The organism is Brucella ciceri (assembly GCF_041930145.1).
In the GTDB taxonomy this organism is placed as follows: Bacteria; Pseudomonadota; Alphaproteobacteria; order Rhizobiales; family Rhizobiaceae; genus Brucella; species Brucella intermedia.
The window spans coordinates 229,416-343,956 of record NZ_JBHEEV010000003.1 but is presented as its reverse complement, the minus strand read 5'-3'; the positions used below and the strand labels follow the sequence as shown (position 1 = coordinate 343,956).

Genomic DNA, 114,541 nt, shown 5'->3' with positions numbered 1-114,541 from the left:
GGCGTGAAGAGCTATTCCGCCTTCGCGGGCGTGCAGGATGCGGTGACGCAGTGGTGGTATGGGCACAACGCCGTCGCCTTCTTCCTGACCGTGCCGTTCCTGGCCATGATGTATTATTTCGTGCCGAAGCAGGCAGAGCGTCCGATCTATTCCTACCGCCTGTCGATCGTGCACTTCTGGTCGATCATCTTCCTCTATATCTGGGCCGGCCCGCACCATCTGCACTATACCGCCGTTCCCGACTGGGCGCAGACGCTCGGCATGGTCTTCTCCATCATGCTGTGGATGCCGTCCTGGGGTGGCATGATCAACGGCCTGATGACGCTTTCGGGCGCATGGGACAAGGTCCGCACCGATCCGATCATCCGCCTGATGGTTGCCGCCATCGCCTTCTACGGCATGGCGACCTTTGAAGGCCCGATGCTGTCGATCAAGGCCGTCAACTCGCTGTCGCACTATACGGACTGGACCATCGGTCACGTTCATGCGGGCGCGCTTGGCTGGAACGGCATGATCTCGTTTGCCGCCGTCTATTATCTCGCACCGAAGCTGTGGAACCGCCAGCGGCTCTATTCGATCCGCATGGTCAACTGGCACTTCTGGCTGGCGACGCTCGGCATCGTTCTCTACGCGGCTGCCATGTGGGTTGCCGGTATCCAGCAGGGCCTGATGTGGCGCGAATACGACGATCAGGGCTTCCTCGTCTATTCCTTCGCGGAAACCGTGCTCGCCATGTTCCCCTACTACGTCATCCGTACGCTTGGCGGCGTGCTCTACCTCGCCGGTGGCTTCGTGATGGCCTGGAACGTCTATCAGACCATTCGCGGCAATCTGCGCAACGAAGCCCCAATGGGCGGCACCCGGACTGTAGCCGGTGCGACCATGCAGCCTGCCGAATAAGGAGCGTGTGATTTATGTCGATACTAAAGAACCACTCCAAGCTGGAGAAAAACGCAACGCTGCTGCTGATCGCATCGCTCGCCGTGGTCACGGTCGGCGGCATCGTTGAAATCGCACCGCTCTTCTATCTCGAGAACACCATCGAGAAGGTGGAGGGCATGCGCCCCTACTCGCCGCTGGAACTCGCGGGCCGCGACGTCTATGTGCGTGAGGGCTGCTATCTCTGCCACAGCCAGATGATCCGCCCGTTCCGCGATGAAGTGGAACGTTACGGCCATTACAGTCTGGCTGCGGAATCCATGTACGACCATTCGTTCCAGTGGGGCTCCAAGCGCACGGGGCCTGACCTCGCCCGCGTCGGCGGCCGCTATTCGAACGAGTGGCACGTGCAGCACCTTGTCCGTCCGCGCGACGTGGTGCCGGAATCGGTCATGCCAAGCTATGCATTCCTGAAGGACCGTCCGCTGGAGGCTTCCAACATTGCGGCCAATCTGAAAGCCAATGCGGCGGTCGGCGTACCCTACAGCCAGGAAATGATCGACAACGCGCTTGACGATCTGAAGGCACAGGCCACGCCGGATGCCGACACGACCGGCGTCGAGGCACGCTATCCCAAGGCCAAGGTCGGCGATTTCGACGGCAATCCGCAGATGATCTCGGAGATGGACGCTCTCATCGCCTATCTCCAGATGCTCGGAACGCTCGTCGATTTCTCGACCTACGACCAGTCCCCCAAAGCGAGATAAAGCGGAGATTTAGCGATGGATTACAACACCATGCGCACTTTCGCCGATAGCTGGGGTCTGCTCGGCATGGCGCTCTTTTTTCTCTTCGTCGTTCTCTACGCCTTCCGGCCAGGCAGCAAGCAGATAGCCGACCACGCGAAGGACATTCCTTTCAAGGATGACGCAAATGACTGACAAGCAAATCGACGAAGTAACCGGCGTAGCGACCACCGGCCACGAATGGGACGGCATCAAGGAACTGGACAATCCTATGCCCCGCTGGTGGCTGTGGACATTCTACGCGACGATCTTCTGGGCGCTTGCCTATGTGATCGCCTATCCGGCATGGCCGCTGATCTCAAGTTCCACCGGCGGCATGCTCGGGTGGTCGAGCCGCGGCGCTTTCTGGGAAGAAACCGCCCGCATCGACAGCGAGCGGCAGGGCATCATCGACCAGATCAAGGCCAAGGACGTCCACGAGATTCTGGCGGATGAAAACCTGCGCCAATATGCGATTGCCGGTGGCGCTGCTGCCTTCCGCGTCAATTGCGTGCAGTGCCACGGCTCTGGCGCGCAGGGTGCGCCCGGCTATCCCAACCTCAATGATGACGACTGGCTGTGGGGCGGTTCGATCGACGACATCCTGACGACCATCCGTCATGGCGTGCGCTCGAAGGACGATGCCGACACCCGTATTTCCGAAATGCCCGCCTTTGTGGACGTTCTGGAACCGCAGCAGATCCGCGATGTCGCCGCCTATGTGGTGAGCCTCTCGGGCACACCGCACAACCCCGCCATGGTGCCGGAAGGCAAGAAGGTTTTCGCAGAGAACTGCGCCGTCTGCCATGGCGCGGATGCCAAGGGCCTGCGCGAGTTCGGCGCACCGGACCTGACGGACGCCATCTGGTTCTACGGCTCCGGCGAGGACGCCATCGTGCGTCAGGTCTCGCATCCCAAGCACGGCGTCATGCCCGCATGGGAAACACGCCTCGGAGACGCAACCGTCAAGCAGCTTGCCATCTTCGTCCATTCGTTGGGCGGCGGTGAATAGCTGGGGCACAAGCCCCAGCTACAGGGCAGTAAGGCAATAGGGCAGTAAGGCAGTAGGGAAATGAGAAACTAGGGACAGTATTGATCGCGGCCATCACATACTGCCCTATTGCCTTACTGCCCTATTGACCTCCTCTCCCCAAGGAGCAAAAAAATGTCAGACGATGTCGAACGCATTGACGTTCAGGCAGTCAACTCCCCCAAAACCCGCCAATCGCTTTATGCGGCGCGGGTGAAGATTTTTCCGAAGCGCGTGCAGGGCGAGTTCCGGCGCTTCAAGTGGATTGTCATGCTCATTACGCTCGGCATCTACTATCTGACGCCATGGCTGCGCTGGGATCGCGGCCCCTATGCGCCGGATCAGGCGGTCCTGATCGATCTTGCCAATCGGCGCTTCTATTTCTTCTTCATCGAAATCTGGCCGCAGGAATTCTACTACGTCGCGGGCCTGCTCATCATGGCGGGCCTCGGTCTGTTTCTCGTGACCTCCGTCGCGGGTCGCGCCTGGTGCGGCTATACCTGCCCGCAGACCGTCTGGGTCGATCTTTACCTCGTCGTCGAACGCGCCATCGAAGGCGACCGCAATGCGCGCATGAAGCTCGACAAGGCGCCATGGACCTTTGACAAGCTGTGGAAGCGCGTGAGCAAACATTCCATCTGGTTGCTGATCGGCGTGCTGACCGGGGGCGCATGGATTTTCTATTTCGCCGACGCGCCGCAACTGCTCATGGATTTCGTGACCGGTCAGGCAGCGCCTGTCGCCTATTTCACCGTCGCCATCCTCACCGCCACCACCTATGTTTTCGGCGGGCTGATGCGCGAGCAGGTCTGCACCTATATGTGCCCGTGGCCGCGAATTCAGGCCGCAATGCTGGACGAAAATTCGCTCACCGTCACCTATAATGACTGGCGCGGCGAGCCGCGCTCACGCCATTCCAAGAAGGCGATTGCCGCTGGTGAAACCGTGGGCGATTGCGTGGATTGCAATGCCTGCGTGGCCGCCTGCCCGATGGGTATCGACATTCGCGACGGGCAGCAGCTCGAATGCATCACCTGCGCGCTGTGCATCGACGCCTGCAATACGGTGATGGACAAGATCGACAAGCCCCGTGGCCTCATCTCCTATGCGACGCTGGCCGATTACAACGCCAACATGGCGCTCGCGACCAATAATGGCACGGCGCCGATCGATCCCGCCCGCGTCTACAGGGCGCAGAACAGCTTCTCTGACAAGGTGCAGAACCTGTCATGGAAGAAGGTGCTGCGCCCGCGCAGCATGTTCTACTTCGCCGTATGGGCGCTGATCGGCCTGACGCTCGTCATCTCGCTGTCGACGCGCCAGCGCATCGGCATCAACGTGCTGCATGACCGCAACCCGCAATATGTGCTTCTGTCGGACGGTTCGATCCGCAACGGTTACACGGTCAAGCTGCTCAACATGATCCCGACGCCGCGCACCTTCCGCCTTTCCATCGAGGGCCTGCCGGGCGCTACGCTGACCGTTCAGGACGAAACCGCGGATGCGAACGGCAATTACGACGTGCCGGTGGAGCCGGACCGCCTGAAGACATTGCGCGTGTTCGTCACCATGCCGCATGATGCGATTACCGAACATCGCCACGACTATGAAATCGAAGTGCGTGACGCGGACGGCGCGGAACACGCACGCTACAAGGCAACTTTCATGGCACCGGAGGGCAGATAATGTCGATCAAGTCGAAAACCGCAGGCACGTTCACCGGCTGGCACATGCTGGGCATCATGGTCGCTTTCTTCGGCGTCATCATCGCTGTCAACCTGACCATGGCCTATAACGCGATCCATAGCTGGAGCGGGCTGGTGGTGCAGAACACCTATGTCGCCAGCCAGGAATTCAATGACAAGGCCCAGACCGGCAAGGAACAGGCTGCGCTGAATTGGCAGTCGAAGCCGGCTTATGAGAACGGCATCTTCACCTGGCGGCTCGCCGACCATGAAGGAAAGGCCGTCGCCATGACCGGCGGTACGGTGGAGTTCAAGCGTCCGGTCGGTGACGTGAACGATACCAAGGTCACGCTGAGCGTCCGCGAGCCCGGAATGCTGACCGCACCGCTGGAACTTGGCGAGGGCGCGTGGATCATGGAAGTGAATGCAGATGCGGGTCTTGAAGACCCTTATCGCCATATCATCCGCGTTCTGGTGAAGGATGGGAGAATGCTATGAGCTGCTGCGTCGAGAATGCACAGATAGCGACCGTCGTTCAGGCCGTCTCGGCAGATGAAATGCAGGTCGCAAGCCGCGCGCTTGGAGACGGTTTTCGCCAGCTCGACCTGTCGGTTCCCGGCGTTCATTGCGGCCTGTGCATCAAGAATATCGAAGAGACGCTCGGCAAGATCACAGGGGTTGCCTATGTCCGCGTCAACCTCACCGGCCGCCGTGTGACCGTGCGCTGGAAGGATGGCGAGACGCCGCCCGATGTGGTCGATCCGCTTCGCAGGCTCGGTTACGAAGCGCATATCTTCGACATGGCGCAGGAGAAAGACCCGACCTTCACGCGGCTTCTGATCGCGCTTGGCGTCGCGGCCTTTGCTTCCAGCAATGTGATGCTTTTGTCGGTCGCCGTCTGGTCGGGCGCGGATGCGGCGACACGCGATATGTTCCACTGGATTTCCGGCCTCATCGCCCTGCCGACGCTGATCTATTCGGGCCGGATTTTCTATGTTTCCGCATGGAATGCGCTGCGTGCGCAGCGCGTCAACATGGATGTGCCGATTGCGCTTGCCATCACGCTTGCCTTTGGCATGAGTGTCTATGAAACCCTGCATCATGGCCAGCATGCCTATTTCGATGCATCGGTGACCTTGCTGTTCTTCCTGCTGATCGGCCGCACGCTCGACTACATGATGCGCGCCCGCGCCCGTTCCGCAGTCCGAGGTCTGGCGCAGCTTGGCTCCCGCGGCGCGGTGGTGATCGGCGATGATAACCAACGCAATTACCTGCCGGTCAACGAAATCCGCCCCGGCATGCGCATCATCCTTGCAGCAGGTGAGCGCGTACCCGTTGATGCAAAGGTAGAGGAAGGCCGTTCGGAACTCGATTGCGCCATTGCATCGGGTGAAAGCGATGCCGTGCCTGTCGGTCCGGGCTCCGACATTCGCGCGGGCACGCTCAACCTTTCCACGCCGCTCGTCATTCGGGCGACGGCGGAAGCAAAGGATTCCTTCCTCGCTGAAATGGTGCGGCTGATGGACGTCGCAGAAGGCGGACGCGCCTATTACCGTCGTCTTGCCGACCGCGCTTCCGAACTCTATGTGCCGATGGTCCACACCATCGCCTTCCTCGCCTTCGTCGGCTGGATGTTCTACACCGGCGGGGACTGGTATCGCTCGATCTATATCGCGATCTGCACCCTCATCATCACCTGCCCTTGCGCGCTCGCCCTTGCGGTGCCGATTGTGCAGGTAGTTGCGGCGCGGCGCCTGTTTGAAAACGGCATCATGATCAAGGACGGCTCCGCCATGGAGCGGATGGCCGAGGTGGACACTGCCATTTTCGACAAGACCGGCACTTTGACGCTCGGTCAGCCGAGGCTGATCGATGCCGACGCCATCGATCCCCATAATCTGGAGATCGCAGCCGAGTTGTCGCTTTATTCGCGCCATCCGCTGTCGCGGGCGCTGGCGCTGTTCTCGGGCGCAAAGCCGATGACCGCCTTTACCCGCATCGAGGAAGTGCCGGGCGCAGGCATCGAAGCCGAACTCAACGGTTCCATCTATCGGCTTGGCAAGCGCGACTGGGCGGACGACAGCGCCACGATGGTTCATGCCGATGGCCCCGAGACCTGTCTTTCCATCGATGGGAAGCTGGTTGAAACCTTCCGCTTTGAAGACAGCCCGCGCGAGGACGCTGCCGGAGCCATCGCCACACTGAAGCGCAACGGGCTGAAGCTTGGCATCATTTCCGGCGACCGCCTGCCTGCCGTCGAGAGGCTTGCCGGTTATCTCGGCGTCAATGATTTCCGGGCGGAAGTGCTGCCTGCCGACAAGTCGGAGCTGGTGCAGAAACTGTCAGCCGAAGGCAGCAAGGTGCTGATGGTTGGCGATGGGTTGAACGATGCGCCCGCCCTCGTCGCGGCCCATGTTTCCATGGCGCCCGCGACGGCCGCCGATATTGGCCGCAATGCAGCCGATTTCGTCTTCCTGCGTGAAAGCCTGTCGGCAGTGCCGCTTGCCTTCGCCGTATCGAAGGAAGCAGGCCGGTTGATCAGCCAGAATTTTGCGCTTTCCATCGGCTATAATATCATAGCCGTGCCGATCGCGATTTTCGGCTATGTCACCCCGCTGGTGGCGGCGCTTTCTATGTCGCTGTCGTCCATCGTGGTCGTGAGCAACGCATTGCGGTTGCGCGCCGGAAAACAAAAGCAGCAGACGCAGAAGACCATCGCGCCTGTTGCCGTCATCAAGGAAGCGCACAAATGAGCGGACTTATCTTTCTCATTCCCATCGCGCTGTTTCTGGGCTTGCTCGGCCTCGTCGCCTTTCTCTGGTCGTTGAAAAACGGCCAGTATGAGGATCTCGACGGCGCAGCAAACCGCATCCTGCTGGACGACGAAACTAGTCCGTTATCAAAATAGCCCGCAAATCATTGACATTCGTGCCGGTTGGCCCCGGCACGAACAGATCGCCGATGGCGTCGAATGCCGTCCATGCGTCGTTGTTGGCGAGACGCGCAGCGCCATCCTCGCCCGCCTTTTGCAGGCGCGAAACCGTGGAACCATCGGCAAAGGCTCCGGCATTGTCTTCCGAGCCGTCAATGCCGTCCGTGTCGGCGGCGAGCGCATGGATGTTGTCATAGCCATCGATGTCGAGCGCGAATGACAGCAGGAACTCGCTGTTGCGCCCACCTTTGCCACCTCCCGGGCCACCCTTGCCGCGAATGGTGACAGTCGTTTCGCCGCCCGACAGAATGACCACGGGTTTCTTGAACGGGCGGTCGCGGTCGGCCACTTCGCGGGCAATCGCCGCATGGACATGCGCCACTTCCCGCGCCTCACCTTCCATTGAATCGGACAGGATCACCGCTTCCACACCATGACGCCGGGCTTCCTTCACCGCCGCATCCAGCGAGACGGCAGCGGAAGCAATCACCCGGACCTCGTTTCGAGCGAAAACCTCGTCGTCCGGTTTCGGCGCATGGGCGGCTTCGCTCCTGATGTGATCAAGCGCTGCCTGTGGCAGTTCGAGCCTGTAGCGTTCGATGATCTTCAAGGCCTCGTCGCGGCTGGTTGCGTCCGGCACGGTCGGCCCGGAAGCGACGAAGGCCGGGTTGTCGCCGGGAATATCCGAAACGACCAGCGAGAACACTTTTGCCGGATGCGCGGCGGCGGCGAGCCTGCCGCCCTTGATCGTCGACAGGTGCTTGCGGATGGCATTCATCGCCGAAATAGGCGCGCCGGAGGCGAGCAATGCCTTGTTGACGGCGATCTCATCTTGCAACGTCAGACCTTCCGGCGGCGACGGCAGCAGCGCCGATCCGCCGCCCGAGACAAGCGCCACCACGAGATCGTCTTCCGTGAGGCCGGACACGGCATCGAACAGCCGCTTCGAGGCTTGAAGCCCCGCCTCGTCGGGAACCGGATGCGCGGCCTCGATGATCTCGATGTGCTGGCAAGGTGTGCCATAGCCATAGCGCGTCACCACCACGCCCTCCAGCGGGGCATCGTGTTTTTCAGCCCAGGCGCGCTCGAAAGCCGCCGCCATCTGCGCCGATCCCTTGCCCGCGCCGATGACAATCGTTCGTCCCTTCGGCTTGGCCGGGAGATTGGCGCGGATCACCAGTTCTGGATCGGCAGCCGCAACAGCTGCGTCGAACAGGCTGGTCAGAAACTTCTTGGGATCGGTGATGGCAGACATGAGTTTCCCGATGCTGGCGTGTTAACGGCGGCACTATTCCCCGCCCGAGATCTAAAATCAATGGAGCCGGCTACCTCCTCCAAGCAGCCAGCTCCGCCCTCTCCCTCCAGAGAGTTCGCCTGAGACGTCAAGCCACGTCGTGGTTCGCCATCCTCTCGAGAGCACGTACCAGACCCGAATGGTCGAGACCGTCATCGCCATGCGCCGCGCAGGAGTTGAACAGCTCCTGTGCCGTGGCCGTGTTCGGCAGCGAAACGCCGAGTGCCTTTGCGCCTTGCAGTGCGAGGTTCAAATCCTTCTGGTGCAGGGAAATACGGAATCCCGGATCGAAGGTGCGCTTGATCATGCGTTCGCCATGCACTTCGAGAATGCGGGACGATGCAAAGCCACCCATCAGGGCTTCGCGCACCTTTGCCGGATCCGCGCCTGCCTTGGAAGCGAAGACCAGTGCTTCAGCCACGGCTTCGATATTGAGCGCGACAATGATCTGGTTTGCGACCTTGGTCGTCTGGCCATCGCCGCAATCGCCGACGAGGGTGATGTTCTTGCCCATAAGCTTCAGAAGCGGCAGCGCACGGTCAAACGATTCCTGCGAACCGCCTGCCATGATGGAGAGGCTGGCGTTCTTCGCGCCCACCTCGCCGCCCGAAACCGGCGCATCGACATATTCGGCGCCCGTTGCGCGGACCTTCTTTGCGAATTCCTTCGTCTCGATGGGCGAGATCGAGCTCATGTCGATGAGTAGCTTGCCTTTGCCGAGCCCCCCGATTGCGCCGCCTTCACCGAAGATGACTTCGGCCACCTGCGGCGTATCGGGAAGCATGAGAATAACCGTATCGCATTCTTCCGCGACGGCCTTCGGCGTATCCACGATTTGCAGACCGTTATCGATCAGTTCCTGACGCGGCGGAGGATTGAACCTCGAGGTGACGATCTGATTTCCGGCATCCTGCAGATGACGCGCCATCGGCGTGCCCATGATCCCCAGTCCGATGAAGCCTATCTTGGCCATGTCGTATACTCCCTAATCAAAATTATGCAGTCAGCCGTTCGGCTTCATGGTGTTTGAACCAGCTGAGACCTTCCTCGGTTGTGGTCTTCGGCTTGTATTCGCAGCCGATCCAGCCTTTGTATCCGGCGTTTTTCAGCGCTTCGAACACGTTGGGATAATTGATCTCGCCGGTCCCCGGCTCATTGCGGCCCGGATTGTCGGCAAGCTGGATATGAGCGATCAGCGGCTTGTAGCGTTCATAGGTCGCGACCAGTTCGCCGCGTGTGCGCTGCTGGTGGTAAAGGTCATACTGGATGAACAGGTTGTTGCTGCCCACTTCATCGATGATCGAAACCGCCTGCTCCACCGTGTTGAGGTAGAAGCCGGGAATGTCGTAGTGGTTGATCGGCTCGATCAGCAGGCGGATGCCGTGCTTGCCCAGTTCCTTCGCGGCCAGACGCAGATTGCTGACGAAAGTGGCGCGCAGCACATCCGGATCGACACCTTGCGGGGCAATGCCCGAAAGACAATTGACCTGGGAGCAGTTGAGCGTGGTGGCATAGTCGATGGCATCGGCCACGCCGCGACGGAAATCATCGACCCGATCCGGCAGAACCGCAATGCCGCGCTCTCCCCCAGCCCAGTTGCCCGCAGGCAGGTTATGCAGGAGCTGCGCCAGATTATGTCTGGTCAGCGCCGCCTTCAGCTCGTGCCGGTTGAACTCATAGGGAAAGAGATATTCCACCCCGGTAAACCCGGCCTTTGCCGCCAATGCGAAGCGGTCCATGAAGGGTACTTCGTTGAAAAGCATTGTGAGATTGGCTGCAAATCTCGGCATTTTCGCCTCCTTGTAATTCTCTGTTTGCGCAATTCTGGAAAAAAGCCGTTTCACAATTTTCCTCGAATTACCTTCCACGTTGTTCTTTTCCCTCATCCTGAGGAGCCCTCCCGAGCTTGTCGAAGGGAGGCGTCTCGAACGACGAAGGAAGATGCATCGTGCCTGCCCTCGTCCTCGACCCTTCGACGGGCTCAGGATGATGCTTCGCGCTCCGCACCTCAGGATGAGGGAGATACGGAGCATTAAATCGGCAACACGTTAATCCAAAAGTGCTGCGATAGCGGTCGGTGCATCTTCGCCGCGTTCTGCCAGTTCCTCGAATTCGACGACCTGATCGATGTCGATACCCATGGAAATATTGGTAACGCGTTCGAGGATGAATTCCAGAACCACCGGCACCTGATGCTCCGCCATCAGCGCTTTTGCCTGTTCAAAACTTTCGGCAAACTGGTTGGGGCTGCGAACCCGGATTGCCTTGCAACCCAAACCTTCAGCGACCGCCACGTGATCGACGCCATAGCCCTTTTCCGCATCGCCACCGGCATTGATGTTGTCGAAGGCAAGACTGACCTCGAAATCCATGTTAAAGCCGCGCTGCGCCTGACGGATGAGGCCGAGATAGGAATTGTTCACGACCACATGAATGTAGGGCAGCTTGTGCTGTGCGCCGACCGCCAGTTCCTCGATCAGGAACTGGAAATCATAGTCGCCGGAAAGCGCCACGATCGGACGGTCGGGATCGGCGGCACGGACACCGAGCGCTGCGGGCAGTGTCCAGCCAAGCGGACCAGCCTGACCGCAATTGATCCAGTTGCGCGGGCGATAGACATGCAGGAACTGCGCACCGGCGATCTGGCTGAGGCCGATGGTCGTCACATAGCAGGTATCGCGACCGAAAGCCTTGTTCATCTCTTCATAGACACGCTGCGGCTTCAGCGGCGTCTGGTCGAAATGCGTCTTGCGCAGCATGGTGCGCTTGCGCTCCTGGCACTCCTTGGCCCAGCCCGACCAGTCGCGCAGCTTGCCTGCCGACTTCCATTCGGTCGCGACGTCCAGCAGCAGCTTCAGCGCCTTGCCCGCATCCGAAACGATACCGAAATCCGGCGCGAATACACGGCCGATCTGGGTCGGCTCAATATCGACATGGATGAATTTGCGGTCCTTCCTGTAGGTGTCGACATTGCCGGTATGACGGTTCGCCCAGCGGTTGCCGATGCCGATGACGACATCGGAGGCCAGCAGATTGGCGTTGCCGTAGCGGTGCGAGGTCTGGAGACCGCACATGCCCGCCATCAGGCGATGGTCGTCAGGGATGACACCCCAGCCCATCAGGGTCGGGATGACCGGAATGCCGGTGATTTCGGCGAATTCGACCAAAAGGTCGGACGCATCGGCGTTGATGATGCCACCCCCGGCCACGATCAGCGGACGTTCCGCCTCGTTCAGCATGGCGAGCGCCTTTTCGGCCTGCGCCCGCGTGGCGGCTGGCTTATAGGCTTCCATCGGCTGGTAAGTGTCGATGTCGAACTCGATTTCGGCAAGCTGGACATCGATCGGCAGGTCGATGAGGACCGGACCGGGACGGCCCGACTTCATGATGTGGAACGCCTTCTGGAAGACATAAGGCACCAAAGCCGGTTCCATGACCGTGACCGCCCATTTGGTGACGGGGGCCGCGATCTTGGCGATATCGACGGCCTGAAAGTCTTCCTTGTCGAGACGTGCGCGCGGCGCCTGACCGGTGATGCAGAGGATCGGGATCGAATCGGCGGAAGCCGAATAGAGACCTGTAATCATATCCGTTCCGGCCGGGCCGGAGGTGCCGATGCACAGGCCGATATTGCCATGCTTTGCACGGGTGTAGCCCTCGGCCATATGCGAAGCGCCTTCGACATGACGTGCCAGTATATGGCGGATCGCGCCGCGCGCCTTCATCGCCGAATAAAACGGATTGATCGCTGCGCCCGGTACACCGAAAGCACAATTGATCCCTTCTCTCTCCAGCACAAGCACGGCTGCATCGACTGCACGCATTCTGGCCATGGCCATTCCTCCTATGGAACTCTAATCCATTTACCAATGCTATTATCAAAAAATGGAAATGCATATCACTATATGGAAATAAAGATTTTCAACGGAACGGAGATAATCTGGCTGCATCTTTCCGAGTAGCAATGGATGCGATAGTGATAATTCCTGAGTTTAGGCGGGATTCGGAGACGGCGATGGAACAGGCGAAGGTAAAGCGGGGCCGCAAGGCGGCGGAAAACGCAGCGCCGTCGTCTGTGCAGGTTCTCGATCGAAGCCTGAAGCTGCTGGCGCTGATTGCAGAAAATGACGGCTCGACATTGACCGACCTTGCCGATGCGAGCGGCATGGCGCCTTCCACCGTGCACCGCCTGCTGTCGTCGCTGGCCAATCATGGAATGGTTTCCCACGATCTGGAAAGCGGCGATTGGACCATCGGCGTCAAGGCTTTTGAAATCGGCAACGCCTTTCGCCGGTTCCGCAAGCTCGGTATTCTGGCGCGCCCTTATCTCAAGACGTTGATGGAAACGAGCGGCGAGACCGCCAATATCGGCGTCGAGGACGGCGGCGATGTCGTGTTCATCTCGCAGATTGAAAGCCATGCGCCGATGCGCGCCTTTTTCCGGCCTGGACGGCGCGGGCCTATCCATGCGTCCGGCATCGGCAAGGCCATATTGTCCACCTGGTCGGACAAGGAAATCGCCCATGCCCTGTCCGGACGCGCGCTCGAACACTTTACGCAGCGCACGCTCGACAGCCTGCCCGCGCTATTGAAAGACATTCAGGCAACGCGGACGCGCGGATGGTCTGTCGACGATGAGGAACATACGCTCGGCATGTGCTGCATCGCCGCGCCGATTTTCAATGAATATGGCGAGGCGATTGCCGGCATTTCGGTTTCCGGCCCTGCCGTGCGCCTGCCGAAAAAGAAGCTCGAGGAATTCGGGCCGCTCATCCGCTCCACCGCCGATGAGCTGACCCGCGCCATGGGCGGCAAACGCCCGGAAGAGTTTTAACGCACAGTGAATTTGGGCTAATCGACGCTCTGCGCCCCTCTTTCCCTCATCCTGAGGAGCTTCCCCGAGCTTGTCGAAGGGGAGCGTCTCGAAGGGCTGAGGGAAACCGCGCTGCGCGTGCCCTCGTCCTTCGAGGCTTCGCTTCGCTCCGCACCTCAGGATGAGGGAGAAGCGCAGCGATGAAGCTTTATAGTTCAGCCTTGAGCGGCTTGCCGGCCACATAGGTTTCGATGACGGCGCGGTCATCGCCCAATGTCTGCAACAGGAACAGCTCCTGCTCCAGCGTCGCGCCAGCCGCCATGCGAAGCCGCATCGGCGATGTGGCGGACGAATCCAGCACCACGATATCGGCTTCGGTGCCTTCATCCAATGTACCGATCCTGTCTTCCATGGAGAGCGCGCGGGCATTGCCGAGCGTCATCATGTAGAAGGACTGGAACGGGTTCAGACGGTTTCCACGCAGTTGCTGGACCTTGTAGCCTTCATCCATGGTACGCAGCATGGAGAAACTCGTGCCGCCGCCGACATCGGTCGCCACCGCCATGCGCACGCCCGATGCTTTCAGGCGGTCGCGGTCGAAGAGGCCCGAGCCGAGGAACAGGTTGGAGGTCGGGCAGAAGACGGCAATCGAGCCGGTTTCCGCCATGACGCGCACTTCGCGGTCTTCCAGATGGATGGAATGGCCGAGCAGGGTCTTGTTTCCCAGAAGGCCGTAATGCTCGTAAATACCGAGATAGTCGGGCGCATCCGGGTAAAGCGACTTGGTGAAGGTGATTTCGTCGTGGTTTTCAGACAAATGCGTCTGGATGTAGCTGCCGGGGTGCTCACGGACAAGCGCCTGGCTTGCTTCGAGTTGCTCCGGCGTGGAGGTGATGGCAAAGCGCGGCGTGATCACGTAATCGAGGCGGCCCTTGCCCTGCCAGCGCGCGATCAGCGCCTTTGTGTCGTCATAACCCGACTGTGCAGTGTCGCAGAGTGCAGGCGGCGCATTGCGGTCCATCATCACCTTGCCGCCGAGCATGCGCATGTTGCGATGCTGCGAGGCGCGGAAATAGGCATCCACGCTCTGCGGATGCACGGAGCAATAGGCGACCGCCGTGGTGGTGCCGTGGCGGATCAACTCGTCCAGAAAGCGCTCCGCGATGAATTCGGCATGCTGCTCGTCGGCGAATTTCTGCTCGGCCACGAAGGTATAGGTGTTGAGCCATTCCAGAAGATTGGCTGCATAGGAAGCGACGACCTGCGTCTGCGGATAATGGATATGCGTATCGATGAAGCCGGGCAGGATCAGGTGCGGACGATGGTCGGCGACTTTTATGTCGCTGCCTGCCTCGCTACTGACTTCAGCATAATCGCCAAGACGCAGGATACGGCCATCTTCGACCAGAATGGCGCCGTCTTCGATATAGCGGTAGGCGGCATTGTCATCGAGACTTTGCGGCTCGTCACGAAAGGTCAGCACGCGGCCGCGGATCAGAAGCTTGGTCATTGTGGTCTTGGTCCTTATTTCGAGCCTTGCGTGGCGGACTGATACCAGGAGGCAAGAAGCTGGCGTTCTTCCTCGCTCACGCCGGTAACGTTGGCGGGCGGCATGGCATGCGAACGGCCTGCCTGCAAATAGATTTCACGCGCATGGGCTGCGATATCCCGGTCGGTATCGAGCACGACGCCCTTCGGGGGCGCAACGATGCCTTCCCAGCCCGGCTCCTTGGCGTGACACATGGCGCAGCGCCCCAGAACGGTATCCCGCACTTTTCCAAAGTGCGGGTCCGAGATGAAGGACTGCTGCAAGGCCGAGATTTTCTGTTCTTCCGGCTCGCCGGTCAGCACCTTCGGCACAGTCGAGAGCCAGATGATGACGATGAACAGGATGACCGTTACCAGCCAGGTCCAGGTCGGGCTGCCCTTGCGGGCATGCTGCGTGTTGAACCAGTGGCGGATCGTGACGCCCATCAGGAACACCAGCGAGGCGATTATCCAGTTGAACTGCGTCCCGAAAGCCAGCGGATAGTGGTTCGACAGCATCAGGAACAGAACCGGCAGCGTCAGATAGTTGTTGTGGGTCGAACGCTGCTTGGCGATCTTGCCGTATTTCGGGTCCGGCTTGCGGCCAGCGATCAGATCCGCCACCACGATCTTCTGGTTCGGGATAATGATCATGAACACGTTGGCCGACATGATCGTCGCGGTGAAGGCGCCCAGATGCAGGAAGGCGGCGCGTCCCGTGAACAGGTGCGTATAGCCCCAGGCCACCACGACCAGAATACAGTAGAGAATGACCATCAGGAGCGTATCGCTCTTGCCGAGCATCAGCTTGCAGATCGTGTTGTAGGCGATCCAGCCGAAGGCCAGCGAGGCAATCGAAATGCCGATGGCGACCGGACGCGAGACGTCGAGGACGTTCGGATCGATCAGGTAGAGATCGGCACCCGCATAGTAGACGATGCAGAGCAGCGTGAAGCCCGACAGCCAGGTGGCGTAGGATTCCCATTTGAACCAGGTCAGGTGTTCCGGCATTTCGGCGGGCGCAACCAGATATTTCTGGATGTGGTAGAAGCCGCCACCGTGGACCTGCCATTCCTCGCCGTGCGCACCTTCCGGCAGGCCGGGGCGCTGGCGCAAGCCCAGATCGAGCGCGATGAAGTAAAAGGACGAGCCGATCCACGCAATCGCGGTAATCACGTGCAGCCACCGCGCTGCGAAGCCCAGCCAGTCCCAGGCTACGGCGAAATCATACATCAGGGACTCCCATTTCTTATCCCGTTTCTTGAGCGAATTCTTAGCCCATTGTTCGTTGTTGCATTATGTGCCAAAGGAATCAGGTTCAGGGAACGTCACATCACGACCAGCACTTTCAAAAAAATCTAGACAATCGTGGAGGGGACGTATGTCATATCTTGATAATCTGCGCGTTTTTGTGCGCGTTGTCGAATTGGGAAATCTATCCGCGGCGGGCCGCGATCAGCGCGCATCGCCGGCAGTTGCAAGCAATCGAATCAAGGAGTTGGAGAAGCACCTGGGAGTGAGGCTCTTCAACCGGACGACGCGCAAGCTCACGCCGACCGAACATGGCCGCGTATTCTATGACGGTGCATTGAAAATCCTCGAAGCCGTGGATGAGGCGGAAGCGGCCGTGGCGGAACTGGCGAAAAATCCGAAGGGATCGATTCGCATCACCGCGCCGCTTGGCTTCGGCAGACGGCTGATCGCATCGGGAATCCCGGAGTTTCACGACAAATATCCCGACATCGAAGTGCGGCTCCGCCTCTCCGATCATGAAGTGGACATCATGAGCGAAGGCGTCGATGTGGCTTTCAAGCTCGGTGTTCTGGAAAATTCCAACCTGCGCATGCGCGGCATCATGAATTGCGAACGTGTGATCTGCGCGGCGCCCGCATATCTTGAGAAACACGGGGTTCCGCACTCACCGGACGAGTTGCTGGGCGACAAGCATGACTGTCTCCTGCTGCGTTTTCCGGGCTCGAAGGAATATTACTGGTCGCTGCAAACGCCGGAAGGCCTGCGCAAGTTTGAAGTCACCGGGCCATATGACTCCGATGACGGCGACGTATTGACGCAATGGGCGCTCGGCGGGCGGGGCATCATCAACAAGCCGCTGTTTGAAGTGAAGGAATATATCCGCGACGGACGGCTGGTTCCCATCCTCGAAAACACCCCACCCGCGCCGATCCAGCTAGCTGCGATCTATCCGCACAAGCGCTTTCAGGACCCGAAGGTGCGTCTCATCATCGATTTCATGACGGAACGGTGCCAGCGACTGATCCGCGAGGCTTTGGCATAGAGCGGCTGAAACCGCTCTATACTTCTTTGCGGCCTCGGGAACGGCAAAAGAAAGCCTGCCGGATCAGGCGGGCTGCGAGACACGTACGGCGGTCAGAACTGCTGTCAGAACTTCGGCAGCGACCAATGCTGCGATGACTTCCGGCCTCTTGTCCTTCACGACGGCTCCGCCGACCGGACAGACGAGATTTTCAAAAAGATTGTCGCTGCCCACTTCGCGTTTCAACCAATTCTTGAAAGTGGCCTTCTTGGTCTTCGAGCCGATCATGCCGACATAGACGGCATCGCCCCGCTGCAAAGCCTCGGTAACGATGAGAAAATCCAGCGCATGGTCGTGGGTGAGGACGATGAAGGCGCTGCCCGGAGGGGCGGAACGCACCACCTGCTCAGGCATCGCCGATAGACAGGTCTCGACGCCCGGCACATCGCAGGCCATCAGTTCGGCCTCCCGCGTATCCACGAGAACGACCCGGACGGGCGTGAACGAAAGTGCATTTGCCAGCGCATCGCCGACATGGCCCGCGCCGAAGACATAGACATGCGGGCGCGTGGCTATTTCGGCATCGACCTTGCCGACAAGCTCGTCGGTGAGCCCGCGATTGACACGTTTGAAGCTCAGGCCCACCCGTCCGCCGCAGCATTGGCCGATTTCCGGGCCGAGTGGGACGTCCATGGGTGTGTCCCTGCCGCCAGCCAAGATTTTCCGGGCATGGTCGATAGCCATATATTCAAGCTGACCGCCCCCGATGGTCCGAAAGATCATATCGCGGGCAACCAGCATCCACGCCCCCGCATCGCGGGGCGCGGAACCTTTCACATCGGTGACTTCCACCAGCACGCTATCGGGACGCCGGTTGAGAAAAGCCCGGATATCGTCACGTGCGCCCGGCATTTTTCTAGCCCTTTTGCTTGCGGAGCCGCTCGATGGCCATCAGCACGCGTTCCGGTGTTGCTGGCGCATCAAGACGCGGGCAGACCTTGTAATCCGCCACGCTGGCGACAGCATCGGCCAGAGCGTGCAGCACCGACAGGCCCAGCGGCAGCGGCGGCTCGCCGACAGCCTTGGAGCGATGGATCGTCGGCTCATATGCCTCCGACCAGTCGGTCAGCGCCACGTTGAATATCTTGGGCCGGTCGGAAGCCAGCGGAATCTTGTAGGTGGATGGCGCATGGGTGCGAAGCCGCCCCTTGTCGTCCCACACAAGTTCTTCGGTCGTCAGCCAGCCCATGCCCTGCACGAAGCCGCCTTCAACCTGACCGATATCGATGGCGCGGTTCAGGGAACGCCCGGTATCATGCAGAATATCGGTGCGCTCCACCACATATTCGCCAGTCAGAGTGTCGACGGAAACTTCGGAACAGGCTGCTCCGTAAGCATAGTAGTAGAAAGCATGACCGCGACCCTTGGCCCGGTCCCAATGGATTTTCGGCGTCTTGTAGTGACCTGCCGCCGAAAGCTGCACGCGACCGATAAAGGCCTGCTTGACGAGATCGTTGAAGCTGATTTCCTGATTGCCGACCCGAACGCGGTTGGGAAGAAAGACAATCTGATCTTCCGGCACCTGATATTGCTGGGCCGCGAAATGGATAAGGCGCTTCTTGATCTGGCGGGCTGCGTCCTGTGCTGCCATTCCGTTAAGATCGGCCCCGGAAGAAGCTGCAGTCGGCGCGGTGTTCGGCACCTTGGCGGTCGTCGTCGCGGTGATCTTCACCCGGTCGATGTCGATCTGGAATTCCTCGGCCACCACCTGCGCCACCTTCATATGGAGCCCCTGCCCCATTTCCGTGCCGCCATGGTTCATATGCACCGAACCGTCATTATAGACATGCACCAGAGCGCCAGCCTGATTGGACTCCGTCTTGGTGAAGGAAATGCCGAATTTCACCGGGGTCAGTGCGATGCCGCGTTTGACATAGCGGCTTTTGGCGTTGAATTCACGGATCGCTTCGCGGCGCTTTGCGTAATCGGAGCTTTCCTCCAGTTCCGCAACGATGCGCTGGATAATGCAATCCTCCACCTTCTGGTGATAGGGCGTGACGTTGCGCGTGCCGCCTTTACCCATTTCATCGTAGAAATTGCGCTTGCGGATTTCCAGCGGGTCCTTGCCGACAGCGAAAGCCACTTCATCGATCACGCGTTCCGCACCGACCATGCCCTGCGGCCCGCCGAAGCCGCGAAACGCCGTGTTCGACACTGTGTTCGTGTAAAGCGGCGCCGACTGCGCATGAACTGCCGGAAAGAAATAGGCGTTGTCACAGTGGAACAAGGCGCGGTCGCCGACAGGTCCGGAAAGGTCAGCCGAGAACCCGGCATTGAGGGCAAACAGATAATCGATGCCCAGAATATTGCCTTCATCGTCGAAGCCGACTTCATAATCGATGACGAAGCCGTGGCGCTTCCCGGTCGAGGTCATGTCCTCGTCGCGGTCGAGCCTGATCTTCATGGCACGCTTGTGCTTCTTGGCCGCGATGGCTGCAATCGCCGCCCACTGGTTGGCCTGCGTTTCCTTGCCGCCGAAGCCGCCGCCCATGCGACGCACTTCCACCGTCACGGAATGGCTCGGAACGCCCAGCGCATGGGCGACCAGATGCTGGGTTTCGCTCGGTCCCTGCGTGGAGCAATAGACGGTGACGTCCTCATCCTCGCCGGGGATAGCCAGCGAAACCTGCCCTTCAAGATAGAAGTGATCCTGCCCGCCGAGATACATGCGGTTCTTGATGCGATGCGGTGCGGCATCGATGGCCGCGCGTGCATCGCCGCGCTTCAGCGTCAGCGGCGTGGTGACAAGCCGGTCCTTCAGACCATCCAGCCCATCGATGGAATAGATGCCCGCTGCTTCCTCATATTCGATTTTCGCCAGACGTGCGGCGCGGCGCGCCTGATCGCGGGTTTTGGCGATAACCGCAAAGATCGGCTGGCCGTGAAACTCGACCTTGTCGACAGCGAAGATCGGATCGTCATGCATGCCCGACGGCGAAACATCGTTCTCGCCGGGCACGTCCTTATAGGTCAGCACGTCGATCACGCCGGGAGCGGCGCGAACCGCTGACAAATCGATCGACTTGAAAGAACCATGTGCGACGGAAGAAAACCCGAGACCGATGTGCAGCGTGCCTTCGGGCTCCGGTATATCGTCGATATAGACAGCCGTTCCCGTCACATGCTTGTGCGCGGAATCGTGCTTCTGGTCGGTCGCCACACCACCGACGATGCGGGCCGCTTTCAGTGCGTTTGCAGGATGCTTGTTCATGATTGCCTCCTCACGCCGCGGCGATTTCCGCCGCGCGTAGCGGCGTGTAACTGCCTTCCGTTTCGGCGAAGAAACGCCGCAACAGATTGCGCGCCGCGAGCAGCCGGTACTCGGCAGTCGCGCGCATATCGCTCAAGGGCGTATAATCTTGCGAATAGGCTTCCAGCGCCGCTTCAACGCTCGCCTCTGTCCAGGGCTTGGCCGTTAGTGCTGCCTCCACCGCGCTTGCCCGCTTCGGCGTTGCCGCCATGCCGCCATAGGCGATACGAACGGTCGCCACATTGCCTGCCGCATCGAGCGTCAGATGGAAAGCGCCGAGCGTCGCGGTAATGTCTTCCTCAAAACGCTTCGACACTTTGTAAATGGCAAAATGGCTGCCTTCCGCCGGCACCGGCACATGCACGGCCTCGACGAATTCGCCAGCCCCGCGGTCCTGTTTGCCATAGGCTATGAAAAACTCTTCCAGAGGTATGGTGCGTCGCTCCGCCCCTTTGCGCAAGGTGAGCTTTGCACCAAGTGCGATCAGCGGCGGCGGCGTGTCGCCAATCGGCGAACCATTGGCGATATTGCCGCCGAAGGTTCCCATGTTGCGCACCTGTTCGCCGCCGATGCGGTTGATGAGCTGGCCGAGCTGGGGAATACGTCTGGCGAGAAAGCCGAAGGCTTCCGTGTAGGTGACGCCCGCGCCGATGGTGATGACACCATTTTCCTCGCGCATGAAACGCAGTTCATCCAGATGGCCGATGAAGACGACCGGAGAAATGTCGCGCATCATCTTGGTGACCCAAAGGCCCACATCGGTGGAACCGGCGACGATGGTGGCCTTCGGCTCCGCTGCCAGAATGGTGGCAAAATCGTCGAGATCGGCAGGCACGATCAACCGGTCCTTGCCTTCGCCCACTTCTACCCGCACGCCGTCGCGCATCGCCGCCAGTTGTTCCAGCACGAGCGCGCGTTCGGCTGCGAGCGGATCTTCCTTTGCCGTGCCATAATCGGAAATGGCGCGCGCGGCGCGCATGATCGCCTCATAGCCGGTGCAACGGCAAAGATTGCCCTGCAACGCCTTTTCAATCTCGGCATCGACGGGCTTCGGTTCGCGCATCCACAAGGCGTAGAGCGACATGACAAAGCCCGGCGTGCAGAAACCGCACTGCGAGCCGTGAAACTCGATCATGGCCTTTTGCACGGGATGCAGACCGCCATCCGCTCCGCGCAGATGTTCGATCGTCACCACATGACAACCATCCAGCGAACCCATGAAGCGGATGCAGGCGTTGACGCTTTCATAAACCAGCTTGCCGTCGGAAATCTTGCCGACCAGCACCGTGCACGCACCGCAATCGCCTTCGCCGCAGCCTTCCTTGGTGCCGCGCAGCTTGGCGGACAGCCGCAGATAATCGAGCAGCGTTTCGGTCGGGGAAACACGGTCGAGTTCGACCTTTTCACCGTTCAGAAGAAAGCGGATCGTGTGTCGCACAGACTGGTGCACAGACTGGTTCATGGCGCTTAGCTCCCGCGATAGGTGGAATAGGAAAAGGGCGAAACGAGAAGCGGTACATGATAATGCGCTTTTTCGTCTGAAATGCCAAAGCGCAAAGGAACGACGTCAAGGAACGGTACGGCATCGTCAGTCTTGCCGAAATATTCGCCGACATGAAACAGAAGCTCGTAGGAACCGGCCCGCAAGTTCCCCCCCGACAGCAGCGGCTCATTGCAGCGGCCATCGTCATTGGTGCGAATTTCACGGATGGGTTCTGCCTGCTGATTCTCGATGCGGCGCAATTCGATGCGCAGATTTGCTGCCGGCTTGCCGCTTACCGTGTCGAGGACATGCGTCGTCAACCGGCCATCACCGCTCTTTTCCTGACCCATTTGCACTCCTGCCGCTCTTCGATTCTCCTGCCGTCCCGACTGAAGAACTTACAAGCTTTTGATTTCCGGTGGTTTATTTCGGCCCGATATCGGCATCGGCTGTGGGGCCGCAACCACACCATGTTCCCAGCATTCAGTATTTCGCGATCCTGCGCATTGGGAAAGATGGTTATCGTTGGATGTCTTTCAAATTTTTGAAGGGGAATAATAGCGATAAATCTTTATTATCATGGGTAAAACGAACGAATACGAGGGAAGACCCGCAATGAAATATCCGCGCAATCTCGTCGGCTATGGACGCAACACACCAGATCCGCGCTGGCCGGGAGGGGCGAACATCGCCGTGCAGTTCGTCGTCAATTACGAGGAAGGCGGCGAATGCTGCGTTCTTGACGGCGATCCGGCGTCCGAATGCCTGCTTTCCGAGATTGTCGGCGCTCAAGCCTGGCAGGGCCAGCGCAACCTCAATATGGAATCGATCTACGAATATGGCGCCCGTTCCGGCTTCTGGCGCCTGTGGCGCGCCTTCACCCGCCGCAACATGCCCGTAACCGTCTATGGCGTGACGCTTGCCATGGCGAGGAACCCCGAAGCCGTCGCCGCCATGAAGGAAGCGGATTGGGAAATCGCCAGCCATGGACTGCGCTGGTGGGAATATAAGGACGTTCCCGAAGAGATTGAGCGCGAGCACATCCGCGAAGCCGTGCGCCTTCATACGGAAATCACCGGTTCGCGCCCGCTCGGCATCTATCAGGGCAAGCCGTCCGACAACACGCTGAAACTGGTGATGGAAGAAGGCGGGTTCCTCTATTCCGCCGATTCCTATGCCGATGAACTGCCCTACTGGGTGCAGGGGCCAAAGGGGCCGCACCTGATCGTACCCTATACGCTGGACGCCAATGACATGCGCTTTGCCACACCGCAGGGTTTCAATTCCGGCGACCAGTTCTTCACCTATCTGAAAGACACGTTTGACGTGCTCTATCGCGAAGGGGCCGAAGGCGCGCCGAAGATGATGTCCATCGGCCTGCATTGCCGCCTTGTCGGGCGTCCGGGCCGCGTGGCCGCGCTGGAACGCTTCCTCGATTACGTGCAGAGCCATGACAAGGTCTGGGTCGCCAAGCGCGTCGATATCGCCCGTCACTGGCATGAAAACTACAAGCCGGCCGTTGCGGACGTCGTGCCTTCCAGCGCTGAGAAAAACGCATTCGTCGCGCGCTATGGCAGCATTTTCGAACATTCGCCCTGGATCGCGGAACGTGCCTACGATGCGGGCCTCACCGTGGAGGAAGACACCGCTTCGGGTCTCGCTGCAGCCATGACCAGGGTGTTCCGAGCTGCCACGCCGGAGGAACGGCTGGCCGTGCTCAAAGCGCACCCTGACCTTGCCGGCAAGCTGGCACAGGCAAAACGCCTGACCGCGGAATCGACCGCCGAACAGGCTGGCGCCGGTCTCGACGCGCTGACGGACGCGGAAACGCAGTCCTTCACCGAACTGAACGATGCCTATACCGCGAAGTTCGGCTTTCCCTTCATCATCGCCGTGAGGGGGCGCAACAAAAAGGAAATCCTCGACGCTTTCCAGCGCCGCGTTTCCAATGATCGTGATACGGAATTTGAAACCGCCTGCGCTCAGGTGGAACGCATCGCCCTGCTGCGCCTAAAGGATATTCTGCCGGAAGCGCTTTATTGATCCCCGCCGCCCCGGAGGTTCGCTTCCGGGCGCTTTTAATTTACGATTTCACGGCTGGCCTTCTGATGCGTCGTGGATCCAGCTTCTCACATAAGGAATTCCCCATATGGGCAACGACAAGAACAATCGCACCTATTATGCACCGACGGGCGGCCTGCCGCCGCAGACGCAGCTTCTCACCGATCGCGCCATGTTCACCGAAGCCTATGCGATCATTCCCAAGGGAACATTCAGCGACATCGTGACGAGCTTCCTGCCCTTCTGGGACAAGACGCGGCTCTGGGTCATTGCGCGGCCCCTTTCCGGCTTTGCCGAGACCTTCTCGCAATATATCATGGAAGTGCAGCCGGGCGGCGGCAGCGATCGCGCCGAACTGGATGAGGGCGCGGAAGGCGTACTGTTCGTGGTCGAAGGTGAGATCACGGTCACGGTGGCGGGCAAGTCCCATACGCTGACCGAGGGCGGCTACGCCTATCTGCCGCCGAAGAGCGGCTGGACCTTGCGCAACAACGGCGCGGCTACGGCCCGCTTCCATTGGGTGCGCAAGGCTTATGAATATGTCGATGGCCTCGACGTTCCAGAACCGCTATTCCTCAATGAAAAGGATATCGCGCCTAACCCCATGCCAGACACCAATGGCGCCTGGGCAACGACGCGCTTTGTCGATCCGAACGATCTGCGCCACGACATGCATGTAACCATCGTTACGTTCGAGCCGGGCGGGGTCATTCCGTTTGCCGAAACCCATGTCATGGAGCACGGGCTTTACGTGCTGGAAGGAAAAGCCGTCTATCGGCTCAATCAGGACTGGGTGGAAGTGGAGGCCGGCGATTTCATGTGGCTGCGCGCCTTCTGCCCGCAGGCCTGTTATGCAGGCGGCCCCGGCAAGTTCCGCTACCTGCTCTATAAGGACGTCAACCGGCACATGAAGCTTTCGCGATAGGCAACCAGCATATCCACCACTTGCATATCGACCAAAGGCCGGGCACGTCCCGGCCTTTTTCCCTGGTTGGAATGCAAATAAAAACGGCGAGCCGAAGCTCGCCGTACCATTCTTCCGACTGGAGATCAGATTTGAAAACAGCGCAGTCCTTCTACGCTATCGAATGGTTCCTTAAACATAGGACAAGAATATAAAAATTCAAATTACAATTTTGTTAAAACGATGCATCGATCTCCCGCATGCATCTTGCATTTCAATAATATTCATTCAACTCGATAAAATACTATAGCAACAAAACTTAAATGAATTCATCTCCGTTACACCAAGTGAACGGACAAATCAGGTTTTCAGATGAGACCCGGGAGGCCAGGACGAGCCTCCCGGATCAACATTCGCATATCCGACGCAAACCGTGTCGCAGTTTGGTGGAAATGCGTTAGAACGAGCGCTGGAAGCGAACCATGCCCTGCCACGCGTCCTTGCCCTTGAGGTAGGACTTGTCGTCCTGCCACTTGGTATAGGAAACTTCCGGCGTAACCGTGAAGCCCGGAACCATTTCATAGGCTACGTTGGCAGTGGCTGCGAAAGTCTTGCTGCCATCATAGGCTGCCTGCGCATTGAAGATCGCCTTGTCGGTAACCTTGAATGCCGCGCCGCCCCAGACTGCCCAGTCACCACCCCAGGTGCCGTAGAAGCTGCTGATTGCACGGACGGAACCGAGCACATTGCCATTTCCATCGGTCTGCGTAATGTATTGGTCCTTGTTGGACTTGTAACCGCCCATCGCCCAGATCGAGAAACGGTCCGTGATGTTCACATCAGCGCGGACCTTGCCTGCCCACTCTTCGTTGCGCGCATCATAGGCGGCGACGCCCGCGATCTTGCCCCAGCCGGCTTCATACTTCAGGCCACCGACGACATGCGGCGTGTAATCCTTGATGACGCCGTTGAAGCCGTATTTGCCATCCGTATCGTCATTGTTGCCCTGTTCGAGCGACACAATGGCGGAGAAGCCGTTGCCGCCGGTGAAGGTATAGCTGATCAGGTTCGTGCGATAGCCGCCCGCGAGGATCACGTCATCGTTGATGACATTGCCGAGATAGCCCGGGAAGGTAACAAAGGCCGATTCATCAAGACCGACACGCAGTCCGCCCAGCTGGATATAGGCGTAGCGCAGCGAACCGGACGAACCCTCAACACCATTGCCCCAATCGTAACGGGTTTCAGCAAAGGTCTTCAAAGTGCCCAGTTCGGTTTCCGAAACGGTCGACATGTCCAGCGTGAAGCGAGCCTTGTTATCCCAGGTATCACGGCGCGTATCGACCTTGTTACCATCGACAAAACCGCGACCGTAGACATTGTTGCCGCCAGTGACGTCGTAACGGACATAACCGGAGATGCGCAGGCAGGTTTCGGTACCCGGAATGTAGAAATATCCCGCACCATAGGCATCACAAACGCGAACATATTCAACGGACTCAGGCTCGGGCGTTACAATAGAATCCGCAGCATATGCCCCGGTGGTTGCAACCAGCGCCGCAGTCGAGCCGAACAACAAGCTCTTGATCTTCATTTCACTATCTCCAGAATTTTTCAGACGAGACGTGATAGAATGAATTATTCAAAACCATCAATTCCAATTTTAGAATAAAACTGTGTTATGAAAGCATATGTGTCAATTTTAGCACTAATTATTAACTGCTTTACTTATAAGCATTTTATAACTCAGAATTTATATCTCAATTAATATTTCCAATGTATTCAAGCTAACAATTTTTATCGAACTATTTCTATATTTTCTTACACATCAAAACAAACGGGGCCCGAAGGCCCCGTTTACAAGCATCTGCATCTGGCGCGTCTTTCGATCCGGTCGACCGGACCGGCGCCCACCTCCGTCAGCGGCTACTTGCCTGCCGCCTGCTGCGCATAGACATAGCTGTCATAGGTATATTCAGCGACGCGGAACCATTCGAAACCTTCGTCACGGAATTTCTTCCACGACGGATAGATCTTCGCCCATGCCGGATTCTTCTCGTTGTATTCCGCGTAGAGTTCGAAGGCGACCTTGTAGGCAGCATCCAGAACGTCACGCGGCAATGGCTGAAGCTTTACGCCCTTGGACACCAGCGATCGGATTGCAGCGGTGTTTTTCACGTCGTAAAGCGCGATCATATTCTGGGTCGCGGCTTCGGCAGCCGTATTGAGCGCAACCTTGTAGGCCTCCGGCAGGCTTTCATACTGCTGCTTGTTGATGAAGAAGTGCACCGAAGCACCACCTTCCCAGAAGGCCGGGTAATAATAGTATGGCGCGATCTGGTAGAAGCCGAGCTTCTCGTCGTCATAGGGGCCGACCCATTCGGCGGCGTCGATCGTGCCGCGCTCCAGCGACGGATAGATGTCGCCGCCCGGAAGCTGCTGCGGAACGACGCCGAGCCGCGACATGACCTCACCGGCAACACCCGCGATGCGCATCTTCAGGCCCTTGAGATCCTCAAGGCTCTTGATTTCCTTGCGATACCAGCCGCCCATCTGCGCAGCGGTGTTGCCCCCGACAATGCCAACGATGCCGTAATCGGCGAGGAAGGCATTATAAAGCTCATTGCCGCCGCCGTGATAGAGCCAAGCGTTCTGCAGGCGCGTATTCATGCCGAAGGGGATGGCCGTGCCGATGGCAAAGGCCGGGTTCTTGCCGGTGAAGTAATAGCCGCAGGTATGCGCCATTTCGACGGTATTGGCCTGAACCGCATCGATGGCCTGCGGGCCCGGCACGATTTCACCAGCCTGGAAGACCTGAATCTGGAACTTGCCGTCAGTCATCTTCGATACGGCGTTCGCCATGAAGACCGCGCCGCCATAGATGGTATCCAGATTGTTCGGAAAGCCTGAAGTCAGACGCCAGCGCAGTGTCGGCAATTCCTGCGCGATTGCGGGAGTTGCGAGTGCCGCCCCGCTCGTTGCGGCGGCAGCGCCGATTGCTGCACCCTTGGTCAGAAATGTACGACGGCTCAAATCCTGTTTCATGTGTCTCCTCCAAAGATTGTTCTGGTTTTATTGGGCCTGCTCAATGCTCGTTTCCCCTCATTGAGCAGGCTTTTGCTGTTGGTCCTTGTCCTGCCCGAAGCTCGGCTGCGGCGAGCCGAATGACGGCGCGGGCAAGGGTTCGTTCGATGGCGCGGGCGCTCCAAAAGGCGGCGGAGCCGCGCCGAACGGATTGCCGCCGCCGGCATCGGGCATCGGCACATTGATCTGGATTGACGCCGGATCGGCCTGCGGATGGCCGCTCTTGTAGTGGGTCACGATGCCCGGGAAGGCGATGATGATGCCGACCATGACAAGCTGGATTAAGAGGAACGGGATCGATCCCATATAGATCTGACCCGATGTCACCGGCTGGATGGTCGCACCCGTTACCTTATCCTTGTAGGGACGCGATGGCGCCACCGAACGCAGATAGAAGAGCGAGAAGCCGAACGGCGGATGCATGAACGATGTCTGCATGTTGACCGCCAGCATGACGCCGAACCAGACCAGGTCGATGCCGAGGCTGTCGGCGACCGGCGCCAGAAGCGGGATGATGATGAAGGCCAGCTCGAAATAATCAAGGAAGAAGGCCAGGAAGAACACCAGTATGTTGGCGACGATCAGGAAGCCGATCTCGCCGCCCGGAATGGAGGTCATCAGGTGCTCGACCCATATGTGTCCGTTGACACCATAGAAGGTGAGCGAAAACACGCGGGCGCCGAGCAGAATGAAGATGACGAAGGAAGACAGTTTCGCCGTGGCATAAAGCGCCGATTTCAGCATCGTCATGTTGAGGCGGCGGTTGATAATGGCCAGAAAGAGCGCGCCGACCGCGCCCATGGCGCCGCCTTCCGTTGGCGTTGCAACACCGATGAAGATCGTTCCCAGCACCAGGAAGATCAGCACCAGCGGCGGGACGAGCGAGATCACCACGCGCTGCAGCAGTCTCCAGCCTTTCAGGGTGCGGGCCTGCGGCGGCAGCGCGGGCACCGAATCGGGCCGCAGGATCGCCATGCCGATGATGAAGGCGCAGTAGAAGCCGACGAGCAGCAGGCCGGGAACCAGCGCGCCCTTGTACATATCGCCGACCGAACGGCCCAACTGATCGGCAAGAACGATCAGAACGAGGCTTGGCGGAATGATCTGTGCCAGCGTGCCGGATGCGGCAATCGTGCCGCTCGCCACTTTGCGATCATAGCCGTAGCGCAGCATGATCGGGAGCGAAATCAGCCCCATGGAAATAACCGAAGCGGCGACCACGCCGGTCGTTGCCGCCAGAAGCGCGCCGACGACGATAACGGCAAAGGCGAGACCGCCGCGCACCGGACCGAAAAGCTGCCCGATGGTATCGAGCAGTTCTTCCGCCATGCCGCTTCGCTCCAGTATCAACCCCATGAAGGTGAAGAAGGGAATGGCGAGCAATGTCTCGTTCGACATCTGCCCGAAGATGCGGTCCGGTATGGCACCGAACAGATTGACCGGCAGCAGGCCCATTTCGATGCCGACGAAACCGAAGGCGAAACCTACGAAAGCCAGCGCGAAGGCAACCGGATAGCCGAGCAAAAGCACGACCACCAGCGACAGGAACATCAGCGGGGCGAGATTTTCCGCAATAAAAGCAATCATGTCCGTTCCCCTCAGAGCGCCTGGGCTTCCGCATCTTCAATGGCGACCGTGTCCGGTATGCGCCCTTGAAGAATTGCGATGCGCTTGATGAGTTCGGAGATGCCCTGCAATGCAAGCAGGCCGAAGCCGATGGGTATCAGCACCCACACCGGCCAGAGAACGAGCCCCCCGGTATTGTTGGAAGTCTCGCCGCTGGCGATCTTTGCTTCCACGATGGGCCAGGAGAGGTAAATCGTGATGAGGCAGAAAGGCAGGAGGAAAAAGATCGTACCGAAAATTTCGACCAGAAGCTGTGTCCGTCGCGAATAGCGGCTGTAAAGAAGATCGACCTTCACATGCTCGCTGTGCAAGAGCGTATATCCGGCTGCGATCAGGAAGACCGCCGAGAACAGATACCATTGCGCTTCCAGCCATGCATTCGAACTGACATTGAACAGCTTGCGCGAAACCGCGTTGATGGCGCTGATGAGCACGGCCACCAGTATGAGCCACGATACGGATTTTCCGATGATATTGTTGGCCGCGTCGATAGCGCGCGACAACGCCAGCAAGACTGACATCGCTCCTCCCCTTCTGTTCCGCCTCCTCAAGCGGTTTTGGGGCCGATGATAGGACCGGCGAATCCGCCTCGCAAGCGGACGAAAGTTCTAAGGAACAAAGGACTACCCATTAGTGGGTAAGGCGAAAACAGCAGTCCGTGGCCGATGCCGGTTATGGCGAAGACAGGCGCAGCCGGTTTTCTATGGCATAGCGCGTAAGCCCTGCCGTGCTGGCAATTCCAAGCTTCTTCTTGATGTTCTTGCGGTGGGTTTCAACGGTTGCTTCCGAAATGCCGAGCCTGATTGCAATCTCGCGATTGCTACCGCCTTCGGCCACCAGCACCAGCACATCGTTTTCGCGAACGGACAAACCTTCCGACTTCCTCTCGCCGCTGTCGAGCAGCGCTTCCGAAACGCCGGACGAGAAATATGTTCCGCCTGACGCGACCGCATGAATGGCGGCCACGATTTCTGCCGTGGAAACGTCCTTCAAGACATATCCCGAAGCCCCACGCATGATCGAGGTCGAGATATATTCGCGGCTGTCGTGCATGGACAGCATGAGGATACGGATGCCCGGAAACTGCTTCTTGAACAGTTCGATGGCATCGATACCGTTAAGAAGTGGCATATTGATATCCATCAGGACCACATCCGGGTTGACGGCAAGCGCCAGTTCGAGAGCGGCCCGTGCATTGGAAGCCGCGCCAGCAACATCGATATCGTCATAGGTTTCGAGCACAGCCCGCAAACCGTCCAGCACCAGCGGATGGTTGTCCACGAGCAATACGCGAATCTTGCATTCATTCGTCATGCGACTTCCGGTTCCCGCTTTCTTTCTGTTGCCGACTGCGGCAGGCGCGCGGTCAGTTGCGTACCATCTGCACTGGTTTCAACCAAGAGCACCCCGCCGAAATGTGCCATCCGTTCCTGCATATTTCGCAGGCCAAGTCCGGAAAGCGGATCCTTCAAATCACGCGCGGTGAAACCATTGCCATCATCGGCAACCGTCATCGTCACCTTGCCACCGGCTTCCCAGAGACGGATGTTCACGCGGCTCGCGCCGGAATGACGCTCAACATTGGTGAGCGCCTCCTGCACGACACGATAAAGCGCAGTGCTTGCCTCCGGCTTCAGCGTCTCGCTCAACCCGCTCGCTTCCAGCCGGGTTTCAATGCCGGTCCGTTCAGAGAAATGCTCACACAGGGCCTTGAGCGCGACCGTCAGGCCAAGGTCATCCAGAATGCGCGGACGCAGATCATGCGAAAGCCGCCGCACTTCCTTGATTGCGCCGTTGAGCGCGTCCGATGCCTTTTCAATCGCAAGCGGCGCACCCCCGCTGCCCATTCTCACCTGACGGCTCGCAAGGTCGATGGCGTAGCGGACGCCGACGAGATTTTGGGAAATGCCGTCGTGAAGCTCCCGCGCCAGTCGCGCCCGTTCCTCCTCCTGCGTATCGATGATGCGCTGCGCCAGTTCCTTCAGCTTGGTATCCGCCATGCGCCGCTCACGCAGGTTGAGCAGCATGCAGGTCGCGAAGACGAGCATCACAGCCGGAACGGCGATCAGGCTGACAATGAGGAAGGTCGTGCGGATATTGGCGCGAAAATCCGCATTTGCGGCGGCAGTCTGCACATAGACGTCATCGAGATAGACACCCGTTCCCAGCATCCATTTCCATTTATCCAGACCGACCGCGAAGGAAAGCTTGTCGGCCATTTCGCCGCTCGACGGCTTTTCCCACTTGTATTGGTGCAGTCCGCCACCCTCCTTGGCCTTGCCGATCAGATTAGCGATGACGCGATCCCCGTCCGGATCGACGAGGTCGAGCCAGTTGTGGCCCGGACGGAAGGTCTGGCGCGGATGAACGACGTTGTTGCCGTCATAATCATAGACGAAGAAATAACCGTCGCGACCATAATCGAGCGAGGTCAGTATCTCGCGCACCTTTTCCATGGCCGCGGTATCGTCGGGACCGGCTTCGTCGTAAATCTGCTGTATGGAGGAAAGGGCCAGATTGGTGAGATTGAGAAGCTCGGTCTCCTTGGCTTTCAGCATATTCTTCTCGAAAGTGGCGATGCTGCTCTGCACCAGATTGGCCGATTGCCAGGTAATAAAGGCCGTGACCGTCAATATGGCCACGATGAGCGGCACAATCGCCAGTGCAACGATCTGGTAGCGTAGCGTCACGTTCTCTCCTCCCGGCGTCCCAGGCCGACCTTTCAGCCGATGACTTTAAAGTTCCCGCCTTGCGAGGAAAAGGGGCACGGGGAAAAACCTGACGCCGCAGGAGCGCAACCGCACAAGAAGAAATATATTGATAGCTATTTATATAACTAAAATACAAACAACGATCGCAGTTGATGACGCGAATATTTTATGCTCAATATCATTTTCTTGAACACTGTCTCGGAGTATACAGCTCCGGGAGTCATTCATTTCAGAGAGAATCTATTTATGAAAACCTATGGTTTAATCGGTCTTGCATTCACGCTCGCAACCATTTCAGGCGCTTCGTCCTTTGCTGCCCCGCTTCCCGGCGGCGCCAGCAATCTGCAGGAAACCTATGAGGACTGGACTGTTTCCTGTCAGAACCAGAAAGACACCAGCATCTGCGTCATGCGTCAGGAGCAGAGCAGCACGCAGACCGGCCAGCGCGTTCTGACGGCGGAACTGCGCAATGTCGCGGGCAAGGTTGAAGGCGTCCTGCTGATGCCGTTCGGCCTTGATCTCGCCAAGGGCGCGGCCCTCAAGATCGATGACGCAGCCGCACCGAATCTCGCTTTCTCCACCTGCCTGCCGCAGGGTTGCCTGGCCCCAGTAAGCTTCGACGCAAAGCAGGTTGCCGCCCTCAAGGCTGGCACCAATATCAACGTCACCACGACAGCCCTGAGCCCAAGCCAGCCGGTTGCCTTCAAGGTTTCGCTGAAAGGCTTCGGCGCTGCACTCGACCGCATCATTGCGCTGACGAAGTAAGTCGCAGGATCAGATCGTCAAAGCCATACGCCCCGGCGGGCGTATGGCTTTTTTATTGGATCACTCAGGCAGGGTGAGCCGATACATGTGCAAGATGCCTGCGCCATCGGAGCGTCATCAACACCGCCACAATGCCGAGACCCGCGGCAAGACCGAGCCAGATACCGACACCGCCAAGCTCGAACTTGAACGCAAGCAATGCGCCGAGCGGCAAGCCCACGCCCCAATAGCCAAACAGAGCCAGGAACATCGGCACGCGGGTATCCCGCAAGCCGCGCAACATGCCTGCGGCAACCGCTTGTGCGCCGTCGACGATCTGGAAGAGTGCGGCCAGCGCAAGGAAAGTCACCGCCAGTTCCATCACCGGCAGGTTCTGCGGGTCGTGCAGATCAAGGAAGACGCCGATGAACAAGCGAGGGATGAGCACCATAAGCAGCCCCATCACCGCCATGAAGCCCACACCGAGCGCGTAGGCACTCCAGCCAGCATAGGCAATCGCCTTGGGGTGGCCGGCGCCATAAGCACGGCCCACACGCACGGTTGCCACCTGTCCGAAACCGAGCGGCACCATGAAACTGAGCGATGCGATCTGGATCGCCACGGCGTGAGCCGCCATGGCAGTCGGGCCGATGCGGCCCATCATGACCACCGCGGCATAGAAGATGGAGGTCTCGAACACGAAAGTGAGCGCCATTGGAATGCCGATACGCCACAGTTCAAGCAGGCGCGCCCAGTCGGGACGCCAGAAACGGCCGAACAGGTGATAGCGGCGGAAACGGCGATGGCGCAGAGTGATGAAGGCAAGTCCGAGGAACATCATCGTGCTTGATGCCGTGGTGGCGATACCGGCGCCATGCAACTCCATGCGCGGGAAGCCGAAATGGCCGAAAATCAGCGTCCAGCCGGCAAGCGCGTTGAAACCGATCGCAAGGGCTGCAATGAGCAGCGTCCACATCGGCTTTTCCATCGCCGCAAAGAATGAGCGCAGCACGATATAGCCCAGATAAGGCAACAGCGCCCATTGCAGCGTGTGCATGAAATCCGTCGAGCGGGCGGCGATGTCCGGACGCTGGCCGAGAAACAGGAAGATTTCCTCACAATGCCAGAGCACGATCCAGACCGGGACCGCGATCATGATTGCGGTCCAGAAACCCTGACGAACGGTGCGGCGCACATCACGCACCGAATGGCGGTTCTTGCCAAGCGCAATGGCGATCATCGGCATCACTGCCGAGACAAGCCCCATCGAGAAGATCATCAGCGTATGATAGAAGCTCGTCGCCAGCAAAGCCGAGGCGAGCGTATCCGCTCCGAGACGGCCGATAAAGATGACATCGGTCGCCGTCAGCGCGGCCTGCGAAAGATTGGTGAAGATCAGCGGCCAGCCGAGTGTCAGCGCCGCGACCATTTCCCTGCCCCAGCGTTGCGTGCCGGATTCATGGGGCTGCTCGAAGCCCGCATTGTTTGTCCTGTCCATAGTCCGCTCCCCGAAGCATCCGGGGCCGTCAACCCGCCGGATGTTCCATTTGAATGAGGCCACGCCCCGGAACATCAGAGACCATGTCAATCTGAGAAGAGGCGCGGAAATACGATCATCGACCGTCCCATGCCGGCTAAGGGCGTTTGTCGCTGCAAGAGCGACTTCGCCCCAACTTTTCGGGTTGCTCAATTTCTATTGGGAACGTTGTGTATGTTCCAGAAACTGATCCGGAGCCAAGCGGGCTGCGCATCGATTTGCACAAAATTAGAGCAACATGGATATCAGACTTGCTCAAAGAAGCAACACGTCTCGAAATGGATTTTTCGTCTCTGGGCACATGGAGGAATCAAATCCTCATTCTGACGCGAAAGCGTCATTGCCTGTCCGATAAAGGATTGACGCTTATGCCCTAACCGATAGGAATGATTGCATTAATCGCAGGAGGCGTCATGCGCAGCACCAAAGTCATCCATATTGTCGGCTGTCATGCGGAGGGCGAAGTCGGCGATGTCATCGTCGGCGGTGTGGCTCCGCCTCCGGGTGCAACGGTATGGGAACAATCGCGCTTCATCGCCAGCGACGAGACCTTGCGCAATTTCGTGCTCAACGAACCGCGCGGCGGTGTGTTCCGCCACGTCAATCTGCTGGTGCCGTCGAAAGACCCGCGCGCGCAGATGGGCTTCATCATCATGGAGCCTGCGGATACGCCGCCGATGTCCGGTTCGAACTCGATCTGCGTCTCGACTGTGCTTTTGGACAGCGGCATCATCCCGATGCAGGAGCCGGTAACCCGCATGGTGCTGGAAGCGCCAGGTGGCCTCATCGAAGTGGAAGCCGAATGCCGCAACGGCAAGGCGGAGCGCATCAGCGTGCGCAATGTTCCATCTTTCGCCGACCGGCTGGATGCAACGCTTGAAGTCGAGGGACTTGGCACTCTCACCGTCGATACGGCCTATGGCGGCGACAGTTTCGTCATTGTGGATGCGGCGCATATCGGCATGAAGATCGAGCCGGGTCAGGCGCGCGAACTGGCCGAGATTGGGGTCAGGATCACCAAGGCTGCCAATGAACAACTGGGCTTCCGCCACCCGGAAAAAGACTGGAACCACATTTCCTTCTGCCAGATCACCGAGCCGGTAACACGGGAGGGCGACGTGCTGACGGGCGTGAACACTGTTGCCATTCGCCCGGCCAAACTCGACCGCTCGCCGACCGGTACGGGCTGCTCGGCGCGCATGGCTGTGCTGAACGCCAAGGGCCAGATGAAGGTCGGCGAGAAATTCATCGGCAAGTCCGTGCTGGGTACGGAGTTTCATTGTCGGCTCGACAAGACGCTTGAGCTTGGTGGCAAGCCAGCCATCAGCCCCATTATTTCCGGTCGCGCATGGGTGACAGGAACCTCGCAGCTCATGCTCGATCCGAGCGACCCGTTTCCGGGTGGATACCGGCTGTCGGATACCTGGCCGCGCGGCGACTGAGGTTCAGGCGCTGACGGTCTGCAAATGGCGCTTCTCTTCGCTTCCGGTGCTCATGTACCCTAGAGCGCGTTCCGATCTGATTGGATCAGTCGGCGCTCTAATTCTTTGTTTTCACGCGCATCTTTCCCGAAAACCGTTTCACACTTTTCGGGATGCGCTCTAAAGTACATTCCGCTCCGGTTCTCGAGAAACACCATTTTCGTCTCGTCATCACCAGAATCTCAATCACCCCGCGCACCTTCTTTACCGGCGCTCTTCTGACCTCTTTATCGAGCGCCACACCCCTCACCCTGAGGTGCGGAGCGAAGCGCAGCCTCGAAGGGCGATCCTTCGAGACGGCCCTGCGGGCCTCCTCAGGATGAGGATCGAGAAAATAAAAACCCCGCCGAAGCGGGGTTTTCTTTATTCATCCGGATCGCATGCTTATGCGAAGTCGAGCGCGCGGTCGCCGTTCTCATCCTTGATGCGGGATGGCAGGCCGATCTGGTTCAGGATGTGGAGGAATGGCTTTGGATCAAGCTCTTCCACATTGACCATCTTCTTCACGTCCCATTCGCCCGAAGCGATGAGGATTGCGGCTGCAACCGGCGGAACGCCAGCGGTGTAGGAAATGCCCTGCGAACCCACTTCGTTATAGGCGTCCTTGTGGTCGGCAACGTTATAGATGAAGACTTCCTTCTCCTTGCCGTCCTTGGTGCCCTTGACGAAATCGCCAATGCAGGTCTTGCCGGTATAGTCCGGCGCCAGCGACGATGGATCGGGCAGCACAGCCTTCACTACCTTGAGCGGCACGACTTCCAGACCTTCGGCGGTCTTGACCGGCTGTTCGGACAGGAGGCCCAGATTATTCAGCACCGTGAAGACGTTGATATAGTGATCGCCGAAACCCATCCAGAAACGCACGTCGGCGTTAGGATAGTTCTTCGACAGCGAGTGCACTTCATCGTGGCCGGTCATATAGGCCTTGCTCGGACCGACGACCGGCAGGTCGAAGGTGTGGCCGACTTCGAACATCTTGTTCGACTGCCAGGCACCGTTCTGCCAGGAATAGACCGTGCCGGTGAATTCACGGAAATTGATTTCCGGGTCGAAATTGGTCGAGAACCAGCGGCCGTGTGAACCGGCATTGATGTCGACGATGTCAATGGATTTGACTTCATCGAGATAGTCGTCGGCAGCAAGACGCGCATAGGCATTGACCACGCCCGGATCGAAGCCAATGCCGAGAATAGCGGTAATGCCCTTCTCTTCGCATTCCTTGAGGTGCTTCCATTCGTAATTGCCATACCATGGCGGGGTCTCGCAGATCTTCTTCGGGTCTTCATGGATTGCGGTGTCCATGTAAGCCACGCCCGTATCGATACAGGCGCGAAGAACCGACATATTGAGGAAGGCCGAGCCGACATTGATGACGATCTGAACGCCCGTCTTCCGGATCAGGGCCTTGGTGGCCTCCACATCCATTGCGTCCAGCGCATGCGCTTCCAGCTTCACCTCCGTCTTGAGGCTCTTCTTTTCATGCACGCTATCGATAATCTTGCGGCATTTCTCAACCGTGCGGGACGCAATATGGATATCGCCCAATATGTCAGAGTTTTGCGCACATTTATGTGCAACAACCTGTGCCACGCCCCCGGCGCCGATAATGAGAACGTTCTTCTTCATTTTCTGTCGATGCTTCCTCTTCCAGCGGTTTCCCGCGTCTTTGTAGTTAACTGACGCATTATCCTGCGCAAAACCGCTTCGCACTTTTGCTGGAAATGCTTATTTTTCCGTCCCGATTGCCTTCTCATTCGGAACACATGAGTTCGTTGCAGCGTGAAGCCGCAACAGGATCTTTACGAAAGCGACCCTTCAAAATCCGCGTAATCAAATTCGCGGACAACTCTGACCGTGCCGTCCAGTTCACGCACGGCAATGGCTGGCATTTTCACGCCATTAAACCAGTTCTTCTTGACCATGGTATAACCGGCCGCATCCTCGAATGAGAGGCGGTCGCCGATGGCAAGCGGCTTGTCGAAAGTGAACTCGCCGAAAATATCGCCGGCGAGGCAGGACTTGCCGCAAACCATGTAACTGTGCTCGCCATTGTTCGGCGCCATCTTCGCCGTTTCGCGATAGATCAGCAGATCGAGCATATGCGCCTCGATGGAGCTATCGACGATGGCAAGGTTCTTGCCATTGAACAGCGTGTCGAGCACCGTCACTTCCAGCGTCGTGGTCTTGGTGATCGAGGCTTCGCCCGGCTCCAGATAGACCTGAATGCCGAACTTTTCCGAAAACGCCTTCAGTCGTGCGCAGAACTCATCGACCGGATAATCATCGCCGGTGAAGTGGATGCCGCCGCCAAGGCTCACCCATTCGACACGGTTGAGAAGCGAGCCGAACTTTTGTTCGATGTCGGTCAGCATCCGGTCGAAAAGACCAAAGTCGGAGTTTTCGCAGTTGTTATGGATCATGAAGCCAGTCACGCGATCCATGACTTTTTCAACCTTCGCCACATCCCATTCGCCAAGACGGCTGAAGGGACGTGCCGGATCGGCAAGATCGAAGCTCGAAGACGAGATGCCCGGATTGAGGCGCAGACCGCGCTTGATGCCCGACGCCTTGTCAGCAAAGCGTTCGAGCTGGCCAATCGAATTGAAGATGATCTTGTCGGCGTGGCTGATGACCTCATCGATCTCATTGTCGGCATAGGCCACGCTATAGGCATGGGTTTCGCCGCCGAATCTTTCATGGCCAAGACGCACTTCATTGAGCGAAGACGAAGTGGTGCCGTCCATATATTCGCTCATCAGATCAAACACCGACCAGGTGGCGAAGCATTTCAGCGCCAGCAGTGCCTTGGCGCCGGATTTCTCGCGCACATAGGCAACCTTTTCCATGTTGCGCTTCAGCTTGGTCTTGTCGATCAGGTAGTAGGGCGTCTGGATCATGGGCGTTCCGGGTCATTCAATGGGAAAATCTGGCCTCGCCAGCAAGTCTGGTCTGCCAAGTTGAGGAAACATCAGGCGGTTTCCCAAATTATTTGAAGGCTTATAGGAAGCTTGTGACAGAAACACAAATCCGCCACAGCATTATCGGGAAAATTTTCCCATAAGCCATCGCGGATTACTTCCCTGCCTTCAGGACTCGCGTCTCATATAGAGATTTTTATCAGGATTTGAACCCCTCCCCTTCCCGCTCTACCCGCTCCGCCGTTTTCGTTGAAAGTCTTTGCCGGTGCCCCTGGCTTTTATACGACTGGATGGCCCGCTACGATTGGTGAGTATCGTCAAATTAATTAAACAAGCATTTGCTTGACAAATTACGAACACGAGCGTAGCCGTTATTCCATGTTCCGGGCGACCTCATCAGGCATTCGCCCACGCAATGACAGCCAAAGGAAAATCAGATGCAGGATCACAAGCCGACCGCCGGTTGGGGAGACCTGTTCGCAGGCAGGAACGCTATCGTATCGCTGACGCTCGTCGGCGGCGTTGCGCTTCACGCCATCAACGTATTCATTGCCACAACCATCCTCCCGACGGTGGTCGCCGACATTGGCGGCATGGATTATTACGCGTGGAACACGGCGCTGTTCGTGACCGCATCCATTCTCGGCTCCGCCCTTGTGCCGCGCCTGCTTTCGCGTGCAGGCCCGCGCAGCGCCTATCTGGTCGCAGCGTGCATCTTTGCTGCGGGAACCCTGACTTGCGGCCTCGCGCCATCCATGCCCGTCATGCTGGCGGGGCGCGCCATTCAGGGTCTTGGCGGCGGCATGATGCTCGCCCTGTCATATTCAATGATCCGCATCGTCTTTGATGAATCGCTATGGCCCCGCGCCATCGGCCTCGTTTCCGGCATGTGGGGCGTTGCCACGCTTGTCGGCCCGGCGATTGGCGGCGTTTTTGCGGAACTCGGCATGTGGCGCGCTGCCTTCTGGTCGCTTGCGCCCGTGATTGCCGTGTTCACCATCATGGCCATGACGGTTCTGCCCGGCGAATCCGGTTCCGCTGCCAGCAATGACCGGCTGGCATGGCCACAGCTCATTCTTTTGACGACTGCCGTCCTTGCCGTTTCCGCCGGAAGCATTTCGTCGGAACTGGCGCTGAATGCCGGCGGCGTCGCGCTCGCAATCGTCTTGCTGCTTCTCCTCGCAGCCGTCGAAAAGAAGGCCAGCCGACGCATTCTTCCGAAAGGCTCTTTCAGTATCCGGAAACTCGGCGCGCTTTATCTGACGATCGCCTTCCTCAGCGCGTCCGTTACCAGTTCCGAAGTCTTCGTACCGCTGTTCTTCCAGGTGCTGCATAACCAGTCGCCGCTTGTCGCTGGATATCTGGCAGCAATCATGGGCGGCAGCTGGACACTTGGCTCGATCGGGTCGTCGGGGATTGCCGCCGGGCGCACCGACCGCGTTATTCTCGCCGCCCCCGTCATGGGCGTAGCCGGGATGGTCGCGCTCGCCGTCCTCATTCCGGCAGGAAGCGAAGGTCATTGGTATGATCTGCTGCCGATCTGCATCGCGCTCGCAGTCATCGGTTTCGGCGTAGGGCTGACATGGCCGCACCTGCTGACCGGCATTTTCAAGCGCGCAGACGCAGAAGATCAGAACCTTGCATCCGCCTCCGTGACCATGGTGCAGCTTTTCACAACCGCCCTTGGCGCAGCACTTGCCGGAATGGTTGCCAATATGGCTGGCCTCACCAATCCCGGCGGCTTTGCAGGCACCGCACATGCGGCGCTCTGGCTCTTTTCCGGCTTCGCCATTCTGTCCGCACTGGCGTTCGTGTCGGCGCTCGCTCTCGTCCGCAGCGCAAGACAGCCGCAAACGGCACGATGCTGAGAATTATCAGGCGGCGGGCGAAATAACGTAGGCGCAGCGCCGCGCACCGGCCAGAATATGTTCGGTTCGGTTTACAGAAACATCAGGGCCAAGCACGGCCCTGAATACCTGAAGCTCCGCACGGCAGAAGCCTTGGCAGGCGTCCGCGGCAGCGCAGATCGGGCAGTGATTTTCGACGAAGAGCCAAGAACCATCCTCCTGCTTTTCGGCATCGGCCATGTAACCTTCCGCCGAGCGGATCGCGGCAAGTTCCAGCACCCGCTCGCCGAGCGGCAGATCTTTCAGGCGCGCCTGATACTGTCGGCGGGTCTCGGATTCGCGGTGAGCGATCAGCGTGTCCAGCGCGTCTTCACCGAGAATGCTGCGAACGGAATGGAGAAGCTGGACCGTCAAATCGGCATGTGTATCGGGGAAGCGCCTGTTGCCGGTCTCTGTCAGGTCCCAGAATTGAGACGGACGCCCGACACCCTGCGACACAGAGTGGGGAGCGACCAGACCTTCTTCAGCCAGTCGCACCAGTTGCTGGCGGACCGCTTCGCCGGTCGTTCCCAGATGCTCGCCGATCGCAGCTGCCGTCTGCGCGCCTCGCATCTTAAGCGTGAGCATTACGCGCTCGGCGGGAGAACGTGCTACCGAAGTGTCGGTATTTAGAAAGTCATTCCTTGACATATTGGCGATTTTCTATTTAAAGAAGAATTATCTTGTTAAATAAGCTATCTACCCCACTTTAGCAAGATAATTATCAATTGACGGCACTCAACCGGCGTCCAGCAACAGATTGACGGACCTGACGGTCCGTACCGCGACGGCGTACGTAACAAGGAGTTTTGAAATGAGCTTCACCTTGCCCCCGCTTCCCTATGCAACCAACGCGCTCGAGGGCGTGGGAATGGGGACGGAAACGCTTGAGCTGCATCATGGCAAGCATCATCAGGCTTATGTGACTGCCCTCAACGGATTCGTTGAAAAGAACGATGCGCTCAAGGGCAAGTCGCTCGAAGAAATCATTCTCCTTGCCAAGGACAAGGCCGATCTGGCCCCGGTGTTCAACAATGCCGGCCAGCACTGGAACCACAATCTGTTCTGGCAGAACCTGTCTGCTTCCGGTGGCCGCCTTCCGGGCGCGCTGGAAAAGAAAATCACCGAAGATTTCGGCGGTGTCGACCAGTTCAAGGAAGCCTTCAAGACCGCAGCCGTCGGCCAGTTCGGTTCGGGTTGGGCATGGCTGGTTCTGGCCGATGACGGCAAGCTCAAGGTCACCAAGACCCCTAACGGCTCCAACCCGCTGGCAACCGGCGAAGGCAAGGCGCTATTAGGGCTTGATGTCTGGGAGCATAGCTATTATCTCGATTTCCGTAATCGTCGGCCTGACTATGTAACGAATTTCCTCGACAAGCTGGCCAATTACGAATTCGCGGAAGCCACCCTGAAGGCAGCATGACGCGCTTACATTGATTGCGATCAAGGCGTTTTGCCTGCAGGAAATGCAGACTCCACGGAGCTGCGTGACTGTGGGCAAAATGCGGCAATGACCAAAACGACCGATCCATCCACGGGCGCCGTCCTCCCAAGCGGTGCAGGAGCAAGACAGAGACAGTTCCGAAAATGAGCAGCAACTTCAATCAGGAAACCGTCACCGACATCCATCACTGGACCGATACGCTGTTTTCCTTCCGCACCACGCGCGACCCCGGCTTTCGCTTCCAGAGCGGCCAGTTCATCATGATGGGGCTGGAAGTAAACGGCAAGCCGCTTACGCGCGCTTATTCGATTGCCTCGAGCCTTTACGAAGACGGGCTGGAATTCTTCTCGATCAAGGTGCCGAACGGTCCGCTGACCTCCAAGCTGCAGCATCTGAAGGTTGGCGACCAGATCATCCTGTCCAAGAAGCCGGTCGGCACGCTGCTCTACGACAATCTGAAACCGGGCAAGAATCTCTGGCTGCTCTCGACCGGCACCGGTCTTGCGCCGTTCCTGTCGATCATTCGCGATCTGGAAGCCTATGAACGTTTCGAAAAGATCATTCTTGTTCATGGCGTGCGTCAGGTTGCGGAACTCGCCTATACGGATTTCATTTCCAACGAACTGCCGCAGGATGAATTCCTTGGCGAAATGGTCAAGAAGCAGCTCATCTACTACCCGACAGTCACGCGTGAGCCCTACAAGAATCGTGGCCGCCTGACCGACCTCATTCGTTCAGGACAGCTGTTCACCGATGTTGGCCTGCCAGAATTCAATCATGACGACGACCGCATGATGCTCTGCGGCAGCCCGGAAATGCTGGCCGAAACAAAGCAGATACTTGAAGAGCGCAGTTTCAAGGAAGGCAGCCAGAGCGAAGCCGGACACTACGTCATCGAGAAGGCGTTCGTGGAGAAGTAAGCCTGCCGAAACGGGCTAGACTGTTAATGGAGGGAGGCATCAGCCTCCCTTTTTCTTTGCCCGTTCTCGGGTGCGCGTCTGCCGAAAACTGGAACAGGCTCGGGGAAAACAAAAAACAGGACGCTCTAAGCCCGTACCGCCTGCAAGAAAAACGCCTTAACGCCCGCGACCATTTCCGTTCGATCCATCATATCGGGGTTGGAGATGATTTCATCGACCGCACCGTGCAGCGCGTTGAAAAGGAGCACAGCCGTCAAACGCGGATTGGAGATTTTCCATGCACCTGCGGAATTGCCGTCGGTCAACAACGCATCGAGCCGGACGATCGCCGGATTTTCCTGCTTCAGGCGCCGCAGGGGCGGATGAAAATCATGGAACACCATGTCGTGTATCCTGTAATTGTCCAGATAGCCGGCAATACCCGTCTCGGCCCACGCTACCAGCTTTCCGTGCCAGTCATCGGCCGGATACTGGCCCAACTGACGCTCCAGCCCCTCGCAGAACCCGTCGATAAATCGCTCCCGCAAGGCGATCAGGATGTCGTCCTTGCTGCGAAAATGCAGATAGAACGTACCTTTTGCTACATCGGCAAGGCGGACAATTTCATCCACGCTCGTCGCCGCGAAGCCCTTTTCGAGGAAGAGGGCTTCGGCCGCAGCCATCAACTCATCGCGACGTATTTCAGCGGGCTTGGTGCGGGGTTTGGGCTTGGTGGCGGTCGGCGGCAAAGCAATCTCCGGAACTTCAGGATGCCGCCAATCTACCCCGGATTGCCGCCCTGTCAAAAACAAGCCTGTTTGGCCGAACGACCCGGTCTTCCAGCCAGTGCAGCGCTGCCTCGACATTGGAGAAGGTGCCAGCCGGAACACGGAACAGCTTTTCAGCGTCCATGCGGCTTGCCTGTTCATACACAGATTCGGGCACGATATTCACCATCCCCAGCACCTGTTCGCGAATGCGCTGCGCATTGCGCTGAAACCATTGCTTGACTTCACGCGCCGATCCTTCCGGATGCGTGAGAGCATCCTGGTCCAGAAATCGGCGGATCGTGACAAAGGGCTTTCCTTCATCAAGCCAGCGGTTCCAGGCATCAAAGGATTCACGCGTCTCCTCCATGGTCGATGCGCCCTTCGACAGGGTGACCACGTAGGGCCAGTTTTCCATATGGTGAAGCATTACGCTCCCTCCTGATCGATATTCCTGAATTTCACAGCAATGTTGCCGCTGCGAGCCGTGACGACGATCCGGCGACCCGCACGCACACAAGCAGGTGCCCGAACCGCCGCACGACTCATGACTGACTATCAGTCAGTGAATGTGTGGCACAAAAATATGAATATTACAATCATGTTTTTAAGGGAGTTTCTGCGCGAATTTGGAAGGCGCAGGGCGCAGACCAAACCGCAGCCCACCCCGGTACCATGTGTTGGGTTTTGCAGCGCAACAAGTCCGAATATTCGGGATGATTGCGGGCTATCGCCTCAGCCATTCAACTCAAAATCGAGCCCGATATCGAGGTTTGGCGCGCTGTGCGTCGTCCAGCCGACCGAAATCAGATCGACACCGCTTGCGGCAACAGCTGCGATCGTTTCCGGTGTGATGCCGCCCGAAGCTTCCGAAATGGCGCGGCCATCGATGATCGATACAGCCTCGCGCAACTGGGCCGGGGACATATTGTCGAGCAGAACTGCGTCCACACCCACCACCATTGCTTCATCAAGCTGTTGCAGCGTGTCAACTTCAACTTCGATCTTGACCATATGGCCGGCACCGGCCTTGGCGCGCTCGATGGCTTCGCGCACGCCGCCCGCGACTGCGATGTGGTTGTCCTTGATGAGCACCGCATCATAGAGCGCGAAGCGATGGTTCATTCCCCCGCCTGCCCTGACCGCATATTTCTGCAAGGCACGCAGCCCCGGCGTCGTCTTGCGCGTGCAGACAATAGAAGCCCTGGTTCCCGCGACCGCCTTCACCAGATTGGCGGTTGCCGTGGCGATACCGGACAGGTGACCGAGAAAATTGAGCGCCGTTCGCTCACCCGCCAGGATCGACCGCGAACTGCCGGAAACGCGGGCAATGTAGCTCCCTTTTTCAAGAAACTGGCCATCCCGGGCCATGCGCTCGAAAGTGACGTCCGGATCGACCAAACGAAACGCCATTTCAGCCACATCCAGCCCGGCGATGACACCCGGCTGGCGCAGGCTGAACAGCATGGCCGAGCGGTGATCCTCCGGTACGACGGCATTGCTGGTGATATCGCCGGCAAGCCCCAGATCTTCCAGAAGCGCGGTGCGCACCAGCGGTTCGACAACAAGCGGAGACAGGTGCGGCAGGTTCATGAAGCTATCCTGGAAATTCGGTTTGGATCGTTTATCTCGCGGGCCTGCGCGAACGCTGTCTCGAATGTGTGAAAACGGCGTCTGGCAATTGCATCCTTTTGCGGATGATCGATGCGGGCATGGCTACCGCGCGACTCGCACCGTTCATAGGCCGCAACCGCAGCGACCAGCGCCACCGCGGCGGCATCGTCTGACTCAGCGAGCGGAAGAAGGGTGGTGACCGCCACGCGCAAACCTTCTTCATCGCGCAACAGTCCTAGATGACTGGAAACGACGCGCCTTACCGGTTCAGGATCGGTATCTCCGGGCAGGCTAACAGGCGCGATTTGGCGAGCACCGATCACTTCGTCATCCACAAGGGCGTGAGCGGCGCGCAGCCCCATTGCCGCAGCTTCGAGCAAAGAATTGCTGGCAAGCCGGTTCGCGCCATGCAGGCCGGTGCAGGCAGCTTCACCAACAGCCCACAGGCCGGGTATCGTGCTGCGCCCGTCAGCGTCGGTCTTGATGCCGCCCATGTGGTAATGGGTGGCGGGCCGCACCGGAATGGGGTCGCGCGAAGGGTCGATGCCATGCTGCCTGCAAAGCGCATCGATACCCGGGAAGCGGGTTGCAAAACCTGCCCCCAGAGCCGCCCGCGCATCGAGGAAAACCTTTCGACCTTGGCCGATCTCGCTGCCAATGGCACGGGCAACGACATCGCGTGGGGCCAGCTCGCGGCCCGGAATGTCGGCCATGAACCGCTCACCGCGATCATTGATGAGCTCAGCGCCTTCGCCGCGCACCGCTTCGCTGACCAGCGGCAGACGCGGTGCAGAGACGGCAAGTGCAGTCGGGTGAAATTGCACAAACTCCATATCGGCAAGCACTGCGCCCGCACGACCCGCCAAAGCAGCCCCCTGCCCCAGATTGCCAAGCGGTGTTGTGGTTGCTTTATAAAGCCCGCCGATACCACCGGTCGCCAGAACCACGCCGCGCGCGGCAACCGGTCCAACATTCTCCAGGCAGGCACCGACCACCCGGCCATCCTGCTTGATGAGCCGCAGGGCGCGGGTGTTTTCCATGACGGTTATCGAGGGCGTTGCCAGAACCTTCGCGATCAAAGCGCGCATGATGCCAGCGCCCGTCGCATCGCCATCGACATGGACGATACGATGGCGACTGTGCGCGGCTTCCAGACCAAGGGAGAACGAACCGTCGGCCTTGCGGTCGAAGCGCACGCCATGGGCTTCCAGAGCAGCAACCACGTCCGCGCCTGCTGCTATGATTTCCGCAGCAACCGCCGCATCGCAGAGGCCATCGCCCGCCGCAATTGTGTCGGCCAGATGCAGCGCTGTACTGTCGTCCGCCCCGATACCCGCAGCGATCCCGCCCTGCGCCAAAGTGCTGGAACCGGACAGGCCAGGGCTTCCCGCTGTCACCAGCAGGACCGGCTGGGGTGATATCGTCAGCGCGGTCATCAGCCCGGCAAGTCCACTGCCGACGATGAGAACCGGGGCCGTCCGGGCGTTGATCATATTGCCAGCATCCGTTCGACGGCGCGCCGGGCCGGTTCCATCAAAGCGGCGTCGACCACCACTTCATGACGATTGTTTTCCAATGCATCGCGGATATTGGCGAGGGTGATACGCTTCATATGCGGACAAAGATTGCAGGGGCGGATGAACTCAACATCCGGGTGATCGACGGCGACATTGTCGCTCATTGAGCATTCGGTCAAAAGCACCACGCGCTGCGGCTTCTTCTGACCGACATAATCCGACATGACTGCCGTGGAACCGGCAAAATCGGCTGCCTCCACCACTTCCGGCGGGCATTCGGGATGCGCCAGAACCATGACGCCGGGATGGCTTTCGCGCAGTTCACGAATATCGTCTGGGGTGAAACGCTCATGCACCTCGCAATGGCCATGCCAGGCGAGGATTTCCACGTCTGTTTCACGCGCCACGTTCTGGGCCAGAAACTCGTCTGGAATCATCAGCACACGCGGCACACCGAGCGATTCCACCACCTTTGTGGCGTTGCCGGAGGTGCAGCAAATGTCGGACGCGGCCTTCACGGCGGCGGATGTGTTGACATAGGTGATGATCGGCACGCCCGGATGCGCTTCGCGCAAAAGCGCCACGTCTTGCGGTGTGATGCTGTCGGCCAGCGAACAACCCGCGCCCATATCGGGGATCAGCACTGTCTTGCCGGGGTTGAGCAGCTTGGCCGTTTCGGCCATGAAATGCACCCCCGCAAGCACGATAACATCGGCATCGACTTCAGCCGCCTTGCGTGCCAGCGCCAGACTGTCGCCGACAATGTCGGCCACGCAGTGGAAGATTTCCGGCGTCTGGTAATTATGCGCGAGGATGACGGCATTGCGCTTTTTCTTCAGCTCGAGAATGGCCGCGACATCGTCCTCGAAGCCGAGCCACTCCGCCTTTGGCAACACCCTGGCCACCCGGTCATAAAGTTGTGAAACGGAAACATGATCGTTCAAGGTGGCCTCCAAGGTCACATACGCATTTCCATTATACTCAATATGAGTATTTCATAATCGCAACCTTATACTCGATTCGAGCATATTGTCAATCGCGGGAGATTGGCAGTTTGGCTCCAGCCAGATGACGCTCGGAAAGGGCGCGTTCCTCGACAATCGAGTAGCGGAAACGGAAGAGCTTTGCCGGGCGTCCGCCGGTTTCGCTGTGGCTTTCGCCGGTCTCTTCGACCAGATCCTGCTGTTCGATCAGGCGGCGGAAATTCTGCTTGTGCAGGCGCAGACCCGCCAGCGCTTCGACGGTGCGCTGCAATTGCAGCAGGGTGAAACTTTCCGGCATCAGCTCGAACACCACCGGGCGATATTTGATCTTGGCGCGCAGCCGCGCAATCGCCGTGGCAAGGATGCGACGATGATCGGCAAACATGGAGCGACCGTTCTCGTCTTCCTGCATACCAGCCTCGGCCACCAGACCAGCCTCGAACAGCAGCTCATAGCGTTGCAGCACAAGGTCTTCATTCCAGCGCCCGCTCCAATCTCCGCTCTCAAAGCCGAAGGTGAAGGCGATCCGCCGCATGCGCTGCGCCGTCAGTTCGGGCGTCTCTGCCCGGTAGGCCCAGACGAGCAGCGCGTTGTTGAGGTGTTCCATGATGGGCGGCTCGCCATGGCGGTGATCTTCCCACGGCAGATAATCATACCAGCCGCGCCATCCAGCCTGCCCCGCAGCGGCGTCGCTTTCGCGTACCAGGCCCAGATAGCTGATTGAGATGATACGCTCGCCCTGTGCATGTCGGTCCCGATCGGCAAAGGTGTAGAGCTGCTCCAGATATCCGACCGGATGTGCGGTTTCCGACTGCACCCAGGCGCGCAGGCCTGCTTGCAGAGAACGGTGCTCGCTCTCGAACGGACCGGATGGCAGGGCCTGCCCTCCCCGCACGGTCATGACGCGCGGCTGTTCGCCGGTAACAGCTGCCAGCACGGCTATCAATTCGGTATGGGCAATATCGTCAGTCACGGCCTCTCCAGAATGCACTTCCGGCATTGAACGTGATTGAGCAACGAATACAAGGCGCTGCGCGTTACCGGCCACAGCTTTCAGCGTTTAAGCCTTGTTCCCTGCTCCGAAAACATGTTCCGGCCCCGGAAAAGAGCGTGCCCGCACCTCCTCGGCATAGGCTTTGGCCGCATCGGACACCTCTGGCGCCAGATGCGCAAAACGCTTCACGAAGCGCGGCGTGAAATCCTGAAAAAGCCCCAGCATGTCGTCTGAAACCAATATTTGTCCATCGCAGGCAGCAGATGCCCCGATGCCGACCGTCGGGATGGCAAGCGATGCGGTGATCTCACGCGCCAGCGGCTCCACCGTGCCTTCGATCACCAGCGCAAAAGCGCCCGCATCGGCAATGGCCTGTGCATCGCGGCGGATCTGATCGGCCTCTTCATCGCCGCGTCCGAGCGAGCGGAAGCCGCCGACCGTGTTGACCTGCTGCGGCATCAGACCGACATGGCCGAACACGGGAATGCCGCGCTTGACGAGGAAAGCAACCGTTTCCGCCATCTCCTCGCCGCCTTCGAGCTTTACGCCGTCGCAGCCGGTTTCCTGCATGACGCGCGCCGCATTACGGAACGCCTGTTCCTTCGATTCCTGATAGGAACCGAACGGCATATCGACGATAACACAGGCCTTCTCCACGCCCCGCATCACCGCCTGCCCATGGGCGATCATCATGTCGAGCGTTACGGCAAGAGTGGAATCCATGCCGTAGAGCACCATGCCGAGCGAGTCGCCGACCAGCAGCAGGTCGCAATGCGGATCGAGCAGCCGCGCAATCGGCGTCGTATAGGCGGTCAGGCTGACAATGGGGCGTTCGCCCTTCATAGCGTGGATGGATTTAGGCGTCAGCCGCTTCTGTTTGACGGGTGCGCTCATTTCAGGCTGCCTTTTCCTGCGCGACATGTGCGATGACGCGGTTATCGAGAAGCCGGGTCGCGCCAAGACGAACGAACAGCGCAATGAGAACCGGGCGCCCCTGTACAGCTGTCAGGCGCTCCAGGGTTTCAGGGTCGCGCAACGCGACTACTTCGGGCGTTGCCAGCGGCTCGGTAGCGATGAAGGCGCGAATTGCGGCTTCCAGCGCATCAGGATCATCCATGCCGGAGCGATAGAGGCGTTCCGCCTCGTCGAGCGCTTTTGGCACGATGACGGCGGCTGCGCGCTGTTCTGGCGTCAGATAGACATTGCGCGACGAACAGGCGAGGCCGTCATCCTCCCGCACGGTCTCGACGCCGACGACACGCACCGGAATGGCCATGTCTTCCACCATGCGGCGGATGATGACGAGTTGCTGAAAGTCCTTCTCGCCGAAATAAGCAGTATCCGGGCCTACGATATTGAAGAGCTTGCTGACCACCGTCGCGACACCGGCGAAGTGGCCGGGACGCGCCTCGCCCTCCATCTGGTTGCCGAGCGCGGGTACATCCACCACGGTCTGCATGGGGCGCGGATACATGTCGCTGACCGCTGGCGCGAAAAGATAGTCGACACTGGCCCCTCGCAGCAGAGTTGCGTCGCGCTCCAGATTCCGAGGATATTTGTCGAGGTCTTCATTTGCGCCGAACTGCAACGGATTGACGAAGATGGACACGACCGTCACATCGTTTTCCGCTCTGGATCGATGAACCAGTTCAAGATGGCCTTTGTGGAGATAGCCCATGGTCGGCACAAAGCCGATGCGTTTTCCAGCCCGCCTTGCGGGCGCCAGAGCCTGACGCAACTCCTCTATGGTGCGGATGATCTGCATGAGGTCCTCCTCGCGACCGAAATGGTTGGCCGCGAGTCCTACAGCGTCAGCTTAAATATGACAACTGCCGAGGCAGATGCCTTCCCGACTGCCTCACTGCGTCGGGATCGTCACCGCGCCGACCGTATTGCCGACAGCACGACCGAAACGATCAATCTGCTCGTCATAGGTTTTGCGCGTATTGGGATCGAACACCGCAATCGGCGCCGTGACCACCAGCGAAGCCGCCGTCCCGACACCCTGCGCCGTCCCTATCGCAACTGCACCCAGACGATCGCCGAGACCGACCTGCGAATCCGTGATGGTCTGGCCCGCGACGAGACGCTTGCCGATCAGCTGCACGACTTCCGGGCTCGCGGCAAACTTGCCATGGTTGAGACGGTCTCCCGCCTTGAGCTGCGTCAGATCGATGACGGTGATGCCCGCTCTTTCCAGTTCGGAACGATAAGGCTCGATCGACGGGTCTATCTGGCCCAGACGGTCGATATTGCCCGAAATGCGCCGGGACAATGCAAGCGCCTTGTCGTCCCGCGAGGTGAACAATGTGAAACGGGGATGCTGCTTGCCCATGGCAAGAAACTGCTTCGAGAACACATCGACGTCGAGATCGGGCGAGGCCAGAATTACATCCGTGATCTTGGCATTCACACGACCATCGCGAATAGCCATCTGCCGCAGGGCCTCGACCGTCAGCCAGCTGCCCATGGAATGGGCCATGACCGTGATATCCTTGACCTCGGGCTCGCGCACGATGGCTCGCAGGATCTGCTCCAGCGCATCGCGGGAATAGTTGGTGCTTTCCTTGTCGTAATTGTAGTCGAACACGCTGGCGCGCGACGGCCAGGTGAAAATGACCGGCGCTACATCGGCGCCCGAATCATGCACGATCTGCGCGAAGCGATAGACGGAATCCTCAAACGTATTGTTGAAACCGTGCACGAACACCATCACGCGGCGGCTCTTGGTCAGGTGCGGACGAACCCAGCCTGCCATTTCCACGTCCGTCTTGACCGGCGTCACGCTGACGGTGGTGAAATCCTTCTGCGGATTGGGCGGCAGCTTCTTCGGCCACTGCACTTCACCCGCCTTGCGGTTTTTCTCCGGGGGAATGGATACGACGATCTCATTGAGCGATACGAGCTTGTCGCGCTCGCCGGAGAAAAGAATGCCCGGGTTATCGGACGGGCGGCGGGTGGTCGCGACAACGAGGTTGACCTTCGTCGTGCCGGGAGAGGCAGTATCGCCGATTGGAACGAGCACACCTTCAGGGCGGCTGGCGCAACCGGTGAGCAGAGATACTAGAACAAGCAACGCAGGGGCAGACCAAGAAAAAATGCGCCGCAAAACCATACTCCCTAACACTACGCCAGCAGGGCTCTTACACCCGAATTTTGAAGGTTAACATATTCTTTACGTGAAACCTTCTGCCAAGCCCCCAATTATCCACCGTTGTCGAAAGACCAGCGGTTGCGGCTTATGGGTTACACACTGTTCAACAGCTGATACTTTCCCCGCAGTCAGCCCTGCCCGATATATCCGCCAACAGCAACTCCGTTTCTGAAGGAGGCACACATATGGCATTGGAACTGACAGGGCTGCACCATCTGACAGCCATTACCGCCGATGCGCCCGGCAACCGGCGCTTCTACACCGACACGCTCGGGCTTCGGCTCGTCAAGAAGACCGTCAATCAGGACGACACCAGCGCCTATCACCTGTTCTATGCGGACGGGCTGGCTTCGCCCGGTACCGACATCACCTTTTTCGACTGGCCGGTACAGCGCGAACAGCGCGGCACCAATAGCGTCGCCCGCACCGGCTTGCGCGTGAACGGGGTCGAAAGTCTTGAATGGTGGCGAAAGCATCTGACTGAGAAGGGCGTCCAGACGGGCGACATTTTCGAAGCTGCGGGACGCGCCGTTCTCGACTTCGAGGACCCCGAGGGGCAGCGGCTGCGCCTGACCGATGACGGTGGCGCGGGTGAAGCGCATAGCTGGGCACGAAGCCCGGTTCCCGTGGAAAGGCAGATCAGGGGGCTCGGTCCGATCACGCTCAGTGTTCCCGAATTGGCGCCGACCCAGATCATCCTGGAAAAAGTGATGAACATGCGTCAGACCGGCGACTATGCTTCACCCGATGGCGAAGGCCATGTCCATGTCTTCTCGATGGGACCGGGCGGCCCCGCTGCAGAGTTGCATGTGGCCGTACAGCCAAATCTGCCGACCGCGTGGCAGGGTGCAGGCGCCGTACATCACGTCGCATTTCGCACACCGGATCAGGAAAGCATGCAGGAATGGGTCGAGCGCCTGCGGTCCGTTCGCATGCCGTCAAGCGGCGAGGTGGAGCGCTATTATTTCCGCTCACTCTACTTCCGCGAGCCGAACGGCATCCTGTTTGAAATCGCCACGGACGGCCCCGGCTTCGCGGTTGACGAACCACTGGAAAGCCTTGGCGAAAGCCTGTCGCTTCCGCCTTTCCTTGAAGGAAAGCGTGAAGCTATCGAGCGAAACCTGAAACCGCTTGATTAATATAAAAAGGGCTGCGGAACTCTCCGCAGCCCTTTTACTTATATCTTGTCTCGAAGCCAGTCGCTTGCGATGCGGATATCTTCATCGATGAGCGCATGGCCCGCTGCAACCGTGCTGACGGCAAGCGCCGCTCCATCTTCTCGCAGGACTTTTTCCAGCGTTCCGGCCTCGTCGCCAAAAGGATCGGAAGCACCTTTCATCAGAAGCACCGAAGCATCGGACAAATCCGCCCCTTCGGGCTGTTCTTCCAGAACTTCCTGCCCGCGCAGAAGGATCGCCGTGCGAACCACGTGCGGATGCAGGCGCATGAATGCGGCCAGCAGATTGGCGCCGTTGGAGTTCCCGATGAATGCCGTCCGGCCCGGATCGATGCCATAGGCAGCAACGGCTCCCTCCACGAAAGCCTGGAATGCTTCGGCTTCAAACCGGATGTCGGCCTGATCGAACCGCTTGAGGTCAAAGCGGCGGAACCAGCGCTGGATACCCTCTTCCGTGCTGCGTCCACGCACGCCTAGAAGGGTTGCGCGCGGCGCCACCTTACGGGCGAAGGGCATCAGGTCATTTTCGTTTCCGCCAGTGCCGTGCAGGAGCACCAGCGTGCTGCCATCGGCATCTTCCGGCTGGTGTATCCGGTGAATGAAAGGCAGGTCGCGGTAGATCACTCGCTCCTCGCCCGGCAGAGCGAATTGCGGCATCCGTACCCGGATCGCATCCGCCTTTTCCTCATTGCCCGGCGGCACGAACAGAAATTTCCCCAGTTCTTCAACCGGCTCGTCTATCGTGAAGCCCGGCGCATCGGTTGCAAATTCGAACAGCGTTCCGGCCGGTTCGCGCACATAGAGCGAAGTGAAATATTTGCGGTCGTGCACATTGACGGCACTGGAATTGAGCTTTGAAAGCTCCTTCTCCGCCCTTTCCACTTCACCCGCGTCAGCGGCACGAAAAGCAACATGGTCGGCGATGCCCGTACCCGGAATGCCCGGCCAGAAGCCGCCTGCGTCGCGCACATCGATGGCGTCGCCCGAATCCGACAAGAGACGCTCTATCGTGCCTTCTTTCGCCACGGATCGGAAACCGAAATGACGCTCGATGAAACGGGCAGTCTGCTCCGGGGTTTCGGACAGGACGGTCGCGGCCCGCAAGCGCCTGACCGCGAAAGCGGCCGGTATGCCCTCGCTTTCCCAGGCATCATTGGCCGCAAGATCGCAGCCGACCAGCTTCACGATCACTCCGTCAGGATCGCGCAGGCGCAGGACCGGTTCGCCGAATTCCTGCACCGGCCCTTCGGACGGCACATGATAGCGCAGCGCGCGTTCCAGCCAGAAACCGATGGCAGTTCGATCTATAGCCAGCGCAATCTCGCCAACCTGTCCATGACCGACGCGGCCCCGGGAGCCATCCTCCCAAACCAGAAACGTGACCAGCGATCCAGGTGTGCCGGTACGATCCCCGTAGAACAGGTGGAGCTGCTCGGCATCCTCGAATCCACCCGTCTGCTTGACGATGCGCAACCCCAGAAAGCCGACGTAGAAATCGACATTCGCCTGCACTTTTCTGGTGATGAGGGTGATGTGGTGGATGCCGCTTGTCATGGACGCTTCTTCCCGATTTCAGAACCTGGACCAGAAATAGAGTAGAGGCCGCGGCTTGCCTATGGGCTTGCGCGGTTACGCATTGTCAACGCATCAGAACAAATAGGGGAGCTGAAAAAGAAAAAGGCCGCGCGGGAGGAGGATGCGCGGCCTGATCTTGAATACGGCTTGGGAGGAGGAGTGCCGTATTCCTTATCGAGTTCTGGGAGGAGGAGTGAACTCGATGAAGAGATGTTTACCCGGCACCTCCCTCAGCAGCAACGACCATTAATGCATATCAGTTATGCAAAGACGTTGACGCTCAAGAAAAAGGCAGGCCCGCTGGAGCGGTTCTGTTTTCACAGGTCCGTTCAAAATCACTCTAACCAATTGTTTTTACGAAAACGCTCACGCAGATAAAACGCCGGTTTCCGGGCACTTATAGAAAGTGAGCGATCAGAGGCGCGGCCAGCACATTCACCAGCCCTACAAGCACCATGACCAGCCCCGCAATGGAACCTTCCTCGCTGCCGATCTGATGCGCCTTCGCAACACCGGCGCCGTGGGCCCCCATGCCGAAAAGGGCTCCGCGTGCCAGCGCCGAGCGGATGGGCAGCCAGTTGAGCATGACTTCGCCCATCGCCGCGCCAAACACGCCGGTGAGCACCACAAAGATGGCAGTCAGATCCGGCGTGCCGCCAATGTCGCCAGAAACCGTCATCGCAAATGGCGTACTCATCGAGCGGGGCATCAGGCTGAGGCTGATAGCTTCGTTGAGTCCCAACAGATGTGCCAGACCCCATGCGGAAGCCATTGCCGACGAACTTCCAACCACCACCCCTGCGAGAAGCACCGGCCAATAGCGGCGGATCGTGGCACGCTGCTGATAGATCGGAATTGCAAAGGCAACAGTTGCAGGTCCCAACAGTGCGACCAGCCAGTGGGTGGCGCTGAAATAGCCGCGATAGTTCTGGTTGAGCCCGATGACGAGCGCCATCAGCAACAGGGGCGTGACGGCAAGCGGCGTCAGCCACCACTGGGGAAAACGGCGATAGACGCGCTTGGCCGCGAGATAAAGCAGGATCGTTGCGGCGGACCAGAAAAGCGTCGCTACAAGCGGGTTACTTAGCGACATAACGCAGGCTCCACCGGTAGCAGAGGTCGACCGTCAATGCGGTGACGCTCATCACCGTCAATGTGCCCAGCAAAATCACGGCCATGATCTTGAGGCCAAGCAGGCCTATCAACTCCTGATGCTCAAGGACCGCAAGAACCGCAGGAACGAAGAAGAGCAGCATCTCCGCCAGAAACCACTCCGCTCCGCGCTTCATGCTGAAGAGGCTGATGCGCCCGCTCAGAAGGAGAGCCAGCACCAGCGCCATGCCGACAATGCCACCGGGAAGCGGGAGGCCGACCAGGCGAACGAAGAACTCACCCGCCAGCCAGAAGCCAACCAGCGTCGCAATCTGCATCAGGCGGCTGTGATGCAATGCGTAACGAAACCGGATCAGGAGGCTGTGGGCGTTCATGTGCTTTTCCAATAGGAACCGAGGCATTTTCATCGATGAATATAGGCTGGGAGGTGCTATTCTAGAAATGAATTGATTTCATTACAGCTATTCCGTAATAGAATGGCTCATGAATTTGCGCAGCTTCCAGGCATTTGTCGAAGTGGTGCGGCAGGGCGGCTTTTCCGCTGCCGCAAAAGCCATCAACGCGACCCAATCGACCGTCAGCAAGGCGGTGAGGCAGCTTGAGGACGAATTGGGGCTGGTCCTGCTTGATCGTGAAGTTTCGCCCTCGCGGCTCACTGCGGCAGGCGAGATCGTTTTCCGTCGCGCGCTCGCGATGCTGGCGGAAAAGGACGACATGTTGGCCGAACTCAATGAACTGCGCGGCCTCAAGCGCGGCCTCCTGAGGCTCGGGCTGCCGCCCATCGGCTCCAGCGTGCTTTTTGCGCCCGTTTTCGCAGCCTATACGAAGCTTTATCCGCAGATCGACATTCAACTGGTCGAGCACGGCAGCAGAAGGCTGGAGGAACTGCTGCTGGCGGGCGATGTGGAACTCGCGGCTTCGCTTCTGCCGGTTGGAGACAGTTTCGAATGGCAGGATGTGCGATGCGAACCGGTTGTGGCGCTGCTCCCGACCGATCACGCGAAGGCACAAGGCGATGGCGTTTCGCTGCGCGATATCGCCAGCCTGCCTTTCATTCTTTTCGAGAGCGGCTTTGCCCTCAATCATATCATCCTTGATGCATGTCGTTCGCATGGGTTCTCTCCGAACGTGGCGGTCCGTTCCAGCCAGATCGACTTCATCGTTGAACTGGTGGCAGCGGGCATGGGGATCGGCTTTCTGCCGAAAATGATCGCGGAACAGCGGCATCACCCCGGCGTGCGCATTCACAAGATCAAAGGCGCGGACGTGAGCTGGCATCTGGCGTTGATCTGGCGAAAAGGTGCATTCCTGTCTCACGCCGCTCGGGCATGGCTCGAGCTCAGCAAAGCCCGAACCGGCGCTGCATCATCTTGAAACACCCGCCATATCGCCTATCTCAGATAGACATACCGACTGGATAAGTGCCTTCGGCACCCCTTCAGCCATAGGCCCGTGTGTAGAATATTGCTCTACCCACCCGTTTCAAAGCGCATGACGCCTGAAACCGCCGACGGATTTCTGCTCTGCGCGTCATCAGAAGGAGGCTATGATGGAAGGTCAGGTTATATTCTATAAGGACGACAGGATACTCTACCGGCACCATATCGACGTGCAGGAAGACGATTATTCAAAGGGCGTCAACGATGCGCTCATTGCCTTTCAGCGTAACTATGCTGGCTTCGACCTCGCAAGTGACAACATTCACATCCGTTTCAAGAAACCGGGCGATGTGTAAGTTTCGGAGGTTTCCTGCGGATCGGTTCAGGGTCGCGTTTCCAAAAGAACAACGACCCTGACTTGTTCACGCGAAAGCGGCTTCGCGAGCAACGCGATGAATATCTGTACGGGAAAGCCCCAGATCGGAAAGCTCGCGGTCTGTGCAGCCGCTGAGTTCGCGAACGTTTTCGCGATATTGCATCCAGCGATGGAAGTGGGTACGAAGATTCATTGTGGTATCCCCTTTTTTATCTTCCTCCCGAGTGTGAGCTTCCGCCTTCCTGTGCCGTTTGAGAAGTGCATTTCCTGCATGGCAGCCGTGATCGCAGCGAAATCCCAGCATTTCCACCGGATTTCAATTTCTTCCGAGAAATAGTCTCCAAATATCGCATTCATTATGTAATTCTGGTTTAGAGATGCCCGCTATTTCACAGTCGGCCGTGGTTCGTTCTATTTTGAGTTGGAGTGCATGAAAAAGACCTTGATCATCGTCGGCAACGCGCCTTTGCCGCGCGATCTGTCTGCCGAAGTGGATGCAGCGGATTTTGTTGTCCGTTTCAATGAACCCAAACAATCAATCGGCATGAGTGGCACCCGGACGGATCTCCTGATGCTGGCAACCTCCAGCAAGCCCATGCAGCGGCGTCTGCGCGATCCGGGCTTCGTACAGACACCCACCTTCAAGGCCGCCAAGGAAGTGATGCTGGCCTATCATCCCAGTATCATCCGCAAATATCACCCCCGCCCGAATTTCCTTTCCCGCCTCAAGGGACGGCGCGGTGACTGGACCATGCAGACCGTTGAGGTTGTCGGTTCTGCCGGCAAGGAAATCCGGATCATGCCGCCCCAGTTCTATCTGGCCGGGTGCAAAGAGCTGGGCGTAACCGAAGAGAACATAAGCAAAGTCTTTCCAAGTACTGGTTTTTTTGGCATCTGGTACATGCTCGAAAAGTGCCCGCAGGAAAGCTGGGACGTGAAAATCTGCGGCTTCACCTGGGAAGGATGGAAACGTCACACCTGGGGGGATGAGCGCAGCTGGGTTGAGCAAAAGGTCGAGTCCGGGCGTATCAGCCTTCTTCAATGACGCTGCACATACCTATAATTTTCGGCAGAAGGCGTGAGAACGATCACGAGGCAATCGCTTTAAAGGAGCATATGAATGAGTGAACCGTTGCGCATTTTCATCGGATGGGATTCTCGCGAGCCCATCGCATACGACGTCGCCAAAGCATCGGCGTTGAAACATTCTTCTATTCCGTTGGAAATCGTGCCGATCAAGCTGCAGGATCTTGTGGAACAGGGAGCCTACACGCGAGAAGTCGACCCCCTGGCGTCGACTGAGTTTACCTATTCGCGTTTTTTCACGCCATGGCTTGCGGGCTACAAGGGCTGGGCACTTTTTTGCGATTGCGACTTCCTTTTCCTCGGCGATATTGCTGGCCTTCAATCCTATAACGATCCCTCGAAAGCCGTTTATTGCGTTCAGCACGATTATCAGCCCAAAGACAGCGTGAAGATGGATGGCAAGGTGCAGACCAGCTATCCGCGCAAGAACTGGTCTTCCTGCATGCTGTTCAACTGCGAGCATCCTTCGACACGCAAACTGACGCCCGAACTGGTCAACCGCGAAAGCGGGGCCTATCTGCACCGTATGCAGTGGGCTGCCGATGATGAAATCGGTGCGTTGCCGACGGATTACAACTGGCTTGAAGGCTGGAACGAGAAGCCGGAAACCGGACTGCCGAAAGTCGTCCATTACACGCGCGGCGGGCCGTGGTTCAAGGACTGGCAGAATGTCGACTACGCCGATTTGTGGCGGGCGGAAGCCGATCGTGTCGAACCAGGCTGGCAGCCTGTCTGATCTGCAAAATTCCTGGAGCTTTTCCATGTGTTCCAAGGTAAATAGGGACCATGAACGAAACGCGTCCTGACATTACCGCGAGTGACGGCCCGCAGAGGGCCGTCAAGGCTTTCATCATCCATCTGGAGCGCGCCACCGACCGCCAGCCCCAGGTCGAAGAGCTTATTCGAAAGCTGCCGATTGAAACAGACGTCGTCAACGCTGTCGACGGCCGCACGCTCGATGCGCAAACGATCAGCCGTGTCTATCGGCGGTCGGCACACAAGCCCCGCTATCCATTTCAACTCAGCACCAATGAAATTGCCTGTTTCCTTTCGCACCGGAAGGCCTGGCAGGCTATTGTCGATCAAGGGTTGGAGGCAGGCCTGGTGCTGGAAGATGATGTGGAACTGACGCCGGAATTTGCCGCAGCCTATTCCGCCGCATGCCAGCTTCTCAAAGCCGACAGTTTTATCCGCTTTCCCTTTCGCGAGCGGGAAAGCGGCCGGGTGGTGCTGACGACGGAAGGTGCGCGCATCATCGAGCCGGTGCCGGTCGGCCTCGGCATGGTGGCGCAGCTTGTCGGGCGGGAAGCCGCGCAACGGCTGCTCTCGGCAACCGAAGTCTTCGACCGCCCTGTAGACACCACCGCGCAAATGAACTGGGTAACCGGGCTGAAACCACTGTCCGTCCTTCCGGGCGGCGTGAAAGAAATATCGGTGCAGCTGGGCGGCAGTACGATCCAGAAATCGCGTTCCCTGCCAGACAAGCTGAAGCGTGAAATCTTGCGCCCGCTCTATCGCTGGAAGATAAAATCGCGCTCGCGCGCAGCTGTTTGAGGTTCTCGTGCCCGTTCCGATTCTTCTTTATCACCAGATAGACGTGCCGCCGACGCACCGCGCCCCCTATCGCAGCATGATCGTCCATCCGGATCGCTTTCGCCAGCAGATGGCGTGGCTGAAAAGGCTGGGTTATCGCGGCCTGTCGGTGCGAGACGCACTGCCTTACATCTACGGCAAAAAGCAGGGCAAAGTTGCTGTCATCACCTTTGACGATGGTTTCGAGAACGTCTTCCGCAACGCCCTGCCCGTGTTGCAGGAGTTCGGCTTCACCGCCACAAACTATTTCGTCGCCAACCAGATTGGTGGTTTCAATCTTTGGGATCAGAAGATCGGCGTTGCACGCGCCACCTGCATGAGCGTTGCGGAATTGCGAGAATGGGCAGAGCTCGGGCATGAAGTTGGTTCGCATACGCTCGACCATATCTTCCTTCCAGACGCGAGCGAAAAGGATGCCATAGCGCAGATTCACCAATCGCGGACAAGGATCGAGGACGTGCTCGGCAGCGAAGTCACGTCTTTCGCCTATCCTTACGGTGGAGAAAACGCAGCGACACGCAAGATCGTCGAAGCGGCAGGTTATACAAACGCGACGACGACGGAAAAACGCCGCGCAAGACCAACTGACGATCCGTTCGGCATTCCACGCCTTACGATCAGGCGCAATGATATGTTGCTGCAGTTCCTGCGTAAGACCTTTACGCGCTAATGCGGCACTTCGGTCCCGCCGCCGGCTTTATATCTCGCAAATCGGCCATGAAGCCACGTTCAACGAGACCGGCAGGGCCTGTGTATTGCAACGAGCCTTCGTAAACGAGTGACAGGTCATCCGAAAAACGCTCGTTTTCAACGATTGCCCTGTAATGCTCGGCCCCGCCCGCATGGCTCTTTTCCGAGGCGATACGTTTGAATTCGCTGACCGAGAGCGATGAAAACCGATAATGGAGAAGAGCCCCGGTAGCGGGTAGAAAATTACGGAAACACGGTCCCGGCCCGTGAATGCTGCCTCGGCGATAATCCGTTTTCCCGTCGACCCAAATCAGCGGGAATTTTGAAAGGCGCATGCTGCGTCCGAACAGGCGCAAACGCGGTCCACCGCGCACAGCTACGCCAAATTTTTCCGGCGTCACCGTATAGCCGTCGCCATCGAAATGTGAGGACACCTCGAACGGATATCTGGTCCCATCATCAACAAAAACCCCTTCGCGCAGCAAACCGCCAGGATACATATCGATCATCGGTGCCAGGCATCGGCGAATTCCATTCTGCTCCAGTTCCTCGATAAACGAGCGGATATTCCGCTGCTCCATTCTTGGAAACACGAAGAACTCATCGGCATCGACAGACAGATACCAGCGTCCGCGCCCATACAGATTGAACAAAGCATCGCGCCAGACACGGCCGCGGTCGGCCTCTGCATAACGAATGCTCGAGAAGTACAGATCCACATCAGGGGCGCTGGATAATATTTCAGCCGTCCCATCGTCGGACCGGTCGTCAACGACGATGAAGCGCGTAATACCCATCTCGCGATAATAGCGCAAAAAGGATTTGATGTAGGCTGCTGCATTGCGCACCACGCAAACGAGCGGCAGATCATCGGGCTTCAAAGTCTGGAAGCTTCCAGCTGTGGCGACAAGATTTGCCTTGTTTTTTCGGTTTGGAACCGAAAGCTGCAGATGACGCCATAGCAATCGCAAATGTCGCATCGGGGAAGCGCCCCAATAGGCGTTCCAATCGCCAGTTTTTGAGGCTGGATAGTTCATCGCCGAGCGCGTTGATTTCATGCAAATGCCGCGTTTTGTGTTGGATGCTGGAAACAGCTGGCGATTTTTGGCTACTTATTCAAGCAACCCTGCGTCGAAACCAATCACTCTGCGCGATATTCCGATATGGTTCGTGATGAACAATGGTTGTCATTATTGCCAGTGTCGAGCCTACTTGCTTGATTTCAATCAATGCTGCTTCATTCAAACGTGGCAAATTGCCCATCAATGCGCCATGGACGGCAAGTGCCAAAAGCGCTAGTTAGGGCACAGACTAAGGAGCGCATTATGGACTATCGCCGTTTTTTCGAAGAAGCGATCGACCAGTTGCACGCCGAGAAGCGTTACCGCGTTTTTGCAGATCTTGAACGTATTGTCGGACGTTTCCCCCGAGCTATCTGGCGCAACAATGGCACTGCCCGCGAAATCACCGTCTGGTGTTCGAATGACTATCTTGGCATGGGCCACCATGCCGATGTCATCAAGGCTATGTGCGACACAGCAGGTAATGCTGGCTCAGGTTCCGGCGGAACGCGCAATATTTCCGGCAATAATCACCCGCTCGTCGAACTGGAAAACGAACTCGCTGATTTGCACGGCAAGGAAGCAGGACTCGTTTTCACATCGGGCTTTGTCTCCAACGAAGCCTCGATTTCCACGATTGCCCGATTGCTGCCGAACTGCCTGATCCTGTCTGACGAGTTGAACCATGCTTCGATGATCGAAGGCGTGCGCCGCTCGGGTGCGGAGAAGAAGATTTTTCGTCACAATGACGTCGAGCATCTGGAACAGCTGTTGAAGGCTGCCGATCCTGCGCGCGCAAAGCTGATCGTGTTCGAATCCGTCTATTCCATGGACGGCGATATCGCGCCGATCGAGAAGATCGCCGATCTGGCCGATAAATATAATGCCATGACCTATATCGATGAAGTTCATGCGGTCGGCATGTATGGCGCACGCGGCGGCGGCATTACCGAACGCGATGGCCTTGCACATCGCATCGATATCATCGAGGGCACGCTTGCCAAGGCTTTCGGCGCGCTCGGCGGTTACATTACCGGCTCGCGTGCGATTGTCGATGCGGTGCGCTCCTACGCACCGGGCTTCATCTTCACCACTTCCCTGCCCCCGGCAGTCGCTGCAGCAGCGACGGCTGCGATCCGGCACCTGAAGACCTCGCAGGTGGAGCGCGACGGCCAGCAACGTCAGGCCCGGCGCGCCAAGGATGTACTTTCGGCCGCCGGTTTGCCCGTCATGTCGTCGGAAACCCACATCGTGCCCATTCTGGTCGGCGATCCAGAGCTTTGCAAAAAGGCCAGCGACCGCCTGCTAGAAGTGCATGGCATCTATATCCAGCCGATCAACTATCCGACCGTTCCGCGCGGCACCGAAAGATTGCGCATCACGCCGTCGCCCCTGCATGATGACGCCTTGATCGACGGTCTCAAGGAGGCACTTCTGGAAGTGTGGAACACGCTCGGCATCCCCTACGCCGAACCCACTGTCTCGCAGCCTGCCAGTTCCGAGCGGATCATTCCGCTGATGGTCTCCAAGGCCGGCGGCTGACAAGCAGGATCATTGGAACAAAAGGCCGGTTCAACCGGCCTTTTTCCTGTCTCAGAAGATGAGCTTGGCCGCGAGAGCCGCAAGATAGAGCCCCGCTCCGAACCACAGATGCGTCACTATACTCCATCCCCGGGCAGACCAGGGCTTCGGCGTCTTTCGTGCGGCGATCCCCGCCCCCATGCCGGGCTGCATGACAAGGAATGGAGCAGCAACGGTCAACAATCCGTAGGCAAGCGCGGGCAGGAGCTTCGGCGATGCCATCCACTCAAGCCCGCCAGCAGCAACCAGACCAGCCGCAAACAGCACGCCGATGGCGTAATGAACGCCCCAGCCAAGAAGCTTCTCTCCTCGAACCGGCGGGCTGGCGGTGATCCGCTCGTGCACGAAGCGCCCTTCCAGCATATGACCGAACCAGCGTCCCACCAGCCCATAATCCAGGCTCGCAACGCCGAACAGCCGCGCTCTCGCCATCGTCCAGATATCCGTTATGAGTGTCGCTCCCACTCCGATGAAAACGATCTGCAAAACAAGCATTTACCTTTCCTTTCCACTTGCGTGGATCATTGAAAAGGCGGACCATACAAGTTAAAGCCGACTTGAGGTCAATATGAAAGATATGGACATTGCTGAAGTTGCGAAAGTGACAGGCATTCCCGCATCAACCCTGCGATACTATGAAGAAAGGGGGCTGATCGCGTCACACAGCCGACGGGGCTTGCGCCGCGTTTTTGATCCCGGCGTTGTGACCAAGCTATCCCTGATCGCCCTCGGACAGGCGGCTGGCTTTTCGCTCGATGACATTGCGAGGATGTTCGGCCCCGACGGCCAGGTTTCGATCAGTCGCGAAACCCTGTCCGCGAAGGCGGATGATCTCGACCGTACAATCGCCCATCTTGCGGCACTTCGAGATGGGCTGCGCCACGCAGCGACCTGTCCCGCTAAAAGCCATATGGAGTGCCCGACCTTCCAGCGCCTGATGAAGGTGGCGGCAGGCCGCAGCCCCCGCCCTTCAACCGGGAAGCGATGAGTTCAACGCTTTTCGATCCAGTGCACAAGCCGCCTTGCGGCCTCTTCCACCTGTTCTGGGTCGCGGCAGAAGCAAAGGCGGAAGAACCCTTCGCCACCAAGGCCAAATGCGCTGCCTGGCGCCAGGCCAACATTGGCATTGTCCACCATGTCGATAGCTGCCTTGACCGAATCCCCGACGCCATCCACGCCGAAGAACAGATAAAATGCACCCTGTGGAGGAGTGAGGCGAACCTTGCCCGTCGCCAATAGCGCGGCGCACAGGCTATCGCGCGTGGAACGGGCACGCTCGACCTGCATCGAAATGAAGGCGTCGCCCTCATCGAGAGCCGTAACGGCACCACGCTGCATGAATTGCGCAACGCCCGAATTCGAATACTGGATCAGGTTTTCAATAACCGGCCCCAGCGACGGATGCACAGTCATCCAACCAATACGCCAGCCCGTCATCGCCCAGTTTTTGGAGAAGGAATTGACAAAGATGATGCGGTCATCCGGCTCCATAATATCCATGAAGGAGGGAGCACGACCGCCGCCATAATAGAAGTGGGTATAAATCTCGTCGGCGATGATCCACAGGCCCTGTTTGCGCGCCAGATCAAGAATGAATTGCAAAGTTTCCCGATCCGCCGTCCAGCCGGTAGGATTGGATGGGGTATTGACGAATAGGGCCTTTGTGCGGGATGTGATGGCGGCTGCAATCTTCTCCGGATCAAGTATCCAGCCGTTGTCCCCGAATTCCAGTTCGACCGGGACCGGCGTGACGCCAGCAAGCCCAGCCGCACCGACAAAATTGGGCCAGGCCGGGGAGAGATAGATCGCTTCTTCACCTGCTCCAACGGTTGCTGTCAGCGCCATTTCGATGGCATGCATGCCCGAACCGGTGACATAGAAATTCTCGGGCTTTAGAGCCAGTGGAAAATGCCGCGCATGATAGCGAGCCAGCGCTTCCCGCAACTCCGGTATGCCTGCCTGCCAGGTATAGAAGGTCTCGCCGTCAGAAATGCCTTTCTGGGCCGCGGCACGAATGAAATCCGGCGTAGAAAGATCGCCCTCGCCTACCCACAGCGGAATAAGTCCTTCGCGTCCGCGCCCATGATTGGCGACCGCCACAATCCCGCTTTCCGGTGACTGGGCTGCTTCCCGACGAAGATTGGCGATGAGCGTCATGATTTCCCCGCGTTGGATCTGGATTTTGACTTCGTGCTTATCAAGGCCCGGTAGCGAAATCACGCGGCTTTTTGTGATGGTCCGATCAAACGCATTTATGGATCAAAAGAAAACGGGGCCAAAAGGCCCCGTTTCATCCATCAGTTCCTGGTCAATCAGGCTTTCTGCTTTGCCAGAAGATCGCGGATTTCGGTCAGCAGAACCTCTTCGCGCGGTGCTTCCGGTTCCGGCTTTGCTTCTTCCTTCTTCTTCATGCGGTTCATTCCTTTCACCACCAGGAACAATACCCATGCGATGATAAGGAAGTTGATGAGAAGAGTGATGAAGTTGCCGTAGGCGATGGTCGCACCGGCTTCACGGGCAGCTGCCAGCGTGGTCTTGGGTTCACCTGCCAGCTGTATGAACATGTTCGAAAAGTCTACGCCATTTGTCAGCAGACCGATGATCGGCATGATGATGTCATTGACGATGGAGTTGACGAGGCCGCCGAACGCCCCGCCGATGATAACACCGATGGCCAGATCGACCATATTGCCCTTCAGGGCGAATTCCTTGAATTCCTTGAGCATTGCTGTCTCCCTCACGAACGCGGACCGCTTGGGCCGTCCTGCCGCGGTGGCGTTCGTCAAATCAACCTGGGCACCAGAAAAACTGGCAGTGGATGGCAAAGCCGTTTTCCACAAGTGGAACCGAAAGCGCTTTGTCATTTCAAACGCAGTCCTGAAAAGGGCCCTGCACTTTCAGGATCACACCGTCAGTTTGTAGACGAAAATTACCAAAGAAAAGATAAAGCGGCAGAAACGCACTGTTTTTGATCAATAATCTTGCGCGAGCGCACTGAAAGTGCTTGCGTCATTTGTGATCGAGGAGTGAGGGAACAAGCCGGCTATGCAGGGCTGGGGTATTATTGGCGCCGCCTTTTTGTATCTGCTGCTGCTCTTTGCGGTAGCCAGCATCGGCGACCGGCGCACGTCGCGCTGGAACAGTGCCCCGCGCCCATATATCTACGCGCTCAGCCTGGCCGTCTACTGCACATCCTGGACGTTTTTCGGTTCTGTCGGCTTGTCGGCGCAGCGCGGCCTTGAATTTCTCGGCATCTATATCGGCCCCATTCTCGTCTTCACGCTCGGCAACCGTTTGCTGCGGCATATCGTTCGACTGGCGAAATCCGAACACATCACATCGATCGCCGATTTTCTCGCTGCCCGCTACGGCAAAAGCTTTGGTGTCGCGTCACTGGCGACCTGCATCGCAGCCGTCGGCTCGATTCCCTACATCGCGCTCCAGCTCAAAGCCGTTTCCGGGAGTGTCGGGCTCGTCATGGAACATTACGGATCGGCCGTCGATCCGTCAGTATTCATATTCGGCGATATTTCCCTGCCCGTCGCCGCCGTGCTTGCCGTCTTTGCGATTCTCTTCGGCACGCGCCATACCGACGCCACCGAGCACCAGAACGGTCTCATTCTGGCGGTGGCCCTGGAATCGGTCATCAAGCTCTGCGCCTTCCTGACCGTCGGTTTTGCCTGCACTTTCTTCCTGTTCGGCGCTCCGTCACAACTGATCAACCAGATATCCCAGTCGCCGGAGGCGCTGGAAGCGTTTCACTATCAAACGTCCATCGGCACATGGATCGTGCAAAGCGCACTCAGCGCCGCGGCCATCATCATGCTGCCGCGCCAATTTCACGTAACGGTGGTGGAAAGCCGGAGTGAAAAGGAACTGCGAACCGCCTCGTGGCTCTTCCCGGTTTATCTGGTGCTCATCAATATCTTCGTGTTTCCCATCGCGCTGATCGGCGTGATGACACTCGGAGGCAATGTCAGCGGAGACCTGTATGTTCTGGCCCTGCCGCTGGCTGCTGGTGCTCACTGGCTTGCCCTCGTGGCCTTTCTCGGCGGGTTGTCGGCGGCAACCGCGATGGTCATCGTCGCCTGCGTCGCGCTTTCGATCATGATTTCCAATCATCTGGTGCTGCCGCTTTTCATACGGCGGCTGGCCAAGCAACAGGCAGCAGAACAGCGCGACCTGACCAAAATCATTCTGAACACCCGCCGCCTCACCATTATTGGCATTCTGGCGCTGGCGTTTGCCTATTATCGCTTCACCTCCAACAATATCCACCTGGCTTCGATCGGTTTCGTTTCCTTTGCTGCGATTGCCCAATTCGTGCCTGCCTTCATTGGCGGGCTGTTCTGGCGCAATGCCAACGGACGCGGTGCGATGCTGGGTCTTTCGACCGGCTTTCTGGTCTGGGCCTACACTTTGCTGCTGCCCACCATGGCGCCGGAAAATGCCGCCATTTTGCGCGATGGTTTTCTCGGGTTCACCGCGTTGCGCCCGGAGGCGCTTTTTGGAACCAATGCGCTACCCCTGACCAACGGCGTGGTGTGGAGCCTTGCGGCCAATACGCTTTTCTACGTTCTTGGTTCCCTTTCGCGCGCCTCGACGCCGCTGGAACGCATTCAGGCCAGCATTTTCCTGCCGCGTTATGTGATCGGCACACCGACCCTGAAGCGCTTTCGCACGACTGTCACCGTCGCCGAACTGAAGGCAACCATGGCGCGCTATCTCGGCGCCGAACGCGTGGAGCGCGCTTTTCTTCGTTTTGAAGGAAGGGAACAGCGGCGACTTGATCCCGGCATGACCGTCGATACGCCTTTGATCCGCCATGCGGAGCAACTGCTTGGTACGGCAGTCGGCTCTGCATCGGCGCGTCTTGTCCTGTCACTGCTGTTGCAAAAGGGCGATGCGTCCGGCCGCGATGCGCGACAACTCCTGGACGATGCTTCAACGGCCTTGCAGCAAAACCGCGACCTGCTGCAAACCGCGCTCGACCAGATGGAACAGGGCATCACGGTTTTCGACAAGGACTTGAGGCTCACCTGCTGGAACCGGCAGTTCCGCATGCTTTTCGATCTTCCCGATGAGGTGATGCAGGTCGGGATACCCGTTTCCGAAATCGTGGAACAGCTGCATCGTCGCGGCGACATATCTTTCACCGGCCAGAACAGCGCCATACGCTCGCTCGCGGCTGTGCGCCGTCCATGGCGCATCAATATGAAATCCACCGGCAAGGTGCTGGAAATCCAGTCCAATCCCATGCCTGATGGGGGCATCGTCGCGACATATACCGATATCACGGCGGCGGTCGAAGCGGATGTCACGCGCCAGAAGGCGGCTGAGATGCTGGAGCAGCGCGTGGCGGATCGCACGGCGGAACTGACCCGCGTCAACCAGCAGCTTGCCAAGGCGCAAGCCGCAGCGGAAGAAGCCAATCAGGGGAAGACACGATTTCTTGCGGCTGCCGGGCACGACATTCTGCAACCGCTTAACGCGGCAAGACTGTACAGTACCGCGCTTGCCGAAAGACTGGGGCGTTCCGAAACCAGCGAATTCGCACGCAATATCGACTCCTCACTGGAAGCCGTGGAAGCCATTCTCGGTATGGTGCTGGATATTTCACGGCTGGACACCGGATCGCTCAAACCCGAACTCTCGGTATTTCGTCTCGACAAACTGATGAGCCAGATTGCAACCGACTTCACACCGCTTGCAGCTGCCAAGGGGCTGAAACTGCGCGTTGTCCCGTCAAGCATCGTGGTCAAGACCGATCGCAACATGCTGCGGCGCCTGATCCAGAACCTCGTCTCCAATTCGATCAAGTATAGCCGCAAGGGCGGTATCTTGCTCGGCGTCCGCCGCCGCGGTTCCTTTGTGGAGTTGCAGGTGCTCGATACCGGAATCGGCATTCCTCCGCAAAAGCTGAAACTCGTCTTCCGCGAGTTCACCCGGCTCGATGAGGGAATGCGGGAAGCGGAAGGCCTTGGCCTTGGCCTTTCCATCGTTGACCGCATCGCCAGGCTCTTGTCGCTGCCGCTCGCGCTGGCTTCAACGCCCGGCAAGGGGACGATGTTCACCCTGCGCATTCCTGTCTCGCAGGAAAAGGTGCCCGCTGACGAAGTGAAGAACCGTCGCGGGCTGCAACGGGCGCTGGAACTGACGGGGCTAGACGTTCTCTGCATCGACAATGACGCCAGCATCCTGTCGGGAATGGAAACGCTGCTTCATGGATGGGGGTGCCAGGTTGCGACACTGCGCAGCGGAACTGCGCTGAAATCATACTGCACCGACCATTCCCGCCCGCCGGACGTGATCGTCGCGGATTATCATCTGCTGAACGAAAACGGCCTCGATATGATCGGTTTTGCCCGCGAAACGTTCCAGACCGAAATACCGGCCATCCTCCTGACAGCCGATCGCTCCAAGGAAGTACGCCAACGCGCTGAGGATGAAAACGTCACTGTCTTGCACAAGCCGCTTCGTCCCGCCGCGCTTCGCTCGCTGCTATCGCATTTTCATCATGCGAGGCAGGACAATGCATCGGCGCAGAATGCCGCTCAGTAACGGGTTGTCCGGAACATTTCCTGTTTAAATTGAGCCTCCCAAATGCTCTATCCAATTGTCTCCCAGTTTCGGGAGACGTGCTCTAGTCCGTATTCAGCGCATCATTGCCGATGCGCGACAGGAGAATGACCGCCTGTGTGCGGCTATCGACCCCGAGTTTCTGCAGCACTGCCGAAACATGCGCCTTGACCGTGGCTTCCGACACGCCAAGCTCATAGGCGATCTGCTTGTTCAACAGCCCCTCCGCCAACATGGTCAGCACGCGCGTCTGCTGCGGCGTCAATGTGCGCAACCGCGCGATGAGCGCCTCGATTTCCGGGTCGTGCGCATGATCCAGTTCAATGTCGGCGGGCGTCCAGATATCGCCAGCCAGAACGGTGCTCACGGCCTCGCCGATGGTTTCCATGCTGGCGGATTTCGAAATGAACCCAGAGGCACCGAGCTCGACCGCATGACGGATCGTCGCCGCATCGTCGGTTGCCGAAACGATGATGATTGGAAGTGCGGGCTGCAAGGCCTTCAACGTCACCAGGCCGGAAAGCCCAGTACCGCCCGGCATCGTCAGATCCAACAGCAGAAGGTCGATATCCTCTCGCTCGCCGACCAGTTTCTTTACGGCGTCGAAATCGCCAACTTCGATGATTTCCACGCTTTGCGACTGTCCGGAAAGGACCTGTCTCAATGCCCCCCGGAAAAGCGGATGATCGTCAGCGATGATAAAATGCATGTGCCTCGCGCGCCATTGTTTCAGGTCTCCTCCCCTCGCGGTGCAGGCCAATCAGCCAATCACTCCGTTTTATGCCGTTTTTTGGCTCGGGCAACCAAAATTCACGTTGCTAATCCGTTTTCGCATTACTCATTGCCGCCATCTGGCCGCATTGTATGTTAGGTTATGCGCTGAAAGTAACATAAGAGCGGCCCGACCAGCGAAATGGGGGGACCAAAAGGCATTTCATGACGCGCAATACGCTTTATCCCGAAATCCAACCGTTCAAGGAAGAGATGCTGCAGGTCTCTTCGCTGCATCGAATCCATGTCGAGCAATGCGGCAACCCGGACGGCAAGCCGGTCATCATGATCCATGGCGGCCCCGGCGGTGGAATCACGCCGACGATGCGTCGCCTGCATGACCCGGAGCGCTATCGCATAATCCTGTTCGACCAGCGTGGATGCGGCCGTTCCACCCCGCATGCGGAACTGCGCGAAAACACGACTTGGGACCTTGTGGCGGACATGGAGCATATTCGCGCGCATCTCGGCATCGACAAGTGGCAGGTGTTCGGCGGCTCGTGGGGAGCGACCCTCGGCCTTGCCTACGCGCAATCCCATCCGGATCGGGTCGCGGAACTTGTTCTTCGCGGTATCTTCATGGTTCGCCGTTTCGAAGTCGACTGGACCTATTCCAACGGCGCGAGCATTCTCTTCCCTGATCATTTCGAGGCCTATCAGGAGCATATACCGGAAGGAGAGCGCGGCGATATGATCGCTGCCTATTACAAGCGCCTCACCGATCGCAACCCGCAGGTGCAGCTTGAAGCGGCCCGACGTTGGGCGCGCTGGGAAGGCTCGATCATTTCGCTTCTGCCCGATCCGGCGCGTGTCGATGCCTTCGGTGAAGACCAGTACGCCATCGCTTTTGCGCGTATCGAATGCCACTATTTCCAGAACCGTGGCTTCCTCGATTCCGACGACCAGCTTCTGCGGAACGTCGACCGCATCCGGCATATTCCCGGTGTGATCGTGCATGGCCGCTATGATGTCTGCACGCCGTTCATCAATGCCTGGCAGTTGAAGAAGATGTGGCCTGAAGCCGATCTCAAAATCGTCGAGGACGCCGGACACGCCGTTACGGAACCCGGTATCACCCACGAATTGATAGAGGCGACAAAGCGTTTCGCGCAATAGGGCGAAACGCACTCACATTTGCTGGAAATGCTCAATGAAAAGGCGCCGTGCGGCGCCTTTTTCCTTGCTGTCAGGTCCGTCCGCCCGGAAGGGTTCCATTGTCCGGCTTTTCCGGCTCGCTGTCGAAACTCTTCGCGATGTCCATAAAGCGCCGCATGAACCGTTCCATATAGCTCATGGATTGCTCAAACTCCTGCTCCGTCGGCAAGCCCGAAGCACTACTTCCGCCTTGCCCTTCAAGAGCGGAGACCTTGTCCTCAAGCTTCTTCACGCGATCCTGCAGGCTGGCAATATCGTTCTCATAAGCCTCGCGATCTTCGGCCGCCATCTTGCAGACGAGTTGTCCCTGCTGCTCCACGCAGGTGGATATCGCGCCGGTTCGGGTGTCCAGACGGACATAGCCGTTTTCCGTCCCTTCCAGCCGATAACGCCCGTTTTCCTGCGCCAGCGCATTGGCCGGGGCAAGCGCTGAACCAAGAACAGCAACAGCAGCCAGATTGCGGACCATCAATGTCTTTCTGTTCAACATAAGGCTATTCCCTTCAGCTTCTCTTTGAGGTGTCCCCATCATATGGGACGTTTACGACGAAAATCGAACATGCGGGACTTTGATTTCCGAAGAAATTCGGTCTAGAGAGCACCCATGACCAATGAGATCATCTATAAGATCGCTCCGCGCGGGCTTTGGGCGCAGGCAGAACAGGCTGGTAATTTTACCGGGGCTCCAGTTGATATTGCCGACGGCTATATCCATTTCTCTACTGGAACACAGGTGCGGGAAACGGCAGCTAAACATTTTGCGGGCCAGCGGGATCTGCTTCTGATCAGTGTGAATGCTTCTGCGCTCGGCGCGGCATTGAAGTTTGAAGTTTCACGCGGCGGGGCCCTTTTTCCTCATCTCTACGGCACGCTGCCGCTTGCAGCCGTTTTGAAGGTTGACCCCCTGCCGTTGGGCGACGATGGTCTTCACATTTTTCCGGAGCTGGAAAGTTAATGAGCGGGCTTTTTGAAACTCTCGGTCGACGCGCCCTTTTCGCCTTCGATGCAGAACAGGCACATGGTCTTTCCATCGCTGGCCTGAAGACAGGTCTCGTGACCTGCGGTGCGCCGAACGATCCGGCGCTTTCCGTCAAGGTTGCGGGATTGCAGTTTCCAAATCCGCTCGGCATGGCAGCGGGCTACGACAAGAATGCCGAAGTGCCGGACGCCCTGTTGAAGCTCGGTTTCGGCTTCACGGAAATCGGCACCATCACGCCGCGCCCGCAAAGCGGCAATCCGCGTCCGCGCATTTTTCGGCTCGTGGATGACAGGGCCGTTATCAATCGGCTGGGCTTCAACAATGAAGGCCATGATGCTGCGTTTAAGCGCCTGTCGCAACGCGCCGGCAAGAGCGGTATCGTGGGCGTCAATATCGGCGCCAACAAGGATGCCGAAGACCGCATTGCCGATTATGTTGCGGGTATCCGTCGCTTCTATCAGCTGGCGCGCTACTTCACCGTCAATATTTCTTCGCCCAACACGCCGGGCCTGCGCAGCCTTCAGGCCCGCGACAGTCTGCGTGAACTGTTGAGCCGCGTGTTGGAAGCGCGCAACGAAGAAGGCAAGATGTGCACGCTGAAGCGTCCGGTTTTTCTGAAGATCGCCCCCGATCTGGCCGATGAAGAACTGGACGACATCGCGGCCGAGGCAACCGAACAGAAGCTCGATGGCATCATCATATCCAACACGACGCTTTCACGCGCCGGATTGAAAAGCGCGGACAACCGCGATGAAACAGGCGGGCTTTCCGGCGTACCGCTTTTCGAGCGCTCCACCATCGTCCTTGCCAAGATGCGCGAGCGTGTCGGCCCCGATATGCCATTGATCGGCGTCGGCGGCGTGGATAGCGCTGAAACGGCGCTGACAAAGATCAAGGCCGGTGCCGATCTGGTCCAGCTTTATACAGGCCTCATCTATCGCGGACCGAACCTGCCCGCCGAAATCGTGCGTGGCCTGTCGGCGGTGGTGAAACGCGAGGGCGTCGCCAACATTGCCGCACTTCGCGACCGGGACACCAGCGACTGGGCGAAGCGTGACCTGCCCGCCTGAGAGCCGGGTCACATAATGAATTCTGTACGATAACGTCGCGGCAGGATCGCCAGGAGCAAAACTCCGCGAATTGACAGAAACAGGTTGAGAGCCAGCCAAAGCCCGTGATTGCCCATCACGGGCTTTGCCGCATAAAGAACTGCGAGAAAAAAGCCGAGCGACAGGAACATCATGTTGCGCATGTCGCGCGACCATGTGGCGCCGATGTAAACCCCGTCCATATGGAAGGCCAGCAGTCCCGTCATACCTGTCAGCGCCGCCCAGGGCAGGTATTTCAAGGCTTCAGCGTGAACGTCTTCCGCCTTGGACAGTAGCCCGATGATCGCATCGCCAAACACCAGCAGGAAAAAGGCGATGACGCTGGCCATGACCAGCCCCCAGACGAAAGTGAGCTTGGCGCCGCGCACGAACGCAGGACTGTAGCGCGCGCCAATAGACCGTCCGACAATCTGTTCGGCGGCTGCCGCCATGCCGTCCAGGAAGAAACCGGCGATGAGGAAGAAGTTCATCAAGACGGCATTGGCCGCCAGTGTGACGGGGCCGAGATCGGACCCCGCCCGCGTGAAGAACGCGAAGGCCGTGAGAAGCAGGAAGGAGCGGATCATGATGTCGCGATTGACCGCGAACATGCGCAGGATTCCTTGCTTCTGGAATATCCGCGCCCGGTCCGGACGCAGCGACGCATCCTTTCGGAAATGGCGCAGCACGATGAACATGCCGACGAGAGCGGCAACCGTTTCGCCGGTCACGGTCGCCCAGGCAACGCCAGTAACGCCCCAGCCCCACTCCAGCCCGAGGATAATGCAGAGCACGATATTGATGCCGTTGAGGAGCACCTGAAGGCCGAGGCCGACAATACCCTGTCCACGTCCGAGAACCAGTCCGAGGATTGAATAGTTGATGAGCGCAACCGGCGCCGACAACATGCGGATCGACACATAGGTCGCCATTGCTTCCTGCGTTGCCGACGTCGGATGCATGAAGGTGGACGAGACGCCGATGATGATCGGCAGGCACAGTATCATCAGGCTGCCGGCAATGACCGCGATGATGATTGCCCGCCAGAAGATCGCCTGTTCTTCCACCGCGTCTTCCGCACCCATGGCCTGTGCAACCAGTCCGGTCGTGCCGGAACGCAGGAAATTGAATATCGACAGCAGGAAATCGAAGACCAGCGCGCCAATCGCCAGCCCCCCGATCAACTCGGCCTGTCCCATCTGGCCGACGACGCCCATATCGACAAGTCCGAGAAGCGGCGTGGTGATCGCAGCAAGCGTCATGGGAATGGCGATCAACATCACCATCCTGTGTGTTACTTCGAACGGCCTTGTTGCGCCACCACGCTGCAGCGACTGATCCATGATGCTTGTCCCGAATATTCCCCTCAGATCAAAACGATCTACTCTGGAATCAATCGAAACTACAGATAATTCGGCCACCGCATTGTCGCAGTTCCTGACAACCGACTGTCAGGAGAATGAGGGATCAAAGTCCCAGCATCATGGCCCAATATATATAAGTTGGTTTGTTTTCGGGTGTTGCCCAGGCGAGACCATAATGCTCGAAGGTCGGATCGAGCATGTTCTTGCGATGGCCGGGCGATTTCATCCAGGCATCGAAGACGGCCTGTGTACTGCGCTGTCCCGATGCGACATTCTCTGCCGCCGGACCCCGTATACCTGCCTGCCGCAGTCGCGCCACAAAACCATTGCCCCAACCGACGCTATGACCGATCTTTCCATAACCCGCCATGCGCCTGGCCTGGTAAAGCGCGGCTTGCTCCAGCTTGGAATCCGTCGCCATCAAAGGCAGTCCGTTTGCCTTTCGAATAGCGTTGAAAATCGCGGTGGGATCGTCGTGACCTGCCGCCCATGTCGCCTTCCACGGCATTGCCGACATCGCCAGCGCGCCCCCGGCAAGGATCAGAAAACCCCGCCGGTTGAGTGTTAAACCTTGTTTTTGCTGCATGCCTGTCTGAGCTACCCAGTTACCGAATTGATTTCATTTCCGGTAGCTGAGGATACGGAGCAAAATAAAGGCAGGAATGACGACTGCAGCGCCAAGAATGAGATAATCGACAAAGCCTGCAATTGCCGAAAAGCCCATATTCCAAAGGCGGAGGAAGAAATCGCGGATGCCATACAAGATGTCGTAGGGCGTCCAGTGAAATGCGCTCATGACCACGCCAACCACCAGCGAAATCAGCACCAGCTTGATCAGAACGCGGGCCGGGGTATCGCCAAGAAAACGGTTTACACCATCCGACATGCAAATCTCCTGTGTGGTTATTGGTTAGAATGGATGCTCTTAAGTCGAAACGTCATCCCGCTCTAAAATTTTGTTGAGCATGATTCCGAAAACCGGTTACCACTTTTCGGAATCATGGTTTAAAGCGACAGATTCTTCGCGCAAGAAATAGGCTCTCCGTACGGCCTGCGCAAGTTCTGCCCTCGCTCAGCGCTGCTTGCGGTACTCACGCGGGGCTTTCTGCTTTTGGCGCGAGAACGACCGGTTCATGCTGCGCGTATCGGTAAAACCGCTTGCAACAGCCACTTCCAACAGTGACAGGCTTGTCTCCGACAAGAGCTCCTTGGCCTTCTTAACCCGCAGTTCTTCGCGGACCTCGAACGCCGTCCGCTCAAGGGCGAGCTTGAAGCCACGCTCCATCTGACGGACGGAAATTCCCAATCGGCGCGCCACATCAATCATTGGCACCGGGTCTTCCAGCGTTTCCTCGAAAATGCGGATTGCCTTGCGGATCATCGGCGACCGCACGCCGTTGAAGCTCAGCGCCGGTTGTTCGGAACGCACAAGCTCATAAGGGATCATGAGGATGGACGCGCTCTTGCGCGCCAGTTCCTCCGAAATCTCGTTCTGGATGATGGACAGCGCCAATGACGCCGTGCCAAGCCCGCCCGCACAGGTGAAGTGCCTTCCGCTACGATGGAACAGGCTCGTTGTGTCGGCTGTATATCCGTCGAAAAGCTCCAGAAAATCGTCGCGATGGAACCAGCTGACGCAGCAATTGCGGTCTGGCAGAAGGTCTGCTTCCGCCAGCAGAAAGGCAGCCGTGCAAAGGCCCACCACTGTCTTGCCGCGCCGGTCCGCACGCTTGATGAGATCGACCAGCGCCTGCTGTCTGGGCCGGTATTGCGCAAGCAATCCGCCGACGACTGCCACATAATCACAATCGTCGAGTTCGCCTATGGGAGCGGTCGGCTCGATCACCATGCCGGAACTGGAGGTGACAGGATCTCCTGACAGCGTGCATATTTTCCATGCACAGCGTATCTGGCGGCTCTTGTCGCGATCATCGGCGGCAAGGCGGAAGGGATCGAGGAAAAGGCTGAGTGCACTCAGCGTAAAACCGGGCAAAGCAACAATGCCCACCGACAGCCTGCGTTGCGGAGCATCTGTTGCGGCTTGAAGCTTCTTGTCCCGATCCCGTTCAGTTCCGTTCGTCACGTCGACCCTGCTCCTCCACCAGATTTATATTTGCTTGGAGGAGGCTATTATAGTCAACGAAAATGCTTGGAAAGCTTCAACTGCTGCGCCTGATAGTTGGAGCCGAGATCGACGCCATAAAGTGCAGATGGGCGATGCAGCATATGTTCGTAAACCAGCCGCCCGACGATCTGCCCATGTTCCAGAATGAATGGAACCTCGTGGCTGCGGACTTCCAGAACGGCGCGACTTCCGGTTCCGCCCGCAGCGCTGTGCCCGAAGCCCGGATCGAAAAAGCCTGCATAATGGACGCGGAATTCGCCCACCAGCGGGTCGAAGGGCGTCATTTCAGCGGCATAAAGCGGCGGGACATGCACCGCCTCGCGCGAAACGAGAATATAGAATTCATCCGGATCAAGCACGAGTTCGCGCGAACCCCGATCATAGATCGGCTCCCAGAAATCAAGGATGTCGTGCGCCGCACGCTTGTCCACATCCACCACAGCCGTATGGTGCTTGCCGCGATAGCCAATCAGCCGGTCAGGACCACCTGAAAGATCAACCGACAGCGCAATGCCACCGCCGGAGATGTTCGGCATTTCCGCTGCGACCAGCGTTTCGGCCTTGTGCAATGCAGCAAGCTCCGCCTCGTCAAGCTGGGCACGTCCCTTGCGGAAGCGTATCTGCGACAGGCGCGATCCTGTACGCACGACAATAGGAAATGTGCGTGGGCTGACTTCCAGATAGAGCGGGCCGTTGTATCCGGCGGGCACCTTATCGAATTCCTGCGCCCCGTCGGCGATGACGCGGGTGAAGATATCGAGGCGGCCCGTTGAACTTTTCGGATTTGCCGACGCGGAAAGATCGGGCGACAGCGTCAGGCTTTCGAGAAGCGGAACGATGTAAACGCAGCCCGTTTCCAGAACGGCTCCCGCCGTCAGGTCGATCTCGTGCAGTTTTAACCGTTCCAGCTTTTCGATGACCGGCGTCCCGGGTCCCGGCATGAAGGAAGCGCGAACACGATAGGCTTTTGCGCCGAGCCTCAGGTCAAGGCTCGCGGGCTGTATCTGGTCGGGATCAAGGGCGCGCGGCGACGCCAGCAAACCGCTTTCAAACAGCGCGGAAATATCCGCGTCCGCCAGAATTCCAGCATCTTTCTGCGTCATCGACCCGATACTCCGTAGCCTAAAGCATGTCGTACTTTGTCGTAATCAAGCGACATGCTTTAATCTCTTGTTTTCACGCATATCTCCCGAAACCGTTTCCCGATTTCGGAAGGCATGCTCTAGGCATTGCTTGACAAAGACCATTGACCGCTCAGGACCTCAATGCCAACCCTTCCAGCCGCTAGAAACCGGGTTTTCCGCAGGAATCAGAGTATTTTCATGGCGCCCCGGATGCGCTTTTCGAGAAATGCGTTGGTTTCGGCATTGACGGCTCCGCGCAACAGGCATAATGGAAAACTGTTCCGTGGTGATTTGGCCGGCCGGCTTGCAGCCACGTTAAAGAATTCGCTAAAAAAGGCCGCGGTTCGTTACCGGCCTTTTGCGTTTTCGCAAGGCCGGTTTTTTATTGGCCGCCGAGGCTCGACATCCTGCCCCGGCCGACCAGCTTTTCGACAGGTTGGAAAAATGACGACTGAGAATACCCGCAAATTTCGCCCTGCAACCGAACTCGTGCATGCCGGATCGCTTCGCTCCGGATTTGCCGAAATGTCGGAAGCGATGTTTCTGACGCAGGGCTTCCTTTATCCCAATGCCGAGGCCGCCGAAGCGCGGTTCAAGGGCGAGGACCCGGGTTTCATCTATTCGCGTTATGCCAACCCGACCACCGACATGTTTGAAAAGCGCATGTGCGCGCTGGAAGGCGCCGAAGAAGCACGCGCCACCGCCTCCGGCATGGCTGCGGTCGCGGCTGCCATTCTTTGTCAGGTGCAGGCCGGGGATCACGTGATTTCGGCTCGCGCCGTCTTCGGCTCCTGTCGCTACATTGTCGAGACGATCTTGCCGAAATACGGCGTCGAAATCTCGATCATCGATGGTTCCAACATCGAAAATTGGAAAGCGGCTGTTCGCCCGAACACCAAGGTGATGTTCCTGGAAAGCCCGTCCAATCCGACGCTCGAAATCATAGATATTGCTGCCGTTGCGCAGGTCGCCAACGAAGCAGGCGCCAAGCTGATCGTCGACAATGTTTTCGCAACCCCGCTATTCCAGAAGCCGCTGGAGCTCGGTGCGCATATCGTCGTTTATTCCGCGACGAAGCACATTGACGGTCAGGGGCGCTGCCTTGGCGGCGTGGTCCTCTCCGACCGCGAATGGATTGAAAACACCCTGCAGGATTATTTCCGTCACACGGGTCCGGGCCTCAGCCCATTCAACGCGTGGATCATGCTGAAGGGCCTTGAAACACTGTCCGTGCGTGTACGCCAGCAGACGCTGTCGGCGGCAGCAGTTGCCGACTTCCTCGCAGGCAAGCAGGGCGTGAAGCGCGTGATCTATCCGGGTCGGGCGGACCATCCGCAGGCCGACATCATCGCCAGGCAGATGACCGGTGGTTCAACCCTCATCGCCCTGGAGCTGGAAGGCGGCAAAGAGGCAGCGTTCAAGTTCCAGAACGCCTTGCAGGTCTTCAGCATCTCCAACAATCTGGGCGACGCGAAAAGCCTTATTACCCACCCGGCAACCACGACGCACAAGAACCTTACCGACGAGGCCAAGGCTGAACTGGGTATCTCGGACGGCCTGCTTCGGATATCGCTCGGCCTTGAAGATACGGACGACCTTGTGGAAGACGTGGAAGCAGCGTTGAAGGTCGCTCGCTGAACAGCCACTTCCCACATTGTGGCATTTAGGCTGCAAACAGAGGCCCAAACGATGCAATTTCCGGAGATTTCGGCAATTGCATCGTATTTTCTGCCCCACATTGTTGACCCTCCCGCAACTTTAGCGATAGGAGGGGCGAAAAGCGGCGTCCGTAAACCGAACCGACGAACCGTTGAGTAGACAGCATCATTGCGATCCGGATTGCAGGGTGCCAGGGCCGATGTGAATGTAGGGCGGTGCGCATGTATAGAGCGGTAACGCGGGGGATCGAGGTTTCTGTCGAGCCTTTCTATCTGGAAGATCAGTCGGACCCCGACGAAAACCGTTATGTCTGGGGTTATCGTATAACGATCGCCAACAATTCGACGGAAACCGTGCAACTTCGCTCGCGTTACTGGCAGATTACCGACGCAAACGGACACGTCGAAGAGGTGCGCGGCGCGGGTGTGGTTGGCGAACAGCCGACACTTGAGCCCGGCGATTCATTTCAATATTCCTCGGGCTGCCCGTTAACCACCACATCCGGTGTCATGGTCGGACGGTATCAGATGCAGGGTAATGGCGGCAGCATGTTCGAAGTCGATATCCCCGCCTTCTCGCTTGACATGCCGGACCTGCGACGCACCTTGAATTGAAGATATCCCAGCATTTTGCGAAGGCAGATGACGAACAGAACACAACTCCGTTCTTTGCCTTTTCAGGAAGCCGCCGCTCTGCTCGGAGAAAAGCGCGCTCGATTTTCAACAGGGCGCGCAATCCGGCGCCCGGTGAGAAAGTTTTTAAACGCGTTCGATCAGAAAATAAGTCGTTGGTCCCGGTGGGTTCGGCAGAACAGAAGCATTGTTCCAAAGCTCGACATTGAGTCCATCCGTTCCGTCACCCGTAATCGCCGGAGGCTGCACCACGCCATCCAGTCCGACCGGGGACAAGCGCCAGGCCGTGTTGATCGGCATCTTGAACCAGACATGCCCAACCTTGATCTGCACCGGCAAGGTGCCGAAGCTACTGACAGTCTTTTCTTCGTTGTCGGCGAATACCATGACGCCGCATAGCGGTTTGAAGGCAGGGCAACTGTGGCATTTTCAATTTGCTCGGTACCCAGCAACTCGCCGCCCCAGGCAGCCTGCAAGGCTGCCGTGGTACCATATTGCTCCTCCAGCCAAGCATTGAACGACCGCTTCAATTCCGCCAACGCCTGAAGATCGCCGTTGGCGTAGACCCACGAGTTGAACACCAATCCATTCTCATTGAACGGCACGACCATCGCCATTGCCGGGTCTTCGAAAGGCACAAGCCCGGTATAGGGATTGACCGTCCCGAAGATATCGACCTGAAAGCGCAGCCAATGGCCGAAAGCCGCATTCTCAACATGCGTCTTGAGTTTCAGCCTGCCTTCCGTTCCCCAGCGGTCCGTTACGCCGCCCAACGCGCCAGCATTCGATGTAAGGCCGTCGATGACCCAGTATATGCCGTTCTGCTTCAACGCGGCCATGTAGTAGCGAAACCGATCAAGAATATCCTGTCGGTATTCGAAATCCTGCAGCTGCCCCTCCATCAAAGCGATATCGAGAAAATGGAACCGTGCGCAATTATATCCATGACGGCGCAACTGAACGGCCATCCTGTCCGCTGTCACATGGTCGGGAATAGTTGCAATGGCTCCGCACAGCAGCCGATATGGAACGGCCGGATTGCTCTGCAAGGCGATGTGACCGTCCGAATTGACGATGAGCCGTCGCTCCTCGTCAATCGGCGGATTTGATAGAAACGTCGAAAAATCGAGCGGACTGCCAGCCTCGATCTCGAGATTCTGCTGGGTAACCGGTATCCAAATGTCGGGCATATCGTATCTCCACAATTGACTGGTGGAGAATAAAAGCTTGCCCGAACACGGGGATAAATTCCTACTAATTATCTACGCATCAGTTCCCGAACTCTGCCGGATCAAACGAATAGATTTTCGAGCAAAATTCGCAAGTTACGGAAATCTTTCCGTTTTCCGCGCTTTCTGCAATTTCCTCGGCCGTGAAGCCTGATAGCACGCCGGCAATTTTCTCTCGCGAGCACGAGCATTCGTCCAGCACAGGCACAGATTCGAATACACGCACACCGCGTTCATGGAACAGCCGGTAAAGCAGCCGTTCCGAGCCGACTTGCGGGTCGGTCAGTTCCGAACTTTCAATCGTACCCACCAGCGAGCGAGCCTCGTCCCACGCGTCATCTTCCGGATGGAAGGCGGCCTCGGCTCCGTCCTCGTCGCCACCCGGCAAGTCGGGGATACGCGCGCGCAATTCGGATTCCGGCAGGAATTGAATAATCAGCCCGCCAGCCCGCCACTGTTCGACAGGTTTCCCGTCGGCACCACGCTCGACAAGCTTGGCGACACTCAGTTTGAGATCGGTTGGAATCTGTTCCGACTGACGGAAATAGGTCGTAGCGATTTCTTCCAGCGTCGAACCATCCAGCGCGACGATGCCTTGATAGCGCTGGGTGTAAGCACCCTGGTCGACTGTGAAGGCCAGCGTTCCCCGTCCCAGCAGTTCCTCCGGCTTCGTCTTGTTTGCGGCAATCGCTTCCTTCAGGCGCTCCGCGTCAAAACGTGCATAGGCACGGACTGAACGCGGCGTGCGGAAATCGACCACCAGCATGTCGACGGGACCGTCGGACTGCGTCTGGAAGATAAACTTGCCTTCGAATTTGAGCGAGGTGCCGAGCAATACGGTCAGAACCGTTGCTTCCCCCAGCAGACGGGCCACTTCTTCGGGATAGTCATGGCGTTTCAGAATGCCGTCGATGCTCGGGCCGAGCTGAACCGCGCGACCGCGCACGTCGAGCCCCTCCACCTGGAAGGGTACGACAGCGTCATCGCCTGCGAAGTCGAAATCGCCCAGATTGACGTGGATGTTCTCGACTTCGATATGCTCGTTGCTGGTCTTGTCAGCCAAATTATGCTCCCAAACCGCGGCCTTGCAGGCACCACGCCAGAATGGCTTTCTGGGCATGAAGCCTGTTTTCCGCTTCGTCGAATACGACCGATTGCGGTCCATCGATCACTTCATCCGTCACTTCCTCGCCGCGATGGGCGGGCAGGCAGTGCATGAAAAGCGCCTTTGGATCAGCTTTTTCCATCAGCCGCGCATTGACCTGATAGGGCATGAAAACGTTGTGGCCGCGAGCATGATCTTCCTGCCCCATCGAAACCCACGTGTCGGTCACGATGCAATCCGCACCGCTCGCCGCCCGTTCCGGATCGGTGGTGGACATGATGTTCGCGCCGTTCGCTTTCGCCCAATCGACATAGTGCGACTTGGGTTCGCTGCCTTCCGGCGTTGCGATATTGACGTTGAAATCAAAACGCGCCGCAGCTTCGACCAGCGAGTGGAGGACGTTGTTGCCGTCCCCCATCCAGGCAAAGGTCTTGCCTTTGATCGGGCCGCGATGTTCCTCATATGTAAGAACGTCGGCCATGATTTGACAAGGGTGCGTGTCATCCGTCAGTGCATTGATGACCGGAACGGTCGCATATTCGGCAAGTTCGAGCATCCGGTCATGCGATGTGGTGCGGATCATGATCGCATCGACATAGCGCGACAGGACCTTCGCCGTATCGGCGATGGTTTCGCTGCGCCCGAGCTGCATTTCCGAGCCCGTCAGCATGATTGTCTCGCCGCCCAGCTGGCGCATGCCGACATCGAAGGACACGCGCGTGCGGGTGGAGGGCTTTTCAAAGATCATCGCAAGCACCTTGCCTGCGAATGGCTTCTCCATTTCTCCAGCCTTGAGGCGCGCCTTGCGTGCCTTGGCGTCTTCCATGATCGCACGAAGCTCCGATGCAGGCACAGCGGAGAGGTCGATAAAGTGTTTGATCCCGTTATCGTTAGCCATGATATCACGCTGTCTTACTGGTCGGATTTGCAGTTGCGAGCCGTTCGACCGCCATTTCGATGCGCTTCAATGCTTCGCGCGCTTCTTCGGGCGTCGTGATCAGCGGCGGAAGCAGACGGACGACATTGTCTCCGGCCCCGACGCTCAAGAAATGCTCGTCACGGAGAGCCTGAATGAGACTGGTATTCGGCACGACGCACTTGATACCGATCAACAGGCCACGACCACGCACTTCCGAAACGACGTCCGGATAGCGGTCGATGATGGAGGCGAGCCCCTGTTTCATGACCAGGGCGGTAGCCTGGACGTTCTCGAGGAAGCCATCGGCCAGCACAACATCAAGAACCGCATTGCCGACAGCCATGGCCAGCGGGTTGCCGCCATAGGTCGTGCCGTGAACACCCGCCGTCATGCCTTTGGCAGCTTCGGCAGTTGCGAGGCAGGCGCCCATCGGGAAGCCGCCGCCGATACCCTTGGCGACCGCCATGATGTCCGGCTTGATACCGGCCCATTCATGCGCGAACAGCTTGCCGGTGCGACCGACGCCGGTCTGCACTTCGTCAAGGATCAGCAGAAGGCCTTTCTCATCGCAGATCTGGCGCAGCATGCGCATGAATTCTTCCGGGAAACCGCGCAGACCGCCTTCGCCCTGAACGGGTTCAAGCAGGATACCGGCGGTCTCGTCGGTGATGGCTGCGCGCAATGCTGCCTCATCGCCGAACGGCACCTGATCGAAACCATCGACCTTCGGGCCGAAACCTTCGAGATACTTGGCCTGACCGCCCGCGGCAATTGTGGCCAGCGTGCGGCCGTGGAAGGCGCCCTCAAAAGTCACAATGCGGAAGCGTTCCGGATGACCGCTCACATAATGATAGCGGCGTGCGGTCTTGATCGCGCACTCGAGTGCTTCAGCGCCGGAATTGGTGAAAAAGACCTTGTCGGCGAAAGTGCTTTCGACAAGGCGCCGCCCCAGCTTTTCCTGCGCCGGAATTTCATAAACGTTGGACAGATGCCAGAGCTTGTCAGCCTGCGCCTTCAGCGTTTCCACCAAATGCGGATGCGAATGCCCAAGCGAGTTCACAGCAATGCCCGCCGCGAAATCGAGATAACGTTCACCGCTTTCGGTAATAAGCCAGATGCCCTCACCTCGCTCGAAGCGCAGAGCCGCACGATTATAGGTGTCGTAAAGCGGTTGCACGGTCGTAGCGTCGGTCATAGCATCAGGCCTCCAAAGCCCATATTAGCAGCTTGCCCGGCTGCGCCGGCAAAGCTGTGTTTTCCCATAAACAGTCCTCAGGCACCCGAAACGGTTCCCACCTTTCGACGAGCGCCCAACACCCCATTCCAAGCCGTCACGAAACTACGAGGAGACATGAGAGGAATGGGCTCAGACCCACGCTTCCTAGCCTGAGCCTTCGGTAGAAATAAAAAACCGCCCTCTGGGCGGCATATTTATCTCGCGCGTATATTGGCGTTCGCAGAAAAAATGTCAATCAAAGCAAGCGAGGTTTGAGGGCCATCTTTCGACATGAGTTCATGCATTTTCGCGCTCTTGCAGCACTGGGGCATCGAAGGTGGCTTTACGTGGACACCCATACTATATAGTGAACGACCTTTCCCTGGCTGAGACTGCCAGACGACGTTGCTCATTCCGCAAGTCCGCGATGTTCCATCCTGAAACAATCCGGGTTTTCACTTCGGAAGCAATTGCGTGCAAAATTTCGGGGCGGATCAAATAAAAACCGTCTTTGGCACCCAAGTTGGGGAAAACCGTAAAAATGGAATCCGCCTGACAAGGCTATCCCTTGTCATGGAGTCGTTGGATATTGTAGTTTCTTTTTAGAGATTAAAGCTACATTTCGTGCGGCGGACCTAGTCACCCGGATAGATATGGTGTTTTTGCTCGGAGCGATCCGAGAACACTGCCGGATTCCGGATAACGAAAATGATTGGAGCCCAGGGCGATGAACTGGACAGACGAACGCGTCGAACTACTGAAGAAACTGTGGAGCGAGGGCTTGAGCGCGAGCCAGATCGCAGCGCAGCTTGGCGGCGTCAGCCGTAATGCAGTGATCGGCAAAGTGCACCGTTTGAAGCTTTCGGGCCGTGGTAAGACCACGACCGCTGCTCCGCGCAGCAAGAAAGTCAATACGGTTGCCGCAGCGCCACGTCCTGCAGCACAACATTCAACCGGCGTACATACCACGACGATGCGCACCGCCACGGTGACCAAGACGGTCGGCGCGACGGCCCTCCAGGTGGACTATGCCGTGGACGTTGTTGCGGAAACAGTGGTCAAGCCCGCTTCCGACGTGGTGGTGCCTATTTCCCGCAGGCTCTCGCTGTTGCAGTTGAGCGAACGCACCTGCAAGTGGCCGATCGGCGACCCGCTGAACGAAGACTTCCATTTCTGCGGCCATGAATCCGGTGAAGCGAGCCCATATTGCAGCTACCATTCGCGTCTGGCTTTTCAGCCGACCGCAGAGCGTCGCCGGGCACGCTGATTTAAGGAAAGTAAGGGAATAAGGGAGTGTGCCGAACGTGTTCGGCAGCTCCCTTTTTCTATTTCAGCATTTACGCAAGGCCCGAACTAAAAAAGCACATAAGCGAATATGATGATTATCGGGTAGAGAAACGCCGATAAATTGCAGGTTGCAGCACGGGGTTACTTTGGGAACAGGTTATTCTCCCATATTCCCCCACTCTCCTATTCCTTTTTCCCTTCCTCATAGACCTTCAGCGTGCGATCAGCGATCCCGCTCCAGCTATAGTCCCGTGCAATCCAGTCGATCATTTCCTGCGACTGCTCGCTTGTCAGAGGTTGATCGATTTTCCGCCGCAGCGCATCCTTCAACGCATCCACATCGCCCAGTGGAAAGTAGCTATCCTTCGAAAGCCCGACTTCCACATTTGCAGTGATATCGCTTGCAAGCACGTTCAAGCCGTATCCCATAGCTTCGAGGAGCGCGATCGGCATGCCCTCATGGCTGGAAGGCAGGACGAATAGTGCGGCGTGACTGAACAGGGCCGAAAGTTCCTCACCCTGAAGCGCGCCCGTCAGCACAACGCCGGGCACAGCGGCAGCCCTTGCACGAACGGTTCCGGCATATTCAGCCGTATATTCCGCTGATCCGATCAGGGCCAGTTTCAAGGAAGGATCGGCAAGTTTTGCAAAGGCTTCAATAAGATCCAGCTGACGTTTTTCCGGAACGATCCGCGCCACCAGAGCAATGTAGCGTTTGGGATCAAGGCCGTGCTTTTCCAGCCACCTCGTGTCTTGGCAGGCCGGGCGAAGCGTGACCCCATTGGGGATGAAAGTGATCGGCACATGATAATGCTGCTGCATGGTTTTTGCGATATCGTTGGACACTGCGATGCGCGCATTTGCAAAACGCATCCCGCACCATTCGCCAAGCTTCAGCATTGCGCGCGCAAGCCGTCCCCACTTCTGCCGATTGTAGTCAAAACCGTGATGGGTCACGACCGTGCGCAGACCGAACAGACGTGCCAGCGGAACCGCAAGAGCCGGACCGATCGCATGAATGTGCAAGACATCCGGGCGTGTGAAACCTGCACGCAGCACGCCCAGCACCGTATGCACAATTGCCTCGAACTTCATGGAGGTAGGCGCCCAGCCTGGCGTCACCTCTACGCCCTCCCAGACATAAGGCTGCTTTTTCTCAAGATAAGGACGGCGTCCGATCACCTCCACATCCCAGCCCTTCGTCAAATAGAGCCGGGCGAGTTCTTCGACGTGTTTTTCCACGCCCCCCTGCACATTGGGGACACCGCGCAGGCCCAGCATCATGACGCGAGGTCTTTTATCGCTTCGCACCATCAAAACGCTCCCAACTCGGCATAGAGTTCCAGCGTCCGGTTTCTGTACGCCTCTGGCGAGAATTCATGGCCGGCCCACATGCGGCCTGCCTCTCCCATCTTGCGCCGCGCCTGCGGGGTCAACCGCGCAAAATCGCCCAGGACGCGGGCGAGGTCGTCGATATCGCCCGTACGCGAAACCATCCCGGTCTCGCTCTCGATAATCATTTCGGGAATTCCGCCAATGTCGGCGCCGATCACCGGCACCCCGAGTGCGTAGGCTTCGAGAATACTGATCGGCGCGTTCTCATACCATTCAGACGGCAGAACGAGCGCTTTCGCCTCGCCGATAAGCTGATGCAATCTTTCGCCCGAGACATAGCCTGCAAAGGTGACATCTCCGCCCGCCTCAGCCGCGAGCGCTTTCAAGGATTCTTCCTCCGGCCCAGTGCCCGCAATGACAAGTTTCTGTCCAGCAAGAGCCGCTGAGCGAATGAGAGTACCAATCCCCTTTTCCGGCGCCAGCCGTCCGACATAGGCGAAATAATCGCCTTCATCCGCATAGGGCTTCAGGTCGTCCGTGTGGGCGAAGTTGGGGATATAGACCAGCTTTTCTTCCGGCCATCCCCATTCGGCGAGCTTTGCAATATAGAAACGGCTCGGCACAACGATACGGTCAAGCGTATTGCGATAAAGGCCAAGCATGCGATGGATCGCTGTCTCAACGAAAACCAGTCCGCTCAGCGCTGTGGAATCCTTGATGCATTTGTGGAGCGCCACATTGTAGATGCGTCCGCCCTTGCAGCGCTCGCAGATCTGGTTGTGGGACAGCATCTTATAGGCCGGACAGGCAAGTTTAAGGTCGTGCGCCGTCATGACCGTCGGAATTCCAGCCTCTTTCAAAACCGGAAAAATCGACGGCGATAGATGATGATAGATATTATGCGCATGCGCGACGTTGGGGCGAAAGTGTTCGATCAATGCCTTGATCCGGTCCCGCGCCTCCCATGAATAGATGATCTTACCCGCCTGCACGACTTTGGTGAACGGGCTGCTTTCCCGGCCATACTCGATTTCGGAAACAAAATAGGAGGACCAGTCGGAGGGAAAATTATCCGGATGCTGCATGGCAAACGGTGCGGTTTGCCAGCCGATCTCCGAAAACAGTTTGATGTGGTCGAGAAAAACAGTTTCGGCGCCGCCACGCCGATAAAAATAGTTATTAATCGCCAGCAGACGATGGGCCGTATCATTCACATGCGTCAAACAGCACCTCGTTGCGCGCTGGAGCGTTTCGATTTGATTGAACAAATCGGCGCGTCTCAGCAGTTTGTCTTTTGATGCGCATCTTATCCGAAAACCGTTTCACGTCTTTCGGGATGCGCTTCAAGGCGCGCCACCGCCTCGCGGACAGAAAGAATGGTCGCCCCGCTTTTCACCGCATGGGATACGAGGCGCTCGAAGGTCTCAGGCCTGCACCCGAATTCAGTCGGCGTATCGCTGATATCATGCGTATAAAAGACGAGCCAGCCAGGATTGGCACTAAGGTCATCGATCCAGCGGGTCTGGCGTGCAGCCCCGTCGTCCGGCTGTCTTATTTCCACTGCCTGCAAAAAGGCAAGATCGATCATGCCGCGATTGATACGATTGCCACCGCCGCGACAGGTCGCGTAACGGTCAGCAAATAACCGCCGTGTCATCATGGAAGATGCGCAATAAGGATAAGCGAAATTGCGTGGCATGCCACGATTGGGCTCGAACGCATCGAGATAGGCCGTGTTGCGGTCCAGGTCAGCTGCTATTTCCCCGGCGCCGAAATAAGGGACCTTGAGATGGTTGTAGGTATGGCAACCCAGCTCGTGCCCCCCTTCAACCAGCTTCCGGCACCCTTCCTGCGTGATCAGGTTCCTCTCGCGCTCCTTCGTGCCCACCATGCTGCCGGCAATATAAAAAGTGCCATGGACGCCGTGCTTGTCAAGGATCGCAGCTCCGGCGCTTTCCGCCGTGTCGGGTACATCGTCGAACGTAAAAGTGATGATCCGTTCGTTGGCTGGCAAGCAGAACGGGCGCAACGGAAACCGGCGACTGATGCTGTCGTTCAGCCGAATGGCGTACCATTCCAGACGTCTGCGTGCCCTCTCGAGACTATCCATTTCCGCCATTGCCCCCAGCTCCCCAAGCTGTTTCAGACGAGCCTTGCCTTAGCCTGCAAGCGCAATCCGAAGACAGCAACCATGATACAGAACCATAGTGCCCCACCGTTCTGAAAGAACGTACTTTCCATACAAGACATATATAATCCGTAAAGCCAAAGGCGAATGTAAAGCAGCGTTAATATAGGGTCGTTGTCTGTGCTTTCCGCTTCCCTAATATATCGAAGCGGCAAAATCATTATCCAGATGAGTGTCAGAATGAGACCAATAATGCCAGCATTGATCATCATATCGAGGAATGAATTATGCGCATTGAAGGCGGCAACCGCCCAGCTTGCACCGCCGCCGCCTGCATAGACCATTTCGGGCGTTTTCCAAAACGAGTCCAGACCGTAGCCGAAAACCGGCTTGGCCGAGATCGCAGAGAATGCAAGTTTCCAGATATCAGAACGGTTTGTAAAACTGGCGTCAACTCCCAAGCTTTCTACAAGCTCGCGCAGTGGATCGAAGACAGCGGCCCCTACGGCAACAATGTTAAAGGCCGCGATCCCGCCGACTGCAATGAAAACACGCGTCCATTTCCACCGCACGAACACCAGCGACATCACCACGATAAAAGGCAACATGGCCGTCGATGTCTTGCCGCCTGTATGCAACACGAAAAAAACGCAAAGGGCGACAATCAGCAGACCTGTTATCGGCAAACCGCGTTTCCGGATGTAAAGCCCCAGAAAACTCATCAGCACCAAAGATGCGGCGGCGGCATTCTTGTGCGGATAGTGACCGCGCCAGGCGCCAGCCAGCATGGGCTCAAGGACTTCAGTGCCCTGATGAATAGCGCGCTGCGGCATGAAAATTACGCCGAAATAGGCAAATGCCAGCGTTATCAGTGAGCCAATTGCCAGCAATCGCGCCATCTGGCGTTCGGACTGCGGCAACATAAGAAAGATGCTCGCGTTCAAGGCAGTCAGGATAGACAGCACGACTTTCTTGCTGGCGATCATGGGGTGGGCCGACAGCAAAGCCGTCAGGAGAAGCCAGAAGAAAACGAGCCCCATCAGAATGCGCGGCTGCATGATGACACTGCGCATGGAGCTGTTCAATCCGCAGATCAGAAAGCCGCCCGTCAAGAAGAGAGTGACAAGCTGGTTGAAGGAACTGGAGTCGGCGGCTTTGGCTGTGACACCGGTCACCGCACCAATGTCGGGATAGGGATTGGTGCCTATCCACATAAACAGGAACATGCACAGAAAAAGGCCAGCTCCGACAGCTGACGAGACTCGCGGCTGTATCTCCTCACGGTAATGAACCGACAGCTCAGCCAAGGTCAGATCGTACCTTCCCGATTTCTGCGCCACGCTCCAAGATAGCCGAGGCCGAGCGCCAGCACCACACCAAGTCCCATACCGGCGATACCGCCTCCCGCACCGAGCACCAGCGTCTTCGGAGGCCAGCTCCGGCCGATCGGCGGAATGGCCGTCGAAATGATCCGTATGTTGGTCGCATCCAGTTGCTGGCGCTGGCTCGTCTCCGATGAGCGGGTCAGAAAGGTGTTGTAGATCGACACTTTCGCGGCCATGTCACGTTCGAGGTCCGAAAGCTGGACTTGTGCGTCATTGTCAAGCGCCACCGCTGAACGGGCCGAAGCAGCCTGGGCGTTGAGCAATGCGACAACGGCATTTGCCTGATCCAGATCAACCTTCGCGGATTGCAGAATACGCGCCCGTTCCTGCGCCATTTGCTGCTCCAGACCGGCAAGCTGCCGCTCCGTATTTATCAATTCGGGATACCGTGGCCCATAGGTCATCGCGAGAGCGTCGTAGCGCTGTTTCAGCGATGCATATTGTCCGCGCAGGTTCGTCATCGTAGGCGACTGCAATGTACTCGCAGGACTGACGGCGCTGCCCGTGTCCCTCGTCAATTCCTCGTAGCGCGTGCTTGCGTCGGCAACTCGCGCCTTGGCGTCAACCAGCTTGGAATTGATCTGCGTCATGGACTGGGTGCTGACAAGTTCGCCGCCGGCGGTCTGCAAGCCATGCGCCCTGCGAAACGCGGCAACTTTCTCTTCCGCTTCTGTCGCGGCCTTTTGCAGCGAAGCCAGACGTTCGGATAGGGCCGCAGCCGCCCGCCCCGCCCCATCGGCATCCGCCTGGGCGACTTCTTCCTGAAAGGCGTTTGCGAGAGAATCCGCAACCTTCACCGATTTTTCCGGATTATCCGTCCAGACGGCAATCGTGACCAGATAGGATCGTTCAGGCCGCGTAACGGTAATGCGCTGCGACAGGGCGCGCACCGCAGCCAGCGTATCATCCTTCGGACCTGCAGGCTTGCTGAGGCCAAGCATGGCTCGCAGATCGAAGGCTGGCGGAGGCGGGACGAACTCCTCGTCTTCATTCAGTTTCAAATCCGTTACGACCCGCCGGAGCACGTTGCCGGAAGTCAGGATGCGCATCTTGCTTTCAATGTCGAGAATCTGGCTGTCCGCCTGAAGGCTCTGGGCATAGACGTCATTGGGCAGCAACTGAAGACCCGATGGGGGCACCAGCAAATCGGTATAGGCTGTATATCGGGGCTTTGCCGTCATGCCGTAAGCAAGGCCCGCCAGGCCGCCGATGATCGCGAGCGCGGCTATCAGAATCCACCGGGCACGCATCCAGGCCAGCGCTTCAAACAGGTCGATTTCAGGCAACATCAGCCCGTTGTGAGCGGGCGCAATTGTTTCGGTGGTCCTCTCTTCTTCGCGGATAATATGCGTTTCGCGCCGGGCTGCGCGCAACCGCTCATCTACGGGGACCGGATTTTCACCAGCGGCCTCCGTTACCCGTGCTTTCGAAGCGAGGTCACGCAACGTATACATTAGTTGCCCCTAAAGTTCACTCGACAGCGCGAACATGGCGCCACTGTTTTCCTTAGACTTAAAGATTAAAAAATTCGGTTAATGAAAGGCAATCATCCGCAATGGTGTCACCAAAATGCCCTTGAGGATCATTTAGTCTTGCAGTTTGCGACAAATTTCCGTCGACGTGCTTGGCACCTTGTGTTTTTCGGGATTAAGAGAAAACGGAGCATATGCTGCACCATCAGAAATTCAACAAAAAGCACTCCGCTTCACTACGGTCCGGACCGGCCCGAAAATTCGGTATGAAAATTTGAAACGCCATTGGTCGACATTACTGTCCTACGCAGCTTCTAGCGGCAGCCTTTTTGCAGCAAACATCGCACAGCTTTTTACATTTGCCTTGTTGGCGCGGTATCTTGGTTCCCACGAGTTTGGCCTGTTCGTAACCGTAATGGCCGTAACCAACATCGCTACCTTCATCTGTGGCCTGGGCGGAGCAGAATGCCTCGTGCGCCGCGTGGCGCAGGACCGGACGATCTACCCCGCGATGCTCGGCCACAATCTCATTCTCATCGCGATTACCGGCATTGTCCTCGTCGCCGCCGGAATGATCATATTGCCGCTCTGGCTTTACAATTCTCCTGAATTTACAGGAAACCTGTTCGGGCTTTTCCTGCTGCTCGTCACCAACATCGTGCTTATGCGCCTCATCCTGCTGGTCGAGCAGATTTATATCGCACATACCGACTTCGTATCCGCCAATCTCTCCGTCGTCGGGTTTGCCATTGCCCGAACCATTGCGGCAGCAATCGCCTGCCTTCTATTCGGTGTCTCCACTGTCGTCGGGTGGGCCTATTGGCAGTTTGGAGCCCATGTACTGGTCGCCGTGGTCTACGCACTGTTTCTGCGCAGGCTCGGACGGCCGCAATATACGATCGTGCGCGACGAAATACGGCTGGGCGTGATGTTTGCTTCGCAATTCATCTTCAAGGCCGTGCGCCAGAATGCAGACCTCCTGCTCCTCGGCACATTGATGCCGCCGAGCGTCGTCGGCAGTTACGGCGTCACACGTCGTATCATCGACAGCAGCACCTTGACCGTCGAGGCGATGAACCGTCTGGTCTATCCTCATCTGGCCCGCGCCAGCGCAAACGGCATCCATCATGCCCTGCCGATCACGATGCGCCTGCTTGGGGCCGCTTTTGCAATCGGCATATTGACGTCGCTGGCCGTGTTTATCATCGCGCCCTATCTGCCCTATCTGTTTGGCAGTGAGTATGACACGCTGGTTTCGTTCTGCCGCACGCTTTGCTGGATCACCGTGTTTGTTGCCCTGTGGTCGATAGCAGTCGATCTTCTGGGTGCCGCCAGCCAGCACAGCTATCGCACGGCTGTCCTCAACACAGGCAATATTCTCGGCGCGCCGCTCCTGGCACTGGCAACGTGGTACGCGCCGATCACGGGAACTTTCGCCGCCATTTACGCAATTGAAATCAGTATTGTGCTGGCATCATGGGGATGTGTTATCTACCTCGTTCGTCGGAGTCGTGACGCAGAAGAGAAGAAAGCGGTTTCAACAGTGGGGGCTTAGATGGCGGATATCTCGACCTCGGCAAACGACGTCAAATCGCGGCGCGTTCGCGCAATGAAGCTTGATGATATCCCGGCGATCCGAAACCTGTTTCAGCGAGTTTTTCGCCCACATTCGAAGTCATGTAACGAAGCTTTCGATCAGTATTTTCAGCGATTTTTCTTCGAGAACCCCTATTACGACCCTGCGATTGGCAGTGTTGTGCACGAGGACGAGCGCGGCGAGATCGACAGCGCACTCTCGGTCTTGCCCATCCCTTACAAGGTCAACGGGAAAAATGTCATGGGGCGGTTGGTTTGCGCTTTCATGATGAAGCCGGAGGTCTCCCCCCGCGGCGCCGCTGAACTGACCCTTACCCTGCGTCCGAGCGAAAAGTTATTCAATTTCACCGACAGCGCAGCCCCCGTAAGTCTCAGGCATTCCGAAGCAATCGGCGGAATTGTTCTCAGCGCGCATGGTCTGGGTTGGACACGGGTGTTTCAGGCCGCCAGCTACGTGGCCAATTACGTCGCCGAACGGCGTCCAATCCTCGGAGGGCGCGGGACAAGCTCGCTTGGCAAAATGCTCAATCCCCTTTTTCCCCTCCCGCCAATCAAGAAGGCCCCCAGGTCGCAAGCGAATGTGACGGAAATAGCGAAGGATGAGGCTGTCTCGCTCATCTCCGGTTTCCTGCAAGGCTATTGCGCACATCCGGACTGGACGGAAAACGACATCAACTGGCTGCTGGATATGGCGGCGGGCAACCGGGCGGCCGGTATCTTGCGGTTCTGCAAGATCAGCGAACAATCCGGGGGTCCGAGCGCCCTTTTCTGCTACTACAGCCGCCCCAATGGCATGGCGGAAGTTCTGAATGTCGTTGCAAAAGCCGGGGCGGAAAAACCTGCTGTCGAAGCGATGTTGCTCCATCTGCAGGAGGAAGGACATATCGCGGCCCAAGGCCGCGTCGATCCGCGCTATCTCAATGCGCTCTCGCAGCAATCCATCATGTTCTTTCGTCTCAAAGCCAATGTCTGTGTGGTCACCGCAAACGAGGACATACTAGGCGCGATCCAGCGCAATGATATCTTTATTGGCGGACTTGCCGGCGAAAGCTGGAGCAGGTTGTCGACGGATTTCTATTGAACAGCAAGCTTCCTTTCCAGAAGGAAGAAAGTGGTCGGTCCGGCTTTGCCCGCACCATTATCCAAACGGAAAGCGATCGGGCCAGACCCGGCGGCTATTCGTTCGTGGACCTTGCCATCGAGGCCAACCGGAGAGAGCGTCCATGACACCGTGTTTCCTGCCAAATTCACATCCACGCGATTGCGCAGCAAGGTAACCGGTAGACGTCCCCAGTCTTCAATAACCTTCTCTGCCTTGTCACGGAAACGCATATCGGAATTCCGTGCATCGCTGGCGAAAATGACAAGCAGCTTTTCGCTGTCCTTCAGCACCTTTCCATCAATTGCCGAAACAGCAAACAACCCCCTCGCCTCCGCATTGCCGAGGGACAGCTCACTTAATGTCACGGGGTCTCTCAGCTCGGCAAAGGCAATGGCCTCGGTCTCAGGTGTAACAACCTGCATCCGCTGCCTGTTGCGGTCGAGCATGATCTGGCCTGTAGCGCTTTCAAACAAGCCTTGCGACGGATCAGTGGCATTATCCCGCGGCAGAAGTTCTGCGCCCTTCAAACGCTGCAACACGTTGTCGAGCGAGACGTTCCGGTAGTCCACCGCAACCAATTTTTGCAGTCCCTGCGGCCAGGCCTGCTCTTTCGTCGCCAGACCGATCCCTCCGACAAGCGCCAACGGCTTCAGTCGCGCCGGTTCTGGAAACTCCAGCGATTCACCAAGACTCGTCTCTCCCTGCATCATGAGCGGCACATTGAAAGCTGCCGTTTCGACGTCGCCCCTGCGAAACAGCAACGATGCCAGTGTCTCACCGGCACGGGCGACGGGATCTACAGCGAAGGTATAGGGGATGATGCGCTGACGGAATGGAGCTGCCTCGTCGAATGCAAGTGTCAGCGGCCCCTGACCATGGCGGCAGATACCATCCCACCCCTGCAAAGCGGCATAGGCTGGCATCATTATTCCGGCTTCATAGCGATAACGGTTCCAGAACAGGTGCTCGTATTCTGTTGCGAGAAAAGGCCGTCCGAGCCAGCGTCCGGCGGCGATTTCACCGACGTAGGAAGCGGCGTCGGCAATCGAACTCGTATCCTTGATTTCGGTACCGGGGTTCAGGGTTCCGATCCAGTCGTGGTAGGTGTTGGCGACGACCGCCTGCTGGTTTTGCCGCGAAAGAGCCGTCTGGACCGTGAACCAGTTGTTATAGGGAGCGACGAGGCCGCGATAACCAAGATCGCGGAACGCCTGCTCCAGACGTTGGGTCAACAACCGTTCTCTCTCAACCAGAAAAGCCTGAAAATCCCGCAATCGTCCGCCGCCGCCGCTCCGGCTTTGCGGCAACTGGACAGTTTGCTGTTCAAGATTTTCGCCGGAGGCCAAACCGCCCCAGGCTCGCGACAAGGCACGGGTATCCGCATATCGTTTTTTCAGAAAAGCATTGAATGCAGGACGATAGCCTGTCCAGAATGTTGTCCCGTCAGCGTGCTCATGCACAAAGCTCGTAAACTCGATACCATTTTCGTTGAAAGGAACGATCAGCGCGAGCGCGGGATCGTGCAAAGGTGCAAGTCCCGTATAAGGATTGACCGTCGCGAAGACTTCTTTTTGAAAACGCAGCCAATGATCAAATGCCGCATCGTCCACATAGATCCGGCGCTTCAGATTGCCGTCCACGCCCCAGCGATCGATGTCCTTGCCGCCCAGGGCGCCGCTCTCGGACGTCAGTCCGTCGATAATCCAGTAGATGCCTTCGCGCTTAAGCGCAGCCATCAGATAGCGCATCCGGTCAAGGGCTTCAGGGCGGAAGTCGAAATCCCGCTCCTGTCCGAGCATCAGATCGGCATCAACGAAGTAAAACCGGGCTATATTGTAACCGTGCAGACGAAGCTGCCGCACATATCGATCGATAAAGGCATGATCCACCGCCCCCGACGACGGCGGTCCCCAGGCAATTGACGCACATTGCAGCCGGAGCGCCTCGCCCGGCTTGTCAGCCTGAGCGAAATGCCCATAGGGATTTGCGATCAGGCGATTTTTTTCTTCGATCGGCGTATTGGCCAGAAACCCCGAAAAATCGAGAGGGCTCCCGGCGGAGATTTCGAGATTGTTTTCTTTGACGGGAAGCCATTCTTCAGCACCGGTGCCAGACACTGCGAGGCCGATAAACAAGGCGGATAAGGCCAGTCGCCGAATGTCCATCAGGGCTCCCTTATAACCTTGCTCTCAATCCAGTCGGTCGGTTTACGGCGTGGCTGAAAAAAGCCAAGGGGCAGTGCTGCTGCATGGAATATCCATGCAACCACCGCGTAGACACCAAGCTCGATACTACGCGTTCGGACGCACATTGCCACGAACGGCGCCGCGGCAATAATGGCCGCCACAACAATTGCAGGAAACCATCCCGGCACGAAAAACAGAGCGGCCACAATGGCCAGCCACCAGAGATAGACCGCGCCCCAGAGGCGCAATTCCGGCAGTTCGCGAAACAGATTTTTTTGATGCGGCTGCCCCATTGCAGCACGCAATACTTCACCGGTGCCACGCAGGTATTTGCTCTTCCAGCGACGGACCAGGAGCTTGTAGGCATTCATCGTATAGCCGAAATGCTGCACGAACGGCCGGTCCAGACGATGGAGTTTCCACCCATGGCTTCGCAGGCGAACACCGGCATCGAACTCTTCGTGACCATGCAGATTGCGATCCGAGAAATATCCGGCCTGCTCGATGGCGCTGCGCCTGTAGAGCCCGCCGCCGTTCATCCGGTCGATATCGCCTGTCCGTGCTTCGGGCGAATGTCGTTTTGAACGGCGCTGGAATTCCAGACTTTCGAGAACCTGATCCACGACATGGCCGGTCACGCCACCGGCATCGGGGTGATTGTCGAGATAAGCAAGAGCGGCTGGCAGAAAATCCGGCTCAATTATCATGTCGCCATCGATCAGGCAGATAAAAGGCTGGGTCGAATACTGAAAACCCAGCTGCGGGCCGAGGCCGCAACTGGCCTGCGCCGGCGGTTCGATCTGCACGATCCTGATCGGATAGGCCCGCGCGATCTCGATCGTGCGGTCGGTAGAGCCGCTGTCGGCTACGATCACTTCGACTTTTCCGCCGGGCAAGGCTTTCAGGGCACTTTCAACAGCCTCGGCGATGCGCTTTTCCTCGTTCAAGGTTTTGATGATAATCGAAACAGACATCGTTGCCCTATTTGTGAAAAAGCACGCGCGAAGCAATTTGGGATTGGGACCAAACCAGCCAGAACTTCATAGTTTTTTTTGGTTTCAAATCCAATAAACACTTCAACTATAAAATGAGATTCGGTGCGCTCGGAAATACTGAAAGCCTTTTATGTTGACCAAAGATTTTGACATCCGGGTTTTCAGCAACATGGAACAGCTATCCATAGACTGGCCGGACGCCGATGACAAAACCGGCTGCGCATTTTTTGTCTTTCAGTCCAAATCCTTTATCCGGGCATGGGAAGCGAGCTATGGGCAAGAACCCGGCGTACAGCTCTGCTTGACCGAAGTTCGCCAGACTGACGATACACCGCTTCTTTTTCTGCCGCTCTTTATCACACGCATCTGCGGTTCCCGGGTCCTTTCATTTATCGATGGGGGCGTAAGCGATTATAATGCCCCTATCGTCTTTCCGGCCGCAACACAGCTTTCGCATGATGCCGCAATGCGCGTCCTCGCAGCTGTGCTTGCATCGGTTCCCTCTCACGATGTCGTTGCGCTCTGCAAAATGCCGGAACATATCGAGGGTCTTATCAATCCCTTATGGTCGGTAACGGACCGCTTTTCCGGTGCATCCACGCACACGATGTCACTGGTGCGTCCGATCGCGGAAATAGAAAAATCCATACAGGGTATCGGCAATATCAAAAAACGTGACCGAGCATTTCAGAAGCTGGAAGGGGCCCGGTTTCTTATAGCGCAGACCGAAGCTGAGCGCCGGTCTGTTCTGGATGCCATGTTCCGCCAGAAACAGCGGCGTTTTGAAGAAACCATGGTTCCCGGTTTCGATGCACATCCTGAAAAACGACGCTTTTTTGAAAAAGCGACAGAGCAACTCGCCCGACATGGCGCCCTGCACCTGTCCGCGCTGGCCGTGGGGGAAACCATATGGGCTACGCTGTGGAGCGTCGTCCGCAATGGCCATTATTGCGCAATGATCATAACGTTCGAGAACGGCATGTGGAGCAAGTTTTCACCCGGAAAACTGCTGATATTGCGCCTGTTATCTGCGCTCAAGGCTGACGGTTACAGCATTTTCGATCTGGGCTTTGGCGACGAGCCATGGAAGTCCGGCATATGCGACCGAACCACACCTCTGCGTGACTATATTCGTCCGGTCACTTTACGTGGGCGCATTTCGCTTAGCCTCGCCCGTGGCATGGAAAGACTGAGAGAGACCTCCCTCTACGCCAAGCTGCGCCCGTTGAAATGGAGGCTCTTGCGCAAGTTCGGCTAGGCGATCTATGCCGCACGTTTCGGCAGCCGTACGGTAAACGTCGAGCCTTCGCCCAGTTGTGAGCGAACGACCAGACGTCCGCGGTGACGGGCGAGAATATGTTTGACGATGGCAAGACCAAGACCTGTGCCCTTATGAGCCCGGCTCGTTTCCACATCGATCCGATAGAACCGTTCCGTCAGGCGCGGCAGATGCTCGGCCGCGATGCCGGGACCAAAATCCTGAACGGACGCCACGACCTCCGGAGAACTGCCACTATCGTCTTCGTCCAGTTTGACGATGACGCGCTTGCCAGCCTGTCCGTATTTGCAGGCATTCTCCACGAGATTCTGGAAAACCTGGATAAGCTCGTCACGCGCGCCGGTGACCATGACAGGATGACCCGGCAATACCCGCTCGATGTTGATATCGAGGCCTGCGGCCAGCGGCGCCAGCGTGTCGGCAACGTGATTGAGAATGGAAGTCATGTCGATGCATTCATTGACGGTCAGATGGGCCCGCATTTCCAGTCGCGACAAAGACAAAAGATCATCGATCAGGCGCGACATGCGTTCGGCCTGTTTCTGCATGATATCCAGAAAGCGATCGCGGGCAGCCGCGTCATTTCGCGCTGGCCCCTGCAGCGTTTCGATAAATCCGCGCAGCGAAGCGAGCGGCGTGCGCAACTCGTGGCTCGCATTCGCGATGAAATCCGAGCGCATGCGGTCGATGCGCCGTGTTTCGCTTTGGTCGCGAAACAGCAGGACAAAAAGTTCGGGTCTGCCGTCCTTGCCCGGCAACGCCTTGACCATGGCCTTGAACCAGCGATCGATCGGGACGCGCTCGAAATATTCTATGCTGCGTGCTTCGCCATCGGCGATTACCCCCTGAATCAGTGCGTGCATTTCCGGTGCCCGAAACCGCAGATAGAGCGCTGTGCCAGTCTCCAGAGACTGAAATGCTTCGATAGCCGCTGAATTGGTGAACAACACCGTGCCGCCATGATCGAAGACAACCATCGGGTCGGTCAGAAGGTCTGCCAGGCGCTCGCCGGACACTCCCGCCATTTCGTTGGGCGCTATATTCTTTACCGGCACTTCATCCGGCTCACTGCTTGCAACTTCGCTTGCGAGCCAGACGGCGCCGAGCACGACCACGGCCAGCAGACCAGCGCGAAACCAGAAAGGAAGATCGAGAGCCAGCACGCAGACGGCGAGAACCATGCTGGCGATCACGACACCCTTGACCCGAAGAAGCGGTTCGAAAATGGACTTCTCCGCTTCAGGTTCTGGACCGGTGTGATTGCCTGCCTCGCTCATGCTGCTTCCTCTGCGGTTGTGGCATCGACCTTAGAGCGCAATGATCCCGCTCTACATTTTTGTTCAAGCATGTTTTCACCCGAAAACCGGTTCCCGCTTTTCGGAATCATGTTTTATCCGGAAATGCCCGGACGTCCTTTACGTAGCTTCCAAACAGCCCATATCATGCCTTGATATAAACGAAAGGGAATTGCCGTGGGTGACAGTTCGAAGACAGCTAACAAAAAGAAAGACAAAAAAGACGAGGCAAAATCAGGCGACAAGCCAATCAAGCTCAAAATTGGAGGCGAGACGCGGACGTTCGACATAAACGATCCGAAGCTGCCGAAATGGATCGACGACAATGCGTTGCGCTCAGGCGGATATCCCTATCCGTCCAAGATGAAGTCGGAAGAATATGAGGAAACGCTGGAGCGGTTTCAGATCGAACTCGTCAAACTTCAATATTGGCTTCAGGATACTGGCGGGCGTGTCATCAGCGTTTTTGAAGGCCGGGACGCTGCCGGCAAGGGCGGAACCATCTTTACAATCCGCGAGTTCATGAACCCCAGAACCGCGCGTAACGTCGCCCTGCCCAAGCCAACCGAAACAGAACAGGGTCAATGGTATTTCCAGCGTTATGTCGCGCATTTCCCAACGGCTGGCGAGTTCGTCACGTTTGATCGTTCATGGTACAACCGGGCCGGCGTGGAACGCGTCATGGGGTTCTGCACACCGGCGCAGCTCGAAACCTTCCTGACCGAAACGCCCGATTTTGAGCGCATGATCGTGACGGATGGCATCCATCTTTTCAAATTCTGGCTGGATATCGGCCAGGAAATGCAGCTCAAGCGTTTTCACGAGCGGCGCCACAGCCCTCTCAAGAACTGGAAGTTCTCACCGATGGACGTGGCCGGCATTTCTCGCTGGAATGATTATTCCGATGCATTGCACACCATGCTCGAAAGGACCGATACGGGCTACGCGCCCTGGACCATCATCCGTTCGAATGACAAGAGACGCGCCAGACTGGCAGCAATCCGGCGCATCCTTTTGACGCTACCCTATGAGGGAAGAGACCTTCAGGCCATCGGGGCCGAGGATCAATCAATCATCGGACGCGGCTCCACATTCCTCACCTCGTCATCGGTGGAGATGTAAAACAGGCTTGGCTGGTGCGGTGTCTTTTCCCAAAGATGCGGCACATGCACCAGTTGCCATAGCGCGCGCCAGGCCGCAATTGAGATCAGCACCCAATATACCGGGATCGAGAACAGGTACGCATACCCTCCCAGTTCCGTTGGCTCCATCGTTCTCGCTCCCAGAAGGTAGAAACTCAGATAGGCCAGCAGAATGTTCGTCACATCGATCCCCAACAGCCAGATACTGTGTGTCGTCAGCGGCCCGAACATCATTCCGATCAGCAGGAAGGCGAACATGGCAAGCATCAGAGGATGCAGAAGCGCCGAACCGATTATTCCCAGGGTATAGACCTGATTGACGGAATACCTGAACCAGCCAAGCTCGCGCCAGGTATTGTGCGGCTGGCGGCCATGGACGAGCCATGTCTGCATCCAACCCTTGAGCCAGCGTGTCCGCTGCTTGCGCCAGACGTCATAGTTTACGGGCGCATCTTCAATCGTGCCACGCGTGATGACACCGATACGATACCCGAAACGAGCAAGCCTCACGCCGAGATCGGCATCTTCCGTGACGTTGTAGGCGTCCCAGCCGCCAACCTCCTCCAGACAGGACCGCCGAAAGTGATTGGAGGTTCCTCCGAGGGGAATAACGTGCCCCCGGGAAGCAAGCCAAGGCAGCAGCCCGCGGAAAAGTGCGGCATATTCAAAGGCGAACATTCGCGTCAGCAGATTATGGCGAAAATTCCCGATGATCAGCGGCGCCTGCACACAGGCCAGCTTGTCGCCTTCGACCTGAAAGGTCTGCCATGCTTCAAGCAACTGGTCAGGGTGAGGCCGGTCCTCGGCATCGAAGACCGCGACGATCTCCCCTCGGGCAAACTGCAATGCATAATTCAACGCCTTCGGTTTCGTCTTGGGCCCGCCGGACGGCACGAGAACCAGTTCAAAATTCGATGGCAGCCCCACACGACGTATCGCGGCGATCGTATCGAAATCGTCCTTCTCGCAGACAAGCTTGATATCGAGCTTGCTGGCTGGCCAGTTCAGGCGTTTCAAACTCGTTACAAGCTGGCCTATCACCTCCTGTTCCCGATATAGCGGGACCAGCACGGAATAGATCGGCAGATCGCGCGGCCTGCTTTTCTTGATCTCCAGAAATTTCAACCGCCGTCCGGCAACCGCTGCGAACAGACGGATCATCACGCAGCCGAAGAAGAATAATGACAGTGCTACATGGAGAACAAGGAGAGTGGTCGCGGGCCAATTGAACATGCAGGCGAAAAGCGCGTAAACCGCCATGGCGATGATAAACGCCTGCGGCGTATCGAGAACGCGCGATGCGGACAGCGATTGCGGTGTCATTTCATAGGCTCTGGCGATCAGATCCTTTTGATGCCGCTGCCGCATGACCTGCTTCAGGAGCGTCGGCGTGCAGATCCGTATCCGGTTCTTCAACTGCGGCGTCGCAAGCACATAGTCCCGAAGCGTCCGGATGCGATTTTCCGAAGGCGCTATATAGAGATAGTTGCTTCCATCTGCGCCGAGCACCATAACCTGTCCCACATCGATGAAAGCCGACGGCTTTTCTTCGCCCGATACGAAAATACGGGACGGCAAGGCTTCGTCTGTGAACTCCAATGTCAAAAGATCAGCTATGGCTGCATAAAGCACCGATTCCGCAACATCACCCCGCTGAACCAGCTCCACGCAAAACGACGTTCCGTGGCGAGCAGCAGCACTATATGCCCCAAGCAACGCCTCTCTCGCTACGCCGCATTGTTCCAGTCTGGCTGATATGGCGCTGCATATCTCCAGATCGAACGCAGTCGATACACTACTCATAGCACCCCCGCACTACTGAATATTTGTGATTTGTATTTTAGATATATACTAATATAGTAATTTTACCGAACGCTTTATTAGTTAATTATTTCAGAAAAATTACAATCGGAACGTAATATACTCTAAAAGAATTGCAACCTTTATTTTCCTGGCACTTTTGGTGAATATTGGAGAGGCAATCGATCGTGCGGTTAACGCGAAATTATAAAAAAGAGAGCAGAGACGGGTCATGAAACGCCACCTTCCAAGACTGCTGATCGCGCTGGCATCCGCATGTGGTATTCATAGCGCGCAGGCTTCCGACACAGAGCCCCAGGCTCCGTCCTTCATCAACCAGAGGGAGCGCCTGCCATTGCCGTCCCTGCAAGCGCTCACACGGTTGAGGTTCATTACAACCGTGGACTTTCCACCGTTCAATATGCTCGGCGACCGGGGGCAGCTTTCCGGCTATAATATCGACCTTGCCAAGGCCCTTTGCCGTCAATTGGGCGTCGACGACATATGTCAGATCGAAGCTGTCCCATGGAATGAGCTGGAGGAGCGCCTGCTCAGCGGACAGGCTGAAGCCATACTGGCGGGGTGGAAGCCAACCGAAGCAAACCGGGAACAATTTGCCTATTCACGGTCCTATATGCGGCTGCCTGCGCGTTTTGCGACGACCAATGCCGGCGCTTTTAACGATGATCCGGTGACGGCCACGAAGGGCAAGAACGTCGGCGTCATTGCAGGTACCGCCCATGAACAATTGTTGAAAAGCTATTTTCCCCAGGCGGTCGCAAAACCCTACCCTGATGAACCGAGCATGCTCGCCGATCTCAGGAGCGGCAAGATCGGCACAGTCTTTCACGATGGCATGTCGCTGTCCGTGTGGCTTAACAGTCCCGAGGGCCATGCATGCTGCACCTTCGCAGCCGGCCCCTATCTGGCACCCCAGTATCTGGGCACCGGGCTCAGCATTGCCGTTGCGCAGAAAAACGCTCCCCTTGTCAGCGCCTTCGATAATGCACTGCAAGCCTTGCAGCAGAAGGGCACGCTGACGGAGCTTTACCTGCGCTATTTCCCGAACAGCTTTTACTGATCCGGACATCGGACGGGCGGGTCGTTTAATTTGTCCGCCCATTGCGTGCCATTTTGACGCAGGAGAATACTGCTACCCAACGAATTTTCAGATATTTTTGAAATTTCCGATATATCGATACTTACAGTATAAAAGTAAAATTGTTTTCCATCAAATAAATAGCACGGAAACCCGTCTTTATAGCGACATAACAATAGACAAATCAGGATAAGTTGCGCCGCTTTTAGCACAAGCGAGACGATAAATACATCCATTTATTTTGACTTGAACAAATCCGACTCCGATCAATAATCAAAGCGAGGGAGAAGGAGGATATATACAATGTTCGATGGCGTACCTGCTCAATGGCACAAGACTCCGGAACAAACAAAACGCTCGCCGAATGAAGCCGCCTATGTGTTTCTGGGCATCATGCTCGCAGCACTCAGCGTGCCGGCGACGTTCCTATGCTGGGCAATCGTTCAAAGTATCGCATCGCTTTTCTAGAGCGGTTCCTGTTCTAACAGAATCGCCGGAACCGCTCTAACTATTTGTTTTATCGCATTATCCAACGCAAAGCGGTTTCACACTTTTGCTGGAAATGCTCTGGAGCCGGGCAGTCCTCGTCCGAAGACTGGTAATCAACCATTTCCGCCCTGGCAGCAGTGCGGGTACAGGATGCAAAAAGCCCCGCCATTCGGCGGGGCTTTCGTTTGCAGCTTGAAGCGGGCTAGACGTGATTATCAGCCTGCGGGTTGGGGCTGATCGTTTCATTCACGTCTTCATCCTCCGGCCTCTTCGGAGGCTTACGAGCAATCAGACTGTAGAACATCGGAATGAAGAACGTGGCGATGAACGTTGCTGCCAACATGCCGCCGATAACGCCCGTACCGATGGAGTGACGGCTTGCCGAACCGGCACCCGAGCTGATCGCGAGCGGCACCACGCCCAGAATAAAGGCGAGCGAGGTCATCACGATCGGACGGAAGCGCAGACGAGCCGCCGACGCCGCCGCCTCGATGGCGGATTTGCCGGTCTCTCGTTCGAGCACCGCGAACTCCACGATCAGAATCGCGTTCTTCGCCGCCAGACCTATGAGCGTCACCAGACCAATCTGGAAGTAGACGTCATTGGTCAGCCCGCGCAGATCGGTCGCCAGCAACGCGCCGAAGATTGCGAAAGGCACCGCCGTTATGACAGCGAGCGGCAGGCTCCAGCGTTCATACTGCGCAGCAAGGATCAAGAACACCATGACAAGGCCGAAGATCATGGCCTGCGTGCCTGTGCCGCTGGTGGTCACTTCCTGATAGGCCGAGCCGGTCCATGCAATCTGATAGCCCTGCGGGAGAACCTCCGCAGCCACTTCCTGCATCGCCTTGATCGCGTCGCCGGAGGTGAAGCCCGGCGCCGGATTACCGGTGATCTTCGCCGCGTTGAAGGCATTGAAGCGTTCGAGCTGATCAGGACCGACAATACGCTTGACGGTGACGAGTGCATCGAGCGGGATCATGCTGCCGGAATTGGCCCGGACGAAGACATGCTTGAGATCGCTCGGATCACGACGGAACTCGGCTTCCGACTGCAAGTTGACCTGATAGTTGCGGCCAAACAGTGTAAAGTCGTTGACGTAGAGGCTGCCGAAGGTTGCCTGCATTGCAGTGAATACAGAGTTGATCGGCACACCCATAGCCTTCGCCTTTTCGCGATCAAGCTGGATGTCATACTGCGGAACGTTCGGATCGAACGTCGTGCGCACACCCTGCAACTCCGGCCGCTTGACGGCAGCCTCGGTAATGAGCTTGGTCGCCCGCGTCAGCGAATCCACACCGCCGCCCGTGCGATCCTGAACATAGAGTTCAAAGCCGCCCGTCGTGCTGAGACCCATGATCGGAGGCGGGTTGAACGCAAGAACAAGACCGTCCTTGATCCCCGCATTCATCCCCATGATGGCACCGGGAAGATTGCGCGCATCGGTTTCAGGCGTCGTGCGTTCCTTCCAGTCCTTGAGCATGATGAACATCGTGCCCGCGCTGGTTTTCAGACCGCCCGACAGAAGGTCGAAGCCGGATACCGCGAAGACGCTCTCCACAGCAGGGTTTTTCCGGATATTCGCACTCGCCTGATCGAGAACCGCCGTTGTACGTTCCAGAGAGGCCGCCGGGGGAAGCACTGCAACGCTGAACAGGAAGCCCTGATCCTCATCCGGCAACAGCGATCCCGGCACCCTTTCGAAAAGATAGTAGGTGGCGCCAAGAAGGCCCGCAAAAATGACCAGCCCAATTGCAGCGCGCTTCAGGAAGAAGCGAACGCCGCGCGAATAGCCGTCCGTCACCCGCTCGAAGAAGCGGTTGAAGATGCGGAACGGCAGCATCGGCTCATGATGACCCGGCTTTAGGATAAGCGCGCAAAGCGCCGGTGTCAGTGTCAGGGCCACGAGACCCGACAATGTCACCGAAATCGCGATGGTCACGGCGAACTGCTTGTACATTTCGCCAACCAGACCGCCCATGAAGGCGACCGGAATGAACACCGCACACAGCACAAGGACAATCGCAATCACCGGCCCCGTCACTTCGCCCATGGCCTTGATGGCGGCCTTGCGCGGCGACAGTTTTTCCGTCGTCATGATACGTTCGACGTTTTCCAGCACCACGATGGCGTCGTCGACCACGATACCGATTGCCAGTACGAGACCGAAGAGCGTCAGGAGGTTGATGGAGAAGCCCAGCACATACATGCCCGCGAAAGTACCGATAATCGAGATCGGCACCGCGATGATCGGGATAAGCGTCGCCCGCCAGTTCTGCAGGAAGATGAACACCACCAGCACGACGAGAATGATCGCCTCGATGAAGGTGTGAATCACTTCCTCGATGGAGACCTTGATGAACTTCGTCGTATCGAAGGGGATCGAATAGTCGATACCCGCCGGGAAGCTTGCCTTCAGCTCATCCATACGGTTCTGAATGAGTTCCATCGTGTTGAGCGCGTTGGCGCCGGGCTGCAGATAGATTGCAATCGGGACGGCCGAGGTGCCGTTCAGATTACTGTCGACGAGATAGCTTTCCGTGCCGAGTTCGACACGCGCAACGTCCTTGAGACGGAGCGTTGCCGCATTGGGGCTCGAACGGAGGATAATGTTCTCGAATGCTGCGGCATCCGGGAGGCGCCCCTGTGTGGTCGCGGTATAGGTGAACGGCCCGGCTTGCGGGTCAGGCTGATCGCCGAAGCGGCCTGCTGCAAACTGCGCGTTCTGTTCCTGAATGGCGGTCGAGACATCGCTCGGCGTCAGGTTATACTGCGCCAGCTTGTCGGGACGCAGCCAGATACGCATCGAATAATCGATGTTGCCGAGAAGCTGCACGTCGCCAACGCCCTGAAGGCGCTTGAGATCGTCAACCACATTGAGAAGCGCATAGTTGCCGACATAGGTGCGATCGTAGCGATCACTGTCGGAGAACATGGCGACCATGCCCAGAATTGTGGTGGAACGCTTGTCCACCGTGACGCCAAGACGCTGCACTTCCTGCGGAAGCGAGGAAGTCGCACGCTGCACGCGGTTGTTGACGTTGATCGTGGCCTGATCCGGGTCGGTGCCCAGAGCAAAGGTTACGGTCAGCTGCATCGTGCCGCTGCCGAGGCTCGAGGACTGCATATAGAGCATGTTCTCGACGCCGTTGATCTGCTGTTCCAACGGCGCGGCAACGGTCTGCGCCACCGTTTCGGCGCTGGCGCCGGGATAGGTCGCGCTGACAACAACCTGCGGCGGCGTCAGTTCGGGATACTGTGCAATCGGCAGAATCCGGATACAGATCAGGCCTGCCAGCACGAGCACAATGGAGATGACCGCCGCGAAAACGGGGCGGTCGACGAAAAATCTGTTCATTGCTTGCCTGCCGCCTGTTCTTTGCCAGCTTCGGCACCCGCCTTGTCCGGCGATGTGCTATTGCCTGCTTCGGTAGCTGCGTCGACCGGATTAACGGGCTTGCCCGGGGCTGCCTTGATAAGCCCTTCGCTAATGACGCGGTCACCTGCGTTGAGACCTTCGGAAACCAGCCAGGCATCGCTCAGTTCGCGAGCAACGGTGATCGGCCGGACTTCGACGATATTGTCCTTGTTGACCACGTAAACGAACTGCGTTTGCGGCCCCTGGAGCAATGCGGCCTTCGGGATCGTGATGGCATCCTTGACCTGGATGCCAAGAATGACAGCGCGAACGAACTGACCCGGGATCAGGCGACGCTTGGGATTCTCGACCACCGCGCGGGCACCGAGCGTACCCGTTTCCGTATCGAGCGACGAAGAGGTGAAATCGATCGTTCCTTCGTGGTCATAAGCCTGCCCGTCCCCGAACAGAACCTTGATCTTGAGACGGTCGGCATCTTCGCCCGTCGCACCGCGCTCGGCGCGCAAACGGTCGATTTCAGCGGCTTCCGTGTCCGTGAAGGAGAAGTTCACATAGACCGGGTCGAGCTGGGTAATCGAGGTCAGAAGGCTGGAAGACGCATCCGTACCGATAAGGCTGCCCTCATTGACCTGTTCGAGGCTGGTGATGCCGCTGATGGGCGCCGTCACCTTGGTATAGCTCAGATTGAGTTCAGCCGTGCGCAGCTGCGCCTTGGCTGCGGCGACAGACGCCTTGTTCAGGTCGCGCGTCGCGAAAGCCGAATCACGAACGGCAGTGCTCTGCACCTTCTGCTGGACCAGCTGTTCTGCGCGCTCCGCGTCGCGGATGGATTGCTGATACTGCGCCTCGGCCTGTGCCACCTGTGCCTGAGCCTTTTCAAGCTCCGCCTGGTAAGGTGCCGGGTCTATTTCGAACAGCACGTCGCCAGCCTTGACTTCCGTGCCTTCGATGAAATTGCGGTGAAGCAATATCCCGCCGACACGCGCACGCACCTGAACGTCGCGATAGGCACTGATACGCGCCGCATATTCGTAGGTGACAGGTACATCATGCGGCTCGACCACGGTAACAGATACCTGTGGCGGTGGCGGCGTTGCGCCGCCGGGTGCCTGCGCCAGAACGGGTTGCCCCGCAAAGACAAGAAAAGCGGCCCCTGCCGCAAAAAGCCGAATGGAACGGTTCAAAGTCATGGTGGGAGTGCCCTTGCTGTCGCGCGGTGCTGCCAATTTAACATACACGAGTGTTTGTAAATACGATCTACCGTGTTATAGTCAATCGCTCAATATTACAGATCACGAATGAGTTACCCGGATTCAAGTGGCGAACTAAGCCATCAGACTGCATTCACCCGAGAGAAATCATGCGAAGAACGAAAGCCGAGGCAGCCGAAACCCGGGAAGCCATTCTGGTGGCTGCCGAGCAGGTTTTCCTCGAGCGTGGTGTCAACCAATCTACACTGATGGAAATTGCCTGTCATGCCGGAGTGACGCGGGGTGCGATTTATTTCCACTTCCGCGACAAGGTGGAGATTCTTCGCACCATCATCGGCAATGTCCGGTTTCCGCAAGAAGAAATCATGCTGCAGGCTGCGGCCGTCAACCACCCCAATCCGATGCATGTGCTCGAGCAGTCGATCATTCAGGCGCTGCAGCTTTTCTCGAACAACGAGCGTCAGCAGAACATTTTCATCATTATCAACCAGCGATGCGAATTCGTCGGCGAAATGGCCCCGCTTGAAGATCGCCTTCGCGAAGCGCGCGCCAACGTCCTCTCCCTGTTCGCAGGATTGCTGGACGTGGCTGCAAGACGCGGGGAGCTTTCAAAGGAATGGACCGCAGACACGGCGGCACCGATCCTGCTGTCCCTTCTAAGCGGCCTTCTCAACGAATGGTTGCGAGGCGACCGGAACTATGATCTTGTCACCTACGGTGGCAGGGCAATCTCGATACTCGTTCAATCTCTTAGAAATCCGGCATTCGAAGCTCATCAAACATAGTTGTCGGGCCCAATTTCGATATGCCTGCCCCGCCGGACAGGCTATTTTCACGATGGCCGGTTTCAACCAATCGTGATTGTCAAACCGCAAAATTGGGAGAGACGCTCGACTCTTTTATAATTTACGCTTACGTCAATGTAACTCTTGCGAAGAAATTAAAACTCGACCACATTTACCAATGAGGAAGCCTTCCGGGGGGCGGATGGCTTGGGAGACGGCGGGGCGCACATGCGGCCCAATTTAGGACGGAGCGATCCGGGGAGAAGAAATGGCGAAAAAGACGACTGGGCAAAGTGCATCCGTAGTTGAATCCATGACCGCGGGATCGCCAGCCAATGGCGCGCCGACGCAGGAAAAGATCTGGTTCAAATCATATCCGGCTGGCGTTCCGCACGAGATCGATCTGAGCACGGCAACTTCCATCGGCGATATGATTCTGGCATCTTGCCGGCAATTCGCCTCCAGCCCAGCCTTCACCTGCATGGGCAAGGATCTGTCCTACAAGGAACTCGACGAATATTCGCGTGCGCTGGCTGCTTTTCTCCAGTCGCGCGGTCTCGTGAAGGGCGACCGCGTTGCGGTGATGATGCCGAATATCCTGCATTATCCGATTGCCTTCACGGCCATTCTCCGCGCAGGTTTCGTCGTCGTGAACGTCAATCCGCTATATACGCCGCGAGAACTGGAACATCAGTTGAAGGATTCCGGCGCCAAAGCATTGATCGTTTTGGAAAATTTTGCGTCGACGGTGGAAAAGACCCTCAATTCGATCAACGTTCCCAATATCATCGTCGCGTCCATGGGCGACATGCATGGATTCAAGGGCCACATCATCAATCTGGTCGTGCGCCGCGTGAAGAAAATGGTTCCGGCGTGGAACATTCCGGAGCATATCCGTTTCAAGGACGCATTGGCTCAAGGTCGTGCCCTATCCTTCAACCCGGTTCCGGTACAAGGTTCCGACCTTGCCTTCCTGCAATATACCGGAGGCACGACCGGCATCTCGAAAGGCGCCATGCTGACCCATAGCAACATCCTTGCGAATGTGGAGCAGATGCATACCTGGATGGAGGTTGCCTTCCGCAACAAGGGCAAGCCGAAGGCGCTGAATTTCGTGTGTGCGCTGCCGCTCTATCACATCTTCGCGCTTACCGTGAATGCGATGATCGGCATCAAGCTTGGTGCGCGAAATATCCTCATTCCCAATCCGCGCGATATTGCTGGCTTCGTCAAGGAACTGAGGAAATTCCCGTTCCATATCTTCCCGGGCCTCAACACTCTTTTCAATGGCCTCATGAATAATCCAGATTTCCAGACCCTGGATTTCAAACCTCTTATTCTCACTCTCGGCGGCGGAATGGCTGTACAACGTCCTGTGGCCGAACGCTGGCAGAAAATGACCGGTTGTCACATCACCGAAGGATATGGCCTTTCCGAGACTTCGCCCGTCGCCTGCGCCAACGCGCTGGATGCAACCGAGTTCTCCGGAACCATCGGCCTGCCGATGCCGTCAACCGATGTTGCGATCCGCGATGATGATGGAAACGACCTCGCTCTCGGTGAGGTCGGCGAAATCTGCGTGCGCGGACCGCAGGTGATGACGGGTTACTGGAACCGCCCGGACGAAACCAAGCGTGCAATCATGCCCGACGGATTTTTCCGGACCGGCGACATGGGTTTCATGGACGAGCGGGGCTATACCAAAATCGTCGACCGCAAGAAGGACATGATCCTTGTTTCCGGCTTCAATGTTTATCCGAACGAAATCGAGGAAGTAGCCGCAGGTCATCCCGGCATCGTGGAATCGGCTGCCATTGGCATACCGAACGAACATTCCGGCGAAGTCGTGAAACTGTTCGTCGTGCGCAGCGATCTCAACCTCACTGAAGACGAAGTCAAAGCCTATTGCGCCGAGCGCCTTACCAATTACAAGCGCCCGCGCGAAGTCGAGTTCCGCGAAAGCCTGCCGAAAAGCAATGTCGGCAAGATCTTGCGCCGCGAACTTCGTGACTGAGAACGGTAAAACTTGAAAACAAATGCGGCCGGACTTTCATCCGGCCGCATTTGTTTCAGACAGCATCAGGCAGAGGGTGGCGCCAAGGGCTGCACGATCTCCTGAAACGGTGCCAGCGCTTCGCATCGAGCGGCCAGACCAGCCAATGAGGGGTATTTCTGCTCATCGAAGAGATGTGGATGGGCTTCACGAAGAAAGCGCAGTGCACAGGTCGCAGCAATATCGGCATGCCCGATATCATCTCCGAACCAATATGGTGATTTTCGTTCTGAAAGGTCGTTCTCCAGCACGTCCAGCACCCGGGCGATCTGCGTTTCGCAACGCTCTACCCAAACGTTTGATTTTTCGCTTCGCAGCAAACCTTCATAGAGCAGGCTTACGGCTTTATCGGCAAGACCGGTAGAAAGCGCGCATATCTTCAATGCCTGACGACGCTCGGCACCTCTTGGCGCGATCAACGGATGTTTGCCGTTGGCGATCTCATCGAGATAATCGAGTATCGCCGCGCTTTCGATCGCGACCTCGCCATCATCCAGTACAAGCGTCGGCACGCGGCTCAGCGGATTGAATTCCGCAAGCCTGTCACGATCACCGAACGTCGACCATGGTTTGTGTTCAAATGGCAGGCCGTAAAGCCGCATGGCGATAG

Annotated in this window: 102 protein-coding genes and 1 riboswitch (2 of these 103 only partly in view); of the genes, 42 read left to right on the top strand and 60 right to left on the bottom strand. The window is 57.7% G+C overall.

Annotated features, from left to right (window positions below; all coding sequences use genetic code 11):
* The 8 genes from ccoN to ccoS all read left to right on the top strand — a co-directional run.
* Positions 1-900, top strand: partial view of a cytochrome-c oxidase, cbb3-type subunit I gene (gene ccoN, locus JNC63_RS07940; protein ID WP_006466124.1) — the 3' portion only. The gene continues 726 nt to the left of window position 1, outside the view; 900 of the gene's 1,626 nt are visible here — the last part of the coding sequence; its start codon lies off the left edge, out of view; its stop codon occupies positions 898-900.
* A gap of 14 nt (positions 901-914) precedes the next feature.
* On the top strand, positions 915-1,646 hold the full coding sequence (ccoO, locus tag JNC63_RS07935) for a cytochrome-c oxidase, cbb3-type subunit II (RefSeq protein ID WP_006466123.1): 732 nt from the start codon (positions 915-917) through the stop codon (positions 1,644-1,646).
* A 15-nt stretch (positions 1,647-1,661) separates the two neighbouring features.
* Complete coding sequence (locus tag JNC63_RS07930; RefSeq protein ID WP_006466122.1) at positions 1,662-1,820, top strand: CcoQ/FixQ family Cbb3-type cytochrome c oxidase assembly chaperone; 159 nt, start codon at positions 1,662-1,664, stop codon at positions 1,818-1,820.
* Positions 1,813-2,676: a cytochrome-c oxidase, cbb3-type subunit III gene (gene ccoP / locus JNC63_RS07925; RefSeq protein WP_021586195.1), complete on the top strand. Its 864-nt coding sequence runs from the start codon at positions 1,813-1,815 to the stop codon at positions 2,674-2,676. The genes JNC63_RS07930 and ccoP overlap by 8 nt, the downstream gene beginning before the upstream one ends.
* A gap of 153 nt (positions 2,677-2,829) precedes the next feature.
* Entirely contained in the window at positions 2,830-4,380 is a 1,551-nt protein-coding gene (gene ccoG, locus JNC63_RS07920) for a cytochrome c oxidase accessory protein CcoG (protein ID WP_063619983.1), read from the top strand.
* Entirely contained in the window at positions 4,380-4,877 is a 498-nt protein-coding gene (locus JNC63_RS07915; protein WP_021586197.1) for a FixH family protein, read from the top strand. Before ccoG ends, JNC63_RS07915 begins: the two co-directional genes overlap by 1 nt.
* The gene (locus JNC63_RS07910) at positions 4,874-7,132 is read left to right on the top strand and encodes a cation-translocating P-type ATPase (RefSeq protein WP_121991170.1); all 2,259 of its coding nucleotides are present in this window, start codon (positions 4,874-4,876) and stop codon (positions 7,130-7,132) included. The genes JNC63_RS07915 and JNC63_RS07910 overlap by 4 nt, the downstream gene beginning before the upstream one ends.
* The gene (gene ccoS / locus JNC63_RS07905; protein WP_021586199.1) at positions 7,129-7,287 is read left to right on the top strand and encodes a cbb3-type cytochrome oxidase assembly protein CcoS; all 159 of its coding nucleotides are present in this window, start codon (positions 7,129-7,131) and stop codon (positions 7,285-7,287) included. Before JNC63_RS07910 ends, ccoS begins: the two co-directional genes overlap by 4 nt.
* Here the strand turns inward: ccoS and JNC63_RS07900 are convergent.
* The 4 genes from JNC63_RS07900 to gcl form a co-directional block, all read right to left on the bottom strand.
* Positions 7,268-8,566 (bottom strand): glycerate kinase type-2 family protein, encoded by a 1,299-nt coding sequence (locus JNC63_RS07900; RefSeq protein WP_112701021.1) that lies wholly within the window; start codon positions 8,564-8,566, stop codon positions 7,268-7,270. The two genes, ccoS and JNC63_RS07900, sit on opposite strands and share 20 nt — an antisense overlap.
* 127 nt (positions 8,567-8,693) lie before the next feature.
* Positions 8,694-9,578: a 2-hydroxy-3-oxopropionate reductase gene (locus tag JNC63_RS07895; protein WP_112701022.1), complete on the bottom strand. Its 885-nt coding sequence runs from the start codon at positions 9,576-9,578 to the stop codon at positions 8,694-8,696.
* A 22-nt stretch (positions 9,579-9,600) separates the two neighbouring features.
* A complete protein-coding gene (gene hyi, locus JNC63_RS07890) occupies positions 9,601-10,395 on the bottom strand; it encodes a hydroxypyruvate isomerase (RefSeq protein WP_187963238.1) in 795 nt (264 codons plus the stop codon).
* Between the two features lie 258 nt (positions 10,396-10,653).
* Positions 10,654-12,438, bottom strand: a complete 1,785-nt coding sequence (gene gcl, locus JNC63_RS07885) for a glyoxylate carboligase (protein WP_112701023.1) — start codon at positions 12,436-12,438, stop codon at positions 10,654-10,656.
* A gap of 182 nt (positions 12,439-12,620) precedes the next feature.
* Between gcl and JNC63_RS07880 the strand changes: the two genes are divergently transcribed.
* Positions 12,621-13,439 (top strand): IclR family transcriptional regulator, encoded by an 819-nt coding sequence (locus JNC63_RS07880; protein ID WP_021586203.1) that lies wholly within the window; start codon positions 12,621-12,623, stop codon positions 13,437-13,439.
* Between the two features lie 187 nt (positions 13,440-13,626).
* Here JNC63_RS07880 and guaD read toward each other — a convergent pair whose 3' ends face one another.
* Both guaD and JNC63_RS07870 read right to left on the bottom strand, forming a co-directional pair.
* Positions 13,627-14,928, bottom strand: a complete 1,302-nt coding sequence (guaD, locus tag JNC63_RS07875; protein ID WP_112701024.1) for a guanine deaminase — start codon at positions 14,926-14,928, stop codon at positions 13,627-13,629.
* 14 nt (positions 14,929-14,942) lie between these two features.
* Entirely contained in the window at positions 14,943-16,178 is a 1,236-nt protein-coding gene (locus tag JNC63_RS07870) for a urate hydroxylase PuuD (protein ID WP_112701025.1), read from the bottom strand.
* A gap of 148 nt (positions 16,179-16,326) precedes the next feature.
* Here JNC63_RS07870 and JNC63_RS07865 point away from each other — a divergent pair, with 148 nt between their 5' ends.
* The gene (locus JNC63_RS07865; RefSeq protein ID WP_112701026.1) at positions 16,327-17,241 is read left to right on the top strand and encodes a LysR family transcriptional regulator; all 915 of its coding nucleotides are present in this window, start codon (positions 16,327-16,329) and stop codon (positions 17,239-17,241) included.
* Between the two features lie 63 nt (positions 17,242-17,304).
* Here JNC63_RS07865 and xdhC read toward each other — a convergent pair whose 3' ends face one another.
* Genes xdhC through uraH form a run of 4 tightly spaced genes read right to left on the bottom strand, consistent with a single transcriptional unit; the run spans position 17,305 to position 22,363 of the window.
* Complete coding sequence (xdhC, locus tag JNC63_RS07860; protein WP_112701027.1) at positions 17,305-18,132, bottom strand: xanthine dehydrogenase accessory protein XdhC; 828 nt, start codon at positions 18,130-18,132, stop codon at positions 17,305-17,307.
* Positions 18,133-18,136: 4 nt separating this feature from the next.
* Positions 18,137-20,491, bottom strand: a complete 2,355-nt coding sequence (gene xdhB / locus JNC63_RS07855) for a xanthine dehydrogenase molybdopterin binding subunit (RefSeq protein WP_112701028.1) — start codon at positions 20,489-20,491, stop codon at positions 18,137-18,139.
* Positions 20,492-20,501: 10 nt separating this feature from the next.
* On the bottom strand, positions 20,502-21,980 hold the full coding sequence (gene xdhA / locus JNC63_RS07850; RefSeq protein ID WP_374846236.1) for a xanthine dehydrogenase small subunit: 1,479 nt from the start codon (positions 21,978-21,980) through the stop codon (positions 20,502-20,504).
* Positions 21,981-21,997: 17 nt separating this feature from the next.
* Positions 21,998-22,363 (bottom strand): hydroxyisourate hydrolase, encoded by a 366-nt coding sequence (uraH, locus tag JNC63_RS07845; RefSeq protein ID WP_006471036.1) that lies wholly within the window; start codon positions 22,361-22,363, stop codon positions 21,998-22,000.
* A gap of 265 nt (positions 22,364-22,628) precedes the next feature.
* On the opposite strand from uraH, the gene puuE reads away from it, so the two are divergent.
* Positions 22,629-24,056: an allantoinase PuuE gene (gene puuE, locus JNC63_RS07840; RefSeq protein ID WP_121994838.1), complete on the top strand. Its 1,428-nt coding sequence runs from the start codon at positions 22,629-22,631 to the stop codon at positions 24,054-24,056.
* 106 nt (positions 24,057-24,162) lie between these two features.
* Positions 24,163-24,999 carry a bifunctional allantoicase/(S)-ureidoglycine aminohydrolase gene (locus JNC63_RS07835; RefSeq protein ID WP_112670554.1) on the top strand — a complete coding sequence of 279 codons (837 nt, stop codon included), beginning with the start codon at positions 24,163-24,165 and terminating at the stop codon, positions 24,997-24,999.
* A gap of 436 nt (positions 25,000-25,435) precedes the next feature.
* Here the strand turns inward: JNC63_RS07835 and JNC63_RS07830 are convergent, their stop codons facing one another.
* From JNC63_RS07830 to mctS, 6 genes are all read right to left on the bottom strand, one after another.
* Positions 25,436-26,572 (bottom strand): porin, encoded by a 1,137-nt coding sequence (locus JNC63_RS07830; RefSeq protein WP_113342105.1) that lies wholly within the window; start codon positions 26,570-26,572, stop codon positions 25,436-25,438.
* Between the two features lie 332 nt (positions 26,573-26,904).
* Positions 26,905-28,023, bottom strand: coding sequence for a TRAP transporter substrate-binding protein (locus tag JNC63_RS07825; RefSeq protein ID WP_006466102.1), 1,119 nt, complete (start codon positions 28,021-28,023; stop codon positions 26,905-26,907).
* Between the two features lie 57 nt (positions 28,024-28,080).
* Complete coding sequence (locus JNC63_RS07820) at positions 28,081-29,649, bottom strand: TRAP transporter large permease (protein WP_006466101.1); 1,569 nt, start codon at positions 29,647-29,649, stop codon at positions 28,081-28,083.
* Between the two features lie 11 nt (positions 29,650-29,660).
* Positions 29,661-30,209, bottom strand: coding sequence for a TRAP transporter small permease subunit (locus JNC63_RS07815; protein WP_006466100.1), 549 nt, complete (start codon positions 30,207-30,209; stop codon positions 29,661-29,663).
* 151 nt (positions 30,210-30,360) lie between these two features.
* Entirely contained in the window at positions 30,361-31,002 is a 642-nt protein-coding gene (gene mctR / locus JNC63_RS07810; protein ID WP_006466099.1) for a two-component system response regulator MctR, read from the bottom strand.
* A complete protein-coding gene (gene mctS / locus JNC63_RS07805) occupies positions 30,999-32,378 on the bottom strand; it encodes a two-component system sensor histidine kinase MctS (RefSeq protein WP_006471038.1) in 1,380 nt (459 codons plus the stop codon). Before mctS ends, mctR begins: the two co-directional genes overlap by 4 nt.
* Positions 32,379-32,645: 267 nt before the next feature.
* Between mctS and JNC63_RS07800 the strand changes: the two genes are divergently transcribed.
* Positions 32,646-33,164, top strand: coding sequence for an invasion associated locus B family protein (locus tag JNC63_RS07800; RefSeq protein ID WP_113342104.1), 519 nt, complete (start codon positions 32,646-32,648; stop codon positions 33,162-33,164).
* Positions 33,165-33,228: 64 nt separating this feature from the next.
* Here JNC63_RS07800 and JNC63_RS07795 read toward each other — a convergent pair whose 3' ends face one another.
* Positions 33,229-34,641 (bottom strand): MATE family efflux transporter, encoded by a 1,413-nt coding sequence (locus tag JNC63_RS07795; RefSeq protein ID WP_021586215.1) that lies wholly within the window; start codon positions 34,639-34,641, stop codon positions 33,229-33,231.
* Positions 34,642-35,093: 452 nt separating this feature from the next.
* Between JNC63_RS07795 and JNC63_RS07790 the strand changes: the two genes are divergently transcribed.
* Positions 35,094-36,122, top strand: coding sequence for a trans-3-hydroxy-L-proline dehydratase (locus JNC63_RS07790; RefSeq protein WP_113342103.1), 1,029 nt, complete (start codon positions 35,094-35,096; stop codon positions 36,120-36,122).
* A gap of 423 nt (positions 36,123-36,545) precedes the next feature.
* Here the strand turns inward: JNC63_RS07790 and JNC63_RS07785 are convergent, their stop codons facing one another.
* Both JNC63_RS07785 and nspC read right to left on the bottom strand, forming a co-directional pair.
* The gene (locus JNC63_RS07785) at positions 36,546-37,787 is read right to left on the bottom strand and encodes a saccharopine dehydrogenase family protein (protein WP_113342102.1); all 1,242 of its coding nucleotides are present in this window, start codon (positions 37,785-37,787) and stop codon (positions 36,546-36,548) included.
* Between the two features lie 173 nt (positions 37,788-37,960).
* Positions 37,961-39,058 (bottom strand): carboxynorspermidine decarboxylase, encoded by a 1,098-nt coding sequence (nspC, locus tag JNC63_RS07780; protein WP_113342101.1) that lies wholly within the window; start codon positions 39,056-39,058, stop codon positions 37,961-37,963.
* A gap of 458 nt (positions 39,059-39,516) precedes the next feature.
* On the opposite strand from nspC, the gene JNC63_RS07775 reads away from it, so the two are divergent.
* Positions 39,517-40,947 (top strand): MFS transporter, encoded by a 1,431-nt coding sequence (locus tag JNC63_RS07775; RefSeq protein ID WP_113342100.1) that lies wholly within the window; start codon positions 39,517-39,519, stop codon positions 40,945-40,947.
* Positions 40,948-40,953: 6 nt separating this feature from the next.
* On the opposite strand, the gene JNC63_RS07770 is transcribed toward JNC63_RS07775, so the two are convergent.
* Positions 40,954-41,553 (bottom strand): helix-turn-helix transcriptional regulator, encoded by a 600-nt coding sequence (locus JNC63_RS07770; protein WP_113342099.1) that lies wholly within the window; start codon positions 41,551-41,553, stop codon positions 40,954-40,956.
* Between the two features lie 226 nt (positions 41,554-41,779).
* On the opposite strand from JNC63_RS07770, the gene JNC63_RS07765 reads away from it, so the two are divergent.
* Both JNC63_RS07765 and JNC63_RS07760 read left to right on the top strand, forming a co-directional pair.
* Positions 41,780-42,388: a superoxide dismutase gene (locus JNC63_RS07765; protein ID WP_006471043.1), complete on the top strand. Its 609-nt coding sequence runs from the start codon at positions 41,780-41,782 to the stop codon at positions 42,386-42,388.
* A 164-nt stretch (positions 42,389-42,552) separates the two neighbouring features.
* On the top strand, positions 42,553-43,329 hold the full coding sequence (locus JNC63_RS07760; RefSeq protein WP_113342098.1) for a ferredoxin--NADP reductase: 777 nt from the start codon (positions 42,553-42,555) through the stop codon (positions 43,327-43,329).
* A gap of 125 nt (positions 43,330-43,454) precedes the next feature.
* Here the strand turns inward: JNC63_RS07760 and JNC63_RS07755 are convergent, their stop codons facing one another.
* The 9 genes from JNC63_RS07755 to JNC63_RS07715 form a co-directional block, all read right to left on the bottom strand.
* Positions 43,455-44,057 (bottom strand): TetR/AcrR family transcriptional regulator, encoded by a 603-nt coding sequence (locus JNC63_RS07755; protein ID WP_112701043.1) that lies wholly within the window; start codon positions 44,055-44,057, stop codon positions 43,455-43,457.
* Between the two features lie 16 nt (positions 44,058-44,073).
* Positions 44,074-44,505, bottom strand: coding sequence for a hypothetical protein (locus JNC63_RS07750; RefSeq protein ID WP_112701044.1), 432 nt, complete (start codon positions 44,503-44,505; stop codon positions 44,074-44,076).
* A 305-nt stretch (positions 44,506-44,810) separates the two neighbouring features.
* Positions 44,811-45,668, bottom strand: a complete 858-nt coding sequence (nadC, locus tag JNC63_RS07745; RefSeq protein ID WP_113342096.1) for a carboxylating nicotinate-nucleotide diphosphorylase — start codon at positions 45,666-45,668, stop codon at positions 44,811-44,813.
* Positions 45,665-47,182, bottom strand: coding sequence for an L-aspartate oxidase (locus JNC63_RS07740; protein WP_113342095.1), 1,518 nt, complete (start codon positions 47,180-47,182; stop codon positions 45,665-45,667). Before JNC63_RS07740 ends, nadC begins: the two co-directional genes overlap by 4 nt.
* A complete protein-coding gene (nadA, locus tag JNC63_RS07735; RefSeq protein ID WP_162750333.1) occupies positions 47,179-48,150 on the bottom strand; it encodes a quinolinate synthase NadA in 972 nt (323 codons plus the stop codon). The genes JNC63_RS07740 and nadA overlap by 4 nt, the downstream gene beginning before the upstream one ends.
* An 88-nt stretch (positions 48,151-48,238) precedes the next feature.
* Positions 48,239-49,189: an NUDIX hydrolase gene (locus JNC63_RS07730; protein WP_113342151.1), complete on the bottom strand. Its 951-nt coding sequence runs from the start codon at positions 49,187-49,189 to the stop codon at positions 48,239-48,241.
* Between the two features lie 60 nt (positions 49,190-49,249).
* Complete coding sequence (panB, locus tag JNC63_RS07725; protein ID WP_113342093.1) at positions 49,250-50,077, bottom strand: 3-methyl-2-oxobutanoate hydroxymethyltransferase; 828 nt, start codon at positions 50,075-50,077, stop codon at positions 49,250-49,252.
* A 1-nt stretch (position 50,078) separates the two neighbouring features.
* The gene (gene panC / locus JNC63_RS07720; RefSeq protein ID WP_151601920.1) at positions 50,079-50,948 is read right to left on the bottom strand and encodes a pantoate--beta-alanine ligase; all 870 of its coding nucleotides are present in this window, start codon (positions 50,946-50,948) and stop codon (positions 50,079-50,081) included.
* Positions 50,949-51,041: 93 nt separating this feature from the next.
* Complete coding sequence (locus JNC63_RS07715) at positions 51,042-52,298, bottom strand: alpha/beta hydrolase (protein ID WP_031346485.1); 1,257 nt, start codon at positions 52,296-52,298, stop codon at positions 51,042-51,044.
* A 224-nt stretch (positions 52,299-52,522) separates the two neighbouring features.
* Between JNC63_RS07715 and JNC63_RS07710 the strand changes: the two genes are divergently transcribed.
* On the top strand, positions 52,523-53,476 hold the full coding sequence (locus tag JNC63_RS07710) for a ring-cleaving dioxygenase (RefSeq protein ID WP_113342091.1): 954 nt from the start codon (positions 52,523-52,525) through the stop codon (positions 53,474-53,476).
* 38 nt (positions 53,477-53,514) lie between these two features.
* On the opposite strand, the gene JNC63_RS07705 is transcribed toward JNC63_RS07710, so the two are convergent.
* The 3 genes from JNC63_RS07705 to JNC63_RS07695 all read right to left on the bottom strand — a co-directional run bounded on the left by JNC63_RS07705 (position 53,515) and on the right by JNC63_RS07695 (position 56,576).
* A complete protein-coding gene (locus tag JNC63_RS07705) occupies positions 53,515-55,068 on the bottom strand; it encodes a VOC family protein (protein WP_113342090.1) in 1,554 nt (517 codons plus the stop codon).
* Between the two features lie 418 nt (positions 55,069-55,486).
* Positions 55,487-56,182: an LrgB family protein gene (locus JNC63_RS07700; protein WP_151601919.1), complete on the bottom strand. Its 696-nt coding sequence runs from the start codon at positions 56,180-56,182 to the stop codon at positions 55,487-55,489.
* Positions 56,169-56,576 (bottom strand): CidA/LrgA family protein, encoded by a 408-nt coding sequence (locus tag JNC63_RS07695; protein WP_006466075.1) that lies wholly within the window; start codon positions 56,574-56,576, stop codon positions 56,169-56,171. The genes JNC63_RS07700 and JNC63_RS07695 overlap by 14 nt, the downstream gene beginning before the upstream one ends.
* A 109-nt stretch (positions 56,577-56,685) precedes the next feature.
* Between JNC63_RS07695 and JNC63_RS07690 the strand changes: the two genes are divergently transcribed.
* Both JNC63_RS07690 and JNC63_RS07685 read left to right on the top strand, forming a co-directional pair.
* Entirely contained in the window at positions 56,686-57,576 is an 891-nt protein-coding gene (locus tag JNC63_RS07690; protein WP_121991183.1) for a LysR family transcriptional regulator, read from the top strand.
* Positions 57,577-57,751: 175 nt separating this feature from the next.
* Complete coding sequence (locus JNC63_RS07685) at positions 57,752-57,937, top strand: hypothetical protein (RefSeq protein WP_021586234.1); 186 nt, start codon at positions 57,752-57,754, stop codon at positions 57,935-57,937.
* A 66-nt stretch (positions 57,938-58,003) separates the two neighbouring features.
* On the opposite strand, the gene JNC63_RS07680 is transcribed toward JNC63_RS07685, so the two are convergent.
* On the bottom strand, positions 58,004-58,150 hold the full coding sequence (locus JNC63_RS07680; RefSeq protein WP_022568352.1) for a DUF1127 domain-containing protein: 147 nt from the start codon (positions 58,148-58,150) through the stop codon (positions 58,004-58,006).
* Positions 58,151-58,387: 237 nt separating this feature from the next.
* Between JNC63_RS07680 and JNC63_RS07675 the strand changes: the two genes are divergently transcribed.
* The 4 genes from JNC63_RS07675 to JNC63_RS07660 all read left to right on the top strand — a co-directional run bounded on the left by JNC63_RS07675 (position 58,388) and on the right by JNC63_RS07660 (position 61,306).
* Positions 58,388-59,002, top strand: coding sequence for a glycosyltransferase family 29 protein (locus tag JNC63_RS07675; RefSeq protein ID WP_374846200.1), 615 nt, complete (start codon positions 58,388-58,390; stop codon positions 59,000-59,002).
* A 75-nt stretch (positions 59,003-59,077) separates the two neighbouring features.
* Positions 59,078-59,779 (top strand): hypothetical protein, encoded by a 702-nt coding sequence (locus JNC63_RS07670; protein ID WP_006466070.1) that lies wholly within the window; start codon positions 59,078-59,080, stop codon positions 59,777-59,779.
* A gap of 50 nt (positions 59,780-59,829) precedes the next feature.
* Entirely contained in the window at positions 59,830-60,597 is a 768-nt protein-coding gene (locus JNC63_RS07665) for a glycosyltransferase family 25 protein (RefSeq protein ID WP_063881852.1), read from the top strand.
* Positions 60,598-60,604: 7 nt separating this feature from the next.
* On the top strand, positions 60,605-61,306 hold the full coding sequence (locus tag JNC63_RS07660; RefSeq protein ID WP_100648085.1) for a polysaccharide deacetylase family protein: 702 nt from the start codon (positions 60,605-60,607) through the stop codon (positions 61,304-61,306).
* Here the strand turns inward: JNC63_RS07660 and JNC63_RS07655 are convergent.
* On the bottom strand, positions 61,296-62,384 hold the full coding sequence (locus JNC63_RS07655; protein WP_063881848.1) for a glycosyltransferase family 2 protein: 1,089 nt from the start codon (positions 62,382-62,384) through the stop codon (positions 61,296-61,298). The two genes, JNC63_RS07660 and JNC63_RS07655, sit on opposite strands and share 11 nt — an antisense overlap.
* A 267-nt stretch (positions 62,385-62,651) precedes the next feature.
* Here JNC63_RS07655 and hemA point away from each other — a divergent pair, with 267 nt between their 5' ends.
* Positions 62,652-63,929, top strand: coding sequence for a 5-aminolevulinate synthase (gene hemA, locus JNC63_RS07650; RefSeq protein ID WP_021586241.1), 1,278 nt, complete (start codon positions 62,652-62,654; stop codon positions 63,927-63,929).
* A 51-nt stretch (positions 63,930-63,980) separates the two neighbouring features.
* Here hemA and JNC63_RS07645 read toward each other — a convergent pair whose 3' ends face one another.
* Positions 63,981-64,463, bottom strand: a complete 483-nt coding sequence (locus JNC63_RS07645; protein WP_063881846.1) for a DUF2938 domain-containing protein — start codon at positions 64,461-64,463, stop codon at positions 63,981-63,983.
* A 73-nt stretch (positions 64,464-64,536) separates the two neighbouring features.
* Here JNC63_RS07645 and JNC63_RS07640 point away from each other — a divergent pair, with 73 nt between their 5' ends.
* The gene (locus JNC63_RS07640) at positions 64,537-64,956 is read left to right on the top strand and encodes a helix-turn-helix domain-containing protein (protein ID WP_063881844.1); all 420 of its coding nucleotides are present in this window, start codon (positions 64,537-64,539) and stop codon (positions 64,954-64,956) included.
* 2 nt (positions 64,957-64,958) lie between these two features.
* On the opposite strand, the gene JNC63_RS07635 is transcribed toward JNC63_RS07640, so the two are convergent.
* Both JNC63_RS07635 and mscL read right to left on the bottom strand, forming a co-directional pair.
* Positions 64,959-66,125: a pyridoxal phosphate-dependent aminotransferase gene (locus tag JNC63_RS07635; protein ID WP_063881842.1), complete on the bottom strand. Its 1,167-nt coding sequence runs from the start codon at positions 66,123-66,125 to the stop codon at positions 64,959-64,961.
* Between the two features lie 155 nt (positions 66,126-66,280).
* Positions 66,281-66,694: a large conductance mechanosensitive channel protein MscL gene (gene mscL, locus JNC63_RS07630; RefSeq protein WP_063881840.1), complete on the bottom strand. Its 414-nt coding sequence runs from the start codon at positions 66,692-66,694 to the stop codon at positions 66,281-66,283.
* Between the two features lie 319 nt (positions 66,695-67,013).
* Between mscL and JNC63_RS07625 the strand changes: the two genes are divergently transcribed.
* Complete coding sequence (locus JNC63_RS07625) at positions 67,014-70,529, top strand: PAS domain-containing hybrid sensor histidine kinase/response regulator (protein WP_063881838.1); 3,516 nt, start codon at positions 67,014-67,016, stop codon at positions 70,527-70,529.
* An 82-nt stretch (positions 70,530-70,611) separates the two neighbouring features.
* On the opposite strand, the gene JNC63_RS07620 is transcribed toward JNC63_RS07625, so the two are convergent.
* Positions 70,612-71,256, bottom strand: a complete 645-nt coding sequence (locus JNC63_RS07620) for a response regulator transcription factor (RefSeq protein WP_021586247.1) — start codon at positions 71,254-71,256, stop codon at positions 70,612-70,614.
* Between the two features lie 227 nt (positions 71,257-71,483).
* On the opposite strand from JNC63_RS07620, the gene pip reads away from it, so the two are divergent.
* Positions 71,484-72,434, top strand: a complete 951-nt coding sequence (gene pip / locus JNC63_RS07615; RefSeq protein ID WP_063881837.1) for a prolyl aminopeptidase — start codon at positions 71,484-71,486, stop codon at positions 72,432-72,434.
* A 70-nt stretch (positions 72,435-72,504) separates the two neighbouring features.
* Here pip and JNC63_RS07610 read toward each other — a convergent pair whose 3' ends face one another.
* Positions 72,505-72,963: a hypothetical protein gene (locus tag JNC63_RS07610; RefSeq protein WP_063881835.1), complete on the bottom strand. Its 459-nt coding sequence runs from the start codon at positions 72,961-72,963 to the stop codon at positions 72,505-72,507.
* A 114-nt stretch (positions 72,964-73,077) separates the two neighbouring features.
* Here JNC63_RS07610 and JNC63_RS07605 point away from each other — a divergent pair, with 114 nt between their 5' ends.
* Both JNC63_RS07605 and JNC63_RS07600 read left to right on the top strand, forming a co-directional pair.
* Entirely contained in the window at positions 73,078-73,428 is a 351-nt protein-coding gene (locus JNC63_RS07605) for a DUF952 domain-containing protein (RefSeq protein ID WP_063881833.1), read from the top strand.
* A complete protein-coding gene (locus JNC63_RS07600; protein WP_063881831.1) occupies positions 73,428-74,522 on the top strand; it encodes a quinone-dependent dihydroorotate dehydrogenase in 1,095 nt (364 codons plus the stop codon). Before JNC63_RS07605 ends, JNC63_RS07600 begins: the two co-directional genes overlap by 1 nt.
* 8 nt (positions 74,523-74,530) lie before the next feature.
* On the opposite strand, the gene JNC63_RS07595 is transcribed toward JNC63_RS07600, so the two are convergent.
* The 5 genes from JNC63_RS07595 to JNC63_RS07575 form a co-directional block, all read right to left on the bottom strand.
* Positions 74,531-75,883 (bottom strand): MATE family efflux transporter, encoded by a 1,353-nt coding sequence (locus tag JNC63_RS07595; protein WP_063881829.1) that lies wholly within the window; start codon positions 75,881-75,883, stop codon positions 74,531-74,533.
* Positions 75,884-76,007: 124 nt separating this feature from the next.
* A complete protein-coding gene (locus JNC63_RS07590; protein WP_063881827.1) occupies positions 76,008-76,490 on the bottom strand; it encodes a CAP domain-containing protein in 483 nt (160 codons plus the stop codon).
* Positions 76,491-76,523: 33 nt separating this feature from the next.
* Positions 76,524-76,790 carry a DUF6460 domain-containing protein gene (locus JNC63_RS07585; protein WP_006466052.1) on the bottom strand — a complete coding sequence of 89 codons (267 nt, stop codon included), beginning with the start codon at positions 76,788-76,790 and terminating at the stop codon, positions 76,524-76,526.
* A gap of 186 nt (positions 76,791-76,976) precedes the next feature.
* Complete coding sequence (locus JNC63_RS07580) at positions 76,977-77,987, bottom strand: GlxA family transcriptional regulator (RefSeq protein ID WP_006466051.1); 1,011 nt, start codon at positions 77,985-77,987, stop codon at positions 76,977-76,979.
* 53 nt (positions 77,988-78,040) lie between these two features.
* Positions 78,041-79,132: a 2'-deoxycytidine 5'-triphosphate deaminase gene (locus JNC63_RS07575; RefSeq protein WP_006466050.1), complete on the bottom strand. Its 1,092-nt coding sequence runs from the start codon at positions 79,130-79,132 to the stop codon at positions 78,041-78,043.
* 294 nt (positions 79,133-79,426) lie between these two features.
* A riboswitch (SAM riboswitch) is annotated at positions 79,427-79,506 on the top strand.
* Between the two features lie 91 nt (positions 79,507-79,597).
* Here JNC63_RS07575 and JNC63_RS07570 point away from each other — a divergent pair.
* A complete protein-coding gene (locus JNC63_RS07570) occupies positions 79,598-80,791 on the top strand; it encodes an O-succinylhomoserine sulfhydrylase (RefSeq protein WP_063881825.1) in 1,194 nt (397 codons plus the stop codon).
* A 242-nt stretch (positions 80,792-81,033) separates the two neighbouring features.
* Entirely contained in the window at positions 81,034-81,426 is a 393-nt protein-coding gene (apaG, locus tag JNC63_RS07565) for a Co2+/Mg2+ efflux facilitator ApaG/CorD (RefSeq protein WP_006471061.1), read from the top strand.
* Positions 81,427-81,584: 158 nt separating this feature from the next.
* Here apaG and JNC63_RS07560 read toward each other — a convergent pair whose 3' ends face one another.
* The 4 genes from JNC63_RS07560 to JNC63_RS07545 form a co-directional block, all read right to left on the bottom strand.
* Positions 81,585-82,634 (bottom strand): hypothetical protein, encoded by a 1,050-nt coding sequence (locus tag JNC63_RS07560; RefSeq protein ID WP_155734620.1) that lies wholly within the window; start codon positions 82,632-82,634, stop codon positions 81,585-81,587.
* Between the two features lie 79 nt (positions 82,635-82,713).
* Positions 82,714-83,736, bottom strand: coding sequence for an Hsp33 family molecular chaperone (locus JNC63_RS07555; RefSeq protein ID WP_063881820.1), 1,023 nt, complete (start codon positions 83,734-83,736; stop codon positions 82,714-82,716).
* A 1-nt stretch (position 83,737) separates the two neighbouring features.
* Positions 83,738-84,676 carry an ornithine carbamoyltransferase gene (gene argF, locus JNC63_RS07550; protein WP_063881818.1) on the bottom strand — a complete coding sequence of 313 codons (939 nt, stop codon included), beginning with the start codon at positions 84,674-84,676 and terminating at the stop codon, positions 83,738-83,740.
* Between the two features lie 4 nt (positions 84,677-84,680).
* Positions 84,681-85,892, bottom strand: coding sequence for an aspartate aminotransferase family protein (locus tag JNC63_RS07545; RefSeq protein WP_006466045.1), 1,212 nt, complete (start codon positions 85,890-85,892; stop codon positions 84,681-84,683).
* A 748-nt stretch (positions 85,893-86,640) separates the two neighbouring features.
* On the opposite strand from JNC63_RS07545, the gene JNC63_RS07540 reads away from it, so the two are divergent.
* The gene (locus JNC63_RS07540) at positions 86,641-87,180 is read left to right on the top strand and encodes a GcrA family cell cycle regulator (RefSeq protein ID WP_063881817.1); all 540 of its coding nucleotides are present in this window, start codon (positions 86,641-86,643) and stop codon (positions 87,178-87,180) included.
* Between the two features lie 203 nt (positions 87,181-87,383).
* Here the strand turns inward: JNC63_RS07540 and JNC63_RS07535 are convergent, their stop codons facing one another.
* Positions 87,384-88,514, bottom strand: coding sequence for a glycosyltransferase family 4 protein (locus JNC63_RS07535; protein ID WP_063881815.1), 1,131 nt, complete (start codon positions 88,512-88,514; stop codon positions 87,384-87,386).
* Complete coding sequence (locus JNC63_RS07530; RefSeq protein WP_235694352.1) at positions 88,514-89,719, bottom strand: glycosyltransferase family 4 protein; 1,206 nt, start codon at positions 89,717-89,719, stop codon at positions 88,514-88,516. The genes JNC63_RS07535 and JNC63_RS07530 overlap by 1 nt, the downstream gene beginning before the upstream one ends.
* Here JNC63_RS07530 and JNC63_RS07525 point away from each other — a divergent pair.
* The gene (locus JNC63_RS07525; protein ID WP_230350371.1) at positions 89,612-89,833 is read left to right on the top strand and encodes a hypothetical protein; all 222 of its coding nucleotides are present in this window, start codon (positions 89,612-89,614) and stop codon (positions 89,831-89,833) included. The genes JNC63_RS07530 and JNC63_RS07525 overlap by 108 nt on opposite strands.
* An 8-nt stretch (positions 89,834-89,841) precedes the next feature.
* Here JNC63_RS07525 and JNC63_RS07520 read toward each other — a convergent pair whose 3' ends face one another.
* The 3 genes from JNC63_RS07520 to JNC63_RS07510 are packed head-to-tail and all read right to left on the bottom strand — an operon-like array spanning position 89,842 to position 93,502.
* Entirely contained in the window at positions 89,842-90,654 is an 813-nt protein-coding gene (locus JNC63_RS07520) for a polysaccharide deacetylase family protein (RefSeq protein ID WP_021586265.1), read from the bottom strand.
* A 23-nt stretch (positions 90,655-90,677) separates the two neighbouring features.
* Positions 90,678-92,003: an O-antigen ligase family protein gene (locus JNC63_RS07515; RefSeq protein ID WP_235817990.1), complete on the bottom strand. Its 1,326-nt coding sequence runs from the start codon at positions 92,001-92,003 to the stop codon at positions 90,678-90,680.
* Entirely contained in the window at positions 91,973-93,502 is a 1,530-nt protein-coding gene (locus JNC63_RS07510; RefSeq protein ID WP_025089716.1) for a GumC family protein, read from the bottom strand. The genes JNC63_RS07515 and JNC63_RS07510 overlap by 31 nt, the downstream gene beginning before the upstream one ends.
* 292 nt (positions 93,503-93,794) lie before the next feature.
* On the opposite strand from JNC63_RS07510, the gene JNC63_RS07505 reads away from it, so the two are divergent.
* The gene (locus JNC63_RS07505) at positions 93,795-95,075 is read left to right on the top strand and encodes a lipopolysaccharide biosynthesis protein (protein WP_021586268.1); all 1,281 of its coding nucleotides are present in this window, start codon (positions 93,795-93,797) and stop codon (positions 95,073-95,075) included.
* Complete coding sequence (locus tag JNC63_RS07500; RefSeq protein ID WP_021586269.1) at positions 95,076-96,197, top strand: hypothetical protein; 1,122 nt, start codon at positions 95,076-95,078, stop codon at positions 96,195-96,197.
* Here the strand turns inward: JNC63_RS07500 and JNC63_RS07495 are convergent.
* Positions 96,191-98,383 carry a hypothetical protein gene (locus JNC63_RS07495; RefSeq protein WP_021586270.1) on the bottom strand — a complete coding sequence of 731 codons (2,193 nt, stop codon included), beginning with the start codon at positions 98,381-98,383 and terminating at the stop codon, positions 96,191-96,193. The genes JNC63_RS07500 and JNC63_RS07495 overlap by 7 nt on opposite strands.
* A complete protein-coding gene (locus JNC63_RS07490) occupies positions 98,383-99,378 on the bottom strand; it encodes a glycosyltransferase family 2 protein (protein WP_021586271.1) in 996 nt (331 codons plus the stop codon). The genes JNC63_RS07495 and JNC63_RS07490 overlap by 1 nt, the downstream gene beginning before the upstream one ends.
* A 190-nt stretch (positions 99,379-99,568) precedes the next feature.
* Between JNC63_RS07490 and JNC63_RS07485 the strand changes: the two genes are divergently transcribed.
* Positions 99,569-100,657 (top strand): GNAT family N-acetyltransferase, encoded by a 1,089-nt coding sequence (locus tag JNC63_RS07485; protein WP_235694306.1) that lies wholly within the window; start codon positions 99,569-99,571, stop codon positions 100,655-100,657.
* Positions 100,658-100,662: 5 nt separating this feature from the next.
* On the opposite strand, the gene JNC63_RS07480 is transcribed toward JNC63_RS07485, so the two are convergent.
* A complete protein-coding gene (locus tag JNC63_RS07480) occupies positions 100,663-101,955 on the bottom strand; it encodes an ATP-binding protein (protein ID WP_021586273.1) in 1,293 nt (430 codons plus the stop codon).
* Positions 101,956-102,150: 195 nt separating this feature from the next.
* On the opposite strand from JNC63_RS07480, the gene ppk2 reads away from it, so the two are divergent.
* Positions 102,151-103,095: a polyphosphate kinase 2 gene (ppk2, locus tag JNC63_RS07475; protein ID WP_374846194.1), complete on the top strand. Its 945-nt coding sequence runs from the start codon at positions 102,151-102,153 to the stop codon at positions 103,093-103,095.
* Here ppk2 and JNC63_RS07470 read toward each other — a convergent pair.
* Complete coding sequence (locus JNC63_RS07470; RefSeq protein WP_031346492.1) at positions 103,038-104,918, bottom strand: glycosyltransferase; 1,881 nt, start codon at positions 104,916-104,918, stop codon at positions 103,038-103,040. The two genes, ppk2 and JNC63_RS07470, sit on opposite strands and share 58 nt — an antisense overlap.
* Before the next feature lie 229 nt (positions 104,919-105,147).
* Between JNC63_RS07470 and JNC63_RS07465 the strand changes: the two genes are divergently transcribed.
* Positions 105,148-105,996, top strand: a complete 849-nt coding sequence (locus JNC63_RS07465) for a transporter substrate-binding domain-containing protein (RefSeq protein ID WP_021586275.1) — start codon at positions 105,148-105,150, stop codon at positions 105,994-105,996.
* Positions 105,997-106,317: 321 nt separating this feature from the next.
* Complete coding sequence (locus JNC63_RS07460) at positions 106,318-106,482, top strand: hypothetical protein (protein ID WP_021586276.1); 165 nt, start codon at positions 106,318-106,320, stop codon at positions 106,480-106,482.
* Positions 106,483-106,705: 223 nt separating this feature from the next.
* Here the strand turns inward: JNC63_RS07460 and bepE are convergent, their stop codons facing one another.
* Complete coding sequence (gene bepE / locus JNC63_RS07455) at positions 106,706-109,861, bottom strand: multidrug efflux RND transporter permease subunit BepE (RefSeq protein WP_021586277.1); 3,156 nt, start codon at positions 109,859-109,861, stop codon at positions 106,706-106,708.
* Positions 109,858-111,072: an efflux RND transporter periplasmic adaptor subunit gene (locus JNC63_RS07450; protein ID WP_006471074.1), complete on the bottom strand. Its 1,215-nt coding sequence runs from the start codon at positions 111,070-111,072 to the stop codon at positions 109,858-109,860. Before JNC63_RS07450 ends, bepE begins: the two co-directional genes overlap by 4 nt.
* Before the next feature lie 170 nt (positions 111,073-111,242).
* Here JNC63_RS07450 and JNC63_RS07445 point away from each other — a divergent pair, with 170 nt between their 5' ends.
* Entirely contained in the window at positions 111,243-111,878 is a 636-nt protein-coding gene (locus tag JNC63_RS07445; protein ID WP_006471075.1) for a TetR family transcriptional regulator, read from the top strand.
* Between the two features lie 268 nt (positions 111,879-112,146).
* Positions 112,147-113,892, top strand: coding sequence for a long-chain fatty acid--CoA ligase (locus tag JNC63_RS07440; protein WP_021586278.1), 1,746 nt, complete (start codon positions 112,147-112,149; stop codon positions 113,890-113,892).
* Positions 113,893-113,957: 65 nt separating this feature from the next.
* On the opposite strand, the gene JNC63_RS07435 is transcribed toward JNC63_RS07440, so the two are convergent.
* Positions 113,958-114,541: the 3' portion of a glutathione S-transferase family protein gene (locus JNC63_RS07435; RefSeq protein ID WP_021586279.1), read on the bottom strand. Its footprint extends 46 nt past the window's final position; the window shows 584 of its 630 coding nt (coding positions 47-630); its start codon lies off the right edge, out of view; its stop codon occupies positions 113,958-113,960.

What these genes read in the sequence shown, in the direction of transcription:
- ccoO (WP_006466123.1), top strand. Translation starts at nt 915, where the DNA reads ATGTCGATACTAAAGAACCACTCCAAGCTGGAGAAAAACGCAACGCTG.
- JNC63_RS07930 (WP_006466122.1), top strand. Translation starts at nt 1,662, where the DNA reads ATGGATTACAACACCATGCGCACTTTCGCCGATAGCTGGGGTCTGCTC.
- ccoP (WP_021586195.1), top strand. Translation starts at nt 1,813, where the DNA reads ATGACTGACAAGCAAATCGACGAAGTAACCGGCGTAGCGACCACCGGC.
- ccoG (WP_063619983.1), top strand. Translation starts at nt 2,830, where the DNA reads ATGTCAGACGATGTCGAACGCATTGACGTTCAGGCAGTCAACTCCCCC.
- JNC63_RS07915 (WP_021586197.1), top strand. Translation starts at nt 4,380, where the DNA reads ATGTCGATCAAGTCGAAAACCGCAGGCACGTTCACCGGCTGGCACATG.
- JNC63_RS07910 (WP_121991170.1), top strand. Translation starts at nt 4,874, where the DNA reads ATGAGCTGCTGCGTCGAGAATGCACAGATAGCGACCGTCGTTCAGGCC.
- ccoS (WP_021586199.1), top strand. Translation starts at nt 7,129, where the DNA reads ATGAGCGGACTTATCTTTCTCATTCCCATCGCGCTGTTTCTGGGCTTG.
- JNC63_RS07900 (WP_112701021.1), bottom strand. Translation starts at nt 8,566, where the DNA reads ATGTCTGCCATCACCGATCCCAAGAAGTTTCTGACCAGCCTGTTCGAC.
- JNC63_RS07895 (WP_112701022.1), bottom strand. Translation starts at nt 9,578, where the DNA reads ATGGCCAAGATAGGCTTCATCGGACTGGGGATCATGGGCACGCCGATG.
- hyi (WP_187963238.1), bottom strand. Translation starts at nt 10,395, where the DNA reads ATGCCGAGATTTGCAGCCAATCTCACAATGCTTTTCAACGAAGTACCC.
- gcl (WP_112701023.1), bottom strand. Translation starts at nt 12,438, where the DNA reads ATGGCCAGAATGCGTGCAGTCGATGCAGCCGTGCTTGTGCTGGAGAGA.
- JNC63_RS07880 (WP_021586203.1), top strand. Translation starts at nt 12,621, where the DNA reads ATGGAACAGGCGAAGGTAAAGCGGGGCCGCAAGGCGGCGGAAAACGCA.
- guaD (WP_112701024.1), bottom strand. Translation starts at nt 14,928, where the DNA reads ATGACCAAGCTTCTGATCCGCGGCCGCGTGCTGACCTTTCGTGACGAG.
- JNC63_RS07870 (WP_112701025.1), bottom strand. Translation starts at nt 16,178, where the DNA reads ATGTATGATTTCGCCGTAGCCTGGGACTGGCTGGGCTTCGCAGCGCGG.
- JNC63_RS07865 (WP_112701026.1), top strand. Translation starts at nt 16,327, where the DNA reads ATGTCATATCTTGATAATCTGCGCGTTTTTGTGCGCGTTGTCGAATTG.
- xdhC (WP_112701027.1), bottom strand. Translation starts at nt 18,132, where the DNA reads ATGCCGGGCGCACGTGACGATATCCGGGCTTTTCTCAACCGGCGTCCC.
- xdhB (WP_112701028.1), bottom strand. Translation starts at nt 20,491, where the DNA reads ATGAACAAGCATCCTGCAAACGCACTGAAAGCGGCCCGCATCGTCGGT.
- uraH (WP_006471036.1), bottom strand. Translation starts at nt 22,363, where the DNA reads ATGGGTCAGGAAAAGAGCGGTGATGGCCGGTTGACGACGCATGTCCTC.
- puuE (WP_121994838.1), top strand. Translation starts at nt 22,629, where the DNA reads ATGAAATATCCGCGCAATCTCGTCGGCTATGGACGCAACACACCAGAT.
- JNC63_RS07835 (WP_112670554.1), top strand. Translation starts at nt 24,163, where the DNA reads ATGGGCAACGACAAGAACAATCGCACCTATTATGCACCGACGGGCGGC.
- JNC63_RS07830 (WP_113342105.1), bottom strand. Translation starts at nt 26,572, where the DNA reads ATGAAGATCAAGAGCTTGTTGTTCGGCTCGACTGCGGCGCTGGTTGCA.
- JNC63_RS07825 (WP_006466102.1), bottom strand. Translation starts at nt 28,023, where the DNA reads ATGAAACAGGATTTGAGCCGTCGTACATTTCTGACCAAGGGTGCAGCA.
- JNC63_RS07820 (WP_006466101.1), bottom strand. Translation starts at nt 29,649, where the DNA reads ATGATTGCTTTTATTGCGGAAAATCTCGCCCCGCTGATGTTCCTGTCG.
- JNC63_RS07815 (WP_006466100.1), bottom strand. Translation starts at nt 30,209, where the DNA reads ATGTCAGTCTTGCTGGCGTTGTCGCGCGCTATCGACGCGGCCAACAAT.
- mctR (WP_006466099.1), bottom strand. Translation starts at nt 31,002, where the DNA reads ATGACGAATGAATGCAAGATTCGCGTATTGCTCGTGGACAACCATCCG.
- JNC63_RS07800 (WP_113342104.1), top strand. Translation starts at nt 32,646, where the DNA reads ATGAAAACCTATGGTTTAATCGGTCTTGCATTCACGCTCGCAACCATT.
- JNC63_RS07795 (WP_021586215.1), bottom strand. Translation starts at nt 34,641, where the DNA reads ATGGACAGGACAAACAATGCGGGCTTCGAGCAGCCCCATGAATCCGGC.
- JNC63_RS07790 (WP_113342103.1), top strand. Translation starts at nt 35,094, where the DNA reads ATGCGCAGCACCAAAGTCATCCATATTGTCGGCTGTCATGCGGAGGGC.
- JNC63_RS07785 (WP_113342102.1), bottom strand. Translation starts at nt 37,787, where the DNA reads ATGAAGAAGAACGTTCTCATTATCGGCGCCGGGGGCGTGGCACAGGTT.
- nspC (WP_113342101.1), bottom strand. Translation starts at nt 39,058, where the DNA reads ATGATCCAGACGCCCTACTACCTGATCGACAAGACCAAGCTGAAGCGC.
- JNC63_RS07775 (WP_113342100.1), top strand. Translation starts at nt 39,517, where the DNA reads ATGCAGGATCACAAGCCGACCGCCGGTTGGGGAGACCTGTTCGCAGGC.
- JNC63_RS07770 (WP_113342099.1), bottom strand. Translation starts at nt 41,553, where the DNA reads ATGCTCACGCTTAAGATGCGAGGCGCGCAGACGGCAGCTGCGATCGGC.
- JNC63_RS07765 (WP_006471043.1), top strand. Translation starts at nt 41,780, where the DNA reads ATGAGCTTCACCTTGCCCCCGCTTCCCTATGCAACCAACGCGCTCGAG.
- JNC63_RS07760 (WP_113342098.1), top strand. Translation starts at nt 42,553, where the DNA reads ATGAGCAGCAACTTCAATCAGGAAACCGTCACCGACATCCATCACTGG.
- JNC63_RS07750 (WP_112701044.1), bottom strand. Translation starts at nt 44,505, where the DNA reads ATGCTTCACCATATGGAAAACTGGCCCTACGTGGTCACCCTGTCGAAG.
- nadC (WP_113342096.1), bottom strand. Translation starts at nt 45,668, where the DNA reads ATGAACCTGCCGCACCTGTCTCCGCTTGTTGTCGAACCGCTGGTGCGC.
- JNC63_RS07740 (WP_113342095.1), bottom strand. Translation starts at nt 47,182, where the DNA reads ATGATCAACGCCCGGACGGCCCCGGTTCTCATCGTCGGCAGTGGACTT.
- JNC63_RS07730 (WP_113342151.1), bottom strand. Translation starts at nt 49,189, where the DNA reads ATGCCGGAAGTGCATTCTGGAGAGGCCGTGACTGACGATATTGCCCAT.
- panB (WP_113342093.1), bottom strand. Translation starts at nt 50,077, where the DNA reads ATGAGCGCACCCGTCAAACAGAAGCGGCTGACGCCTAAATCCATCCAC.
- panC (WP_151601920.1), bottom strand. Translation starts at nt 50,948, where the DNA reads ATGCAGATCATCCGCACCATAGAGGAGTTGCGTCAGGCTCTGGCGCCC.
- JNC63_RS07715 (WP_031346485.1), bottom strand. Translation starts at nt 52,298, where the DNA reads ATGGTTTTGCGGCGCATTTTTTCTTGGTCTGCCCCTGCGTTGCTTGTT.
- JNC63_RS07710 (WP_113342091.1), top strand. Translation starts at nt 52,523, where the DNA reads ATGGCATTGGAACTGACAGGGCTGCACCATCTGACAGCCATTACCGCC.
- JNC63_RS07705 (WP_113342090.1), bottom strand. Translation starts at nt 55,068, where the DNA reads ATGACAAGCGGCATCCACCACATCACCCTCATCACCAGAAAAGTGCAG.
- JNC63_RS07700 (WP_151601919.1), bottom strand. Translation starts at nt 56,182, where the DNA reads ATGTCGCTAAGTAACCCGCTTGTAGCGACGCTTTTCTGGTCCGCCGCA.
- JNC63_RS07695 (WP_006466075.1), bottom strand. Translation starts at nt 56,576, where the DNA reads ATGAACGCCCACAGCCTCCTGATCCGGTTTCGTTACGCATTGCATCAC.
- JNC63_RS07690 (WP_121991183.1), top strand. Translation starts at nt 56,686, where the DNA reads ATGAATTTGCGCAGCTTCCAGGCATTTGTCGAAGTGGTGCGGCAGGGC.
- JNC63_RS07685 (WP_021586234.1), top strand. Translation starts at nt 57,752, where the DNA reads ATGGAAGGTCAGGTTATATTCTATAAGGACGACAGGATACTCTACCGG.
- JNC63_RS07680 (WP_022568352.1), bottom strand. Translation starts at nt 58,150, where the DNA reads ATGAATCTTCGTACCCACTTCCATCGCTGGATGCAATATCGCGAAAAC.
- JNC63_RS07675 (WP_374846200.1), top strand. Translation starts at nt 58,388, where the DNA reads ATGAAAAAGACCTTGATCATCGTCGGCAACGCGCCTTTGCCGCGCGAT.
- JNC63_RS07670 (WP_006466070.1), top strand. Translation starts at nt 59,078, where the DNA reads ATGAGTGAACCGTTGCGCATTTTCATCGGATGGGATTCTCGCGAGCCC.
- JNC63_RS07665 (WP_063881852.1), top strand. Translation starts at nt 59,830, where the DNA reads ATGAACGAAACGCGTCCTGACATTACCGCGAGTGACGGCCCGCAGAGG.
- JNC63_RS07655 (WP_063881848.1), bottom strand. Translation starts at nt 62,384, where the DNA reads ATGAAATCAACGCGCTCGGCGATGAACTATCCAGCCTCAAAAACTGGC.
- hemA (WP_021586241.1), top strand. Translation starts at nt 62,652, where the DNA reads ATGGACTATCGCCGTTTTTTCGAAGAAGCGATCGACCAGTTGCACGCC.
- JNC63_RS07645 (WP_063881846.1), bottom strand. Translation starts at nt 64,463, where the DNA reads ATGCTTGTTTTGCAGATCGTTTTCATCGGAGTGGGAGCGACACTCATA.
- JNC63_RS07640 (WP_063881844.1), top strand. Translation starts at nt 64,537, where the DNA reads ATGAAAGATATGGACATTGCTGAAGTTGCGAAAGTGACAGGCATTCCC.
- JNC63_RS07635 (WP_063881842.1), bottom strand. Translation starts at nt 66,125, where the DNA reads ATGACGCTCATCGCCAATCTTCGTCGGGAAGCAGCCCAGTCACCGGAA.
- mscL (WP_063881840.1), bottom strand. Translation starts at nt 66,694, where the DNA reads ATGCTCAAGGAATTCAAGGAATTCGCCCTGAAGGGCAATATGGTCGAT.
- JNC63_RS07625 (WP_063881838.1), top strand. Translation starts at nt 67,014, where the DNA reads ATGCAGGGCTGGGGTATTATTGGCGCCGCCTTTTTGTATCTGCTGCTG.
- JNC63_RS07620 (WP_021586247.1), bottom strand. Translation starts at nt 71,256, where the DNA reads ATGCATTTTATCATCGCTGACGATCATCCGCTTTTCCGGGGGGCATTG.
- pip (WP_063881837.1), top strand. Translation starts at nt 71,484, where the DNA reads ATGACGCGCAATACGCTTTATCCCGAAATCCAACCGTTCAAGGAAGAG.
- JNC63_RS07610 (WP_063881835.1), bottom strand. Translation starts at nt 72,963, where the DNA reads ATGTTGAACAGAAAGACATTGATGGTCCGCAATCTGGCTGCTGTTGCT.
- JNC63_RS07605 (WP_063881833.1), top strand. Translation starts at nt 73,078, where the DNA reads ATGACCAATGAGATCATCTATAAGATCGCTCCGCGCGGGCTTTGGGCG.
- JNC63_RS07600 (WP_063881831.1), top strand. Translation starts at nt 73,428, where the DNA reads ATGAGCGGGCTTTTTGAAACTCTCGGTCGACGCGCCCTTTTCGCCTTC.
- JNC63_RS07595 (WP_063881829.1), bottom strand. Translation starts at nt 75,883, where the DNA reads ATGGATCAGTCGCTGCAGCGTGGTGGCGCAACAAGGCCGTTCGAAGTA.
- JNC63_RS07590 (WP_063881827.1), bottom strand. Translation starts at nt 76,490, where the DNA reads ATGCAGCAAAAACAAGGTTTAACACTCAACCGGCGGGGTTTTCTGATC.
- JNC63_RS07585 (WP_006466052.1), bottom strand. Translation starts at nt 76,790, where the DNA reads ATGTCGGATGGTGTAAACCGTTTTCTTGGCGATACCCCGGCCCGCGTT.
- JNC63_RS07575 (WP_006466050.1), bottom strand. Translation starts at nt 79,132, where the DNA reads ATGACGCAGAAAGATGCTGGAATTCTGGCGGACGCGGATATTTCCGCG.
- JNC63_RS07570 (WP_063881825.1), top strand. Translation starts at nt 79,598, where the DNA reads ATGACGACTGAGAATACCCGCAAATTTCGCCCTGCAACCGAACTCGTG.
- apaG (WP_006471061.1), top strand. Translation starts at nt 81,034, where the DNA reads ATGTATAGAGCGGTAACGCGGGGGATCGAGGTTTCTGTCGAGCCTTTC.
- JNC63_RS07560 (WP_155734620.1), bottom strand. Translation starts at nt 82,634, where the DNA reads ATGCCCGACATTTGGATACCGGTTACCCAGCAGAATCTCGAGATCGAG.
- argF (WP_063881818.1), bottom strand. Translation starts at nt 84,676, where the DNA reads ATGGCTAACGATAACGGGATCAAACACTTTATCGACCTCTCCGCTGTG.
- JNC63_RS07545 (WP_006466045.1), bottom strand. Translation starts at nt 85,892, where the DNA reads ATGACCGACGCTACGACCGTGCAACCGCTTTACGACACCTATAATCGT.
- JNC63_RS07540 (WP_063881817.1), top strand. Translation starts at nt 86,641, where the DNA reads ATGAACTGGACAGACGAACGCGTCGAACTACTGAAGAAACTGTGGAGC.
- JNC63_RS07535 (WP_063881815.1), bottom strand. Translation starts at nt 88,514, where the DNA reads ATGGTGCGAAGCGATAAAAGACCTCGCGTCATGATGCTGGGCCTGCGC.
- JNC63_RS07525 (WP_230350371.1), top strand. Translation starts at nt 89,612, where the DNA reads ATGCTGCATGGCAAACGGTGCGGTTTGCCAGCCGATCTCCGAAAACAG.
- JNC63_RS07520 (WP_021586265.1), bottom strand. Translation starts at nt 90,654, where the DNA reads ATGGCGGAAATGGATAGTCTCGAGAGGGCACGCAGACGTCTGGAATGG.
- JNC63_RS07510 (WP_025089716.1), bottom strand. Translation starts at nt 93,502, where the DNA reads ATGTATACGTTGCGTGACCTCGCTTCGAAAGCACGGGTAACGGAGGCC.
- JNC63_RS07500 (WP_021586269.1), top strand. Translation starts at nt 95,076, where the DNA reads ATGGCGGATATCTCGACCTCGGCAAACGACGTCAAATCGCGGCGCGTT.
- JNC63_RS07495 (WP_021586270.1), bottom strand. Translation starts at nt 98,383, where the DNA reads ATGGACATTCGGCGACTGGCCTTATCCGCCTTGTTTATCGGCCTCGCA.
- JNC63_RS07490 (WP_021586271.1), bottom strand. Translation starts at nt 99,378, where the DNA reads ATGTCTGTTTCGATTATCATCAAAACCTTGAACGAGGAAAAGCGCATC.
- JNC63_RS07485 (WP_235694306.1), top strand. Translation starts at nt 99,569, where the DNA reads ATGGAACAGCTATCCATAGACTGGCCGGACGCCGATGACAAAACCGGC.
- JNC63_RS07480 (WP_021586273.1), bottom strand. Translation starts at nt 101,955, where the DNA reads ATGAGCGAGGCAGGCAATCACACCGGTCCAGAACCTGAAGCGGAGAAG.
- JNC63_RS07470 (WP_031346492.1), bottom strand. Translation starts at nt 104,918, where the DNA reads ATGAGTAGTGTATCGACTGCGTTCGATCTGGAGATATGCAGCGCCATA.
- JNC63_RS07465 (WP_021586275.1), top strand. Translation starts at nt 105,148, where the DNA reads ATGAAACGCCACCTTCCAAGACTGCTGATCGCGCTGGCATCCGCATGT.
- JNC63_RS07460 (WP_021586276.1), top strand. Translation starts at nt 106,318, where the DNA reads ATGTTCGATGGCGTACCTGCTCAATGGCACAAGACTCCGGAACAAACA.
- bepE (WP_021586277.1), bottom strand. Translation starts at nt 109,861, where the DNA reads ATGAACAGATTTTTCGTCGACCGCCCCGTTTTCGCGGCGGTCATCTCC.
- JNC63_RS07450 (WP_006471074.1), bottom strand. Translation starts at nt 111,072, where the DNA reads ATGACTTTGAACCGTTCCATTCGGCTTTTTGCGGCAGGGGCCGCTTTT.
- JNC63_RS07445 (WP_006471075.1), top strand. Translation starts at nt 111,243, where the DNA reads ATGCGAAGAACGAAAGCCGAGGCAGCCGAAACCCGGGAAGCCATTCTG.
- JNC63_RS07440 (WP_021586278.1), top strand. Translation starts at nt 112,147, where the DNA reads ATGGCGAAAAAGACGACTGGGCAAAGTGCATCCGTAGTTGAATCCATG.